Source organism: Rhizobium sp. BK060 (assembly GCF_014193145.1).
Classification (GTDB): domain Bacteria; phylum Pseudomonadota; class Alphaproteobacteria; order Rhizobiales; family Rhizobiaceae; genus Rhizobium.
Map to the genome: position 1 here is coordinate 1 of NZ_JACHYW010000022.1, position 111,229 is coordinate 111,229.

Genomic DNA, 111,229 nt, shown 5'->3' on the forward strand with positions numbered 1-111,229 from the left:
AGCGCTGGCCTGCACCCGATAGGGCCGCAACGGCAGTGGAGGACGGCAAAGCCGTTGCGGGGCAACGCTGGGCCGGCAGGACCTCAAAGCCGGGGCAGGACGCGAGGCGCGGGCATCAGCGGGATGTTCAACCGCAGGCTGGCAAACCAAAGATCGGCGGACGGGCGGCGGAACAGTGAGGGTTATCCGAACACGGCCGCCCTTACCTTCCCGGCCGCCTCTCCCCGAGATCGGGCGGAAACCGGTCTGTCCGGCATGACGCGACGGCCAAAAAAAGTCCCGCGGCAAAGCCGCGGGACCTCTTAGTGGCCGTGACCGGGAGAGAGATGGTCAGGCGGCCTGAACCTTGCGGCCGGTGCGCGCCCATGCGGGCAGCCAGTCGCCGTGGGTGGCGAGCAGATCGTCGACCATGGACCAGATCTGGTCGAGGTCGAGTTCCGCAGCCGTATGCGGGTCCATCATCGCGGCGTGGTAGATATGCTCGCGATTTTCCGTCATCAGCGCCTGGACCGTCAGTTCCTGGACGTTGATGTTGGTGCGCATCAGCGCCGTCAGTTGCGGCGGCAGGTCGCCGATAAAGGTCGGCTGGATGCCGGAAGCGTCAACGAGGCACGGCACTTCGGCGGCGCAGTTGGCGGGCAGCGAGGTGATGCAGCCATTATTGCGGACGTTGCCGTAGATCACTGAGGGTTCGCCAGTCCATACCGAATTGATGATCGAGGACGCGTACTCCTTCGACTGTTTAACTTCGATCTTGTCGGCCGAACGATAGGCTTCCGCCTGTCCCTTCCAGCGCTCGATCTGCTCGATGCAACGCTTCGGATATTCGTCGAGCGGAATACCGAACTTCTCGATCAGGTCCTCGCGACCTTCCTTGATGAAGTAGGGCGTGTACTCGGCAAAATGCTCCGAGCTCTCGGTGACGAAGTAGCCGAGCCGCGTCAGCATTTCATAGCGCACCTTGTTCGGGCAGCGCGGATTCCAGCCGGGCTTCGGCGCGCGCCCTTCGCGATAGGCGTGGACCAGATCTGGATAGAGGTTCTTGTAAGAGCCATCGGGCTGACGATGCTCGAATTTCAGGTAGAAGGCCATGTGGTTGATGCCGGCCGAGCGGTAGCGAATTTCCTCGTAGGGAATATCGAGGTCGTGGGCGAGCTCCATCGCGGTGCCCTGTACCGAGTGGCAGAGGCCGACCTGCTTGATCGTGGGATATTTTTCCGCAATCGCCCAGGTGTTGATCGCCATCGGGTTGACGTATTGCAGCATGATCGCCTCGGGGCAGACGGCGAGCATGTCCTCGCAGATCTTCCACAGATGCGGCACGGTGCGCAGGCCGCGCATGATACCGCCGACGCCCAGCGTATCGGCGATCGTCTGGCGCAGCCCGTATTTCTTCGGGATTTCGAAGTCGGTGACGGTGCAGGGCTCGTAGCCGCCGATCTGGAAGGCGACGACGACGAAGTCAGCACCCGTCAGCGCCTTGCGCTGGTCGGAGTAAGTCTCTGCCTTCGCCTTGACCCCAAGCGTTGAGATCAGCTTGTTGACGACGATGGCGCTTTCTTCGAGGCGCTGCGGATTGATATCCATCAATGCGATGGTGGCGCCAGACAGCGCCGGCCGCTGCAGCACGTCACCGATAATGTTCTTCATGAAGACGGTGGAGCCAGCTCCGATAAACGTGATCTTGGGATTTCTTGCCATTATAACCTCCGGCATGTGCAATCAGGCTACCTCGAAAGCGGCTTTGACGAGCCGTTCCGTGTAGGCGGTCTTGGGATTGGTGAGAACTTCGTTGACGGGTCCCTCTTCCATGATCTTGCCATGCTGCATGACGATCACACGGTGGCAAAGGGCGCGCACGACTTTGAGGTCGTGCGAGATGAAGAGGTAGCTGAGGCCGCGCTCGTCCTGCAGCTTGCGCAGCAATTCGATGATCTGGGCCTGGACGGACAAATCAAGCGCCGAGGTCGGTTCGTCTAGCAGGATGAACTCCGGCTCGAGCGCGACGGCGCGAGCGATCGCGATGCGTTGGCGCTGACCGCCGGAAAACTCGTGGGGAAAGCGCGACAGGATATTGCCGGGCATGCCCGCCGCTGTCAGTGCCTCGCGAACGCGCTCGAGCCGTTCAGCCCTGGTCGCGCCCAGTTGGTTGACAATCAACCCCTCCTCGATGATCTGGCCGATCGTCATGCGCGGATTGAGCGACGAGAACGGATCTTGAAAGACGACCTGCATGCGCGAACGCAGCGGCCGCATCTCGGCCCGTGATTTGCCGTGGATAGGCAGCTTGTCGAAAAAGATCTCGCCGCCGTCAGGATCATTCAGTCGAAGCAGAGCCTGTCCGAACGTCGTCTTGCCGGAACCGGATTCGCCGACCAAGCCCAGCGTCTCATGGCGGCGAAGCGTCAGGTTCAGGCTATCGACGGCAACCAGTTCCTTCAACTGTGGTTTGAAGAAGCTGCCGTGGCGCATCATGAAGGAGACGCGTACGTCCCTGGCCTCCAGGATAACATCCGATCCTTCCGGTAGCGGATTGGCCTGACCGCGCGGCTCGGAGCCTAGAAGATGCTTGGTGTAGGCATGCTGCGGGTTGGCAAACAGCCGCTCCGTCGTGTTGTGCTCGCGCATTTCACCATGCTGCATCACGTAGACGTAGTCGGAGAACTTGCGCACGACCGTCAGGTCGTGGGTAATGAGGATAACTGCCATGCGCAGTTCCGTCTGGAGATTGCGAATGAGATTGAGGATCTGAGCCTGCACGGTGACGTCTAGCGCCGTAGTGGGCTCGTCTGCAATCAGCACATCGGGATCGTTGGCAAGGGCCATGGCGATCATCACGCGCTGCCGCTGTCCGCCCGAAAGCTGATGTGGATACTGCTTCAGGCGTGCTTCCGGATCGGGGATCTGAACATGCTTCAAGAGTTCCAAGGCCCGCGCCTCGGCTTGCCTGCGGCTGACCCTGCGGTGGACGCGGATCGCTTCGACGATCTGGCTGCCGACCGTGTAGATCGGGTTCAGCGAACTCATCGGTTCCTGGAAGATCATCGAGATCCGATCGCCCCGCAGTCTGCGGCGCTGACGCTCCGAAAATGTCAGGATATTGGTGCCGTCATATTCCACGCTTGAGTTGTCGGAAACGGTGGCACGCTTCGACAGAAGCCCCATGACTGTGCGGGCCGTCACGGATTTGCCGGAACCGGACTCGCCGACAATGGCAATGGTTTCTCCACGGTAGAGCTGAAAGGAAATATCCTTCACCGCATCGACGATGCCGTGCTCGACCTTGAATTTGACGCCGATATTGCGGGCGTCGATGATCGGGCTTTCAGTGCGCCCCTCGTGATCGAGGCGAACGGGCGGGGCGAAGGAATTGACGAGTGCAAGGGCCATGTTCTTCACCTCAATAAGGATCGACTGCATCGCGCAGGCCATCGCCGAGCGCATTGAACGCAAAGACGGTAATCAGGACGAAACCGACGGGCGCCAGGATCCAGGGATAGGTGCCGATCACCGAGTAATTCGCGGTGTCCTGCAGCATCAGGCCCCAGGAAATCAGCGGCGGCTTCACGGCAAAGCCGAGGAAGCCGAGGAAGGATTCCAAGAGCACGACACTCGGGATATGCAGGGTGACCGCAACGATGACGTGGCTCATCACGTTCGGGAAGATGTGCTGGAAGATGATGCGCCGGTCGGTGGCGCCGACAGCCATGGCGGCACGCACATAGTCGATGCGGGCGAGCGCCAGCGTCTTGCCGCGCACTTCGCGCGACATCTGTGCCCAGCCGAGCGCGGACATGACGATGATCACGAAACCGAGGAAGACATTAGTCGGCGCCGTCACCGGGATCAGCGACGTCAGGGCGAGATAAAGAGGCAGTTGCGGGAAGGCGAGCACCACTTCGACGAAGCGCTGAACCCAGGTGTCGAAGGTGCCGCCGAAATAGCCTGATACCATGCCGACCGTCGTACCGATCATCGTCACGATGAGGACGACGGTGAGCGCGATCGTCAGCGAAATCCGCGAACCGATGATGGCTCGTGAAAGGACGTCACGGCCGAACTTGTCGGTTCCGAGAAAGTGCACCGGCTGGCCGTCCACCGAACCGAAGAAGTGCCGGCTCGCCGGGATGAGACCAAAGAGCTTGTATTCGGCACCGCTCACGAAAAAGCCGAGGAGGCGCGGATTGTCGTAGTCAGGGCCGACAATCGGCTGGAAGGTCACGGGATCGAGCTCTTCGGATTCACCGAGCGCATAGACACGCGGCGGATAGGCGAAGTTGCCGTCTTTGTCGCGAAAGCTGATAACCTGCGGCGGGGCAAAGCCGACATCGGTCGCCTTGGGATCCATCGGCGCGAAGAAATCCGCAAAGACTGCCATGAGAAGCAGCATGCCGACGAGGATGAGACCCATCACGCCGGTCCAGGAACGCCTCAGTCGGCGCCAGACGAGCGAAAGGTAGCTTTCATTGCCATGCGGTGCATTCTTGACAGATTCTTCGTGCGGTGGCGGGGGAGCGGAATCGAAGGCGAGCATATCAGGCTCCTCCGTACTGGCGGACGCGCGGGTCCAGCATGGCAAGCAGCATATCAGCGATGATGTTGCCGACGATCAGCGTGGCAGAGAGCACCATCATGAAGGTGGCCGTGACGTAGACGTCGCCGATCGCCATGGAACCGACGATGGCAGGACCGACGGTGGGAAGCGAGAAGATGATCGCAGTCTCGATTTCGCCGGTCAGCATGTAGGGAAGCACGACGCCCTGATACATCACGAGCGGGTGCAGCGCGTTAGGGACGGCATGGCGCATGACGACCGCCCGGCCTGACAGTCCCTTGGCGCGAGCGGTTTCGACATACTGCGCGTTCAGCGTATCGAGGAGGTTGCCGCGCATGACGCGCATGTTGTAGGCGAGACCGCCGAAGGTGGCGATGGCGACAACCGGCCAGACATGGCTGACGAGATCGACGAACTTCGCCCAGGACCACGGCGCTCCACCAAATTGCGGTGAGAAGAAGCTGCCGATCTCCGAGACGTTGAATTGGAAGACAAGCAGGTAGACGATGATCAGCGCCATCAGGAAGCGCGGTACCGTCATGCCGAGGAAGGAGACGCCCGAAAGCAGGCTGTCGATCCAGGTATACTGACGGGTGGCCGCCCAGATGCCGAAGCCGATGCCTAGCACGGATGCGAAGATGTGGCAGACCAAGGCAAGCGCCAGAGTGCGCGGCAGGCGCTCGGCCACGACATCGGCGACAGGCTTGTTGTAAAACATGCTGTAGCCGAAATCGCCTTGGGAAATGATGCCCTTGATCCAGTTGAAGTACTGGATGACCATCGGCTGATCGAGGCCATGGGCAATGCGGTAGGCCTGGGCCTGTTCATCCGCCTGAGCAAAGGAAGCCCCACTTTGATTGATCAGCTGCGAACGGATGTAGTCGGCATAGTCACCAGGCGGTGCCTGGATGATCGCGAACGTCACGATGCTCAAAATGATGAGGACGGGTATCGCAGAGGCTATGCGCACGAGCAGGAATCGTAACATCGGACGGTTCGCTTCTCCTTGCCGCCAGTCGTGCCTGTCGGTACAGCCGGCTTGTTGATCTTACCCGGCCGCGCTTCACGCGCGACCGGAGTCCTCGGTTGGGAGGGAACTCTTAGTTGACTGGGCCCTTGTCACCGGGCTTGCCGGGCAGTTGCTCGGGGAACAGCTCGTATTTGCCCTGCTTGTCGGCAGCCACCCACAGACGTTCGCGGATGACGGAGTCTTCAGCCCAGTTGAACATGAAGATCGGGGTACCTTCGGGCACGTTCGAGAAGCGCTTGTTGATGATCAGCGCACCCGGATATTCCGTGAGCCCGACGGTATCGACATTCTCGGTCGCGACCTTCTGGTACTGCTTCATGAGTTCGACGCGCTCGTTGTTGTCCTGGCTGGCCTGAAACTTCGTGATAATACCCACCAGCTTCTCTTCGTAGGGCATCAGGTCAACTTTGCCGTCCTTGCCAGCGCGATGCTGCCAGCTCGTGCGTGGGCCGACGGGCGCAAGCTGCTCGGTGTTCTGGACCACCGACGCAAGCTCCGGCGAACTACGCTGGATCAACCAGTCGAAACGGCCGCCATAATGGGCATCGTCACGCTTTGCACCGTCCAAAGCATTGAGGACGACCTTTATGCCAAGCTTTTCCATCTGTCCGATGACGCCTTCGGCAAGGCTCTTGTCGGTCGCATACTGGTTGTTGACGAGAAGGACGATCTCAACGTTCTTGCCGTCTGCCGTTCCGGCGGGGAAATTGACGAAGCCGTCACCATCCGTGTCCTTCAAGCCAACCTTGGCAAGCAATTCCTTGGCGCCCTTCAGATCGAAGGGGTAATAGACGACGGAATTGCGATCGTAGAAGCTTGTGCCCGACGAGAGGCCACCGGGATAGATCGCCGTGAACGGACCCTTGACCAGCGAGTCACCGATCGCCTTGCGGTTGAGACCCATGGTGATCGCCTTGCGGAAGTCTTCATTGCGGTTGAGTTCGCGGATCGCCTGGCCACGGGCATCGGGATCGCCCCAGCCGTTGGCGGACAGGTTCATGCGCATGTTGTAGCCGATCAGGCGCGGTCCGAAGGCAAGACGCGCCGGCGCGGTCTTCTCGGCAGCGCGCTTCAGCGACGCCACGAAGTTTTCCGGTTGTTCCAGGTTGGAAAAATCGCCGGAACCTGCCACGGCCTGCACGTCGCGGTCGGCCCAGGTCGACAGCTTGTAGTGCAGCTCATTGAGGTAGGGCAGCTGATTGCCCTTCTCGTCGACCTTCCAGTAGTAGGGGTTGCGGCGCAACACGATGATGTCGTCGGGACGATATTCCACCGGCACCCAGGCCCCCATGACCGGGATGTTCATGTATTCCGGCGGGAAGGCATTCTTGAACTGGTCGTAGGTGTTCTTCGAGTATTTCGGATGCTGCGGCTTCAGGATATGCGACGGGCCTGGGCAAAAGCTCGGGTAGGCCATCGTATAAAGATACTGCTTCGGGAAAGCGTCCTTGAAGGTCCATTCGACGGTGTAGTCGTCGATCTTCGTCAGCGTCGTTCCCTCGCCGAAAGCCTCCGGCGATGCGCCGCCGCCGAGCGGCGAGACGTTGGGATCGATGACCTCGTCGTCCCAATAGAACATGACGTCGTCGGCGGTGAAGGGCACGCCGTCGGACCACTTTGCGCCTTCGACCAGGTGCATGGTCAGCTTATGGCCGTCCTGCGACCACTCCCAGCTCTTCGCAAGGTTCGGAAGCGGTTCGGTGTCCTTGGCCTGAATCTGGAAGAGAGGTGCGGTGCGCGTCAGGCATTCCGACATGCCGATATCGATGCCGCCCCAGCCCTGGGTCTGGCCGGCACCGTAATTCCATCCTTCTGGACGGCCGCCGATGACATGGCGCATGGTGTCGCCATAGACACCGACACCATCGACCATGTTCTCGGTCTTGAAGACGAGCGGCTCCTTGGGGAGGCGGTCCTTGACCGGTGGCAGCTTGCCAGTCGCGACGAAGTTCTTCGTCACCCAATCCGGCTCGTGATATTCAGGCAGCGCCTTGAACTCTTCGATCGTATCTCTCGAGACGTATTTGATCTTGCCCTCCGCCGGGAATTGCGGCGGAGCGGGCGGTGCCGTCGGCTCGGAAGCGTAGGCGTTCAAGGCCGAAACCGAGACGCTGAGCGCCAGTCCAGCAAGAATGCCAAGGTTACGGAAATTTTTCATCGTTTCTCCCTCTTGTTTCAGGGGGCACTTGGCCGCCCTGTTTCTCCTCAGACGATCCGGGGGACAGGTTTGCGCCGATGGGTTCCCTCCCGGAGCCCATCGCCACCCGTCCTCCGGGAAACTTAGACGGCCTGCTTCATTGCCGCCTTTTCGGCACGTAACTCCTCGATCGAGCGGACGTTGCGGCGGGCTGCGCCTTCCCAGTCGCGGGTCTTGACCGTCGACTTTGCCAGCCGCTCCTTGGCGGCTGGAACAACATTAGCATATTGCGGCAGCCAGCGTGCCTGGGCCACGACCATCTCGTCGACCATCTGCCAGACCTCTTCCGGGGTCGCGACAGCCCCGACCAGCGGGTCGTGCAGTACGGCAAGCTTCAGAAGGTCGATATCGCCGCTGATCGCTGCATGTACCGACATGCGCTGGACGTTGATCGACGCCATACAGGTGGCAGCGCAGGCTTCCGGAATGGTGATGCCCGAAACCATGTTGATGCCGAAGCGGTCAACGAAGCCGGGCGACTCGATGATCGCATCGCACGGCAGGTTGGTGATGACCCCATTGTTCTTGAGGTTGAAGTGACCGCGGTAGACGCGCCCCGTTTCCAGGGCCTCGAGGATATGGCTCGCATGCTCGTTCGAGCGCTTGGCCGGATCAATCGGCTTGGATGCCGATTCCAGAAATTGCGGGAACTCGGTCTCGAACCAGTTGCGGGTCTCGGTGGAGTGCCGGAGGTAGCCACCGGTTTCGCCATGGATCCAGTCGGACATGTCGATCCACTTGGTGATCTCGTCCGGGCGCTTGCGATACCAGGGGAGGTATTCCGACAGATGCCCGTTGCTTTCCGTGGAGTAGACGCCGAAGCGCTTCAGGACGTCGATACGTAGCTTTTCCTGCTGCGAGAAGACCGGATGCGCCTCGAAGGCTGCGACGAGCTCGTCCTTGCCGATCTTGCGCCCGTTGAGACGCAGGTCTACAAACCAGGTCTGGTGGTTGATGCCCGAGCAGATATAGTCGAGTTCGGAAGGCTGTTTTGCGCCAAGCACTTCGGCGATCTGTTCGGCGCCATGCTGGACACCATGGCAAAGCCCGACAGTGTCGACCTTGCCGTATTCGATCGCGGCCCAGGTGTTCATCGCCATCGGATTGGCGTAGTTCAGGAACTTGGCGCCCGGCTCAGCAACTTCCCGGATATCCTTGCAGAAGTCGAGAATGACCGGAATATTGCGCTGGCCATAGAGAATGCCGCCAGCGCAAATCGTATCGCCGACGCACTGGTCGATGCCGTATTTCAACGGAATGCGGATGTCGTCCGCATAAGCCTCCAGACCGCCGACACGCACGCAGCTGATGATGTAGCGCGCACCCGTCAGTGCCTCGCGACGGTTGGTCGTCGCCGTCACCTTGGTCGGCAGCTTGTTGGAAGAAACGATCGTGTCGAGGATCTGCTTGATCATCTGCAGATTGTGTTCGCTCAAGTCGGTGAGCGCGAACTCAACGTCCTGGAATTCCGGCACGCAGAGGATGTCGGTGAACAGTTTTTTCGTGAAGCCGACGCTGCCCGCGCCGATGATAGCGATTTTGAAACTCATGATCCTTGCCTCAATGCGATCAATTTGCCGGCGCTGAAGGATGAGAAGAAGAATTGGACGCGGGCTTGCGCTCGACGCCAAAAAAGGCCAGAAATCCGGCTTATTCTCCTCCCCGCCGCTCCTCGGTGCTGGCGGTGTTCTCTCTCTTGAGAGCGGATTATGCGCATATTCGGCGAGGCCGCCAGAGAAGGATTATGCTTTCATGGGTAATTCTGTGCTGCAAAAACTGATTGATAATGGTCCTGTCATGCGGACAGTATCGCTGCCGCGCGGCCGCCAGAGCCTGCACACGATGCCCACCAGCACCGGCTACGAGATCCGCGAGAACGCGACCTATGACTGGGATGGCCGAAAGCGCGGGCAAACACCTTTTACCGTCCTGCAGCATACGATCAGAGGCGCAGGAAACCTGCGCTACGAGAATCGCCAGCTGCAGGTGAAGGAGGGAGAGACGCTGCTGGTCCTCGTTCCGCACAATCATCGTTATTGGCTCGAGGATGGAGACCGCTGGGAGTTCTTCTGGATTTCAATGAATGGAGAAGAGGCGCTTCGTATCCATCGCTCGATCCTTGCCGTGACCGGCCCGATCTTGAAGCTGCAACCGCGGACAATCGAGCATCTGGCCGACTGCAGCCTGCGGCTGATCAATGATGCGGAGACGCCGGGACTGGCCTCCGCAATCGCTTATGAGGCAGCCATGGCGCTATATGACGACGTCTTCGGCTCGCATCCTGTCTTCAGTGAAGAGTACCGGACGATGCAGCACGTCATCGACTACATCATGGCCAATCTGGAGCGACCGCTGCCAGTGGAGGATCTTGCGCGGGTCGCGGGTCTCAGCCGGGCACATTTCTCGCGAATGTTCGCGGCCAACGAGGGCCTGCCGCCAGCAGAATTCGTTCTTCAGAAGCGCTTGAAGCGGGCGGTGAAACTGTTGACCAAGACCGCCAACATGCCTGTGAAGGAAGTGGCGATCCGCTCGGGCTTCGAGGATGCCAATTATTTCTCCAAAGTATTCCGGCGCGTCTATGGCACCAATCCGACCGAGTTCCGCACGACCGGCATGTATGCGAGCGTCGGCAAAATCCGCTGACGCCCGCGTTGAGCGGCAGCGCTATTGTGCTGTGTCGTAATCGAGTTTCGGATACCAGGTCGGCGGGCGGCCTTCAGGCGTGGTGTCAAGCACGGTCCAGAGCGGCATGAAGTCGGGTGCACCGCGTGGATCCTGGCCGGGATCTGCGGTTGCCGGCCCCATCTCCGGGTTCCAGAAATGGCGGATCACACCATCCTTGATCGTGAAGACGTTATAGGCGGCGTCATCGCTGCCATCAGGCCCAGTGGCGTGGTAGTCGCGGCTAAACTCGTCGGTCGTGTCGGAGTAGAGTGGCAGGTGATGCCAGCCGCGCTCCTTCTTGAACGCCAGCAACCGCTCGATGGGCGAGCGCGCAACAACGGCGAAAGCGACCCGCTGGCTGATATCAGGAACCTCGCCATCGAGTGCCGACAGCATGGATGTGCACATCGGGCATGGTCGCTCTCGCTGCGGCCCGTACATGTAATTGTAAATGACGAGTGTGGATTTATTTCCGAACAGGTCCTTTAGCGTTACTTCGCCGTCCGGCCCTTGAAAGCGGTAGTCCTTTGTTACCTGGCCGCCGGGAGGCAACGCACGGCGCTGCTCAGCCACGCGCTCGATATGCCGGCGCAACTCGATTTCTTCGGCGAGCAGGTCATCGCGAGCCTGCCGATATTCGAGACTTTCGTTCGGAAAACTGAGGCCGTTTCTTCTTGCCAGCTCCCTCGCAGAAACAAGGTTATTTGCATCCATCACGTGAACCTCCTCCGGTTTTTGACAGGACGATGCGGCGGATCTCGCCGACGCGTTCCGCCGTCCAAACAAGGAACGTTTGACGACTGCGAAATTCGACAGAAGGGTTCAAATTTTTTGATGCAGCCGATCGGATGCACTTTCTAGGAGCTTGAATTTGCTGCGATACTATCCGCCGTTGCAGCTAGCTGCACATTCGTTTGTCTTAGACTTTTCTCCCCTTTCCCACGCCGATTTGAGGCCTATGTCCCCTTCATCCTTCATCTCCTGGAAAGAACCAGGGGGGCTTCAAAGCAGCGTGGCAACCGGTGTCGAAGCCGCCCTCTATGGAGAGAACAATGCGATCCTTCATATCCCTGATCGAGGCAGCCGTTGTCGCGGCCGGTTCCCCAGTCGCATCTGATGACGGCAAGGGCATCGAGCGTGCTCAGGCCGTGTGCTCGTTTCTCGAAAATACCGGCTTGAATGGCAATTGTGCCGTCGATGCCAAGGAAATGCTCATCGAAGTTTCGCTAGCAGGGCAATACGACAGCCAGGCTGACTGCCCCAAGGTCGCTGACATGTTGCGGGCACATGGTTTTCAACTAGGCCCGAACTGGGAGCTTCGGATCAAGGCGAGCATCAAGGACGAGCCCGAGGTCACCGAGTGCGGTCTGGCGCCTGCCCGACAATGAAAGCCAATCTAGCAGAGCGACGTGCGTTAGCACGCCGACGGTCAAACAGCTATGGCGTCGATTTAGGCGTGATCGTCAGCGCTGATCCATGAGCTTCCCGCAACTCGCTATCGCCAACCTGGCGGTCGGTTGCCTTGTGCAGCAGGATTGAACTGTAGCCCTGAAGACGCGTTCCTTCGATCAATGTCACGTCGGAATTTCCTGGATTGTCGGAGCGCTCGAACCAGTCGACCGCGTGGCGGAGAAAGTTCATTTCAAACGCTCGATTTGTGACACCGTGGCCAACGATGACGATGTCGTTGCCTCCATCGGACACATCATCGATCACGGTTTGCACAAAAAGACGAAGCCGCTGCGCCACATCCGCCCTGCTCTCGCCATCCGGTGGCCTTGCATAGAACTTGCCGCTGTTGTTTCGCAGCCTGGCCCATTTCTCGAACTCATCTGGAAACTTCTGTCGCCGCTCCGCATGGTCGTAGATTTCGGTGAAGAGGCCAAAATCCTGCTCGCGCAAGAGGTAGTCCTCCCGAACATCCCCTACCCATTCCGGCGGCAGGGCCTCCAGCAGCGCATCCTTGCTTTGTCGCGTCCGCAGATACGGCGAGAACCATATATCCAGTCTTTGGTTTTCGCCCTGGGGCAATTCGGCAAGATAGGCCGCAACCGCTCGGCCGGCCACGAGCGCTTGTCGATAGCCCCATTGTGTCAGCGGGACATTGTGATCGCCAAACTGCCCATAGGCTTTCTCATTGATGTTGCCCAGAGATTCGCCGTGCCGGACGAGAAAGATGCGCATTGGTCGCCGTGTGTTGCAATATCAGTTGGCGCCATCATGAAGGCATAGGAGGCGCGGTGCAACTTCTGCGGCATCGGCCGGGCGGTACCTGCAATGCGGGCAGCATCCGGCAAAAAGCAAAAGCAGCAATTGAGTTAAATATTAGCGCGTGCTTTATTGCGTCTCGCGTTCACTACCGGAGGTATCTATGACCCAAGATATCTGGAAGGCATGCGTGGCTCGTCGCTCGACGGTGATCATGCTGGGTTTCGCCGGGTTCTTCGGCGTTATCGGCCCCGCACAGAGCGCGACAATCAACGTCGCACCAAAAAGCGAGGGTCGTGACGAAGGGCTCACGATCCAGGCGGCGGTTGCGCTCGCGCAGCCGGGCGATACGATCATGCTGGCGCCTGGATCCTATTTCCAGGATTTTCGATCGGTGCGGGATGGTGAGCTTGGAAAGCCGATTACGATCGAGGGCTCGCTTGGATCGGTCGTTAAAGGCGGCGGCCAGCCCCGGGTGATTGAAATCAATCACAGTTATATTGAGCTCCGGAATTTCACCGTCGATGGCCGATTTGAGAAGCCGAACACGAAGAAGAGCTATCGCGACAAGCTGCTCTACGTGATCGGAAACACACCTGGAAAGGAATTGACGGGGCTTCGCGTGCTCGGGATGGATATTCGCAACGCGGGCGGCGAGTGCGTGCGCCTGCGCTATCAGGCAAGGCAGAATGAAATTGCTTATTCCAGAATAAGTTCGTGCGGCCGCTTCGACTTCGTGTTTAACGATGGCGGAAAGAATGGCGAGGGCATCTATATCGGAACCGCGCCGGAACAATTAGGCGGGCGTGGCGCGCCGGATAAGGCGATCGATCATTCTGATCGGAACCGTATCCACGACAACGTCATCGCTACCGGAGGCAATGAATGCGTCGACATCAAAGAGGGCTCGAGTGGCAATATTGTCGAGAAGAATAGCTGCACTGGGCAGAAGGACCCCAATTCCGGTGGCTTTGACTCGCGCGGCAACGGCAATGTCTTCCGCTACAATCTAGTCTACGACGTCGTGGGGGCCGGCGTGCGCCTTGGCGGCGACGAAGCGGCCGATGGCATCGGTAACGACGTCTACGGGAATACCTTTCGCAATGTGGGTGTCGGGCTGATCCGGGCGCAACGGGCGCCTCAGGGAAAGATCTGCGAGAATATTTCTCAGAACAATAAGGTCGTCAGCACCAATTCGATCGGCAAGACACTTGATCCGACCGGGCCATGCGACGGACCGAAGGCAACGGCAGATCTGCGAACCCAATCGGCGGCTGCGTCAAACCGATCCGAGGTGGCGAAGAAAATCGAGAAGGGTAGCAATCCGCTAAGCTGCGGACCCTCCGTTGCCGGCTGTGTGATCGGGCGCCTGGAAGGCGACGATCGCAACAGAATCAAGATCGTCGATGCTAGCGACGTCGTCTTGCGCGGCCACCACCTGATTCTGACCGATGCCGTCGGACCTGACGGGAAAGCGATGCCACTAAAGCCGCTCGCGGGAAAGTTGATCAGGATCGAATACACCAGTATTCAGAAGAAGCGGTTTGCCGGCGCCAGGATTATCGAGGTGGTCAACTAACCCGGTGCGGGCGCGACTTGCCGTCACAGACAGTGAACGATGGATCTGCGCGCCGGGGCCCACGCATCATTGGCTACCGCCAGCGAAACCGATGGCGGAATACGTGCAGCGTCAGCGCATGCAAAGGCGCCGGGTACCGTCGTTTCCTTGGCGGTGTCGGTGCGCATCTGGGTGCCGAACGGCGTCTCTTCCAACTCACAGCCGAGAGGTTCTGCTATCGGCGTGGCGGGAGGCAGTGAAAAGGCCGGCGACGGACAGCTTGCGTCCACCGGCAAGTGCGATATCTGCACGCCCTTCCATGCGTGCAATTGGCATCGCCTCTATCTTGCTGCGTTCTTGGCATCAAGCGTTCCTGCACTATTGGTGAGAAGGGTCCGGCTGCACTCACCCCGATCTTGTCTTGGTTCAAATTCATCGCCATGGCCGTAAGAGCAATGAAAGATACTCTTGCCCCATCGCTCACTCATTCGTTCAATTTCAAGCAGGGTGTCTGTCACGGCGGCGAACAAAAGCCGCCGTCCTTCGCTGAATCGCTGGGAAGGATTCACATCCTTTCTTAGCGACGGCCGGGTTGCCGGACCCACAATGCGGCCGAAGGGGCCTGCGGGGTTTTGCTCTCGGCAGAAAGTCATGGCAAGGGGATCGGGTCTACAAGGTTGTCCCGACCACGCGGTCATCACACGACACGAAGGCGAGGTTTCCTTTGCGGCTGGGAGTCGAACAGGGATCTGGCTTCGCACTCTTCGATGAGCCAATCACTGTCGGTTCCCAACATCCAACGATCCCGAGACTCTTTCTGAAACCAGTTAGCGCGATTGCCGACGACATAGAGCCGCCTACGAGCTCTCGTCACTGCAACGTTCATGATGTTGGGTTGGGAAAGTGCCCATTCGATGCTATCAACGCGCTTCGCTCCAAGCACTAGTAGTACTGTTTCAGCCTCTCTCCCTTGGAAGCTGTGGACCGTGCCGATGGAGTGATCGATCCATTCTTCTACGATGACCGGCGGCAAATCTCCGAATACTTCGGTAGCGTTTTGCAAGAGATGCAGCTTGAGGCCGACAGCGACCTTCCTGAAGGGCGTGATCACGAAGAGATCAGGTAGTTCACGATCTGAGTGACGATCAGCGATGTGGCGCGAAATGACGTGCGTGGCAACTGCGCCTTCTTCCGGAATGTAGAAGTCGTTTGCAGTCTCGGCGGTTCCGACCACGTTGATCCAAGCGCTGGGCCCAAAGGCTGGTCGTCTCTCGTTCTGCCGCGCCTCGTGGTCCAACGTCTCGTCCGCCAGCACCATGGAGTGCTCATAAGCCATGCCGTTGGAGATCGAGAACATTGGCTCGACACATCGCCGATGAACGCGCAGGGGAGCGCCGATCCATCTGCCGTTTCGGACTGCGCCGAACGGATTAATCCGGTCAGCTAACGTTTGCAGCGAGCTGGATTTGCAACGAAACTCGGTGCCAACGTCGAATTTCGCCGCGAGCGCCCGATCCACGGAATTGCTGATGGTGGAGATCGGCTCAAGCTGAAATGGATCGCCGACGATGATTGCACGCTTCGCCCGTGATACCGCATCGATTGCGTGGTGGCTGCATGCCTGTCCCGCCTCATCGACGATCAGCCAAGGTATCGTTCCTCGCTCGAAGCTTCCAAACACGTTCGCAAACGAACAGAATGTCGATGAGACGACCGGAACCAGAAGACTGAATGTGCTCCACAGATGGCCTGCAAGCGCTTCCAGCTCGGTGCTTGCCCTGCCCGAGTTAAGCTTAATCCAGCCTATGAGGTTCGCTTGGATGCTGTTCCTTGCATGAAACACAAAGGATTCGTGAAGCTTCATGGCGGCAACGAAGAGTTCGGCACGAGCCCGCTCGAGAGCGGATGATGTGCCAACGAGCATCTGGGCTCTGCACCGTGGCGCCGCGTTCAAATATTCAGCGGGAGTGACGACGTTGCCAAGTTCTTCTAATGCACACTCAATCTGCTCACTTGCTCTGGCCAGGATGGGGTGCGGCAGAATGGTGGCGGATTCTTGAATCGCAAGCGCACCTGAACTCAGCGGCGACGCAACTGATGCGCGCGCCGGCCCTGACCAAGGGCCAACGTCGGTATATTTCGAACCGAAGGTTTCGGTTGCATGCATGAGTTGGTTCAGCCGCCGGTGAGTTGCTTTCAACGCCCCGACGGCCTCCTTCGCTGCGGCGTATCTATCTCGTGCAACGTTCCAAGCAGTCGCATTGCGGCTATCGAACAGCGAACCATCGTCGAGCGCGTCGATCACAGATGCTGCGCATCGATCGCGATTGCGCCTGTTTCCAAGTGGGACTGAGATCGCGCCCCAGGGTTCGGCCGCAACGTGATGCTGCGCCATCAGGCTCTCGGCCAGTTTCGGCAGGTAGCTCAGTGAATTCCTGTAGCTCTCGCCAAGCTTCTCTTGCCTGGGTAGTTCGAGTGTCAGGTTGGCTACTGCGTTATTGTTGGTACTTGCGATCACAACCAGGAAGTCGTGCAGCGGTTTGTCGATTCTGTATTGAGGGCTGTTGCCATTGGCCGCCACGAGGGCGAAAGCAGACTTTGGATCCTCGTAAGAATGCAAGACATCGGCGCGACGACTGATAACCTCGGCAATGACATCCATCAACAGAGTGGTTTTGCCCGTGCCCGGCGGGCCGTTGATCGAGAACGTCCCACCTTCAGCGACACGCGAGAAGGTCTCGTTGACTGCGACTTGCTGCTGTGGCGAGAGAGAAAAGTCAGAGGGCCATCGAGCGGACGGATACCTGTCCGTTTGCAAGCACTCCAGGATCGTTTCATCACTGCTTGCGTCGAAATCCGACATGGCAACCGGCTTGGTGAGCAGATCCCAAGCTGCGCCCATGACCACGCCATTTTCAAGGTCACTTGCCATCTGACGCAGTAGATTGGGATAGACACTTGAAAACACGCGCGCGTCCTGGATCTTCCTCGGACGGTTCCCCTCGATGAACACCTTTGAGCGGGTTACGACAATGCATTTAACCGTTGCTTGAATGTCGGTGGGCAGTTGCAAGGCAAAGTATGCGCAGTGAGTAAGGGCCTCGGCAATTGCCAAGGGCTTGGATCGAGGCTTCACCCTGGTTTTGAATTCACTTGCCAAAATCTCGGCATAATCAGAGAACGTGATTGTCGTACATTCGAGAGTGACGGCTAGATCGTAGAGAAACCGATTGACGACCAGAGAGCCTTTCTCCACCGCTCGCTTGTCGGAGACGGCGAAAGTACCGGCAAAGGTATATTGGCCGTCTTCGACAGGATCGCGACCGTGCGCGCCCTGCTCGGGTGACCAACGACGGATCAAGAGTTTGTCGCATTCCCTGAGTGCCGCGATGCCAAACCGGACAAAGTGTCGGTACACTCTGCTCGTATCCGCCGTCGACGGCCAGGGATCCTTGTCATCGACAATGTGGGACACCGCCACGTCGCCACTTCTTTCACCATCGTCCTCGGCAATTGGGGCACTGTAGCGCTCGACATGCTCCCAATACTTTAGGGTTCGAAGGACCTCCTCGCGGGAATGCTGAGCACGGCCGGGGACAGGCAAATTGGGATGGGTACCCGCCAAGCTCGTTGTCGTGTCTTCCATGTATCGCCTCGATCAGCCTTCGGCAGGCCAAGCCCGACAATAGCGGCGGGCCACTTGCCCAGGCGGAATCGTCGAATAGCCCTTCTAAGACGAGATGCGGCCATAATGGTTAACAAAGTATTAATGCTAAAGGGGCGGTGGTCTGGCACGTCCCCGGTTTGCCGGACTTCTCGTCCTGGCGACAGAACGCCCGCGTCATCGCAATAGCTGCCACTGTCGTCAAACTGGGAACCGGCCGAGCGCGAAATCGCGCTCAACTTTGGCGTTTCAGTGTGCCGATCGCTTTGAACGCCGGTCTTGCATGCCCTCGCGTGCTGGCGGGGTTGCGCTCTCCGATCCGGGAGATGCTATCGGTCTCCTGTATACCGAAGGGCGGAACTTGCGTTCGGCGAACCGCACCACCCTTGAGATCCTGGATTCGCTCCCCAACGATGAGGGGTTGCGCTAGCATGCGCCATTTGTGGCCTTGTCCAATCACACGGCGTCTATTGCCATTTTGCAACGCCTCGTCCTTTAGTGCGGCTATATGAGAATGTTCTTATGTGTAAGGCATTGCCTGCCTGCCGTGGATCCACATAGGCTCTCGTTTCGAAGGGAGAAGGGCCGATGCAATGGATTTCGTGGCAACGACCGGTGCTAGTATTTAAGATCACGGACCTGATCGATCGCATTCTGAGGAATTGGTGCGATGAGAATGGGCATCAAAAGGGAAGCGTTGAGGCAAAGCGAAAGGCAAAGAGTCTGCTTCAATGGATTGAACTTGGCGTCACGGATGAACACGAGCTTACGGACCTGATCCGTGACGACATCGTGATCACCACGAAATAGGCTCACGGCACGACGGCCAAGGCAGCGTTTCTTCCGCTTTGAGGTGCTCGCAATAACGGTTTGGCGCGCTTGCTGGGCGGCGCCGTCGTAGTCGCAAGGAGACGTAGATCTTCTTGTGGGTGGCCTTCCCCGCTGTGAGGCGGTTGGATCTTGTTCCAAGCAATAGCGAGCCCGACGCGGTTTGGAAGCTCCAGCGTCGATTCCGGCGCAAAGCCAATGCCAATCCCAGCCGAGACGAGCGACACCAACGAATAGGTCTCGTCGCAACTCTGTAGGCAATGTTCTTGGTCGGATCGTATGCCTCGAGCCCCTTACTAAAATGGATTTAGTGAGGGCTCCCCTAAGACCAGAAATCGATCCCGTTCATCTGAGCTACGACTGCATCTGACGTCATCACAAGAATTCGACCCAACTTCGGGCCAAATTCATTTGCCCACAAAGCAGAATAGCGCAGAATTCAAGGGAAGCTGCCTGCTGCGCAATCGAGCGTCGCAAGGGGGATGATACCGGCAGCGGCCCTTTGAGGGAGGAGAAAATGGCCAGTAACCATTCAGACCTGAGCGGACCCGATCTGGCCCTCGGCATTGCGCTCGCCGATCTTCCCGATGGCGGCAAGCTGGTCGGCCATCGCGACGGCGAGGCGGTGCTTCTGGTGCGCTGCGGAGCAGAGATATTCGCCGTTGCCGCCGCCTGCTCGCACTATGGCGGACCGCTGGTCGACGGCCTCGTCGCCGACAACAGCGTCCGCTGCCCCTGGCATCACGCCTGCTTCGACCTGCGCACCGGAGAGGCCCTGCGCGCGCCGGCCCTGTCGCCGCTCGCTTGCTGGTCGGTCGAAAAACGCGGCGAACGGATTTTCGTTGGCGAGAAGCGCAAGAGGCCGCAGCCGGCTTCGCGTGAGAGCAATGCTGGGGTATCTGCGGAAAGGATCGTCATCGTCGGCGGCGGCGCGGCCGGTTTTGCCGCGGCCGAGAGACTGCGGCGAGAACAATATCAAGGCGCCATCGTCATGATCAGCGACGACGAGGCGCTGCCCGTCGACCGGCCCAACCTTTCCAAGGACTATCTGGCGGGCAAGGCTCCCGAAGACTGGGTCCCGCTGCGCAAGGAAGGCTTTTATGCCAGGAACGGCATCGATCTGCGCCTCGGAACTAAGGTTGCTGGCATCGACGTCCGTGCCAGCGAGCTCGTGCTCGCCGATGGGGCACGGGTCGCCTTCGACAAATTGCTGCTCGCGACCGGCGCCGAACCAGTGCGCCCGACCATACCCGGCGCCAGCCAGCCTCATGTCCACACGTTGCGCACGCTTGCAGACAGCCGCACGATCATCGCGCAGAGCGGCGCGGCGCGGCACGCTGTCGTGCTTGGCGCCAGCTTCATTGGCCTCGAGGTCGCCGCCGCGCTTCGGACCCGCGGTGTCGAAGTACATGTCGTGGCGCCCGAGGAACGGCCGATGGAACGGGTACTAGGCCCCCAGATGGGCGACTTCATCCGCGCCCTGCATGAGGAAAATGGCGTCGTTTTCCATCTTGGCGATACCGCGGCGAGCATCGGCGCCAGCGAGATCGTACTGAGCAGCGGCACTACCCTCGCCGCCGACATGATCGTTGCCGGCATCGGCGTGCGACCGCGAGTCGATCTCGCCGAAAGAGCCGGTCTCGCCACCGATCGGGGCGTCCTGGTCGATGCCTATCTCGAGACCAGCGCGCCGGGGATATATGCCGCCGGCGATATTGCGCGGTGGCCCGACCCTCACTGCGGCGAGAACATCAGAGTGGAGCACTGGGTGGTGGCGCAGCGGCAGGGCGCTGCCGCAGCCCTCAGCATGCTCGGACGCCGGACGAAATTCACGGATGTGCCGTTCTTCTGGAGCCAGCATTACGATATCCCGATCAACTATGTCGGTCATGCCGAGAGATGGGACGCCATCGAGGTTGAGGGCGACGTTGCCGCGAAGGACTGCCTCCTGCGCTTCAAGCGCGGCGGACGCGTTCTGGCAGTTGCCACAATCTTCCGCGATGTCGAAAGCCTTAGGGCAGAACTGGCGATGGAGCAGAGCAAGGCCTAGAACGTGATGGGATCATGCCGCATGACTTGCGTCTGCCCAGCCGGGTGACGATACCAGCCTGAAGAGAGGCGACTGCAGACGATCACGCCAGCGGCCCGCCGCGTCTGGCGGCGGGCTTTCTTCCAATCCGTAGACTACTTGCGCCCCCCACTGGGACGGGATTTGCCGCCCGTTCCACCTGCGGTCTTAGCGTCGGGGGCTTGCCCGAAATTGGTCCCTCCCAAGTGGCCTCCGCCGCTCGTGTTTGCAACTTGACGCTCTGTTTTGCGCTGGATCTCAGTCGCATTTGTTTTGCTCATTCTAGATTCCTTTTCGTTGCAAGAGTGATCGCTGCCCGACATAGCCCGGCATGTGAGATCGATTTTGAGAGAAAAGGTCTGCTTGACGCCAAGGGGCGCGAAACGAAGCTCGACTAGCAAACTCGATGCGGCAGGCCGAGCCCCATTGTGTTTAAACCAAGGCCTAGAGTGGTGGAGCAGCCAACAAAAAAGGCCGGGGCGAAACCGCACCGACCTTCCTCACACCGCTACTCACGCCAGTGCCAGTACATCCGTGGTCAAAAGCAGAAAGCGACTGCGGCGATTGCGAGCGACAGATGCTTTCCAGCGCTCATCAGCAATGCCGATAGCGGTGATATAGGCTCTCCCCGCATGAAACGCAACCTCAATTCTTGGTTTTGTTGCGGATGTCTTATAAAAATAAAAATTGCAGGAATTACGTTGCAAGCGGAGCCGCGCTCAGGCATGGTCTTTCCGTCAGCAGCCAATGTTAAGGGCGCTGCTGCATCAGGGCCCAGCGGCCCTTGCCCCAGATAGAAGGAGGACCGAAATGTCTTCCGAATATAATTTCGTTTTGAAGTCAACAGACCTCACGATGCTGCAGGGCGTCTTGGATGAGGCGGGATACTGTTCAGCCAGTAGCCTTGCCAATCCGGAAGGCTATAACGTCGCGGCGAAACTGCTTATCGAACGTTTCCAGAACGGGATGACCTCTGCCGACGACCTATCCAGAGAACTGGAAAGGCATTTTGGCAAGGTGCTTTCGGCAGTATCTCCGCCAAGTTTCGAGCGGACGCGTGCCTCTATTCAGGGCCGCCCCCTCCGGTAGAACTGCTACTCCCTTTCGCCTTGCCGCTGCAGCAGATAATAGCGTTGTCGGTCCCAGGTTTGCCGAGGGACGTCGCTTTCTTCTGGTCTAACCCGTGTCGGCGATAATAATGGATCAAGGGCCAAGAATGGGCTCCGCTTTACGACCTGGACGGACCTGTTGTCGGTCATATCCACGGCCGGGGCAGTATTCTTTTCGACGAACTGCTGAGCTTCCGTAAACGTCTGACCTCCGAGGCCGAGCGTGCGTGTCAGTCGTGGTCGCGTGTTGTTTGCCGTCACTGGCTGCCGCCTGATTGTCGGCGCGCGCCCCGCGACCTGAAGAGTGGGTGTCAAGTTGGGATCGGCCTGCTTTCGTGCTAAAATACAAGAAGTTGGGGGGCGATGTTAAACGGGAGGAAGAAACATGCCCACTCAGGTTCCAAGGGATTTCCGCCGCGTGATCATTGCCGCGTCGGTAGGAAACATAATCGAATGGTATGACTTCTATATCTTCGGAAGCTTGGCCGCGGTTCTTTCGGTCAAGTTCTTTGAGCAATCCCATCCAGTCGCAGCGCTGCTGAGTACGATTGCACTCTTCACCGCAGGATTCCTGATCCGTCCACTGGGGGCGTTCCTTTTCGGCTGGATGGGTGACCGGGTCGGCCGCAAATACACGTTTCTCATTACGCTCAGCGGCATGGGGTTGGGCACGGGTGCGATCGGCTTGATGCCGACCTACGCGTCGATCGGACTAACTGCTGCCTTTCTTCTCTTCGGCTTACGGATGATCCAAGGCTTGTGCTTGGGCGGCGAGTACGGTGGCGCCATCACCTATGTCGCCGAGCATGTCCCCGACGAACGCCGCGGCTATTACACCGGGTGGCTTCAGACCTCTCCGACGCTCGGAATCGTCGTGTCGCTGGCCGTGATCATCGCGACGCGCACCTATTTCGGCAACGAGGTCTTCAACGAATGGGCTTGGCGCATTCCGTTTTTGGTCTCCTTCCTGCTGGTTGCCATTGCAATCTACATCCGTCTTCAGCTCCAGGAGACACCGATCTTTGCGGAGATCAAGGCTAAGGGGCAGATGACCCGAAATCCATGGAAGGAAGCCTTCCTGAGCTCCAACATCCAATATGTCGGGATCGCCACCATCGTGCTGATCGGGCAGGGAGTGGTCTGGTATAGCGGTCAGTTCTGGGCATTGTACTTCCTGCAGCAGGTTTCCAAGGTAGACGCGTTGACCTCGTCCTACATCGTTGGAGTTGCACTGCTCATTGCAACGCCGAGTCTGATCTTCTTTGGATGGCTGTCAGATATTATCGGCCGCAAGCCAGTGATCCTGGGAGGGATGTTGCTCGCCGCGACCACGTATTATCCGCTGTACTTGTGGCTGGGACTAGCCACGCAGCCTGGCAACATCAACTATCCAGCCGCGGTCTTCATCATCTTCATCCTGGTTTGCTACGTCGGGATGGTATACGGCCCGGTTGGTGCGTTCCTTGCTGAATACTTCCCTGGTAGGATCCGCTACACGTCTGTATCGGTGCCGTATCACATCGGCAATGGTTGGGGTGGCGGATTGGTGCCGTTCATTACCTCAGCGGCGTTCGCGGCCACTGGCAGCATCGGTTACGCGCTGATATACCCGATCGCGGTTCCTGCCGTATGCTTCCTGCTTGCCCTTTTCTTGATGCCCGAGACCCGCAAAATAAGCATCTGGGAGCCGATCGAGCCGAAAGCTGAATTGTAACATGGCCACAATGTGCGGGCCGCAAGGCCCGGCACATTGTCGCACTATTTCGGAACGCGGTGACCTTGCGAGGTCGGCTGGCGCCTATGCGCAGACACCATATTCTGCGCGACCTGTTCTTCACTTCTCTACTACCTGGACCATGGCTCAGGGCTTCTCGCTCGCGTGTTGGCTCCGGAACGCCGCTTCTCCAGCGTTTGAAACCTCGACCCATTTCTCGTCGGGTATTGCGTTTGCAACGTAGCTGTCATGCCAGTTCCACCACTTGTACGTCGGCGTTTTCGGGTAGCCCTCGGGCGAGTCCTCCCAAACCTCCTGCCGGCCCAAGGGAGTGATGTCGAGGTAATTCCACGTGCTTCCCATTTGCTCGTCGCCGCGGTTATTGACGAAATAAGTGCGGAATACGCGGTCGACGTCACGGTAGAACACGTTCGTGCCATGCCACTCATCCACGCCGAAGTCGGCGTCGAAGCTGTCGGTGATAGTAAACCACGGCATCTCCCAGCCCATCCGCGCCTTTAGGCGCGCGATGTCGGACTGGGGCGCACGCGAGGCGAAGACGAGGGTGGTGTCACGCGCGTTCAGGTGCGCGACATGGGCGACTTGATCGGCCACCATGGAGCAGCCCCGGCACGCGTGGTCGGGCCAGCCGAATACGCCCGGCTCGAAGAAGGCGCGGTAGACGATCAACTGTCGCCGACCATCGAACAGGTCAAGCAGGCTTTTCCTGCCCGCAGGTCCCTCGAACCAATAAGCGGTCTCGACGGCCATCCACGGCATCCGCCGGCGCTCGGCGGCCAGGGCGTCACGGGCGCGGGTCATGTCCTTTTCTTTCACAAGCAACTGCTGCAAGGCCGTCTCCCAGGCCTGCGGCGACACGACCGGTGGCGTGTGCATATCCGGCTGCGTGCCTATTTGACCATCGTCCGTTGATCTCGACATGGCTTTCAATCTCCTCGATCTGGGCGAATTTTCGCGCCTGCTGGCTGACATCCGGTTCGTCGTTGTTGCTCGTCAGATAGCTTGGCACCGGAAAGCGAACAGGGGGAGTAACAAGTGTGACGCCATTCCGTCGGCGTCGCCGACAAAGCCGCGCCGCGCACATTCGAAGCGCAAGCCGGGGGTCTGTATCGTGTTGTGCAAGGCTCCAGCTATCGTGATGGGTCGGGTAGACCGCTTTCCCGTAAAGGAAGCCCTTGACTGACATTCTTCCATTCTTCGAACGTCAGCGCGCCAATGGTTTACGGCCCGCTGCAGTCCAGCGGTGGGCGCGCGAAGAAGAGCGATCGCGGCGCTGGCACGCAAATTGTTGGTTGATCACAACAACTGGCATTGCTTCCTATCGACTGAGGAGCCAGAGCATCACGGACAGCAGAATGCTGACAAGCAGACCGGTGGTAATAGGGATGTAGATGGAGAAATTCTCGCGCTCGATAAGAATGTCGCCCGGCAGCCTCCCCAGGCCGATGCGCACAAGCCACGGCCACAGAATACCAACCACGACGACAGCAAGCCCGACAATGATGAGGACCCTGGACATGGAACACGACGCTATAAGAATTCGCTCGATTGGATGGTAACCCAGTTTCGATACAGGCAACACTCTTACGTGGCGGTCACATAACCAGGGACGAGCCCCTGAATATGTTCCGGTCGCTCTTCCAAGGCAGCCGGCGATAAGAGATCTCTGCCGAAGATCGCAGAAAGCGTGTGATTGTTAGAGAGATAGAAATATGAGAGCGCTGCAATTGATATGTCGAGGTGTACCGGGTCGACGCCCTTGCGGAATTCGCCGCTCTCGACCCCACGCTTCAGCATCCCGGCGAGCAAGTCCACCAAGGGTGAGTTCAGATCCTTTGTAAGCGATGTCTTCAGTGCGTAGAAGGCCAATCGCTCTCCGCTTGGCGCTTCGTGAGCGTCACGCCAGGCGTCGAGCAGCTCATCGGGCTGCGACAACCGCAGGCCTTCGCCGGTGATCTCCGCCCACTCGCGGTCGACGAGTACGGCCGGTGGCGCTTGCCGAGGCCGTTCTCTATTGCGATGCCGGTGTGAACCGCGCCACCAGCGCATGGCGGTCACCGGGATAGGTGAAGCGTACATGGGTGACCGGCCCGACATTGCTCCAAGTGCGGCGCTCGACGACCAGGCAGGCGGTGTTACGCGGGATCCCGAGGGCGGTAGCCTCGTCTGAACCGGCCGAAACGGCGTGAATGCGGTGCTCGGCGCTGCTCCAGGGGATCTGATTGATCAGCCAGGCGCCCGGCGCCATTTCGGAGAAATCGGCCTCGGCGGCTTCAGGCACGGTCGACAGGCTGATCAGTCGCTCTTCCAGGCAGAACGGTCGACCACCCGCCTGATGGATGCAGGCCACATCAACCACGGAAGATCCTGGTGCGACGTCAAGGCGTCTAATGTCGTCGACCTTCGCCTTGCGTTGTTCGCGCTTGGATACGGCGAAGGAGTAGGAAAGATTCAGTGACTGGACCTCAGCCCTGATGTCGTGGATCTCCAGGACGGCCGATTGCGCCTGCGGCTGCGTGACGAAGCTGCCGGATTTCTTGCGACGCTCGATGAGGCCCGCCTTGGCGAGCTGGGTTAGCGCCTTGTTCACGGTCATGCGCGAACAGTCGTATTTCTTGGTGAGGTCCACTTCAAACGGGATGCGGTGACCCGGCGGCCACTCGCCAGAAACGATGCGGCCTTCGATGTCGCTCACGATCCGCTGGTGCAAGGTTGTCTCCTTGCTTTGGTTCATCGTCACGCTCCGTTTAATGCCTCCCGCTCTAATCTGTATGTTGCGACCTGGAAAGCCCTATGCTGCCAGAAGCTCGCCCATCGCCTTCAGGAACCGGCGATTGATTTGATCGCGCGCCACGTGGCGACCGCCAGCGACCTGCTTGCGGCCGTGCGCCCAGACGCTGTCGACGGCCACGCCACCGGCAAAGACCCAGTGATCGAGCAGCTGATCGCCGGAAAGGTAGGGTACGGCTGTCTTGCCGAGCGAAATGAGGTCGGCTTGGTGGCCGACCGCGATCCCGCCCGGTGCCTTCAGTGCAGCGCCGCCACCGGTCATCGCAAGATCGAAAAGTCTGCGCGCGGTCGAGCCGCCTGGCGCTGCGATGACATTGCGAGCCCTGAGCGCCAGACGTTCCGAGTATTCGAGCTGGCGCAGTTCGCCTGGAAGCGAGATCAGAACGTTGGAATCCGAGCCGACGCCGAAACGGCCGCCTTCTTCGATGAAGAGCGGCGCTTGGAAGGTGCCGTCGCCGAGGTTGGCTTCGGTGATCGGACAAAGGCCGGCGATCGCGCCGCTGCGCGCCATGCCGCGCGTTTCCTCGTCCGTCATGTGGGTTGCGTGGATCAGGCACCAGCGACCATCGACGGGCGCATTGGCCAGCAGCCATTCGACGGGCCGCGCGCCCGACCACGCGAGGCAGTCCTCGACTTCCTTCACCTGCTCGGCGACATGGATATGGATTGGCCCGTCGCCGGCCAGCGCCACGACCTTGACGAGTTCCCCCGGCGTAGTGGCGCGGAGGCTGTGCGGGGCAAGACCGAGCTCGGCACCGGGAAGGCCGCTTGCCATCTTGCGGCAGCCCTCCAACAATGCGGCAAAGCTGTCCAGTGAATTGATGAAGCGCCGTTGGCCATCGATCGGCGCCGCGCCACCGAAGCCGGAATGGGCATAGAACACCGGAAGCAACGTCAAGCCGATCCCGCTGATATTTGCTGCCGCCCCGATGCGCTCGGCGAGCTCGGCAATGTTGGCATAGGGCGCGCCGTCCTTGTCGTGGTGCAAATAATGGAATTCGCCGACACGGGAAAAACCGGCTTCCAGCATCTCCATATAGAGTTGGGCGGCCACGGCCTCGACATGCTCAGGCGTCATCGAGAGGGCGAACTTGTACATGACGGTACGCCAGCTCCAGAAGCTGTCGTTCGCCGGTCCGCGCACTTCCGCAAGGCCAGCCATTGCGCGCTGGAAAGCGTGGCTGTGCAGGTTGCTCATCGCGGGAACAAGCGTGTCGTGATGCTCGTCGCCGGGCTCGGCGGCGACGCCCGTTTCAACGCTTGCGATACGGCCATCGGCGATCGTCAGGCGAACGTCCTTTTGCCACCCGTTCGGCAGAAGTGCTGCGCTTGAATGCAGTGTGGTCGCTACCGTCTGGGCCATAACGCTTTTTCTCCTCTTTGGCGCCGCGCATCTTTCTTTTCCATGGAGACGCACAAAATTTCACTTGTCACCTGTTTATTATGTATATACATGTTTCCACATAAAGGAAGGCGCAAAGCTGATGAATGGGAACAAATTTTCAAGCGATGAAGCATCCGGCGATCTCCGTCCACATTTGTGGCGGAATGCGCGATTGGCGACGCTCGATCCACAAAAGCCGGGTCTCGGCATCATCGACAAAGGTGCCATTGTTACAGAAGGCGGCCGCATAAGTTTTGTCGGTCCAGAGGCCGACTTGCCGGTGTCGGCGATCGAGCGAGCCCAAATCACGGATCTCGAAAGTCGCTGGGTGACGCCTGGCCTCGTCGACTGCCACACCCACATCGTCTATGGCGGCAATCGCGCCCGCGAATTTGAAATGCGCCTGGAAGGCGCGACCTATGAAGAGATCGCGCGCGCCGGCGGCGGCATTGTCTCTTCCGTCAAGGCAACAAACGCACTCTCGGTCGAAGGTCTCGTCGAGGCGGCTCTTCCCCGCTTGGATACACTTATTTCCGAAGGCCTGACGACGATCGAGGTAAAGTCGGGCTACGGGCTGAATATCGACGGCGAACTGAAGATGCTGCGCGCGGCCCGCCAGCTTGAGCAGGTCCGTCCGGTCCGTGTCGTTACCGCCTATCTCGGCGCTCATGCGACGCCGGTCGAGTACAAGGGCCGTAACGGTGATTACATCACGGACGTCGTTATCCCGGCTCTCGAATACGCTCATGCCGAGGGCTTGGTCGACGCTGTCGATGGCTTCTGTGAAGGGATCGCCTTTTCGACAGTCGAGATCGCCCAGGTCTTCGACAAGGCCGAGGCGCTCGGCCTGCCGGTCAAGCTGCATGCGGAGCAATTGTCCAACCTAGGCGGCGCAAAGCTTGCAGCCTCTTATGATGCGCTCTCGGCCGACCACCTCGAGTATCTGGATGCAGAAGGCGCCACGGCGATGGCCGCGGCCGGTACGGTCGCCGTCCTGCTGCCGGGTGCCTTCTACGCCATCAATGAGAAGCAGAAGCCGCCTGTTCAGGCGCTGCGCGACGCCGGCGCTCGGATCGCCATCGCCACTGATTGCAATCCCGGAACGTCGCCGCTGACCTCGCTGCTCCTGACGATGAACATGTCGGCGACACTGTTCGGTCTCACTGTCGAGGAATGCATCGCGGGTGCGACCCGTGAAGGCGCACGCGCCCTCGGACTTTTGGAGGAAACAGGCACGCTCGAGCCCGGCAAGTCCGCAGATTTCGCCATCTGGGACGTCGAAAGCCTCGCCGAACTCGTCTACCGCATCGGCTTCAACCCACTTCATGCACATGTCTTCAAGGGCGAAAGGATCGACCGTTGACCATTACCCTTCATCCCGGCTCCGTTTCGCTCAAGGAACTGGAGACGATCTACTGGACCGGTGAGCCAGCTAAGCTCGACGCTTCCTTTGACGCCGGCATCGCGAAGGCCGCTTCACGCATTGCCGAGATTGCGGCTGGCAATGCGCCGGTCTACGGCATCAATACCGGCTTCGGAAAGCTCGCGTCTATCAAGATCGATAGCGCCGATGTGGCGACGCTTCAGCGCAACCTTATCCTCTCGCATTGCTGCGGCGTCGGCGCGCCGCTGCCTGAAAACGTCGTTCGTTTGATCATGGCCCTGAAGTTGGTTTCGCTTGGTCGTGGCGCGTCTGGCGTGCGGCTGGAACTGGTGCGGCTGATCGAAGGCATGTTGGAAAAGGGCGTCATCCCGGTCATCCCGGAAAAAGGCTCCGTTGGCGCCTCGGGCGACCTTGCCCCCCTCGCCCACATGGCCGCCGTGATGATGGGCGAAGCCGAAGCCTTCTTTGCCGGCGAGCGTCTTTCCGGCAGTGCGGCTCTCGAAAGCGCCGGACTGAAACCCGTCGTGCTCGCTGCGAAGGAAGGCCTCGCACTGATCAATGGTACGCAGACCTCGACGGCGCTGGCTCTTGCCGGTCTTTTCCGCGCACATCGGGCAGCCCAGGCGGCCTTGATTACCGGAGCCATGTCGACGGACGCAGCCATGGGTTCGTCCGCCCCCTTCCATCCGGACATTCACACGTTGCGTGGCCATAGGGGCCAGATCGATACGGCTTTAGCACTTCGGGGACTTCTCGAAGGCTCGGTGATCCGTCAAAGCCATATTGAAGGCGACGAGCGCGTGCAGGATCCCTACTGCATCCGCTGTCAGCCCCAGGTCGACGGCGCCTGCCTGGATCTGCTGCGCTCGGTTGCTCGGACGCTGGAAATCGAAGCGAACGCCGTCACCGACAACCCGCTGGTGCTTTCGGACAACTCGGTTGTGTCCGGCGGCAACTTCCATGCCGAGCCAGTCGCCTTCGCAGCGGATCAGATCGCCCTTGCCATCTGTGAAATCGGCGCGATCGCACAGCGGCGTATCGCCCTCTTGGTCGACCCTGCGCTTTCCTACGGATTGCCGGCCTTCCTGGCAAAGAAGCCCGGCCTCAACTCCGGCCTGATGATTGCGGAAGTAACGTCCGCGGCACTCATGTCGGAAAACAAGCAGATGTCGCACCCGGCCTCCGTCGACTCGACGCCGACGTCGGCCAATCAGGAAGATCATGTCTCCATGGCCTGCCACGGTGCCCGTCGGCTGCTGCCGATGACTGACAACCTCTTCAATATTGTCGGCATCGAAGCCCTGACCGCAGCCCAGGGCGTGGAGTTCCGCGCCCCCCTGACAACCAGCCCTGAACTGCAGAAGGCGATTTCGACAATCCGCAGCGCAGTGCCGAGCCTGGAGCTCGACCGCTACATGGCAAACGACCTTAAGGCGGCAGGCGATCTCATCGCGACGGGCACGCTCAATGCATCCGTCCAGCCCGGCATCCTACCCGTTCTGGAGAGCTGACATGGCTGTATTCGAAGTTAAACAGGGCTCATCTCCAGTCATCCTCGCGTTTCCCCACACGGGGATCGACGTTCCCGGTGATATCTGGGAGCGTTTGAACGAAAACGGCAGGATTCTTGCCGATACCGACTGGCACATTGATCACCTCTATGATGGCCTGCTGTCAGGTGCGACCACCGTGCGCGCAACCTTCCACCGCTACGTCATCGATGCGAACCGCGATCCGGCCGGTGTCAGCCTCTATCCCGGCCAGAACACCACCGGTCTTATTCCGGAAACGGATTTCGACGGAAAGCCGATCTGGAAGGATGGGCAGGGGCCTGGTGAGGCCGACATCGCGGGGCGGCTGCGGGACTTTCACGCGCCTTATCACGCCGCACTTGCCGCCGAGATCGAGCGTGTGAGGGCCATCCATGGCGTGGCGATCCTCTACGACTGCCACTCGATCCGCTCCCACATTCCGTTCCTCTTCGAGGGCAAGCTGCCGGATTTCAATATCGGCACGGATATGGGCAAGACCTGCGATGGCGCCATCGAGCAGGCGACGCTCACCGTCGTTGCAGCCGCTGAGGGTTACGACAGCGTGCTCAACGGCCGCTTCAAGGGCGGCTGGACGACACGCCATTACGGCCAGCCCGAGATCGCCGTGCACGCCATCCAGATGGAGCTTGCGCAATCGACGCATCTCCAAACCGAGGCGCCACCCTTCGCCTATGACGCCGCGAAGGCAAAGCCTCTTCGCGTCCATCTCAAAGACATTCTGGTGCGCATTGAACAGATCGCGCCGGGCCTGAAACGATAACAATCACTCGACAGGGGGAACCCGCATGACTGCAAACCCACGCCACAACATTCGCGAGATCCGCGCACCGCGCGGCAATGAGCTCAACGCCAAGAGCTGGATGACCGAAGCGCCGCTGCGCATGCTGATGAACAACCTTGACCCTGACGTGGCAGAAAATCCGAACGAGCTCGTGGTCTATGGCGGCATCGGCCGTGCGGCCCGCACCTGGGACGACTTCGACCGGATCGCAGCGACCCTGAAGACGTTGAACGAGGATGAAACGCTCCTTGTGCAATCCGGCAAGCCAGTCGCCGTCTTCCGCACGCACAAGGATGCTCCACGCGTCCTGATCGCGAACTCGAACCTCGTCCCGCACTGGGCGACCTGGGATCATTTCAACGAGCTCGATAAGAAGGGCCTTGCCATGTACGGCCAGATGACGGCCGGCTCGTGGATCTACATCGGCACGCAAGGCATCGTTCAAGGTACCTACGAAACCTTCGTCGAGGCAGGCCGCCAGCACTACAACGGCAACCTCAAGGGCAAGTGGATCCTGACCGGCGGTCTCGGCGGCATGGGTGGCGCACAACCGCTCGCTGCTGTCATGGCTGGCGCCTGCTGCCTGGCTGTCGAAAGCGACGAAACCCGCATCGATTTCCGTCTCCGCACCCGCTACGTCGACGAAAAGGCAAAGACGCTCGACGAAGCGTTGGCGCTGATCGACAAGTGGACGAAGGCCGGTGAGGCAAAGTCGGTCGGTTTGCTCGGCAATGCCGCCGAGATATTCCCGGAACTCGTTCGTCGCATGAAGGCCGGCGGTGCGCGCCCCGATATCGTGACCGATCAGACCTCCGCGCACGACCCGCGCAACGGCTACCTGCCTGCAGGCTGGACGGTCGAGGAAGCCAAGGCCAAGCGGGAGACCGATCCGAAGTCGGTAGAAGTCGCCGCGCGCGCCTCCATGAGGCAGCACGTGGAGGCCATGGTCGCCTTCTGGGATGCCGGCGTCCCGACGCTCGACTATGGCAACAACATCCGTCAGGTCGCCAAGGATGAAGGCCTCGAGAACGCCTTCGCCTTCCCGGGTTTCGTGCCGGCCTATATTCGTCCGCTCTTCTGCCGCGGCATAGGTCCGTTCCGTTGGGCGGCGCTCTCCGGGGATCCGGAAGATATCTACAAGACCGACGCCAAGGTGAAGGAACTGCTGCCCGACAACAAGCACCTGCACAACTGGCTTGACATGGCACGTGAACGCATCGCCTTTCAGGGGCTGCCGGCGCGCATTTGCTGGGTTGGGCTCGGCGATCGCCATCGCCTCGGCCTTGCCTTCAACGAGATGGTGAAGAACGGCGAGCTGAAGGCGCCGATCGTCATTGGCCGCGACCACCTGGACTCTGGCTCGGTCGCGTCGCCGAACCGCGAGACGGAAGCGATGAAGGACGGTTCGGATGCCGTTTCTGACTGGCCGCTGCTGAATGCGCTGCTGAATACGGCGTCTGGCGCGACCTGGGTGTCGCTCCATCACGGCGGCGGCGTCGGCATGGGCTTCTCACAGCATTCCGGGATGGTCATCTGCGCCGACGGCACGGACGATGCAGCGCGGCGCTTGGAGCGCGTCCTCTGGAACGACCCAGCGACCGGCGTCATGCGCCATGCCGATGCCGGCTATGAGATCGCCGTCGATTGCGCCAAGGAACAGGGTCTGCGTCTGCCGGCAATTCTGGGGAATTGACCTGTTGTGCCGGGCCTCAAAATTCCATGAGGCCCGGATACTGCAGCACGGTCTGATCAACTGTGACCAAGGCAACGCCTTCGATCTTTGACTGGGCAATCAGCATACGGTCGAAGGGATCCTTGTGGATCGGCGGGAGTGCCGCGATTGCAAGCGCATGCTCGCCGTTGATCGGCAGCTCGACATAACCATTTTGGAGAAGGCGCTCTCTCAGCATCGAGGGATCGGCGCGAAAATCGGGGCGGATCTGCGCTTGGTTGATCGCGATTTCCCAGAGGCTGGCGGGGCTGAAAAGGAGCTCGTTCTGGTCGTCCTCGATCAGCGCTCGCAGACGATCAGGCAGCCGCTCGCTATCGCCGGCTGCCCAGATTAGAATGTGCGTATCAAGCAGCAGCCTCATTCGGGGAACTGTTCGCCCTCACTGAATATCTCCTCGATCTCATCGGCCATCATGGTGTCGAAATCGTCGGGAACCAAGATCATGCCTTTCATGAAGCCGATCCGCTGTTTCTTCGGGGCATCGGCCTCTTCGAGGGGAACGACTTTCACCAGGGGTTTCCCGGCCTTGGCTATGATGAACGCCTCACCTTTCGCGGCCTTCTCGATAAGCCGCGACAGGTGTGTCTTCGCTTCGTGTATGTTCACGGTCTGCATAGCTGCCTCGATAGACTTAGTCCAATAAACTTAGTTCACCCTGCCTTCCCTTGCAATGATGGAGCCCAAATGACCCGCGCCACCGTTCTCAGATCCAGCACCTATCGCGGCATGCCGTGGAAGAACGGCGGCGGCCAGACCGTCGAAATTGCCGTCTCGCCGGAGGGCGCGGCACTGTCTGATTTCGATTGGCGCGTCAGCATGGCAACGGTTGAAACGGATGGGCCGTTCTCGATCTTTGCCGGCATCGACCGGACGCTTGCGATCCTTGAAGGCAACGGCATGTCGCTGACAATCGACGACAACGCGCCTGTGTTGCTAAAACAGGACAACGCTCCCCTCGCCTTTCCCGCGGATGTCGCGGTGGCGGCGAGGCTCGCCGAGGGACCGATCACGGACCTGAACGTCATGACCCGGCGCAACGGACTGCGCCATTGGGTCGAGAGGGTTGATGTCGATTCCACGGTGACTGTGCATCCAGCCGCACCGACATGGTTTCTCCTGTGTCATCAAGGAACCCTCACCGTCGAATGGAGCGGTGAGCACGCCGATCTTGGTCAAAAGGATGCGCTTCTTCTTCAGGGAGCCAAAGGCAAGGATGTCGTGGTGAGCGGCAAAGCGTGCTGCTTTCTGATCTCTATCGATCCGATCTGACAGGAATTTCCTCAGGAAGAACGATGCCAGCTGGTGGACCGTAGGTGGCCAAGGCTCGAATGTTCACGCCCGTCTTAGAGGCCAAAACAATATTGTCCTTATAGTCTATAAAATAGATAGTTTTATCTGTGTGCGAGTGGGTGCCCGCCCTAATGTTTCCATGTCGAAACAAGTTCAAGCGCTGAAGCTGATGCTCAGCCGCAAGGGGGCGAAACATGAAGATCAGGACATTATTGGCGGCAATTACGCTCGGCTCCGCAAGCCTGCTGGCGCCTTTTGTTGCCCAGGCAGCCGACAAGAAAGTGGTTGTTGCCTACCAGACCGACGCGCTGCCGTCATCGGTGGCAATTGCCAATGGCGAACTCGCCAAGGCAACCGGCCATGAGATCGATTTCCGCAAGTTCAACTCAGGCGCCGAGATTTTCGCGGCCATCGCCTCGGGGGACGTGCAGGTCGGCTATGTCGGCTCGAGCCCGTTTGCGGCCGCGACGTCCCGCGGATTGGAGGTCAAGGCTTTCTACCTCTCCTCGATCTCCGGCATCGACGAGGCGCTCGTCGTTCGCAACGGTTCGGGCATATCATCTCTGTCTGACCTGAAAGGCAAGAAGCTCGCTGCCGCGCCCGTCTCCACCGACCATTATCAGCTCTTGGCGTTGATCAGGTCGCTGGGCCTGACGGAAAAGGATGTGCAGGTCTTTGCAATTCCGCAGCCGGAGATCGTGGCCAGCTACAATCGCGGAGACATCGATGGCGGTTTTGTGTGGGATCCGGCACTGAGCGAATTGAAGAAGAATGGCAAGGTGCTGGTCACATCCAGGGATGTCGCCGACAAGGGCGCTCCAACCTTCTCCGCCTGGGTCGCAGCATCGAAGTTCGCCGATGAGAACCCGGCGTTCCTGAAGACCTTCGCCAGCGTCATCAACAAGTACTATGCCTCCTTCGCAGCGGATAAGAAGGCTTGGGATGCCGACAGCGAGAATGCCAAGCTGCTCGCCAAGACACTTGGCGGAACGCCCGAGCAGCAGGCTGGCGCACTCAAGAACCTGACACTTCTGACGCCTGACGTACAAGCTTCCGAAGCCTGGCTCGGCGGCGGCGAAAAGTCGGGCGCCGCCAAAATCCTCAAGGATACGGCTGCCTTCCTGAAGGATCAGGGCAAAGTGACCGAAGTGCTGCCGAGCTACGCGGCCTTTGTCACGCCGGATGCACTCGTCAACGCAAGCAACTGAAATAGCGATTAATCCTCCCATCCGAGCACGCTGGCGCGATATCGCGCCAGCGTCATAATATGAAGAGACGGCACATGCTCAAAGTGGATCACGCAAGCGTTTATTTCAAAACGCGGGATGGCCGCACGGTTCATGCCCTGGATCGCGTTTCGCTCGATATTTCGGACAACAGCTTCGTCGTGGCACTCGGCGCCTCCGGCTGCGGCAAATCCACACTTCTCAACGCGATTGCAGGCTTTCTGCCGCTTTCCACCGGCACCATTACTCTTGACGGCCGACCGGTCACACGTCCCGGCGCGGACCGTGGCGTCGTCTTCCAGAAAGACACGCTGCTGCCTTGGAAGTCAGTCCTCGACAATGTCGCGCTTGGCCTGCAGTTTGCGGGCGTTCCAAGGGCTGTGCGGCGCGCGCGCGCAGAAGAGCTACTGTCACTGGTCGGGCTGAAAGACTTTGCAAAGGCCTTTCCTTACGAGTTGTCCGGCGGCATGCGGCAGCGCGTCGGCATTGCCCGCGCCCTTGCCGCCGATCCCGAGGTGCTGTTGATGGACGAGCCGTTCGGCGCGCTCGATAGCCTGACTCGAGAACAGATGCAGGAACTGCTCGTATCGATTTGGAAAACCACGAAAAAACGCATCTTCTTCATTACGCACTCGATCGAGGAAGCCCTCTTCCTCGGCACGCAGGTCGTGGTGATGTCGCCGCGTCCGGGCCGCATCGTCGCGCGCTTTGATCTCGATTTCATCCGTGAGTTCGCCCGAACCGGCGATGCCCGATCGATCAAGACCGCACCAGCGTTTGCCAGTTTGCGAGAAGAAATTCGGACCATTCTGCATGGCTGCGACGAAATCAGGAGTGCGGCGGAATGAGCGATGTCATCGAAACGAGCGGCGTTGTCGTCGGCGCCCGGCCCGATCACCTGAAAACCGTTCACATGAAGGGGTTCGGCGCCGGCGAAAGCAGTACGCTTGTGATCAGCCTTGCGACGGCAGTCGCGTTGATTGGCACCTGGTGGCTTGTCGCAAAGCTCGGATTGGTGCCGCGTCTCTTCCTGCCGACGCCGCAGGAGGTTGTCACGCAGGTCGGCGCCGTCTATCGCTTCGGCTATGCCGGAGGTTCGCTTGGAGAACATGTCTTTGCAAGCCTCTTCAGGATCGCGACGGCGGCGGCCATCGCCATCGCGGCCGGTATCCCGGTTGGCCTGCTGATGGGCCTCAATCGCTGGGCAAAGGGCATCTTTGACACGCCGATCGAATTCTATTGGCCGCTGCCGCCGCTCGCCTATCTACCCCTTATGATCATCTGGCTTGGGATCGGCGAGACTTCGAAGGTGACGCTGCTTGTGCTTGCCATGTTCGCGCCGATCTGCCTTTCGGCACAGGCCGGCGTGCGCTCGCTGCCGATCGAGCGCGTCCATGCGGCTCGCTCTCTCGGTGCCCGGCCCTGGCAGCTTCTCGTCAGCATCGTTTTGCCATCGGCGCTGCCGGAGATCCTGACGGGCATGCGCATTGCGCTCGGTGTCGGCTGGGGCACGCTCGTCGCGGCTGAACTGATCGCTTCAAACCGCGGGATCGGCTACATGATCATGTCCGCTTCCCAGTTTCTGGCGACCGACGTCGTCTTCGTCGGCATCGGCATCATCGCGGCCTGTGCATTTGCCTTCAGTGCTGCCGTTCGGCTCTTGGAAGCTGCCCTCGTTCCGTGGAAAGGTAAGAGCTAACGAGGGCACACGAGCGCCCCTCTAGCTCACGAGCGCGCCGGGTCTGCCGGCACAGGGAACGATATATGAAGCAGATGCAGATCTTTGCATTCGACATGAACTGCGTCGGCCATATCAATCATGGCATGTGGACGCATCCACGCGATACGTCCCTTCAATATACCGACCTCGATTACTGGGTGGATTTTGCCCGCACCGCCGAGCGGGGCAAGCTGGACGGAATATTCCTGGCGGATATCGTCGGCGTCTACGACGTCTACAAAGGCAGTCCGGCGCCCGTCATCGAAACCGGCGCGCAAATCCCGGTCAACGATCCACTGATGCCGATCTCGGTCATGGCATACGTTACCAAGCATCTCGGCTTCGGGGTAACCGTCAACACGACCTACGAGCCGCCCTACCTGTTGGCGCGGCGCATGTCGACGCTCGATCACCTGACAAAGGGGCGGATCGGATGGAACATCGTCACCGGCTATCTCGACAGTGCCGCGCGCGCCATGGGCTTTGAGACATTGCCAGAACACGACGCACGCTACGATGCGGCCGAGGAATATCTCGAAATCCTCTACAAGCTCTGGGAGGGAAGTTGGGACGACGATGCGGTGCTTTGTGACAGGGCGCGCGCCATCTTCGCCGACCCTTCAAAAGTTCGCGCCATCAGGCATGACGGCCAATATTACAAGATGGAAGGCATTCATCTTTCTCAGCCCTCGCCGCAGCGCACGCCACTGCTTTTTCAGGCGGGCGCCTCGGCGCGCGGGCAGGATTTCGCGGCCCGCCATGCCGAATGCGTCTTTATCGCTGCGCCGACCCCGCAGGCGGCACGTCCGACCGTGGAGGCCCTGCGGCGGAAGGCCGAAGCATTCGGTCGTGGAAAGGATGCGTTGCGCGTTCTTGGCCTCGTCAGCGCGGTCGTCGGTCGCACCGAGAAGGAAGCACTGGATAAGCTCGAAGACTACCGCCGGCATGCGAGCGTGGAAGCGTCTGTCGCGCACTACTCGGCTTCGACAGGCGTTGATTTGTCGAAGTACGGTCTCGACGAGCCGATCGCGCAGACGTCAACCAACGCCAATCAGTCCGCGCTTGCCGCAATCACCAAGAAGGCACCAAAGCCTGTGACGTTGCGCCAGATCATTGATCAAATGGTGCTCGGCAGCCGCATGAGGCCGATCGTCGGGTCAGCCGAGCAGGTGGCGGATCGCCTGGCGGCGTGGGTTTTTGATGGTGGTGTGGATGGCTTCAACCTGGCGCGCACGGTGGCACCTGAAAGTCTGCGCGATTTTGTCGATCTTGTCGTGCCGGTGTTGCAGGAGCGCGGACTCTTCAAGGCGCAGTACGCCGAGGGATCCCTCAGGCAGAAGCTGTTCGGCGGCCGCGGCAGGTTGCCATCCTCGCACCCTGCCGCGGCGTTTCGTTATTAATTACTTGTGGTCAAGCCTGGCGACCAGCCGGTCGCCGAGCCACTGTATGCCGCACACAAGGACGATCAGCACGGCAACGACCACCACCATGACGGTCGTCTCGAAACGCTGGTAGCCGTAGCGGATGGCGAGGTCGCCGAGACCGCCTGCACCGATCGCGCCGGCCATCGCCGAGGCGCCGATCAGCGTCACCAGCGTCACTGTGAATCCGGCGACAATGCCAGGCAGCGCCTCCGGAACGAGCACTTCGCGAATGATTGTCCAGCGGTTGCCGCCCATGGCGCGCACGGCATCGATCAGGCCGCGGTCGACTTCGCGCAACGACACTTCGGCGATACGCGCATAGTAGGGCGTCGCGGCAATGGCGAGCGGCACGATGGCGGCCCACGTGCCAAGTGCGGTGCCGACGATAAGGCGCGTCAGCGGGATCAGCGCGACCAGCAAGATGATAAACGGTACGGAGCGGAAGCCGTTGATGATAGCACTCAAAATGCCGTTCACCCAGGCGTTCTCGGCTATGCCGCCCTTGTTCGTGAGAACCAGCGCCAGACCAAGCGGCAGGCCGAAGACCAGCGAAATCAGCCCGGATGCACCGGTCATCAGGATCGTTTCCCAGAGGGAACGAAGCAGAAGATTAAACATGATCGGTGTCATAGCCGAGAACCTCCACCCGCGCCGAGCGGGCCTTCAGAAACTGCAGAACCTTGTCCTTCAGGGCTGGGTCGCGCATCGGGATAGCAATGAAGAAGCGTGCCACCGGCTGGTTCTGGATATGATCGATGCCACCGTGGACGAGCCGGAAGGATTGCGGCAGCGCAGTGGAGAGATCGGCAAAAACCGCGCCCTGCGCAGCCGGGCCGGCCATGTCGACGCTGAGGATCGCCTCCTGTCCGGACGTGGGTGACAGCCGGGCGGCGATATGCTCCGGCAATTGCGGGCGGCTTCCCGCCAGCAGGCTTTGGGTGATCGGCGCCTTGGGATCGGCAAACACCGCCCAGACCTGACCCTCCTCGACAATACGGCCGGCATCGATGACGGCGACGCGATCGGCAATATTGCGCACGACCTCCATCTCATGCGTGATGAGCACGATCGTGAGGCCGAGCTTGCGGTTGATATCCTTCAGAAGGGTCAGGATCGAACGGGTCGTTTCCGGATCGAGCGCAGATGTCGCTTCATCAGAGAGCAGCAATGCCGGGCGCGCCGCGAGCGCTCGGGCAATGCCAACGCGTTGCTTCTGGCCACCGGACAGAGACGAAGGATAGGCTTTTGCCTTGCCCGCGAGGCCGACAAGCTCCAGCAATTCATGCGCGCGCTTCAGGCGTTCGGCCTTTGCGACGCCGGCGATCTTAAGCGGCAGTGCGACGTTTTCTTCGACCGTCTTCGACGCCAGTAGGTTGAAGTGCTGAAAGATCATGCCAACGCGGCGGCGAAGCGGCTGCAGATCCTTTTCATCGAGGCCGATAATACTGGACCCCTCGATCTCGATCTCGCCGCTGTCAGGACGCTCCAGGCCGTTAAGGCAGCGGATCAGGGTGGATTTTCCCGCGCCGCTGCGTCCGATGATGCCGAGGATCTCACCTTTGCGGACGGTGAGCGATATGCCGTCGAGAGCGGCAGTCGCACCAAAATGCCGATGCACGTCGACAAGGCGGACCACCTCTTCCGACGCCGCCTCCGGCGTGGCCCCGATTGCGGAGGCCGATACAATTGAGTTCATGTTCTTTCCCTTCGGAAACGCCCAAGGCGGCCCGGGCAAGGAACGCCCGGACCGCCTTGTTCAACGCGCCTAACCTCTCGGCGCGAATGTCGATCAGTAAGCGCTGACGCCGGTTCCCTTATACACCTTGTCGAACTCCGCCTTAACGGCGTCGTTCTGGTAGGACGACACCAGTGTCTTCACCCAGGTCTCGTTCTCGCTGCCTTGCTTGACGGCAATGAAGTTGCGATACGGATTGTCGGCGATCGGCTCCTGTGCGATGCGGTCAGCCGCAGACAGCCCCGCCTTCAGAGCCCAGTCGGTGTTCACGACTGCGGCATCCAGATCGTCGATAGCACGGCCGACCACACCGGCATCAAGTTCCTTGATCTCAACTTTCTTAGGGTTCTCGGTGACGTCGGTGACGGTTGCGAGAATGCCCGTCCCGTCCTTGAGCTTGATGATGCCTTCGTTCTGCAGAACGCGCAGTGCGCGACCCTCGTTTGACGGGTCATTCGGCACGCCGATGGTCGCACCTTCGGTGATCTCGGCGACTGCCTTGTGCTTCTTGGAGTAAAGGCCGATCGGCCAGACGCCCGTGTATCCGACGGGGACGATATGATAGCCGTGCTGCGCGACCTGGTTGTCGAGATAAGGCTTATGCTGGAAGGCGTTCGCGTCGATTTCGCCGCGTTCCAGCGCCTCGTTCGGCTGTGTATAGTCGTTGAAGACGACCGTTTCGATCGTCAGGCCGTTCTTGGCGGCTTCGGCGGTCACGACGCGCCAGACATCTTCATCCTCGCCGCTCATGATACCGACCTTGATCGACTTGTCTTCGGCAAACGACGCAACAGGCGATGCAAAAGCAATCAGGGCGACCGTCGAGGCGGCGATCGCGGCAAGGCTTGCACGACGCGTCAGACTTGATGTGGACGTCTTCTTGTTCATTGTGGTGTTTCCCGTCTTGAATTGATGAGGGCTGGCCTCTGACGGCCAGATAATTTCAAAACTGCTCAGGGTAAACCAAGCACGCCGATCTCTATTGCGCTGCAGCACAGGAAAACTCTTCGGCGCCTGGACGGAATAGCGGGATAAAAATTCTACTGATTTAGTAGAATATTGCCGTTGCCGGGCTCCCTGACTGACTCTAAGTTAAACCATCCGAGCGCGAAGAACAAACATGCGCTCTTGAAACAAAGGCGATTTGGACCGCGGGCATTGAAGCAAGACAGCACGACATCACAACAGGCCCTTCGCGACAGGATACGCCGACCTGTGGTGGCGATTATCGGCGGAGGCGTTTCGGGAGCCGGCGTCGCATACCATCTGGCGCACTCCATGGCTGACCGAGCGCCAGCAATCGTCGTCTTTGAGCCACGGCGCGAGCTTGGCAGAGGGCTTGCGTATGATACGACCGATCCGGCCCATCGCATCAATGTTCCAGCCGCCCGCATGAGCCTGCTACCGGACCATCCGGAGGATTTCCTCGAATGGATCGCGCACAATGACGCTGTCGCCGACGACCCGGAAGCTTACCGGCCAGATGGCAACCTCTTTCCCCGGCGCCATGTGTTCGGAGCCTATATTGCGTCAGCAGTCGCTCCTTTCGTGCAGAGCGGCGCTGTGCGCCATCGTCGCGCGCTCGTTATCGCGGTGCGCCGGGACGGTGCGCTCTGGCACATAACCGATAGCCAGGGCGGACAGGTGTTTGCCGACTTTCTGGTGATCGCCACCAGCCATCCATCGCCATCGACGCCAGGTGTTTTGCGCTCGCTTGAAGGACACGAGCGATTTGTAGCCGATTCCACCTGCGCGGGAGCACTTGACACCATCCGGCCGGACGACAGGCTGCTGATCGTCGGCAATGGTCTTACCGCTGCTGACATCGTCGCCTCGCTCGCGCGGACCGGCCATCGCGGTCAGATCACATCGATTTCGCGCCGGGGACTGAGATCAAGAGGTCATGCACCTTTTCCGCAGGACCCGTTCGGCGAGTTCGAGGCTGCCCCGGTCCATAGTGCAACAGCATTGTTGCGGAGCGTCCGGCAAGCCATCACTCAGGCAAAAGCCGGCGGGCTGACATGGCATGCCGTCATTGACCAAGTGCGCGGCCACGGCCAGGCAATCTGGCAGAACCTGCCGATTTCAGAGCGTTGCAGGATCGTGCGCCATATCAGGCCCTATTGGGACGTTCATCGGTTCCGGATCGCGCCTCAGGTGGAAGAGGTACTCGAGCAGGCGATCGCCGGAGGCAGGATGGAGGTGCTGGCGGCTTCCGTCGCTCGCGTGCGTCGCGAGGATGAGGCCATCCATGTGGAGCTTAGGCAGCGGCATGGCTCGCAACTACAGCGCAGCTACGATGCCGTCGTCGTCACAACGGGTCCGGCGCATGGCGGCATCCTTGAAAGCCAGACATGGCTTTCCAGGCTTCGCGATCAATCATACCTGCAGCTCGACCCAACCGGTCTCGGGATCGCGTGTTCCGAGCACTCGGAGGCGATTGGTGCTGAAGGGCACCCCGATGCGACCTTGCTTATTTCCGGACCGCTGGCGCGCGGCACATTCGGAGAATTGATGGGCTTGCCACAGATCACGGAACATGCGGTCTTCGTCGCCAGCGAGCTTGCCGCAAAGGTAAAGGCAATGACGGATCACGGCGGCGGCGATATGAGGTGAAAACCGACATTTCGGTAGCGTTGCCCCGTCAACTGGCAGAGTGCGTGGGGAGAGAATGCTGTTCGCTTTTGCGTCATCACCAACGGTCCACCCGAAGTCCGATCGATAAGATACCGCTCGATCTCGTGACGCAGTTGTCGAACGGGCATGATGGAGAAGCGTCTCGAAGAGTTGAAGCGACACCCAATCGGCCTTGCGTTGTTGAACTATATCCGCACGTGCCATTTCCCATTGAGCGACGTGCTGAGGATTCGACCAGCTTGGCTTTACTCAGCAGTCTCCGTGAAGGCCACGAGCTCTGGATCGAAGTCAACCTCTACCACATTATTGAAGACCGCTGTCGCGAGCATGATACCAGCAAAGGCCACAAGATCGACGAGCGTCTTGGCATCGTATCGATCCTTCAGCTTCGCCCAGATCTCGGCGGGGACCGCGTTGGAATCGACAACGATTGCCTTGCCGAAGGCGTTGAGGAGTACTTCGTCTTCAGACAAGATCAGGGCCTCCGGGTCGAAGCCCGCATTGATGAGCGCCCGGCGAAAGAAGGTGACGGCAATTTTCGAGTTCGCGGCTTTCGAAATGGCGTGCGAGAAGACCCAGATAGGTCTATCGGGAATTGAAGAGAGCTCGGCGCGAAGCGTGAACCATTCAGCGTAAACGCGGTGGGCAACGGGTGAATGCAATAGCGTGCGCTTCATGTTCGTCATAAGCCCGCGTACCCTCACCTCCTCATCGTGTACGGCGCGAATCTCATCGGAAGCAGTAGCATAGTCGATCTGTGGGATATGACTCATGGCGATGCTCATTCTATGTGTGGCAAAATGTCAGACGTCTGCGAATCAGCAAATGGTCCTGATGCAGTTTTCGATCATCTTGGCAAAATCGGCTACGTCACGCCAATCCGTTAAGTTCATTGCCGCCACACCAGGAAGGTCAGGAAATCTCCCCCTGCATTCTTGACAATGTTTGGTTGTCGGGGCACGATGAAACCGGTTTCACTCACGCTCATGGAGAGATCGTGCGGCTCGACCTGTCGATTCTCTTGCCTCATCTCGGCTTTCTCGCGCAAGGCGCCCTTCTGACGGCGCAAGCATGCGCGCTCGCGCTCGCCGGCAGCGTCATCATGGGCGCATTCGTGGCGATCGCGCGAACATCCTCGTCGGCGCTCCTGCAGCGGATCTCGTTCATCTACGTCGATATCTTCCGCAACGTGCCCTTCATCGTGCAACTGTTCTTTTTCTATTACGGCCTGCCAGAGATCGGCATCTATATCGATGCCTTCACGACGGGCGTGATCGCGCTGTCGATCGCCGGCGGCGCCTACGCCTCGGATGTGATCCGCGCCGGCATTCTGGCAATCGATCAGGGCATCATCGAAGCAGCCGAGGTCAGTGGCCTGTCGCGGCGTGTGATGTTCACGCGCATTGTCCTGCCGATTGCGCTGAGAACGTCGATACGGCCACTCGGCTCAGTTCTCATCAACATGATCCTCACCTCGTCGATCCTCTCCACCATCACGCTGAATGAATTGACCGGTTCGGCACAAATCGTGGTCTCGCAGACATACCGGCCCTTCGAAGTCTATATTGTGCTGCTCGTTGTCTATGCGGCTTTGACCTACCTCGTTTCGCTCGCCATCGCACTGCTCCACCGTCGCCTCAACCGTGACATGATGGAGGCTGTTGCCTGATGCGCTTTACAGATTTCACGTCCTTTGACCTCATTCTTCTGGCGCAGGGTCTCAGCGTCAATGTTGCACTCTTTCTCGCGACATCGTTGGTCGGACTGATGATCGGCATCAGCTGGGCAATCGTGCGCTTCTATCGCGTGCCGCTGCTTTGTGAAGCGATCACCTTCGTTTCCGAGCTCCTGAAGAATTCACCGGTGCTGGTGCAGTTGTTTCTGGTGTTTTTCGGACTGCCCGGTCTCCTTCACATCCGCGTGACACCGGTCACCGCGGCGACGATCACGCTTTCGGCCAACACTGCCGCCTTCGTCTATGTGATTGCAGTCTCGGCAATCGAGTCGATCGGCCGCGACCAGATCGAAGCCGCGCGCGTGTTTGGCTTGAGCCGCTGGCAGGTGCTTCGTCATGTCGTGGCGCCGCAGGCAGCGGCATTTGCCGTTGGTCCGCTGATCGCGCTCCTCGTCAACCAGTTGCAGGTAACCTCGCTGATCTCGGTCATCGGCGTCGTCGACCTGACCAAGATCGGCAACATTCTCAATATGCGGACGCTGAAGCCATTTATCGTCTGGACGGCTGTCGGCTTGCTTTATTACGCCGCCGCCAAGCTTGTCGCTTGGCTCGGGTCGCACTTCGAAAAACGCCTTCGCGCCCATAGTGCTTGGAGAGGGCTCTGACATGATAAGAGTTGAAAACGTAAGAAAGGCCTTCGGCCACACGACCGTGCTCGACGGCGTTGATCTAACCATTGCGCCGGGCGAGGTCGTCTCGATCCTAGGCTCGTCCGGATCCGGCAAGTCGACGCTGATCCGTTGCATCAACGGTCTGGAAAAGCTGAGTGGCGGCAGGATCACGGTCGACGAGTTTGATGTCGGCAAGCCCAAGGAGCTTGCCGAAGCGCGCAAGCGCTCAGGCACGGTTTTCCAGCTGTTCAACCTCTATCCGCACATGACGGTCCTCGCCAACATCACGCTCGCGCCGGTCGAAGTGCTGAAGAAGCCCCGCAGCCAGGCGGAGGCGATGGCCCGCGCCCTGCTGGAATCGGTTGGCCTCGGTGGCCGGGCCGATGCCTACCCGGCCCAGCTTTCCGGTGGTCAGCGCCAGCGCGTCGGCATCTGCCGGGCGCTTGCGATGCAGCCGCGTTACCTATTGCTGGATGAAGTGACCAGTGCGCTCGACCCGGAGATGACGGCAGAGGTGTTAACAATCCTTGCCAAGCTCGCGCAGGAGGGCACGACGATGCTTTTCGTCACGCACGAGGTCGAATTCGCCAGGCAGATTTCGGATCGCATCGTCTTTCTCGACAAGGGCAGGCTGCTGGTCGACCTGCCAACCAAAGAGTTCTTCTCCGCCGATGGCGGCATGGGGCAGCCGCGTGTCGCCCAGTTCCTTTCCAAGATGCGCAAAGATTAGAGGTTCTAGATGCTCCTTTTGGCCAATAAAGAAGCCTGGCCGGGTTTTCCGACATCCGTCGAAATGTTGCGTGATGGTGCAATCAGCCTGGATGCGATGGTTGCGGGGATCAGCAAGGTAGAAAGCGAAGTGAAGGTTCGCAGCGTTGGGTACGGCGGTTGGCCCAATATGCTTGGCAATATGGAGCTGGATGCGGCGGTGATGGACGGCAATACACGTGAGGTCGGCACGGTCGGCGCCGTTCCAAATACACTTCCAGTGGCTCGCCTTGCTCATGAGGTCATGAAGCGCCTTCCCCACGTTATGCTGACTGGCGATGGCGCACGTCGCTTTGCGAGTGAAATCGGTTTCTCGGATGACGAGGTGTTGTTTGAGGACAGCAAGCGGGTCTGGTGGGAGCGACTGGAAAAGGAGCTCTCGCCGGAGGATCTGGCGAAGTTTCCAAATATTCCGCTGGCGCCTCTCAGCCGCGCCATCACCGATCCGGAGCGCGTTCGCGACACGACCGTCTTCTTGTCGGCCGATCCCAAACGCGGCATCCATGCCGCGACGTCGACATCGGGTTGGGCATGGAAATATCCGGGCCGTCTTGGCGACAGCCCGATCCCCGGCGCTGGCTTCTATGCCGACAGCCGCTATGGGGCGGCCGCCTGCACGCATACTGGCGAAATGACGATGCGCTGTTCGACGGCGCGCACGGTGGTTCTTGCGATGAAGCTTGGCTATTCGCTCTCCGACGCTGTGAAGCTCGCCGTCGATGAGCTCAATGAACTCTCCACCGGATTCCTGGCCGGCGTCGTGATCCACGCGGTCGATGCCAAAGGAAACCACGAGGTCGTGAATTTCAGATGCGAGGGCGAGATTCGGTACTGGCTCTGGGAGGACTCGATGCCCGAACCGGAATTGCGGGCAGCGAAACTGGCATAACTAAAAGAGGGAATGAACCATGAAGCGCATTCTGACTACCCTTGCCGCCCTGGCCATCGCGGCTGGCTCGGCATTTCCGTCCTTCGCCGGGATGATCGACGATATCCGCTCGCGGGGCACCGTTCGCATCGGCGTGTCGCTCGGCGGCGAGCCGATTGGCTTCCGTGACGCGCAGAACAATCCAGTCGGTTACGACGTCGATGTCGCAACACAGCTTGCCCAGAAGCTCGGTGTGCCGGTCGAGTTCGTCGACGTCTCAGGCGATGCTCGTATCTCGATGCTCGTTTCGGGCCAGATCGACGTCGCCGTCGCCAACACCTCGGCAACGCTCGAGCGCGCCAAGACAGTGAATTTCACGATCCCTTACAATCGGGCTGGCCTACGCGTCATCGTTCAGAAGGATGCGGGCATCAAGGAACTGAAGGACCTCGCCGGCAAGAAGGTCGTCGTTGGTCGCGGCACGACGGGCGAAAACTTCCTCAAGACCGCCGTTCCAGATGCGCAGCTCGTCTACGTCGATCAGTTTGCTCCGGACGGAGTCCTCCAGTTGCAGCAGAAGCGCGTCGATGCGGCAATCGAGGATTCGTCGCTGCTCGATTATCTCGCGACCAAGACCCCGTCGCTCGTGACCCTGCCGGGCCTTTATTCCAACGATCCGATCGGCATTGCCGTCGCCAAGGGTGATCCGGAATTCGTGCGCTGGCTCGACATGTTTGTTTCCGATTACATCCAGTCGGGCGCCTATGCGGCGAACTACAAAAAGTGGTGGGGTGCAGAATCCAACCCCCCTGCCCTCAATCCTCAGTGGTAAAATGATCGCGGGCCGCCTTCGGGCGGCCCGTTGCTCGTTAGCCCGTCAGGCGTGGCACGAAACGTGTCGGCACTGTCACCGGCAGCTGGCCTGGCGTGAAATTGCCGGGGTTGGCAACTGAATCGACAATATGGCGGACATAGAGCGCCTTGTCGTAGCCGATCGAAGAGATCGGATAGGCGTCGAAATCGGTCAGTGACAGGTTGTCGAAACCATAAAGCCGGAAGCGCGAGGGACGGCCATCGGGAAAGTCGGTCCGGCGGACGTCCAAGATGCCCATCGCCATCGCATCGGATGTGCAAAAGACAGCATCGAAAAGGTCAACGCCCGTGAGTTCCGTGGCCGCCGCATGCCCGCTTTCATAGGAATAGTCGCCCTGGATCCTTCGTACGAGATTGATGCCGTAGCGCAAAAAGGCTTCCTGGTAGGAGCGGATCCGCGCCTGCTCGACCGGAGAGGACGCACGTCCGGTCACAAGAACGGTCCTGCGCACACCCTTGGATGCGGCATCCGCGACGGCTTCGGCGATGCCAGCATGCTCATCCGGGATGATCACGGGAGAAAACTCGTCGTGAAGGCCGTTCAGCATGATGACATGATCGGAGCGGAACATCCGCCGGACGGTCGGCGCGTCCGCAAAATCGGAAAACACCAGCGCAGCGTCGACATGGTAGGCGACGCCATTGCGCAGGAACTCTTCGACGCGCGCGACCGATCCGATGCGGATCAGGATGACCTGCTTGCCGACCATTTGGACCTGATCGATGAGCCGGTCAAACAGGTCGAGGTCCGAGAGATCGTGGATGTGATTAACCACGACGGCCACGAGATTGACGGTCTTGGTGGTCAGGCTCTGTGCCAACAGGTTCGGCTTATAGCCGAGGCTTGCAGCCGCAGCGATCACGCGCTCTCGCTTCTCGGAGGATACTGGCCGCGGTTCGTTGGAAAGCGCCCGGCTGGCGACCGCACGCGACACACCCGCCAAACGCGCGACATCGGCAATCGTGGGAGGAGCGTCACGGTTACTATCGTGATTCATGATCGAGAGCTTTCCACCTTTGGCAGGGTGATATCGCAACGTCGCGTGCTTCGGCTATGGTAATCTTTCGTTTCTTGGCGGTCAGCAATCATCAGGCACCGGCCCGTCGATCACGCAGATGCTGTTTGTCCGTGCGAGGCGACATCAATGCCATTTTCAACGTCCTTCGCGTGCATCAGGCGACCCATTGCCCGCAGGCGCTCGATGAGGTCGCTGCCGTCAACGGAAGCGCGGGTCAGTTCCAATTGTTGGTATTCCAGTGCGGCCTGCTGCCAATGTTCGCCGCTGCGACCTTCCGGCCGCCCTTCGGCTTCCCAGAGTGCATAAGCACGCTGATTGATCCAGTCGTCCTTGCTGCGTGACATGCCAACCCCAGCCATGAAGGAATGTATCGTCTCCTTCAGGCTGACAAATCAGCATTACGGAGTCGTTACCGCAACGCAAAAATGTTCCTGCCGCCGGCATGTTTGTGGGGATCAGATGCGCTTCAATTCATCACGGCGTTCCGCGAGCTCGACGATGATGCCGTCGGGATCGCGAAGAAAGGCCACTCGATCCAGCACCTCAGAATTGACGGCTGGGCGCGGCCTCTCCTTGATCTCCACGCCTTCCGCCTCCAGCTTTGCGAAGCTCTCATCAACGCTTTCGACTAGGAAAGTAATATGCAGCACGCCCGATGTGGCCGGCGGCAGGTCTAAGGCAGGTGTGGCGCCACCGGGCGGGGCGAAGATCTCAAGCATGCCGCCACCGGTGTCGAGAAAAGCCACTTCCGTGCCGTTGGCCATCGTCTTGCGCAAATGAAGACGCAGGCCAAGGAGATCACGGTAGAAGGCAAGCGACCGGTCCATGTCTGCGGTCACCATGCCGACATGCTCGAAGCTTTTGATCATCGGCTCAGGCTCCGGCTGCCTGGCGTCGCTCTTCTTCCGGCAGCCAGGAATGGTAGAGCGGATGGTCGGAGAGGATGGGCAGCAGCGTCGGCTTGCCAGTGCGCTGCGAATGATATGCGGCGGTCACCAGCTCCAGTGAGTTGCGAGCATCTTCCAACGTCACCGGTGGCTCGCCGCCGGTCGTCAATGTATCATGGAAGAGTTCGAACTGTCTGGTGTAGCCGTCTTCCTTGACGACATAACCTGCCAGCGCCTCGTCGACGCGCTTCTGATGCTCTTCCGTCCCGGCAATGAAGCTCCAGGGGTCTCGACCCATTGTGTAAGGCTCGACAATGCTCTCGACGACGAGATCGGAGAAGCAGAACCGCAGCCGGGAGATTTCCTTTCGGGAGCCGAGCGTCATCGACAGCGTCGCCAACGAACCGTTCTTCATCTTCACCGAAAGGGCTGCCGTATCCTCGACCTGGATCGGATTGACCAGTGTCGCCCCGTAGGAGAAGATTTCGGCGCATGCGCCGTGCACATAGTTCAGCATATCGTGCGCGTGGATCGCGTGGCCAAGCAGACCGCCACCCAGCTCGGTTACCCATTTTCCCCGCCACGGGACCGCATAATAGTCCGGGCCGCGCCACCAATGGGTTTCGATTGTGGTGAGGAATGGAGTGCCGGTCAGGCCGAGATCGATCAGCATTTTCAGCTTTTGAAGTCCCGAGCCGTAGCGATACTGAAAGATCGGCATCAGTCGCGGACCTTCGGCGCGCGCGACAATGCGGGCCATCTCGTCGACTTCAGCTATCGAGCCGAACAGCGGCTTTTCGCAGATGACGTGCTTTCCGGCTTCGATCGCCTTGCGGCATAGCTCAAAATGCGAACTCGGCGGGGTGCAGATGTCGATGATATCGAGATCGGAGCGAGCGATCATCGTCTCGGCATCCTGGGTATATTCGGGAATACCGAACTCCTCGCAAAGCGCCCGGCCGCGGTCCTCGTCGAGCGAGCAAAGGACGGCAACGTCAAACAGCTCCTTGTTCCAGACAAAGCCTGTCAGGTGCCGGGAGGCGATCCCCGCCCCGATGATACCGACGCGAAACTTCTTGGACATGACAGCTTCCCTAGCGATGACCCAGGCGCGCGGCCTTCGATTGTGCTTCCAGCGAAAGGCGGCAGACCTCGTAGACATGAGCCTGGGGCATCGCCGTCTCGGTGCGGTCGCGCACATCGGCAGCGAAGGCATCGAAATAGTCGAGTTTCTCGCTGCTGCAATCGATGTGCGTCATCTCCTTGCCGTTGACGAGGAAGAGGTGGTCCTTGCCCGGCCGTCCGGCGATGTCGATGTATTTACGCAGCTCGATATAGCCCTCCGTACCAAGGATGGTCAGGCGGCCATCGCCCCAAGTCGGCAGTGCCTCCGGCGTAAACCAGTCGACACGCACATAGCCCGAGGCTTTCTCGGAGCGCAGCAGCACCTCGCCGAAGTCCTGGAATGCAGGCTTGTCGGGCATGCCGAAATTGCCAACCGAGCTTGCCACGACTTCACCGCTCGTCGATCCCGTATAAAAGAGGAACTGATCGACCTGGTGCGAGGCGATATCGACGATGATGCCACCGAACTGCTCCGGATCGAAGAACCAGTTCGGCCGTGTCGGCAATTGCAGCCTGTGCGGCCCCATACCGAGCGTCTGGATCACCGTACCGATCGCCCCTTCTTTGACGAGCTTGCCCGCCTTGACGGCGGATCGCACGCAATGGCGCTCGGAAAAGCAGATCGAAAAGATGCGGCCGGTTTCGGCGACGGTGCGTTTGACTTCCTCCAGCTGCGCAAATGTCGTCACACCGGGCTTATCGGTCATTACGTCCTTGCCAGCCTTCATCGCGCGGATGGCCAATCCTGCGCGGTCACGCGGGATTGCGGCGATGCAGATCACGTCGATCGACGGATCCGCGAAGATAGCGTCGCGAGCGATCTGCGGGGCATCCGGATAGGTTCTCTTGAAGGTTTCCAACAGCGCAGGCACCGAGGTCTGCGGGCAATATCCGACGAATTCTGCACCCGCCGCAAGCAGGCCCTTCACGTGATCGAACGTGTGTCCATGATCGATCCCGACGACGGCAAATCTCAACATAACAGCAATGTCCTCCTGGAAAATTCCAAACGCCCCGGCTTTTTGAGTCCTGGGCGGCCTCCTCTGGCTGAAACAGACAGCCAAACCCACACGCTGTCAAGGTCTGACAATTGACGAAAGTCCGGCGCTGTTCCATTAAGGTACGGAATTTACAATGGAATTTTTTGTATCTAAATAGTTATTTATTTGTGTGAGAAGTATTGGGTCTGAAGGCCGGGCCCTCGAACTCTTCTCCGCTACGTACATCCGGATCGCCGAATTCCTATGTGTCGTGGCGTTGCGGCAGGGCTTCAAATACTCAAGGCTCTCGACGGCTCGCAGTCGAACAAGCCTGGGCCAAGCACCGCGCCCAACGCTTAGTAGCTACAGGGACGATCATTACCAAATCCACCGCTGCACGCTGGCCGCAATGCAAAGTCTGCGTTGTGAGCGCCATACCCAACCGACCCCGTTGTTCGAGGAGCGTCTGAGCTTGTCGAACACGCTGTTGCGACGCCCGCGATTGCAACGACCATCCCGAGGCACATCATCCTTCGAAGCGTTTTCATGTCATCCTCACGACATAGTTTGCCACCAACTGGACAGAAACTAGGTCCCGGTGAGACTGGGAAAACAGCGTGTGCCATCAATACTTCGTCATCGATGGCCGCCAATGGCAACCTTTCTGCTACCAGCCCAACTTTGGCAGTCGCAAAACCTTCCGGCCACCAGTTTGGCACGAGGAATGCATGGTATTTTTCAGGGGTTCCTTTGTTAGGAGGGAAAAATGACGGCCTTGGTTACCGATATCGTCAGCGCCACTGGACAACTCGAAGCAGCCATTCTCGATGTCACGTCTGCAGATCCCAGCATCATCGTTAGATCCAAGTCAATGAAAGCAAAGGCAAAATTTCTTCCGCAGGTATTGGTGGAGCAATACCCGGAGCTCTCATGGATCGAACGCGAGCTGCGCGGTGTATTCGAAGCCTGCTCGCACGCCATTGACCGCAAATCGATCAGTCCGGTGGTCGCAAAAGCGGCAATCTCCATCGCCGAGGAATACCGGCAGGTTATCGACGGGCTGAAGCGCCGGAACTAGCCGCGCACAAAGCAGCCGGCATAGTTCCACTCGCAGTTACAACCGCGTCCAGATCAGCGAGACGCAGATCACCTTCATCGTGCAGCCGCGCATGTGCACCGTGTCGCCACTGAGTGTGAGCACTCCCGTGAAAGTCTTTTTGCTCTCCGGCTCCACGATGGTTCCGGTGAAGTTACCGTTACTGCCCTGGAACGAGCCGATGCGCTTGCCCGCATTGTTGCCCGTCTTCATCGTGATGCAGTAGCCCTGCGCGCATTCGTCGATGGCCGCAGTGGTGCCGACTTGAGTCTTCCAGGTGCCGACGACAGGCTCTTGAGCCAAAACACCAAAGGCCACGAGCGTCATCGACGCCGTGGTCAATACCAGCCGTTTCATCGTTTTCGCTCCCCTATTGACAGTCAGGGTGGGGCCGCTGGTCCGACCTAAAGCTTTCGACTATACGCCCCGAAGGTGTCCTGCTCCAGCGTCCAGTGGTCCTTTGTGCATGAGGGAAGTGAAGCCACACGCCCGGGACTGGCGCCCAAAGCCCCGGGCGATCGTTGCTATCGCGTCACGCTTCCAGCCACTTCACCTGTTCCGGTGTCAGCTTGATGTCGAGCGCCGAGAGGCTGTCTTCCAACTCGGCGATGGTGCGCGGTCCGATCAGCGGAATGACCGGGAACGGCTGGGCGATTACATAGGCGAGCGCGATGTGGATCGGGCTGCGTCCGAGCTTGTTTGCGAGCTCGATTGCCCGGTCCCGGCGCTCGAAATTGCGATCCGAATACCAGCAACGGACAATTTCCTCATCATCGCGCTTGTCGCGTCCGGCGCGCTCCGTAAAGAAGCCGCGTCCCTGGCTCGACCATGCAAAGTTCGGGATCTGCTTGGCATTCAGCCATTTCTTCCAGCCGTCATCGGAAGCCGCCACGCATCCAGCCCAGATCGGATCGAGCATCTCGGCAAGCGAGAAGTTGTTGGAAAGGGCAGCCGGCGCCGTCTTGCCATTCTTGGCGGCGTAGGCTGCGGCTTCGTCCACGCGCTCGCGCGTCCAGTTCGATCCGCCGAAGATGCCACGAATTCGACCGCGCTTGACCTCTGCGTCCATGGCATCGACGAACTCGCCAACCGGAATATCGGTATTGTCTCGATGCATGAAGTAGATATCGACATAGTCGGTCTTCAGACGGTTCAGCGACTGGTCGAGCTGCTTGGCGATGACATCGGGATAGCAGAGCGGGGAATGGACGCCCTTGCCGATCAGCACGATCTCCTCGCGCGGCACCTTCCGGCTGGTGTGCCAGTCGCCAAAGATGCTCTCGGTCTTGCCCCCACCATAGACGAAGGCCGTGTCGAAGACATTGCCGCCCGCCTCGTAGAATGCGTCGAGGGTCAGAGACGCGGCAGCAAAGTTCGGGAAGAATTCGAAGCCGAGCGTGACGAGCGAAGCCGGCTTCGAAATGCCGGGAATCTGGCGCTGCGGGATGCTGTTTCCGCGCCGAACCGCACCACCTGCGATGTTCGCGGTTCGCTTGTCCGCCTTCTCGACGCCGTATTCCAGACCAATCGAGGCCCGCCATTGATCAAGAACACGCAGGTTTCCGACCGAGTCGGCCCAGCTCATGCCGGGTGCGCGGAATTCCTTTTCATCGGCGCGGATCGCATCGCCGGCTGCATCGACCTCAAAGGAATAGAGCCAGCGGTCTTCCTTGACCTCGATCGTCTGCTGCTCGTTGCCCTTGAAGATCTCGATCCTGCCAGTGCCGCCCTTATGGCCGGAGGCAAACCAGAAATCCTTGACCTCGATGCGCCCTTCCGAACCGATGATGCGCAGCGTATTGTCTTGCTGGGCCATGATCGAGCAGGACACTTCGGCGATGACGCCGTTTTGAAATTTCAAAACGGCGGACGCCCACTCATCCACCCCCGATTGACCGAGGTGACCGACGCCTGAGACCCTTTCCGGCTCGAGGAACGGCTTGCCTTCGACAGTTCCTGCGATCAACCGTGCCATGGAGACCGGATAGCCTCCGACATCGAGGATACCGCCGCCGGCCGTCTCGTTGGCAAAAAGCCGATGCTCGGGCTTGAACGAGCCCATGTTGAAACCGAAGCTCGAGCGGATGATGCGCACGCTGCCGATGACACCGCCTGTGATCAGTTCGACGATCTTGGCCGTTTGCGGGTGAACGCGATACATGAAGGCCTCGCCGGCAAAGACGCCGGCCTTCTTGGCTTCGTGATAGATCGCATCGGCGTCGAACGCGGAAAGTGCAATCGGCTTTTCGACAAGAACGTGCTTGCCGGCGCGGATAGCCTTGATTGCCCATTCGGCATGACCGGTATGTGGGGTTGCGATATAGATCGCGTCGATTTCTGCGTCCGCCAGCAGCGCATCATACCCATTGACGATGCGGGCGCCGGGGAAGTTCTCGCCGAGTCCGGGCTTTTGCGGGTTGCGGGTGGCAATGGCGACGAGTTTTCCCGTCCGCGAATGCGCGATGCCGTCCGCAAAGGTGCGGGCGATCGTGCCCGGACCGATAATGCCCCAACGGATCGGTTGGTCTGTGCTCATAGGGAATTCCTCTTCATTGCATAAATCTTGGGATGAGGTTTACAGTCAGCGCAGGCGGTTGCCGTCGCCATCGAACAGAAAGATGCGGTGGGCGCTCAGGCCGACGGTCAGTGTGTCGCGATTGCCGGCAGCGCGCGATTCCGGGCGCTCGATAATGAGCGGCTCGCCGCCTGCCGTGGTCGCATAGATGTAGCTTGTGTTGCCAAGATGCTCGGCGACGTCGATCGTCACGGTGAGATCTGCCTCACCCTGCCCGGCGTCGACAAAATGCTCCGGCCGGATGCCGAGCGTCACCTGTGTGCCGGGCATGACCGAGCTGCCCACGGGCATGTTCAGGCGGACATTCCTGTCACCCGCAAGCGCAATCGTCGCGGTTGCACCGTCCTTTTCGATGATCTCTGCTTCGAGGAAGTTCATCTTCGGCGAACCGACGAAGCCGGCGACGAACTGGTTGGCGGGATCATCGTAGAGGTCGAGCGGCGCACCGACCTGCTCGATATTGCCTGCACGCAGGACGACGATCTTGTCGGCGAGCGTCATCGCCTCCGTTTGGTCATGCGTGACATAGATCATTGTCGTGCCAAGCTGCTTGTGAAGACGGGAGATCTCGACACGCATCTGCACGCGCAATTCCGCATCGAGGTTCGACAACGGCTCGTCGAAGAGGAAAACCTGTGGTTCGCGCACGATGGCGCGGCCAATCGCAACGCGCTGGCGCTGGCCGCCTGATAGTTGCTTCGGGCGGCGATGCATCAGCTCATTGATCTGCAGAATGTTGGCTGCATGCTTGACGCGCTTTTCCGTGTCCTGTTTCGGGTTGCCGTTCATGCGCAGACCGAAGCTCAGGTTCTCCTCGACCGTCATGTGCGGGTAGAGAGCGTAGGACTGGAAGACCATGGCGATGCCGCGATCGGCCGGCTCGACATCGTTGACGACCGTGCCGCCAATGTTGATCTCGCCGCCCGAGATGTCCTCAAGACCGGCTATCATGCGAAGCAGTGTCGACTTGCCGCAACCGGAGGGGCCGACGAAGACGACAAACTCGCCGTCCTTTACCTCAAGATTGGCGCCATGGATGATTGCCAGCGCGCCGAAGCGCTTGACGACATTTTTCAACGAAAGTTCAGACATCAGACGTTTTCCGATTACTTGACTGCGCCGGCCGCGATGCCGGCGATGAAGTGGCGCTGCAGGAGCACGAAGACGACAAGGATCGGCGCCGTCAGCATTATTGCTCCCGCCATGATCCCTCCCCACGATACCTTGGTCAGACCAATCAGCGTGCCAAGCGCCACCGGTGCCGTCATCATCCCCGGCCTGGAGTTGATGAGCAGCGGCCAGAGGTAATTGTTCCAGGAGTGCAGGAAGAGGATGATGGCAAGCGCCGCCATCGTCGGCCTTGCGAGGGGCAGTGCGATCCGAAGGAAGATCTGCCATTCCTTGACGCCTTCGACACGCGCGGCATCGAAGAGTTCCCCAGGCATCATCGAGAAGGCCTGGCGCATGAACAGCACTCCGAGCGAGTTGAAGAGCGGTGGGACAATCAGCGCAATCCAGGTATTAGCCAGCCTGAATTCGCGGGCCACCATGATGAACTGCGGAATGACAACGACGGCAAAGGGCAGCGTGATCGTCCCGAGAATGATGCCAATGACGATCGACCGCCCGACGAAGCGATAGCGGGCCAGCGCCCAGCCGGCCATCGAGGTCAGAAGCACCGACAGGAACGTGTAGATCACCGCAACGCCGATGGAGATGAACATGGCGCGGATGAAGTCGGTATCGGCCTGCAGGTTCTTGAAATTCTCGACGAAGTTGGTCGACGGCCAGAGCACGATCTCGGGGCTGAATATGCCGAAGTCCGACATCGTCGAGAAGACGAACATCATCCAGAGCGGAAACAGCCAGATTATGGCCAGCGGCGTCAGGACGGCGTGGAGGGCGACCTGCCGGAGCAGCAGCGATTGAGACTTCGATCTCATTTGGGCTCCCTTCCGATCCAGAGGTTGAAGAGTGAGATCGCGACCGCCAGCGCCGCCATCGTGTAGGCGACGGCCGAGGCATAGCCGAAATTGAGCGAGCGGAAGCCCTCGCGATAAAGGAGAAGGCCAAGCGTTTCCGTTCCGCCTCCCGGACCGCCGCGATTGGTGATGAGGAATGGTTCGGTAAAGAGCTGCATGGTGCCGATGACCGACAGGATGACGCAAAACAGGATGATCGGCTTCAAGAGCGGCAGCGTGATGTGGAAGAACTGCTGTGTCTTGCTGACGCGATCGAGCGTTGCCGCCTCGTAGACGTCGTCAGGAATGGATTGCAGGCCGGCGAGAATGATGATCGCGTTATATCCCGCCCAACGCCAGGTCACCGCAATGATGATCAGGGTCATGGCAGCGTTGGCATTGTCGAACCAGGAAACGGCTGGAAGACCGACCAAGGTGATGATCTTGTTGACGATCCCGAAATCGAAACTGAACATCAGGCGGAAGACCGCAGAATAGGCCACCTCGCCAACGACGACGGGCGCGAAAAAGGCGAAGCGGAACAGCGGCCGCGCCTTTAAGAGCGGCGAGTTCAACAGCACCGCCATTACGGTGGCAAGCATGATCATGACCGGGACCTGGATGACCAGGATGATCAGCGTGTTGTAGAGCGCGTTATAAAAGGCCGGATCGCCGATGAGACGACCCCAGTTAATGGAAAGACTGAATTTCCATGGATTGACGCGGGTATTCTGAAACGAGGTCAGAAACGAACTGATGATCGGCCAGATCCAGAAGGTGGCAAAGATCAAGAGGTAGGGCGCAAGAAAGGCGTAAGCGTTCCGGTTGCGGATCGGCATTGTATTCTCCTCACAGACGAGACGAGCCACCCCTCAGGATGGAGGCCGGGCGCGTTGCCACGCCCGGCACCGTTACTCATTTCGCAATGGGAAGACCTGTCGCCGTGGCGATCTGGTTTGCGGCGTCATCGAGCGCGGCCTTCGCGTCGGGGTAGCCGCCGGCGAAGTACTTCGTCTGCGCTGCCCTGTAGATCGAGTCGGCGTCCGTCTGGAAAGCCGTGCCGCGGCTCGGAACGATCTTCGGGAGGGTCGACAGGATATCGACCCAGACCTTCTGCCCGCCCCAGAAAGGTTGCGGCTCGTTGACGAACGGGTCCTGAACGGCGGTCAAAAGCGACGGAACGAGACCGAAGGACTTCAGCATCGTCACCTGGCCCTCATTGGTGCCAAGAGCGTAGTTGATGTAGGTCCAGGCGGCTTCCTTGTTCTGCGAGTTGGCAGCGATTGCGAGCGACGAACCACCGAGGTTTGCCGCATGCGGGCCATCGGCCGTCAGGCTTGGCATCGTGTAGACGCCCCACTTGCCGGAAAGATCGGGGGAGCCGGACCTGATCGTGCCCTCGTACCAGCCGCCATACATCTGGCTGGCCGCCTTTCCTGCCGTATTGGCCTGTATCTTCTCATCCCAGATGGCTGCCGTCAGCGTGCCGGCGTCCTTCATCTGCTTGACCTTTTCGAGCGTCGCAACGCAGGCCGGCTGATTGATGGTAATCGTCTGGCCATCCGTCGAGAAGTAGCCGCAGCCCTGCTCGTTGGAAATCATGCGGAACCATTCGCTGTCGCCGTTGAAGTCAGCTTGCGCCATGACGACGCCCGGATTGGCTGCGGAGATCTTCTTGCCGGCTGCAATGAAATCGTCCCAGGTCTTGATGGTCGACGGATCAACGCCTGCCTTTTCATAGAAGTCGCGGCGATAAAAGACAGCGACCGGGCCCGAATCCCAGGGCATGGCGTAGGCAACATCCCCGACTTCTAGCTCGGTGCGCTTGAAGTCTGGGAACTTTGCCTGAATTTCTGGGGTGTAGCCCAGCTCTTTCAGGTTGGCGAAGCAGTCGGGAAAGCGGCTCCAGAAGATTTCCGCCTCGAAATTCTCGACGCTGACGATGTCCGGCAGTCCTTCGCCGCCGGCAGCGCAGGCAGCCAGCATCTTGTCGAACACCTGCTGGTTGCCGAGGTCCTCGACCGTGACCTTGATGTCCGGATGCTGCTTGTTGAAGCCCTCGAGCGTGGACTTCAGCGCCGATGCGGCGATATTCCAGCTCCAGATGGTGAGATTGCCCGACTGCTGTGCGAACGCAGAACCGGAAGCAAGCAGCGCGACTACAGCGGTCGCACCGATAAGTTTGAAGCGCATTGAAAATCCTCCCTTTTCAATTGCCGTCCCTTAGTGAACGCGGCTAGACTATCTGGAAGGGAGCCGCTGTCTCCTAAAAAGGGAACATGGATTTGGCGGAAAGTAAGATCGTAAGGCGGGCTGTCTATCAGCCGGGAGCAAGCAGTATCGAAGGGTTGCCGACGGCCCTTCAGATGTTTCACAACCACCCGCCAGTCATGTTGATGCCGCATTGGCATGTACAGGTTGAAGTGAACTACATCATGCAGGGGAGCGTCCACTATCGCGTGAATGGTTGCGAAATCACCATGCGGGCGGGCGACATGTGCCTGTTCTGGGGCGGGCAGCCGCACCAGATGGACGATTGCTCCGAGGACGCGATCTATGCCGGCGGGCATCTTCCGCTCGTCTACTTCTTCCGCATGCGCCTGCCGATCAACATTTCCAGCCGCCTGATGAAGGGCGAGATCCTGTTCACCTCGGCAACCGACGCCGCCGACCGGGAAAACTTTCCACGCTGGGTGCGCTACGCCAAGTCAGGCGACCCTGCCAAGGCGCAGCACGCCGTCGACGAGATGCTGTTGCGGGTGGAGCGAATCGCCCTGGAGCCCTATTCCATGATTCCGACACTCGGTCCGACGGATGCTGACGATATCGAGCAGTGCTATCCGCAATCCTCGCGCAGCGTGGCGCGCATGTGCGACTTCATCGCCGTCAACTTCCTACAGGAAATTGATTCGGTCGATATCGCTCGTGCGGCCGACCTTCACCCGAAATATGCGATGAACCTGTTCAAGAAGACGACCGGCATGACGCTCAGCAAATATGTCAATCTCCTGCGCCTGTCGCGCGCGCAAGCGATGTTGATGAACGACGAGGCAAACGTGTTGCAGGTCGCAATGGACAGCGGATTCGGCTCGATCAGCGCCTTCAACAAGTCGTTTCGCCATATTGCGGGCATGTCACCTTCCGATTTCCGCCGCGATGCGCGCATGGTCACGCAGTATGCGCCTTAGGCTACGAGGGGCCGCGGCGCATCAAGGGTTTCGCGTTGTGGCAAACACATTGTAGACAAGCTCGGCGGAGGCAGACAGTTCGCGTTCCTTGAGTTTGACGAGGCCAAACCCTGGGACGGAGATATCGCCCTCTATCTGCAGCGCCTTGACGAGACCATGCCGCTCGAGCAGGGCTGCCACGGGCTCGGCAAAGATGCCGAGCCGCTGGCTCTGCAATATCAGCAACATGGTCAAAAGTGCATCTGAAGTCGAAACGACGCTTGCTGGCACGATGCCGTGACGACGGATGAAATCATCGATGACCTGTCGAAGGAACGAGCCATGCGGCTGGAGCACCCAGCTCAGGTGCCTGAGATCGTCCTCGGTGACGACAGGCTTGGCCGAGAGCGGGTGATCCACGGCCACGATGACACGCAGCGTCTCCTGGCCGACCGGCAGATAGTCGAACCAGAGGGGGTTCATGCCACCTGGAATGCGGCAGACGGCAAAGTCGAGCCTTCTGTTCAGCACATCCTCGAGAAGCACGTCGCTACTGCCAACGGAGATGCTGATGTCGATCGTCGGGTGGGTTTGGAAGATCCGTTTCAGCGCAGGGGCAACGTAATCGGCTGCCGGCGTCATGATCGTGCCGAATGCCACGCTGCCGCCCTGCCCGGCAGCTGCGACCACCATTTCATATTCTGCGCGTTGTGCTTCGGAGATCAGCATCTTGGCGTGGCGAACGATCACTTCGCCCTGAGGGGTGGGGACGAGACCGCGATTGTGTCGTTCGAAGAGCTGGTGCCCAGACATTTGCTCCAGCTCATTGAGGGTTCTCGACAGGGCCGGTTGCGAGATGCCAAACATTTCGGCAACGACGCCGAGCTTGCCGTGCTCGCTGAGCGCCACGAGCATCTTCAGGTGCCGCAGTCTGAAACCATCTAATCCCACGATTGCCTCACTCGATATAAGATATTTGCATATCAAAATGCGAAAGACTGATTATACATTCCTGTATCGATCAGCTAAGTGCATGACAACAGCGACTTCAAAGCAAGGAAATTCATCGTGGTTGAGAAAAATCCCTCCCCGAATCAGAACGCAGTTCAAGAGCAGGACGGATCGCGCCAGCTTCGCTCCAAGGCCTGGTTCGACAATCTGGCAAACCCTGACATGACCGCGCTCTACCTGGAGCGTTACATGAACTTCGGTCTGAGCCAGGAAGAGCTGCAGTCGGGAAGGCCGATCATCGGTATCGCACAGACTGGCTCGGACCTGTCGCCGTGCAATCGTCACCATATCGAGCTTGCCAAGCGCGTTCGCGAAGGCATTCGTGACGCTGGCGGTATCGCCATTGAATTCCCGGTGCATCCGATCCAGGAAACCGGCAAGCGCCCGACCGCCGGTCTCGACCGCAACCTCTCCTATCTCGGCCTCGTCGAGGTTCTCTACGGCTATCCGCTCGACGGCGTAGTCCTGACGATCGGTTGCGACAAGACGACGCCGGCCTGTCTCATGGCCGCGGCCACCGTCAACATTCCGGCGATCGCGCTCTCGGTCGGTCCAATGCTGAACGGCTGGTTCCGCGGCGAGCGTACGGGCTCCGGCACAATTGTCTGGAAGGCCCGCGAAATGATGGCGCGCGGAGAAATCGACTATCAGGGCTTCGTCAAGCTCGTCGCATCCTCCGCACCCTCGACCGGCTACTGCAACACGATGGGTACGGCGACGACAATGAACTCGCTTGCCGAAGCGCTGGGCATGCAGCTGCCGGGTGGCGCGGCAATTCCGGCCCCCTACCGCGACCGTCAGGAAGTTTCCTATGAAACCGGCCTGCGCATCGTCGAGATGGTGCGCGAAGACCTCAAGCCGTCCGACATCCTGACCAAGGAAGCCTTCATCAACGCGATCAAGGTCAACTCCGCAATCGGTGGTTCCACCAACGCGCCGATCCACCTGAACGCTCTGGCACGCCATGTCGGCGTTGAACTGACGGTCGACGACTGGCAGACCTACGGCGAGGAAATTCCGCTCCTCGTCAACTTGCAGCCGGCCGGCGAATATCTCGGCGAGGACTACTACCATGCCGGTGGCGTTCCTGCCGTGATGGGCGAACTGATCAAGCATGATCTCCTCAATACAAGTGCGATGACCGTCAACGGCAAGACTGTCGGCGAGAACTACACAACGGCGACGATCGAAGACGACAAGGTCATTCGCCCGTTCGAGCGCCCGCTGAAGGAGCGTGCCGGCTTCCGCGTCCTGCGCGGCAATCTCTTCTCGTCCGCAATCATGAAGACGAGCGTAATCTCGCCTGAATTCCGTCAACGTTACCTCTCCAACCCGAACGATCCAGAAGCCTTCGTTGGCCGCGCGGTCGTCTTCGACGGACCGGAGGATTACCATCACCGCATCGACGACCCGTCGCTGGCGATCGACGCCTCAACGATCCTCTTCATGCGCGGAGCCGGCCCGATCGGCTATCCCGGTGCAGCCGAGGTCGTCAACATGCGCGCGCCCGACTACCTCTTGAAGCAGGGTATCAGCTCCCTGCCCTGCATCGGTGACGGTCGTCAGTCCGGCACGTCCGGCTCCCCCTCGATTCTCAACGCTTCGCCGGAAGCGGCAGCTGGCGGTGGGCTCGCACTGCTGAAGACCGGTGATCAGGTTCGCATCGACCTCAAGAAGGGGACGGCCGACATCCTCATCAGCAACGAGGAGCTTGCCGAACGGCGCAAGGCGCTCGAGGCAGCCGGTGGCTATGTCTATCCGGAGAGCCAGACGCCCTGGCAGGAAATCCAGCGTACCTATGTCGGTCAGATGGAAACCGGCGCCGTGCTCGAGCCCGCCGTCAAGTACCAGCGCATCGCACAGACCAAGGGTATCCCGCGCGATAACCACTAAGCCGCCGGCGTGCAGGAGTGCACGTTACGTGAGCCACGGCTGATCATGCACAATGGGCGCGTTGCCAACTGCGGCACCGCGCCCTTTTTCATTTTCGAAACGAGGTCGAGATTGATTGGTTTTGACCTTGCCGACGGGCATCTATTGTGGTCGATTTCCCCGCGCCGTCGGGTTGGAGGGCGGCTGGTTCGTTTTGATATTGAGCGCCTCCATCGCTCGCGTGACGGAACATATCGATGTCTTACACTCTTCTGGACGCTGTCGCCGCTGGCGGCTTGTTTATCGGTCGTGCCTGGAACCCTGCTGTCCAAGGTCCATGCGTCGTGGTGGTTCGGGATGGCCAACTGGTCGACATCACCTCCAAGACCGTGCCGACGTTGAGCGCACTGCTGGAGCAGGTCGACGCGGCTGCCTTCGTGCGCGCTGCGCGCGGTCCTGTGCTCGGCGCGCTCAAGGAAGTCGACGCCGTTGGTATCGGAACGCCTGACCCGTCTCGCGTCCATCTGCTTGCTCCGGCCGACCTCCAGGCGATCAAGGCCTGTGGGGTGACATTCGCTCAGTCGATGATCGAACGCGTGATCGAAGAGAAGGCGGCCGGAAATCCAGATCGCGCCGCCGCGATCCGCGAGCGCGTCAGCACGCTGATCGGCGGTAGCCTCAACAACCTGAAGGCAGGCTCGCCGGAAGCCTTGAAGGTCAAGCAGGCGCTGATCGAGGAAGGCATGTGGTCTCAATATCTCGAGGTTGGCATCGGACCGGACGCAGAGGTGTTCACGAAGTCACCGGTGCTGTCGTCTGTCGGCTGGGGCGCCGATGTCGGCCTGCATCCGATCTCGACCTGGAACAACCCGGAGCCCGAGATCGTGCTTGCCGTCAACAGCCGCGGCGAGATCAAGGGTGCAACGCTTGGCAACGACGTCAATCTGCGTGACGTCGAAGGCCGTTCGGCGCTGCTCCTCGGCAAGGCAAAGGACAACAATGCGTCGTGCTCGATCGGTCCATTCATTCGCCTCTTTGATGAGAGCTATAGCCTCGATGAGGTCCGCAGGGCGGAACTCGATCTCAAGGTTACAGGGACAGATGGATTCATCCTTCATGGAAAGAGTTCGATGTCGAAGATCAGCCGAGATCCGGGCGACCTCGTCAAGCAGACCTGCGGGCCTCACCATCAGTACCCCGATGGCTTCATGCTGTTCTTGGGGACGCTGTTTGCCCCGACACAGGATCGTGACGCACCAAACCAGGGTTTTACCCACAAGGTGGGCGATGTCGTCGAAATTTCGTCGGCGGGCCTCGGCTCGCTCGTCAATACCGTGCGGCTGTCGACCGAGTGCTCTCCCTGGACTTTCGGTATCACCGCGCTGATGGCAAATCTTGCAAAGCGGGGCCTGTTATAGGCGTTGGGCAAGCGTTGCGGCGGACCTGCTGAATTCTTGCGCCAGACGGCATCTGTTCCGGCCCGATTGATTGCATATATGCTTCGGGAATGAAACAAAACTGTCGAGGGTACCATGAAGAAGGCCCTTGCGTTGCTTGGTGTCCTCGCACTTGTCGGGTGCACGACGAAGGACTTTTCTTCGCCGGGTCTCGATCCGATCCCGGGCAGCGTCACCTATGGCGGCCAGCCGCGCACCAAGTTGACGAAATCCCCGCCCGGGTCGACCTTCCCGCACAACTTCATTGATCAGTGGGGCCGGCAGATCGATGAGACCTACATGATACAACCTGACAGGTCGCTGAAGATCGTGCACAGGGAAATCCGGCCAATTCGCTTCAAGCGCTGACCGATTGCGTCGGGGCAGTTCAGCACGGTCGCCGTCGACCTAAGGTCTGGTTGCAGTGCTGTTCTACCATGTTGCGGTGAGTGTCTGATTTCTGCCAGATGATATTACGCAGGTCGTATGAACTAACAATTGAATTTGGTCGGCGGCTAATACACATTTCATGAGAGTGCTGTATACCGGAGGTCGAGCGATGATCGCGACACCAGCCCGGTTCATGGAAACATTGACGATGAATGCAAAGACGCCGAATGCCATCGATACTTATGTCGGTTCTCGCGTGAGGATGCGCAGACAACTGCTTGGTCTTAGCCAGGAAAAACTGGCCGATCAGATAGGTGTTACATTCCAACAGGTGCAGAAATACGAAAAAGGTCTGAACCGGATCGGTGCCAGCCGGCTGCAACGGATTGCCGAGGTACTGAGGACGTCTCCGAGCTTCTTCTTTCAACAGGACGACTCCGAGCCACAGAGCTTGGCCGGATCTGAAATGACTGTCGCGGCCGACCCCGTTGCCGAATTCCTGCATTCGAAGGAAGGCCTCGCCCTCAACCGCGCTTTCCTGCAGATCACCGATACCCAACTGCGCGAAAAGATTGTCGCCTTGGTCAAGGCGATGGCGCAGGCTCAGGAAGGACGCAACATTGCGACGGCGCGGTCGAAACCGGGCGAGACTTTCGCCTGAGTGGGATACTGCCGCACGCGTGAGATTGCGACCCGCTGGTTGTAAGCGTACAGACTTCTGCGCAGCTTACGCCCGCTCCTCCCATACCTTCGCGAGTTCGACGAGCGTGGCTACGGCCTTCTCCATGTCCTGCCTGCTGATCCATTCGCGCGGCGAGTGAAAGGCATGGCCGCCAGCAAAGATGTTCGGGCATGGCAATCCCATGAAGGATAGGCGGGAACCGTCCGTTCCGCCTCGGATACTGCCCCGGACTGGCGACATGCCGGCTCGCCGAATAGCTTCCACAGCGTTCTCGACAATCTGAGGGTGGCGATCGAGCATGACCTTCATATTGCGGTACGTCTGCTTGACGACGAAGGTATAGGAAGAACCGGGATAGTCGGTCATGATCTCGCGCACCAGTGCTTCGAGATGTTTCTCCTTGTCGATGAGACCGGCTTCCTCAAAGTCGCGGACAATGAGGCTGACAGCCGCCTTTTCCATCGAGCCGGTGACGCCGGTCGGATGAATGAAGCCTTCTCGTCCTTCGGTCGTCTCTGGTGCGGCATTCCTCGGCAACCGGTCGATGATGGCGCCTGCGATCTTGATCGCATTCTCCATCTTACCCTTCGCAAAGCCTGGATGGATGGCGACGCCCTCAATGGTGATCTCGACGCCATCGGCCGAAAATGTCTCGTCTTCGATGTGCCCGGCGGTTTCGCCGTCCATCGTATAGGCAAACTGCGCGCCAAGCTTCGCCAGATCGACCTTGTCGACGCCGCGGCCGATCTCCTCGTCCGGCGTGAAAAGCAGCTTGATGGTTCCGTGCCTGATGTCGGGATTGTCCACGAGGATTTGCGCTGCCGTGATGATCTCGGCAATGCCTGCCTTGTCGTCTGCGCCGAGCAGTGTCGTTCCGTCGGTCGTCACGATGTCGTTGCCAATCTGGTCATTGAGAGCCGGATTCTCACTGACCCGAATGACCTGCTTCCTGTCACCGGAAAGCTGAATGTCGCCACCTTGATAGTTGTGCACGATCTGCGGCTTCACGTTCGTCCCGGTGAAGTCAGGAGCGGTGTCCATGTGCGAGCACAAGCATATGACCGGAATTGCTTTATCGACATTCGAGGGAACGGTCGCATAAACGTAGCCATGCTCGTCGAGATGAGCATCGGATAGGCCGATTGCCAACAATTCGTCGACCAGCAAACGCCCCAGGTCCTTCTGTTTCATGGTCGACGGCTGTGTCGATGATGCCGAATCCGACTGGGTATCAATGACGGCATAGCGAAGAAAGCGATCGAGGACGGTTTCGGTCATGGCAGGTCCATTCCATGTTTTTGCGTCGCCCCGGTATAGCCGTCAAGGACGCGTTGTGAACAGAAGTATTCGGGCGCTGACGAGCGCATTTAACAACAAATGGTTGTCTTTGCGCGGTCCCGTGTGAAGCCAAGGTGACGAAGCGGCCGCCGGAGGCAGGGCCACGTCGGACCTAAGTCCGATGGAACCTTGGGGCAGCGGACTCAGTTCCTACCCGGCAAACCAATAATACAATCGCAGGAGTAGCGGATGAGAAAGATTATTCTAGTTGGCGCATTTATGGGTGCATTGGCGTCATGCACAGCCACCGAAAAGGGAACGGCAATCGGTGCCGGTACCGGCGCCATCATCGGCGGCGCCGTCAGCAACAGCTGGGGCGGCGCAGCCGTTGGCGCCGTGGCGGGCGGTGTTGCAGGCGCTCTGATTGGACGCTCAACCGAACGTCGTGGCTATTGTGTTTATCGTGACCGATATGGCCGCACCTATGAGGCGCGCTGCCGATAGCCGGAGCCGCCAACCGACCGCCTCGTTGCAAGAGGCGGTCTAATTCCTTGAGATTTTGAACTAGTGGGCGCTTTGCTGTTTCGCCCTTGCTACGATCTGCGTCGGGTTCACGAACTGCAAAGCGAGAACCAGCCAGAACAATGTCGTGATCATGTAGACCACCGCCATCGCATCAATCGACTGACCCGCGCGAACGCCCGACGCAAAGACGGCGTAGTAGAGCGACACCACCAGCGTTTGCGTCGTCGGCCCGGCAATCAGGAAGGTCAGCTCGAACATTGCGATGGTGCGCACCAACACAAGCAGCAGTGCAGCCAGCATCCCCGGCAGAAGCAACGGTAGCAGGATGCGCAGGAAGAGGCTCGTCGTTCCTGCACCAAATACCCTTGCGGCCGCTTCGATACGCGGGTCGATCTGTTCGATGAAGGGGATCATCACCAGCACGACGAAGGGCAGAGACGGGACAACGTTGATCAGCACGACGCCCCAAAACGTGCCGCCGAGCCCAAGCTGATAAAGGACGGTTGCGAGCGGAATGCCGTAAGTCAGCGGCGGGATAAGCAGAGGCAGCAAGAACAAAAGCACGACCAGACGCTTTCCGGGAAAGTCGCGCCGCGCCAGTGCATACGCGGCCGTGATGCCCAAGATTCCGGACATGATGACGACGGTGAAGACTATCTCGAATGTGACAAGAACCACGCTGGAGAGCTGGAATTCCTTCCAGGCACTGAAATACCAGCGTGTCGTCCAGCCGACCGGCAGCCATGTGCCAAGCCAGCGCGTCGCCAAGGAGTTGACGATGACGGCCGCGATGACAGCCAGCAGATTGAGGACAAAGAGGATGGCCAGCGCCCAAATGGCAAAGCGCCAGATCTTCGAGGTGAGGCCCTGATCTCGGATCATGACTAGCCTTTCGTGCCGCCGGTCGGGCCGCGGTAGAAGAGTGAGCGTGTGGCCAAAACGGCGAGCACGACGACCAGCTCCACGCCGCCCATGATGAGGGCGATCGCCGAACCGAGGGAATGATCATATTGCTCGAAGGCTGCCTGATAGGCGGCAATCGAAATGACGCGCGTCGGGCCGGCAGGCGCCCCAAGAAGAACGGCGGAGGGGAACACTGCGAAGGCCTGCACAAAGGCCAGGCAGAAGGTGACTGCAAGCCCAGGGACGAGAAGCGGCAGAAAGACGCGGAAGAACCGTTGGCGCGGTCCCGCGCCCAGCGTCGCCGCCGCCTGCTCGATGGCCGGGTCGATGCCGGTCACGTAGGACAGCGTCAAAAGGAACGCGAAGGGAAAGCCGGTGATCAACAGCGAGGCAAACACGCCCCAGTAATTGTTGGTCAGCTTCACCGGTGCGTCGAGAATGCCGAGCGTCAATAGCGTGTGATTGAACCAGCCGCGCGGCCCGAGAAACGTCAACAGGCCGTCCGCGACGAAGACAGTACCAAGGGTGATCGGCAGGACAAGAATGGTGGTTAACAGCCGCTGTCTGCGCATCAGGCGCACACGCAGCGCGACCGGCACGGCGAAGGCGAGGTTGATGACGGTCACCGGCAGCGCCAGCCACATGGTTGCAGCGATGGTCTGGTACTGGAATGGGTCACTAAAGAACTTTGCATAGTTGGCGTACCACGCGCCCTCTTTCGGCACGAGAGAATCGGCCACGCCATAAAGAAACGGATAGACAAACAGCGCGATCATGAAGAACAGCCCCGGCAACAACAGGAGCGTCGTGCCATCGAGCCCGCGGGCGGCAAGCCGTGTTTGCAACGACGGTCCGCTCATCGCGCCGCTCCCGCAAAGACCAGCGCCCGGCCGGCAACCGGTTGCAGCCTTGTTGACGCTCCGCGCGCCAACGGCGCATCTGCCCGGAAATAGAGTTCCGAGCCGTCCGTTGCCCGCGCCATGCCAAAGAAAGCACGACCGCGATATTCCATGCTGCTGACGGTTGCGGCGATTCCCTCGCCACTTGATGCGACGAGATCTTCCGGCCGGACAGACAGAATGGCTGCGTCGCCAATGCTGAGCGGCGACCCCATGGTGCCGACGAGCCGCGCGCCGGCGACCTCAATCTCGGCCTCATCGTTTGATACGCGTGTAATGCGGCCCGCAACGCGTGTCCGGAAGCCCATGAAATCCGCGACCTCGACGTTCACGGGGCGCTGGTAGAGATCCTGCGGTGAGCCGATCTGTTCGATATTGCCTTGGCTCATGACGACGATACGATCGGCAAGCGACAGCGCCTCGTCCTGGTCATGCGTAACATAAATGGTCGTGGAGCCGATCTGGTCGTGGATGCCGCGAATTTCGGCGCGCATCTCTAGCCTTAGTTTCGCATCGAGATTGGAGAGCGGCTCGTCCATCAAAACGATCGGGGGGCGAATGACGATGGCGCGGGCGATCGCGACGCGCTGCTGTTGGCCGCCGGAGAGCTGGCCCGGCAACTTGTCGGCCTGGCTTTCGAGACGCACCAGCGCCAGGGCATCGCGGATACGCTGGTCGGCTTGCGGGCCCTTTATGCCCTGCATGGCAAGACCGAATCCGACGTTCTTGCGAACGCTCATATGGGGAAACAGCGCGTAGCTCTGGAAGACCATGCCAAAGCCACGACGCTCGGGTTCGAGCTGGTCAATGCGTGTGCCGCCAAGGCGAATTTCGCCGCCGGTCAGTGCCAGCAGGCCGGCAATGCAGTTCAGCGCGGTCGACTTGCCGCAGCCGGACGGACCAAGCAGGGCCACGAACTCTCCCGGCTCGATTGCAAGATCTATGCCGTTCAAGGCGTTGAACGTTCCAAAAGCACGACGCATCCCATCGAGTTCCAGGCGTGCGTTCTTGCGCGTCGGTACGGCGGCATTTGAAACCGAGGTCAAACCAATCTCCATCTGCAGAATGAGGTTGCCGGCCCAAGACGCAATCCCCGGCCGGCTGATTTCTTTCGATCAGCCCTTCTTGGCGCCGATCTTCTCGTCCCAGATGCGGAAGGCTTCAACCAGCTGCTTCGGTTCCAGCGGAACCTCCAGGGGATTGTTGGCGATCCATTCGGCATATTCCGGCCGGCCGAATTCCTTGATCGTGTCCTGGCTTTCCTGCGGCGCCATTTCGAGGGTGACGTCCTTGACGGCAGGACCTGGGTAGAAATAGCCAGCATCGTAGGCGATCGCCTGCTGCTTTGGCTGCAGGATGTAGTTGAGGACGTCGATCAGCACGCCGATCTTCTCGTCCGACACGCCCTTCGGGATCACGGCGTAATGGGCATCGGTGACCCAATGGAAGCCATCGAGCTTCTGCACCTTCGCCTCAGCCGGCACGATGCCGAGCGCACGTGGATTGATGTCCCAACCGGTCGTCGAGACGACGATGTCGCGCGTCCCTTCGCCAAGCTCCTTCATGACCTGGCCGGTACCGGTCGGATAGTACTCGATGTGTTCGCCGAGCGCCGCGAGATAGTCCCACGTCTTTGCCCAGCCCTTAGCGGGATCGCGTGGGTCAGTGTCACCAAGGAGGTAGGGCAGGCCCATCAGGAAGGTGCGGCCAGGGCCGGAATTGGCCGGTCGGGCATAAATGAAGCGGTTCTTGTTTGCCTTCGCCCAGTCGAGCAGTTCCTGCGCGGACTTCGGTGGCGTAGGCACCTTGTCGGGCATGTATTCGATGAGCGGACCGGACGGGTAATAGGTGATGACGACGCCCTGATCCTTCGCAAGAGCCTGCATCTTGAAGGCTTGCGGCTGCAGGATCTGCTCGAGGTCGGGAAGCTTAGACTTATGTGCCGTAAGATCGATCCAAAGGCCCTGATCAAGACCGGCCGAAAGCGCGTCCGTGCCGGTCAAAACGAGATCGATGTCGACCTTGCCGGCCGCCTGCTGCGCCTTGATCTTGCCGGGCAGTTCCGGTGCCGGCGCCTTCGTGAAGGCAAAGCTGGAGACCCAGTCGGCCTTTTCCGAGGCATAGGCCTCGAACATGCCCTGCGTCAGCGCCAAGTTGCCGGCGACGTCCGCGATCGTGATGGTGACGGGGCTTGCCGGCTTCTTGGCCTGGGCAAAGACTTTCAGCGGCAACATGGTTGCGACGGCGGCGCCTGCCGCGGTGCCGACAAATGTTCTGCGGGTGACTTTCATAGTGTTTCTCCTCCTCTCGTTGCAGGACGCTGCAAATAGGGTGCTAGGCGTCCTCGGGCCAGTCGCTGCAGGACCGGAACCTTGTCTTTAAATGTATGAAACCTCCTGAAATGATTGCCAAAAACACCGTTCCTCCTCGGCGTGCCTTGGCAGTCGCAATAAATTGATATACTAGTATGCACGATCAAGTCAACGTCAGGGTACGTTATGCAGGCAGCAGTTGTTTCCGTCCCGCCAGCCATGGCTTCCGACGCCGACAGGCCGGTGAAGATCCGCCGCGTGACAACTGCCGACGCCATCTTCGATCGGCTCTACGCGGACATTCTCGCTCTGCGGATGCCGCCCGGAATGCAGTTGCAGGAAAAGCGGATTGCGGAAGAGTTCAACGTCAGCCGCACGCCGGTGCGCGAAGCGTTGCTGCGGCTGTCCGAGGGCGGGCTTGTTGATATCTACCCGCAATCCGGTACCGTCGTGTCGCGCGTGCCGGTCTCGGCGATCCCCGAGGCCGTGGTCGTTCGCAAGTCGCTTGAGGGCACAACGGTGGAGCGCGCGGCCGAGATTGCAACGGCAGCCGATATCGCCCGCCTGGATTCCATTATTTCGCGACAGAGATCGCTTGCCGCCCTTGGTGATACCTCGGCATTTCACGAAGAGGACGAGGCCTTCCACGAGGCCATCGCCAGCATTGCCGGCTATCCCGGAATCTGGACAATTCTAAAGACCGTCAAGGTGCAAATCGACAGGGCGCGGCGTCTGACGCTGCCGGTTCTTGGTCGCATGGACAACGTCTTGCACGAACACGGGCTCATTCGCGACGCGATTGCGGCCCATGACGTTAAGACAGCGCGCGCGGCGATGATGCAGCACCTCAGTGCCGTCGTTCCCGATGTCGCCGAGCTTCGCAGCCAATATCCAGATTATTTCCGCTGAGCCGATCAGCCGACAACGACAAAGAAGACCCCAAGGAGGTACACATGCGCCAAGGTTGGAGATGGTTCGGGCCGGAGGCACCTGTCACGCTTGATGAGGTGCGCCAGACCGGAGCCACCAATATCGTTTCGTCACTGCACCAGGTTCCCATCGGCCGCGCCTGGACTGAAGGCGAGGTGCGCGAGCGACAGGCCATGATCGAAACGACACCGCTCGGGCGCTCGCGCCTGGCCTGGTCGGTGGTCGAGAGCATCCCGATCCCCGATGCCGTCAAGCGCAATGGCGGACGCGCCAAGGCCGAAATCGAGGCCTGGATCGCCAGCCTTGAAGCTGTGGCCGCCTGCGGGATTCCGATCGTCTGCTACAACTTCATGCCCGTCGTCGATTGGACGCGCACGGACCTTGACCATGTGATCGATACCGGTGCCACCGCCATGCGTTTCGATCATGAGACGTTCGCCGCCTTCGATCTTTTCGTGCTCCAGCGTGCCGGCGCCGAGCAGCAATACACCCCTGAGGACATGGCGCGTGCCCGCGACGTGTTCGATGCGATGAGCGAAGAGGACGTCGCGGAGATCACCCGGATCATAACGTCCGCCCTGCCTGGCTCGACAACCGAGCCGCTGACGATCCCGCAGTTTCGTGAAAAGCTTGCCGCCTACGCCGGCATCGATGCCGCCAAGCTGCGCCAGCATCTGATCGAATTTCTCCAGGCAGTGACCCCGGCTGCGCAAGCTCGCGGTGTCAAGCTGACGCTGCATCCGGACGATCCGCCGCGCTCACTCTTCGGTCTGCCGCGCATCGCGTCGACTGCGGACGACTATGCCGCACTCTTCGAGGCGGTCCCCTCTGAGGCAAACGGCATGTGCTACTGCACTGGCAGCCTTGGCGTGCGCGCCGACAATGACTTGCCGGCAATCGCTCGCCGTTTCGCGTCGCGTATCCATTTCGCGCATCTGCGTGCAACCAAGCGCGAGGGCGACGGCCGCACTTTCCATGAAAGCGCGCACCTTGAGGGCGACGTCGATATGGTTGCGGTTCTCAAGGAGCTTGTCGCCGAAGACCGCCGGCGTCAGGCAAACGAGACCATCGTGTTCCGCTCGGACCACGGCCATCGCATGCTCGATGATCTCAACAAGAACGTGACGCCAGGCTATCCCGCGATCGGGCGTCTGCGCGGCCTGGCGGAGCTTCGCGGCATACTCTACGCGCTGGGCGCGCCGCCGACATGAACCGTGGACTGGAATTGGCTGCTGGTCTAGTCCGGCCAATACCTAAGTTTAGTTACGCGGCCTTCCGGACGGGGCTACCTTTCACCCATCGCCTCAACCCCTCGATGAGGCGGGTAGCATCCTCCCTGCTACCGGCTTCGGTGTCCCTCCCCTCCGCCGAGGCCGCGGATCCTCCCAAGGTCCGCTTAAGGCCGTCTCCATCCGCCCGGAGACGGCCTTCTTTTTGTGAGAGCCGCATCGGATTCAAGTGATAGAAGAACAGTCATGGCTCGTATCCGGCCACGGCAGCCGCGCGCAGCGATATCGCGCACCAGATAGCTGGGGCCTGCGCTATTGTCGTGTGCGGATACCGGGCCAACGATCGGCGCCCTATGCCTCTGTATAGTGTGCAACGTTCGCACGCATTGCTAGGTTCTCGGCTGATGTGCACTCATCGGCGGCGTCCTGGTCGCCGCGCAGGATCGAAGGAGCTTCGACATGAAGGATCAGCGTCCAGAAGGCATCGAGCAATATGATCAGCCGGCCGGCGGCTGGGGCGCGCTCAAGGCGGTTGCCAAGACGCTTGCGCATCAGCAAGTCGTGGCGCAAGGCACCATGACGCTGCTGAAGGCCAATCAGCCGGAAGGGTTCGATTGCCCCGGCTGCGCCTGGCCGGATCCTAAGCACACTTCGTCATTCGAGTTCTGTGAGAACGGCGCCAAGGCGATCACCTGGGAATCCACGGCCAAGCGCTCAGGGCCGGCGCTCTTCGAAAACAATACCGTCTCGGAGCTTTGGAAGTGGACGGACCATGAACTAGAAGATGCCGGGCGGCTAACAACGCCGCTGCACTATAACAGCCAAACCGATCGCTACGAGCCGATCGAGTGGGATGAAGCCTTCAAGCTGATTGCGGCTGAACTGAACAAACTCGACGACCCCAACAAGGCCGAGTTCTACACATCCGGTCGCACCTCAAATGAAGCGGCTTTCCTCTACCAGCTCTTCGTCCGCGCCTTTGGCACCAACAACTTTCCCGACTGTTCCAACATGTGCCACGAGGCAACCAGCGTCGGGCTTCCGATGTCGATCGGCGTCGGCAAGGGCACCGTGACGTTGGAGGATTTCGACGACGCCGATGCGATCTTCAGCTTCGGTCATAATCCCGGTACCAACCATCCGCGCATGATGACGACGCTGCACAATGCGTCGCGTCGCGGCGTGCCGATCGTCGTCTTCAATCCGCTGAAAGAACGCGCATTGGAGCGCTTCGCCGCGCCACAGGATCCGGTCGAGATGGTGACGCTGTCCTCCACGCCGATTGCCTCCGCCTATCACCAACTGCGCACCGGAGGTGACCTTGCGGCGCTGAAGGGCATGATGAAGGCGGTGTTCGAGCGCGATGCCGCCGACATCGCTCGTGGCGGCGCCGGTGTGCTCGACCGTGGTTTCATCAAGGAGCACACAGTCGGCTTCGACGTCATGCGCGCCGATGTCGATGCCACCAGCTGGGGCCAGATCGTCGCTGTCAGCGGCCTTACGAAGAATGCGATCGAGAGTGCGGCCGACGTCTACGTGAAAGCCAAGAATGTGATCGTCTGCTATGGCATGGGCATCACCCAGCATGCCAACGGCACGGGCAACGTGCAGCAGATTGCCAATCTGCTGCTGCTGCGTGGCAATATTGGCCGGCAAGGAGCCGGGATTGCACCGATCCGCGGCCATTCCAACGTCCAGGGCGACCGCACTGTCGGGATCACCGAAATTCCAAACAAGGCGTTGCTTGACGGGATGGAGCGAGCATTCGGTTTTCGTCCATCCGCGGAGAAGGGCCACAATGCGATCGAAGCGGTGGAAGCGATCATCGCCGGTGAATCGAAGGCGCTGATTTGCCTCGGCGGCAATCTCGCCGTCGCCATGTCCGATCCGGAAGCCACCTGGCGGGGAATGCGCAAGCTCGATCTCGCAGTCCATATTGCCACCAAGTTGAACCGCTCGCATCTCCTGACGGCAAAGACGTCGCTCGTCCTGCCCTGCCTCGGCAGGACCGACCTCGACACGCAGGCCTCCGGCCCGCAGGCGGTGACCGTCGAAGATTCCATGTCGATGGTGCACGCCTCTCGAGGCTTCCTGAAGCCCCCGAGCGAGGCTTTGAAATCCGAGCCCGCCATCGTCGCCAACATCGCCAAGGCAACGCTCGGCGATCGGTACGGCATCGACTGGAACGGGCTGATTGCAGACTATGACCGGATCCGTGAGAAGATCGAGGTGGTCTTCCCCGACTTCCACGACTTCAATAAGCGTGTGCGTGCGCGCGGAGGTTTCCGCCTTGATGTCGCCGCCTCCTTCCGTCGATGGAACACGAAAAGCGGCAAGGCAAACTTCCTTGTCGCCCCGGGTCTCGACGAAGATCCGCTGATCAAGAACCCGGACGCTCTGGTCCTGACGACGATCCGCAGCCACGACCAGTACAACACCACGGTCTATGGCCTGAACGATCGCTATCGCGGTGTCTTTGGTCGCCGCGATGTGATCTTCATGAACCGGGATGATCTCGCCCGTCTTGGTCTTAAGGACGGTGACCGGATCGACATTCGCGGCCTCGTCGGGGCTGGCGAAGGAGCGCACCTCGTGCGTGGCTTCACGGCGGTGGAATACAACATCCCGAAGGGGTCGGCTGCCGGTTACTACCCGGAGATGAATGCGGTCATGTCTCTGCGCCATTATGACCGGCTCTCGGGAACACCGTCCTACAAGGGTGTGCCCGTGATGGTCGCCGCTAGCAACAGCTGACCCGTCATCGACCTTGCCAGATCCACCGGCGTCGCAGATGCCGGGGGACTGTTGCCGACCTCGCTTCAAAAGATTCGAGCCTGATTTCGCGGCGACACGCCGCCTTCGCTCTGCCTTTCGCTGCTGTGACGCTGGCCTAGGCTATTCCTTCCTCTCCCCACCTACACTTACGTATGATTCAACGCTGCGCCGCGTGCGACTAGCGTTCCTGCATCAACCAGCGAAGCGCTCGGCCCGGTCCGGGCAGGATGCGAGGATCTCGTCATGTACCAGGATTCCATCACAAATTTCGCCGAGTCAGGCGAACACAAGGCGCTCATTGTCCGTACCCAGTTCTTCGCGTTCCTGATTGGAGCGGCGATGGCCGGTGCCTATATCGGCTTCGGCGACATCCTCATGTACACCGCCGGTGCGCATGCCGATCCTGCCTGGGCCCATCTCGTTACGGGCGTGGTCTTCTCCTCGGCCCTGACGATCGTCGTGTTTGCAGGCTCCGAACTCTTCACCGGAACGGCCATGTATATGCCGCTCGCGGTGCTGACGGGGCGCGCGCGCCTTTCGGACGTGCTGCTCGTCTGGTGCAGTGCGTGGATTGGCAACCTGATCGGTGCGGTGATCCTCGCCGCCCTCTTTCACATGGCAGGCGGCGGCGTACTGCTGGGCGATGGAAGCCAGGCGTTCTTTTCAGCCGTTTCGGCAAAGATGTCGGCAAGCTCCGAAGAGCTTTTTGCCCGCGGAATCCTGTGCAACTGGCTGGTCTGCCTGGCAATCTGGATGGCCGGGCGCACCGATAACGCCGCAGCCAAGATCATGCTGATATTCTGGCCGATCACGATCTTTGTCGCGGCCGGATATGAGCACTCCGTCGCCAACATGTTCACCTTCTCCATGGCGCTGATCGGCGATCATCCCGCAAATATCACACTTGCCGGTGCGATCCACAATCTGGTCTGGGTTACGTTTGGCAATCTGATCGGCGGCTCGGTCTTCATGGCCCTGGGCTATTGGGCGCAGTTCCACAGCAGCGGGCACGTTTCATTTGTTCCGGCACCCGCGACTGTCCGCGCAAAGATTTCCGCCAACCGGAACGACAAGTGAGGGTCGTCATGGCCGACCAGCTTCGTATCACAAATCTCAGCCCGTCGCCTGCGACCAGTCGAGCACCGGCCGCAGAGGCGCCCAAGCCGATCGCGCAGCCTTCGACAACCGTGGCGACAATCCGGCGCCTCGCTATTCCGGTTCTTGCAGTCGTCCTGGTTGGCGGCAGCGTCGCTCTGGTCATGGCAGATTGGAACCGATGGGTCGCGGGTGCTGCCCGGCAAGCGACCGATGACGCCGTCATCAATGCCGATGTCTCCACCCTCAGCGCGCAGGTTAGCGGCACGATACGGAGCACGCCGATTGGCGACTATCAGCGGGTAACGAAAGGCCAATTGCTCGCGCAGATCGATCCTCGCGAGTACGATGCCGCCGTCGAGGTGGCGACGGCAAACCTGGCATCTGCCAACGCCTCGCTCGCAAACCTTGCGAACCAGATCGAATTGCAGAAGGCTGTCATTGAGGCCGCCGAAGCGCAGAACGCATCGGCGCTTGCCCAGCAGACGCAGACCGAGCTTGAGTTTCATCGGCAGACCAGCCTGGGCGATGCCACGTCGCAACAGCAGCTTCAGCAGGCGCAGTCGTCCTATCTCCAGGCGCAAGCCGCCGTCAAATCGACCGCTGCCGCGATCGATCAGCAGAAAGCGCAGTTGAAGGTGCTCGACGGGCAAGAGCCGTTGTTGCGCGCGCAGATCGGCGCCGCACAGGCAAACCTCGACACGGCGCTGATCCGTCAGGGCTACACCAGGATCTATGCGCCCTTTGATGGCGTCCTTGGTCGCAAACTCGTCCACGAAGGCGATTTTGTTGCGGCCGGAACCAGCGTCAATTCGGAGGTCCCACTTCCTAGCGTCTATGTGACAGCAAACTTCAAAGAGACCCAGCTTGCGCGGATGACCCCGGGCCGCACGGCCGAGATCACCATTGATACATTTCCGGGTCAGACGCTCCACGGCAAAGTCTCCCGGTTGTCGCCTGCAAGCGGCTCCATATTCGCGCTGCTGCCGCCTGACAACGCGACCGGCAACTACACCAAGGTCGTGCAGCGCATTCCGGTCAGGATCGATCTCGATCCCGGCCAACCGCTGATCGATCAGCTCCGGCCTGGTATGTCGGCCATCGTTAACGTCGATACATTGGCGGACACGACCCCATGAGTGTCGCACCGAGCGCCTTTGGCCCGGTGACCAGCGGCACGACGGCGAGCCGCCCTCACCTTATCGTCGCTGCGCTATTGCTCGCCTCCTTCGTGGTAGGCTTCGACACCAGAGTATTGAGCGTAGGCCTTCCGGATCTCCGGGGCGCCTACGCGTTGGGAATCGACGAGGCCTCCTGGCTGAGCACCATCGCCAACGCACCGCAAATTCTCGTCTCGTCGGCCGTGGCATGGCTCGCCACGGTGTTCGGCATCCGCCGCGTGATGATCCCTTCGAGCCTTATCTACGCTTGCATCTCGTTGGCGATCCCACTCCTCCATGACGGCTCGGCACTGTTTGCCCTTCATGCCGTAAGAGCGCTTTTGCTCGGCGTGTTCATTCCGGCAACGATCATGGTGATCTTCCGGAACCTCGACATGAAATACTGGCTGATCGGAATTGCGATCTACGCGCTTCGCGTTCCGCTCTCGCAAAGTCTCGGTTTTGTCCTCGTCGGTGTCTATGGGGATTATCTCGGCTGGCAATGGCTGTATTGGCAGGACGTGATCGTCGCGCCACTCATCGCGCTATTGCTCATCGTAGCTGCTCCCAAGGAAGAGCTCAACGTCAGCCTGCTTGAAACTGCCGATTGGGGCGGCATGCTCCTGCTCGGTTCGTCAATGACAATGCTCTATGTCGCGCTTGACCAGGGAAACCGGCTCGACTGGTTCCAGTCAGGCATCGTCACGTCGCTTGTTGTGGGCGGCGGTATTCTAGCCATTGGATTTTTTATCAACGAGAGCGTGGTAAAACGTCCCTGGGCTCATGCGAGCGTCATCCTGTCGCGCAATATCGGAATTGGCTACGGCATTATCGTTGCCTTCACATTCTCGAGCTCGGGCGGATCGATTGTCATACCGTCGTTCCTGCAAAACGTCGCAGGGTTACGGCCGATCGCGATTTCGCAACTCTACGTTGTTGGTGCTGTCATTCCGGTCTTCGTGTTCATTACCCTGGCCGTCTACCTGCAGCGTCGGGTGGATTCGAGATTGTGCATCCTCATCGGTCTCGTGGCGATGGCCATTGGATCCTTGATCGGTTCGAGGTTGACGATTGAATGGTCGCCGTGGAGTTTCCTGCCGGTCGTTCTCTTGTTCACAGCTGGCCAATCATTTACCTTCTTTTCGACCGTCGTCTATCTGCTGGCCAACAGCGATCCGAAGCGCGCGACGGCGTCGTCCGCCTATATCCAGGTCATCCGGCTCGGCAGTGCGGAGCTGGCTGTCAGCCTATTGAATACATGGCTGCGGCAGCGCGAGCAGTTTCACTCCAACATACTGGGCGGCCCGATTGCGGCTTCGTCGCGCGATCTCCATGGCATGATCAACAAACTGGAGACGCTGTTTGGGACCTCTCCGCGGGGAAGCCTGGAAGCCTTGTCGGCAGTCGCGTCACAGGTCCGGGCGCAGGCCTATGTGCTTGCCTATGGCGATGGCTTTGTGCTGTCATTCTGGTTCGCGATTGCCGGCCTGTTACTGGTGGTGTTCACGGGGGCTATGCCGTTCGGCCCATTGCACCCCGATTTTGAACACAATGCGCCTCAAGCCGCCCCGGCAGCACAGGAGAAGGCCGCTTGATCGGCGGGCGGCCAACGATATGGTCGCATCGGGCCACACCTATGTATAGGTTCGATTGCGTCTGCAACAGGATATGCTCGCGGCCAAATAGACTGGGGGAACAATGTCTATAGTGTCAACTTTACTTCGCGCCCGCGATGCTGAAGGAGGCCACAACGTGGCCTTCGGCTTGATTGCCGTCGCGCTCGCCGCGGCCGTCTTTTACGTCGATACGTACACTGACATCGAGGGCGCCATCGCGGTGCTCTATGTCGTCATCATGCTGCTTGCCGCCCAGGCGACCACGCGCGTCGGCCTGTTTGTGATTGCGGCTGCATGTGCCGCTCTCACGCTCCTTTCCTACGCCCTGACGCATGGAGACGATGCTGACCTTCAGTCTACCACCCGCCTGATCGTCGCTCTTGCGGCGCTGTTCGTAACGACGATGCTGTTGGTGAAAACGGAGACCGCGCGCCTGACGCTGCTTTCAATCAATTCTGCCTTGAAAGAGAGCGAGGCAAGATACCGTTCGATTTTCGATCGCACGCGCGTCGCGCTCTGGGAGCGAGACTATTCGAAATTGCGGAGTTATCTGATGGATGTCAGGGCGCAGGGCGTTACCGACATCAAGACCCATGCGCGCACCAACCCGACCTTCGTCGATCATTGCATCGGCCTTATCAAGGTTGTCGCGGCCAATGAGGCGGCACGCGAGATGCTGGGGCCAGAATCTTCTGCAGTCGGCAGCCTGCGTCGATCCTTTATCACCGGGCAGGAACGGTTTCTCGACGTAGTGCAGGCAATCATGGACGGCGAGAGGGTCTTTGAAGACAAGGCCGAGGTACGCGCGGACAATGGCGAAGACAAACTCGTGCTGCTCAGTATCGCATTTCCCGAGGATCCGGCCGCATTCAACCGTGTGGTTGTCAGCATGGTCGATATCACGCAGCGCGAAATGGCCCTTAAGGCCCTGGCCGCAGCACAGGCTGAGTTGACGATGGCGTCGAAGGCCGCAACGGTCGGCGCAATGTCGGCATCGCTGGCACATGAACTCAACCAGCCGCTCGGTGCGATCGTGGTAAACTCTCAGACGCTCTTGAGGTGGCTTGATCGCGATCCGCCAGATCTCGCGGCTGTGCGCCGCTCGGCCGAACGAATGATCCGCGACAGCCAGCGCGCCAGCGACATTATCCAAAACACCCGCGGCCTTCTTTCTCCGTCGAACAACAAGCTCGAGAGTATCAGCCTGGACAGGTTGATCGACGAGACCATGGCTCTTATGGAGCACGAGCTACAGCGGAGTGGAACGACCGTGCATATCGAACGGAAGGCTCACATTCCGCCCGTCTCAGCCGTAAAGATCGAGCTGCAACAGGTACTGATCAATCTGCTTACCAACGCCATTCAGGCAATGGATGAGGCCAGCAGCCCGCAGAGGATCATCAGAATAGCGACAGCGCGGCCGGATATTGAGCATGTTAGTATTGCTGTGCGTGACACCGGACCCGGGATCACCGACGATGTGAAGGACAAGCTGTTTGCCCCCTTCTTCACGACCAAGGCGGCCGGCATGGGTATGGGCCTGTCTATTTGCCGCACTACATTGGAGGCCCGTGGTGGAAAGCTGGACGGGACCAATCATCACGACGGTGGCGCGATCTTCGAGATGAGCCTGCTGATTAAGCCGGAGGTGGAACATGCCTGATACACGTAGGCTGCAAAAGGAGCCGCCTGAACCTGTGGTCTTTATCGTCGATGACGATCTCTCGATGCGAGAAGCGCTGACGGACTTGTTCCGATCGATGAAATTCGATGCTGAGGCATTCGAGAGCGCGACGGCCTTTCTGGAAACCGCGAACTTCAACCGTCCGGGCTGCATCCTCCTCGATGTCCGCTTGCCAGGTGTCAGCGGTTTGGACTTCCAGACGCAGCTGGAGCGCATCGGCAGCAAGATGCCGATCGTCTTCATGACGGGGTTTGGTGACATTCCGATGAGCGTGCGCGCCATGAAGGCCGGCGCCGTCGATTTTCTGACCAAGCCCTTCAAGGACCAGGATATCCTCGACGCCGTTGCAGCGGCGATGGAACGTGACGCTGTGCGCCGCCGGCAAAATGCGCAAAGCGAAGCGGTCGCTTCGCTGGCGGGAAGCCTTACCCCGCGCGAGCGCGAGGTCATGGAAGCGGTGGTCAAGGGGCTGATGAACAAGCAGATCGCCTATGAGCTCGGCATCAGCGAGGTCACGGTGAAGCTACACCGCGGCAACGTCATGCGGAAAATGGAAGTTCGCTCGGTCGCCGAGCTCGTGAGGAAGACAGAAATGCTGGGCGAAGGGGTACGACCACCTGTATCTTAGTATGGTATCTTTGAATGGGGCGTGAGCGCATAACAAGACTGTGAAAGCAGTCAGAAAAGGTCGGTTCATTGCCCTCAGTCCCTACCATAGCCGTCGTCGACGACGACCAGGCCATCCGTGAAGCTATGGATGATCTCGTCAAGTCCTGCGGTTACGAGTGCCGTTTGTTCGCCTCGGCGGAAGAATTCCTCGTCTTCGAACCGCGATCAGCGATCGATTGCATGCTCGTCGACGTGAAGATGCCCGGCCTCAGCGGAATCGAACTGCAGGCAGAGTTGAACAAGCATTCGCAGCGTCCCCCGATGATCTTTGTCACGTCGTACAAGGACGAGCGGACGCGCAGCAGGGCAATGAACGGTGGCGCATTCGCCTTTCTTGGCAAGCCGGTCGATATCGAAAAGCTGATCGTTTGCCTCGAGCAGGCGCTCGCGCACTAGGTCGGATTGACGCGCCGCCGCTTCGATTGACGAGGCTTTGGCGCGTCGGATTATCGCCTATAAAAAACGGCCCGCCTGGCGAAAGCCAATGGGCGCATCTCAAATCGGTACTTCACCGGGACATGCCCTGACGACACCGTCTGGGCAAGCGATCCCGTGTCGCTTGCCCAGACACCCCGAAAGCAATATGCACAAGGAGACAAGATGATGTTCTCATTCACGAACACCCAGCTGTCGGAGCGAGATGGCTTGCTGTCCCTGAGTGTCAGCCTGGTCAATCACGTCTCGCGTCGATCATACACGTTGCGGTGCGAACTGCGGCGCGACGAGCCTGGCCACACGATTGACGCGGCACGTTTCGACGAGCGGCTTCAATCGCTCCGCCGGTCGATCGACAACTCCTTTTCCGGCAATTGACCGCCGCACAATCCTTCCATGAATCGACATCCGTCTACCCCTGTCAGCCGATCGCCAAGCGAACAGGTCAATGCTCGAGATCGTTTGCCGCCGGCAAGAGCAGCCAGGAAATCGCACTCATCCGCGGTTTGAGCAGTCATCCTGTCAATACCTATCTGCGCTCTGCCATGGGGACGCTCGACGTGGTCAATCAGATCCAGGCGGTCGCTGCCACGTGCTGTCTTCGGCTGATCTAATCGGGAACAATCGCCCTTGACGCACGCCGCAGCGGTCCATCAGCCGGCCGAGGTCATTGGCGCATTGGTGGCGACATCGGCGCCTGGCATCACGCTCATACCTTTTGCGAGATCCGACTAGACCTGCGTATAGATGTGCCGATGCCCATCCAGTTGTAGCCTTCTGTCATCACATTCATTGACAGGAGGACATGATGTCCAGGTTCAAAGACAAGCCAACCGTCCTGGCCCGGCTATTGGACGACATCGTCAAGTCAATCTCGATCCGATTTGAAGACGCCATCGAGGCGGCAGCACGCCGTCCTCAGGGTCTCTGGATGCAGCCTCAATACCTTCCTGTCCGCGTCCGCGCGGACGCGGACAGGCGCACGGCTTCCTATCACCGCGATCGATCATCAATCGGCTGATGCCGCATCTCAACACAATGGTTCGATCTACATTTCTGGAGCCCGGAATGACAACCATCCGAACCATTGCCACCCCTCCGAATCACAGGCGATCTGCCGCAGCAGCCGCTATCGTTGTGCTCGTGGTCGCGGGTGTGTCGGCAGCGTCGTTCTGGCTCGCGGGAACCGGGCCGACCGGAGCAGCACCTGGGGCCGGCGCTCCGGCAGTGCCGGTCCAGGTTGCCGCACCGTCGATGCAAGAGGTGCCGGTTTATCTCAATGGCCTCGGCACTGTGCAGGCGAATTACACGGTCAACATCACGACCCGCGTCGACGGCGAGCTTCAGAACGTCCTCTTTACGGAAGGACAGGCGGTCAAGAAGGGCGATCTTCTCGCCGTCATCGACCCCCGTCCGTATCAGGCCGCGGCCGATCAGGCGGCTGCAAAGATTCAGCAAGATCAAGCCGATCTTGCCAATGCGCAGTATCTGCTCGCAAAAGACCAAAAGCTCTCCCAACAGCAGATTGCCACCCAAGAGACCGTCGAGCAACAACAGAGCCAGGTGGCGAGTTTCATGGCCCAGCTTGCCGAGGATCAGGCGGCCAAGGAGGCCGCCGACGTCTCGCTCTCCTATACGCAGATCCGATCACCGATTGACGGGCGCACCGGTATCCGCCGCGTCGACGCGGGAAACCAGGTCCACACGACAGACACCACGCCGATCGTGACGATTACGCAAACGCAGCCGATTTCTGTGGTATCGACGCTTCGCGAAGACGATCTCGGCGCTGTTCGGGATGCGATGAAGTCGGGTCCCGTTGCAGTCGATGCGCTCGCGATGGACCAGTCCAGAACGCTGGCGACCGGCAGCCTTTCCCTGATCGACAACGTGATCGATCAAAACAGCGGCACCATCCGCATCAAGTCCACGTTCGAGAACCAAGACGACGCTCTGTGGCCGGGACAATTTGTGCTGCTGCGGCTCAGGCAGAAGACGCTTCATCAGGCGATCACGATCCCGTCGGCGGCGCTACAGCGCGGCGTGGACGGCTTCTTCGTCTACGTCGTCGATGGCAACGGCACCACCGCGGTCCGCAAGGTTGTTCCCGGGCCGATCGAGAAAGGCCGGGCCGTCATCACAAACGGGCTTGCCGGCAACGAGCAGGTGGTGACTGCCGGCCAGTACCGGCTCGATGTGGGCACACATGTGTCTGTCGAGCAAGGCTCATCAAACACGGCGCAGAAGGAGTAGCGTGGTGTCTATCTCCTCGTGGTTCATTCAAAGACCGATCGCCACCTCTTTGCTGATGGCCGCGTTGTTTGCCATCGGGGTCGTTGCCTACCCTCTCCTGCCTGTCGCGCCGTTGCCTCAGGTCGACTTCCCTACGATCCAGGTGTCGACGCAGTTCCCGGGCGCCGATCCGAAAACAATGGCCTCATCCGTCACGCAGCCGCTCGAGCGACAGTTCGGTCAGATTCCCGGCGTTACGCAGATGACGTCGACGAGCACGCTCGGCAGCAGCTCAATTACGCTTCAGTTCGATCTGTCACGCAATGTGGACAACGCTGCACAGGACGTTCAGACAGCGATCAACGCCGCCGGCGGGCAACTGCCGACAGGCCTGCCGTCGCCGCCGACCTACCGAAAGGTCAACCCGGCGGACCCGCCCGTCATGGTGTTGGCACTAACATCGGACACGCTGCCGCTCACCCAGGTTGATGACTACGCCGAGAGCGTTCTCGCCCAGCATGTCAGCCAGCTCAATGGCGTTTCCCAAGTCCTGATCTTCGGCCAGCAGAAACCCGCCGTACGCCTACAGATCGATCCTCGTAAGATCGCGAACATGGGGCTGTCGCTCGAAGACGTCAGGACCGCTGTCACCGGCATCACCAGCAACGCACCGAAGGGCTCCGTTCAGGGAACAGAACGGACGTACACCATCTACGACAACGACCAATTGCTGGATGCAGCGCCCTGGAACGATGCAATCGTTGCCTACCGGGACGGTGCGCCGGTTCGCATCCGCGATATAGGCCAGGCGGTTGATGGACCGGAGAACACCCAGCTCGCCGCCTGGGCGAATGGCAAGCACGCGATTTTGCTGCCGATCTTCAAGCTGCCGGGCGCCAATGTCGTCGAAACCGTCGATCAGATCAAGGCGACGCTGCCTCAGCTCCAGGCGATCGCGCCCGCAGCCATTCATCTTTCGATCCTCAGCGACCGGACCGAGACAATCCGTGCGTCGGTGCTCGACGTCGAGACGACACTCATGATCACGATCGCGCTCGTCGTCACGGTCATCTTCGTCTTCCTGCGCAATCTCTTTGCAACCGTCATCCCAAGCATTACCGTGCCGTTGGCGCTCCTGGCGACGCTGGCTTTGATGTATCTCGCCGGATTCAGCCTCGACAACCTTTCGCTGATGGGATTGAGCATAGCTGTCGGCTTCGTCGTCGATGATGCGATCGTCATGGTGGAGAACATTCATCGCCACATGGAGATGGGCAAGATGCCGAACGAGGCTGCCATCGATGGCGCCCGCGAGATCGGCTTCACCATCATCTCGATCAGCATCTCTCTGGTCGCGGTCTTCATACCGCTGCTTCTGATGGGTGGCATTGTCGGAAGATTGTTTCGCGAGTTCGCCATTACCGTGACGATGACAATCGGCGTTTCCGCACTCGTCTCGCTGACCATTACGCCGATGATGGCCGCCCGCTTCCTGAAACCTGACGAGGCGTCCGGCCATGGAAAGCTCTATGCTGCATCCGAGCGCATCTTCGACCTCATGCTTGACGTCTATCGGCGCACACTCGACGTCGCGCTGCGCCACCATCGCCTGACGATGGTCGCATTCCTTGCCTCGCTCGCAGCAACCGGCATCCTCTTCGTCAACATTCCGAAAGGCTTCTTCCCGACGCAAGATACGGGCCTGATCACCGGCATCCTGGAATCTTCCCAGGATATCTCGTTTGCCGAAATGGCACGGCATCAGGTGGAAGCTGGCAATATTGTCGCAAGCGATCCAGCCGTTGCGACAATCGGCATGGCTGTCGGCGGCGGCTCGGGGCTGACAGTTAACACAGGCCGCATGTTCATCACACTCAAGCCGCGCGATGAGCGAGACGCATCGGCGAGCGAGATCATCAACCGGCTGCGCACGAAGCTGGCACAGATGCAGGGCGCACAGCTTTTTCTACAGCCGGCGCAGGACATCAATGTCGGCGGCAGGAGTTCGGCCACGCAGTTCCAATACACGCTGCAGGATGGCGACGCTGACGAGCTCGACGACTGGTCAAACAGGCTGCTGGCCAAGTTCAAGACCCTGCCTGAGCTGACCGACGTCGCCACGGACCAGCAAAATGGTGGCGCTACCGTCACCCTGGCAATCGATCGCGATCAGGCATCCCGCTTCGGCATATCCCCCCAGACGATCGACAACACGCTCTACGATGCCTTTGGTCAGCGCCAGGTCACACAGTATTTCACCGACTTGAACAGCTATCATGTCGTCCTTGAGTTGGCTCCGCAGGCTCAGAATTCGCCGCTGGCGATCAATGGCCTCTACATCAAGTCGCCGCTGACCGGTCAACAGGTGCCGCTCAACCAGCTGGTCAGGCAGACCACCGAACCGACGGCGGTTCTCGCGGTCAATCATCAAAGCCAGTTTCCCTCCGTCACGCTGTCCTTCAACCTAGCCAAGGGCGTGGCGTTGAGCCAGGCGGTCGCAGCCATCGGCAAGGCCGAGGTCGAGATGGGCAAGCCGGCGACGTTGATCGGCAGTTTCCAGGGTAACGCCCAGGCCTATCAAAGCTCCCTGGCGAGCGAGCCGCTGCTGGTACTTGCTGCTCTCGCGGTCATCTATCTCATCCTCGGCGTGCTATACGAGAGCTACGTCCATCCGCTGACTATCCTGTCGACCCTTCCCTCCGCTGGTCTCGGCGCGCTGGCGATGCTGTGGCTCTTCGGCTTTGACTTTACCGTAATCGCCCTGATTGGCGTTATTCTCCTGATCGGGATCGTGAAGAAGAACGGCATCATGATCGTCGACTTCGCCATCGCGGCTCAGCGCGAAGAGGGCCTGTCACCAAAGGATGCGATCCGCCAGGCCTGCCTGCTGCGCTTCCGTCCGATTATCATGACGACTTGTGCGGCGCTGCTTGCCGGCATGCCTTTGATGGTCGGTCACGGCACCGGCTCGGAGCTTCGCCAACCGCTCGGCTACGCCATGGTTGGCGGCCTTTTGATCAGCCAGGTCATGACACTCTACACAACACCGGTCGTCTACCTCTACCTCGAAAAGCTCGGCGAACTGTTCACTCGAAGGCGACCTGCAGTTCCCGGTGTTCCAGCGCCGGCGGAATAGTCCAACAGGAGTGACAGCCATGGAACCCTTATCAAGACGCACAGTGCTTGCCCTTGGAGCGATGGGAGGCACGGCGCTCGCGGCGGGTGGCGCCCACGCCGCCAGCTTCGGCAATCCGGATCAGCCGGCCGAGGGCGCGATCAATGCCAATCGTGCCGGCCTTTCGGATCCCGGTCCGAAAAACCCCGCGATCAACGAGCAATTTCCCTCGTTTCAAAACCCGCCAGCAACGGATGTGGGTGACATGCAGCTGTTTTGGGGATCGTTCAACAATGCCGCCAAGCGCATCCAGAATGGAGGCTGGGCGCGCCAGGTCACCAAGTCGGATTTTGCGATCTCCGAGGCCGTTTCCGGCGTCAACATGCGGCTCGGTCCCGGCGGCATCCGCGAGATGCACTGGCACCGTGCCGCCGAATGGGCGATCATGACCAACGGGCGCTGCCGCGTCACGGTTCTTGATCCCCAGGGGCGAGCCTATGTGCAGGATGTGGAGGCAGGCGATCTCTGGTATTTTCCAGCCGGATTCCCTCATTCGCTGCAAGGACTTGGGCCGGATGGCTGCGAATTCGTGATCGTCTTTGACGAAGGCGACCAATCCGAATATGGCACGCTGCTTCTGACGGACTGGCTGGCGCACACATCGCCGGAACTTCTGGCCAAGAACTTCGGCGTGCCGCAGGAGACGTTCAGGAACATTCCGTTGCAGGATCTCTGGATTTTCCAGGGCAAGGAGCCCGGTCCGCTTTCGGCTGACCAAGAGGCCGTCGCTTCTGCTGGACTGCCGCCGTATCCCTTTACCTACAGGCTTTCGGGCTCGGCTCCACTGAAGCAGAACGCATCCGGCACGATCCAGCTTGCCGACAGCAATAGCTTCAAGGTGTCCAAAACCATTGCGGCGGCGATCGAGACGATTAGGCCCGGAGCCGTGCGGGAGATGCATTGGCACCCGAATGCAGACGAATGGCAGTATTGGATCAAGGGGGAAGGTCGAATGACGGTGTTCGACGCCGGTCCGCGCAGCCAGACGGCCGACTTCCGGCCGGGTGATATCGGATACATAAAGAGAAGCCAGGGCCACATCATCGAAAACACCGGCAAGACGGATCTGCAATTCGTGGCCGTCTTTAAGGTTGCTGAGTATCAGGAGATAGGCCTGTCGTCCTGGCTGACGCACACGCCGGCAGCGCTTGTGGCACAGCATCTCAATGTCAGTGTCGCCGACATTGAGAAATTCCCTGCCGATCAGCCGGGTATCGTGCCGCGCTGAACCGCGATATCGCGGCGGCGCCAGGCGCCAAAATGCCCCTTTTCTCCCGTCATCGACGGGAGAACAGACAAAGCGCCGGCGAAAAGCTCGTCAGGGTGCTTACAGATCTCGTCGGAGGTAGCGACCTGCTGGATGTCACCGGCTTTGAGAGTGACGATGCGATCGCAGGCGTCATTCCCTCGGCCTGGTCGTCGGTCGCGTCAATGATCGCTATGCCGACGGCTCGGTGCAGCCGCTTGATTTCGGTACGGGTCGTGGCACGTCAACTTCGTTGAAGACAAGCAATCGTCGAGTGGTTGGCTGGGCACCTTTCGGCCTGGCGTGACGGACCAGCTTAGTCGACACTGTCGGCCGCAACGATACGCGAACCGCAGCTAAAAGCCGCAAGTCGTAAAGAACATACAAAATGTCGCACATGCGATATCACGTAATTAAATGAAAGCTAATGTGCGTCATAACGAAATAAATCGCGCGCGAAGCGCGCCGGGAACGCATCAAATGACTCCGTCCGAATTCAGGGCGGCGCTCGCTGTCACTGGATTGACGGCAAGCGTCGCCGCAGAGCTTTTTGGCGTCGATGAACTCGCTAGCCGTCGGTGGGCGTCGGGTGAGCAGCCGGTCCCACGTGCCGTTGCGCTCAGTCTGTGGCTGATGGCATCCTATGGCGTTTCAGTGGCCCAAGCGCGAATTCTTTCAGAAAGTCCAAAATTGCCAAAGTCGGCTTGAGCGCTTAGGCCCGGAATCTCCTGTTACCGCCGGAGGCCTCTTCCGAGCGAAGGTCGGCCTCGTGGTGAGGCGCTGAGGGGCCGCCTGATCTTGCTTAGCCTCTGCCAAGGGCGGCATTTCTATCAAGGCTGTGACGCAGGTTTGGGGTTCCTACGCGATGGAATCGGTGGCGACCCGTTCCCACTCATGATCCTGCGCCCAATCTGCGCTACTTGTTGAATTTGGCCTAGCTATCCGGATATATAGGAGGAAAGAAGAAATCTCGGAGACAGACCGTGCGCCAGGAAATTGTTGAGGAAACTGTCGCTGAGAGCGGTTATCGGCAAATAAGGGCGGACATCATATTCGGGCGCCTCGCGCCCGGCCAGAAGCTCAAGCTGGAGAATTTGAAAGGCGCTTACGAGACCAGCGTCAGTACGCTCCGGGAAATTCTCAACCGCCTGACGTCTGAAGGGCTCGTTGTGGCTGAAGGTCAGCGAGGCTTTGAGGTTGCACGAGTATCCGTTGCGGACCTCAAAGAGATCGCAGCTCTGCGCCTGCTTCTGGAAGAGCACGCGCTCGAACAGTCCTTCGAACAGGGCGATGTGGAGTGGGAGGCAAGACTGGTGTCTGCTCATTACAAGCTTGCGCGGATGGAACAGGTCATGGCGTCGGGCGACACAAGCAGAGCGGAAGACTGGAAGCGCTACGACTGGGAGTTTCACCAGGCCCTGATTTCCGCCTGCGGATCGCGTCTGCTGATGGAGACCCACTCGGCCGTTTTCGACAAATACCTGCGATATCAGATGGTTGCGCTGTCCTATCGCGGCAGCGTTGCCGAACAGGAACATAGGCAACTTCTGGAGGCCGCGTTGCAACGCGATAGCAAGACCGCAAAGAAAGTCCTGCAGTGTCATATACAAGCAGGCGTCGAGCATGCGCTTGGAAAAGGCCTGTTATCCGCCGTGCCACCACAATCGTGATAGTCGGCACTCTCGTAGTGCCTGAGCAAAGCAGAGGACCTCATGCTCAAAATTGCCGGTGAACCTTCCGAGACCGTAGGCGACGTCGTTTTCCGGCAGATCCGTCAGGACATCATTTCCGGCGCCTTGGCGCCTGGTGCGAAAATCAAACTTGAGCAAGCCAAGGAGCGCTATTCGATTAGCGTATCGTCGCTGCGCGAAATACTCAGCCGCCTGACCACGGAAAACCTGGTGCTAGCGGAAGGCCAGCGCGGCTTTGAAGTCAGCCCGGCCTCCCGCAAGGAGCTCGAGGAGCTCGCCGATCTGCGTACCGTGTTGGAAACCCATGCGATCGAGCTTTCATTTTCGGCCGGAAATCTCGAGTGGGAGGGACGCATCGTCGCCGCCCACCACAAGCTGGCGGCAGCGGAGAAGAAACTGCTAGCAGGCGATACATCACGCACCATCGACTGGGTTCGCTATGATTGGGAATTTCACCAGGCGATCGTATCGGCTTGCAATTCCGCAACACTCATGGCGGCGCTATCTTCTGTGTTCGACAGGTTTTTACGCTATCACATGCTAGCCCAGAGCTTTCGCGGTCAGGCCGTCGTTGACGACCACAAGCTACTTTTCGAACTTGCCTTGAAGCGCGACATCGAGGGCGCTCGAGCCGTCATTCGCCGGCATATAGAAAGCGGGGTGGCGCACGTCCTGAAGAGCGGTCGCATCGACTGACCGGCGCCGATCAGACGGCATCCTTCGGGACACCTTCGGGCCGCATCTGCCTCTTGAGTGCAGCAATACGGAAAATGGCGTTCGGCGCGCCATAGCCCCGATAGCCGCGTCGTTCGACGATTTCGAAGAAGAACCCCTCGCCGTAGGTGCCGCTGTAGAGCTGGAAATATTCTCCATGCTCATCGCGGTCATAAAGGATGTTTTCTGCCTTCAGGCGCTCGGTGAGATCGGCATCCAAACCGAAGCGGGCTTCGACATCGTCATAATAGTTCGGTGAGATGTGGAGCGGCTTGAAGCCTTGCTTGCGAAGCGATCTGGCGGTGACGAAAATGTCGTCGGTCGAAAAGGCCAGATGCTGGATGCCCGAACCGAATTTTTCGGCGATGAAGTGACCGGCGAGCGTGCGGCGGTTCTCCGCGCCATTCATTGTAAGGCGCAGCCTGCCGGTTTCATTTTCAACGACCTGGCTGCGCACAACGCCGCTCGGATCGATGATATCAACCATTGGCGTCTTTCTGGTCTCGAAAATTGAAGTGTAGAAGAGCAGCCAAGTCAGCATTTCATCATAGGCGACCGTCTGGGCGATATGGTCGAACTGCAGCAGTCCGGCGCCAGCCTTGCCGCCGTCTTCTGAAACCGGCTCGAAATCGATTTCCGAGAAACGGCCGAGCGGGCTCTTGTCGTCGATGAGGTAGATCAAGCCGCCGCCGACGCCGCGAATTGCCGGCAGTTCGAGTTCGCCATCGGCAACGGCCTGTTGGAAGGGCTCAGCATCCATCGCAAGAGCGCGCCGATAAGCTTCACTGGCATCCTCGACAACGAGCGCCAGAGCATAAGCGAATGTGCCGTGGACTGCATAGGCAGCGCTTGCAAAACCGAGCGGATCGGCATTGACCAGAATCCGGATACTGCCCTGTTCAAACAACGTCACCTTTTTAGATCGATGGATGGCCCTCTTGCGAAAACCCAAGGCCTGTAAGAGCGCAATCAGCTCGACGGCCTCGTCTTCATCGGTGGCGAATTCAACAAAGCCAATACCCCTGACGACAGCACGTTCCGGCATGGGAACGCCGATCGGCGTCTGCACATTGCGGCGAACCTGGTCGGCCAGATAGATCAGCGAACGATGACCATCCGCGGCGATCGCCCGCGTGGAGCCGCCACGAAACTGGTCATTGAAGATCTCCAGCGAGAAATAGCCGTCATACCCGGTCGACGCCACGGCCTCGGTGAACGCGGTTACCGGCAGATCGCCCTCGCCTGGCATGTTGCGAAAATGGCGGCTCCAATAGAGCAGATCCATGTCGATCAGCGGCGCATCGGCCAATTGTACGATGAAGATCTTCTCCTTTGGAATCGACCGGATCGAGTTGATATCAATCTTGCGCGAGAGCGAATGGAAGCTGTCGAGGATAAGCCCGACGTTCGGATGATGAGCGCGACGCACGATCTCCCAGGCATCGCGGTGGTCGTTGACGTAACGGCCCCAGGCGAGCGCCTCATAACCCACCTTGAGGCCGCGTTTGGCCGCGCGCTCACCCAATTCGTGAAAGTCGGCAGCCGCGCGATCGATGCCTCCAAGCGCTGCCTGCGAGACGTTCGAGCAGACAAGCACCATGTCGGTTCCGAGTTCCTGCATGACGTCGAACTTGCGTTCAGCCCGGTCGAAGGTACGGCTTCGAAGCCCATCCGGCATGCCTTCGAAGTCGCGGAAGGGCTGGAAAAGCGTTATCTTGAGCCCGAGATCGGTCGCCATCTTGCCGACGTCGGCGGGGCTCCCGTCAAAGGCCAGAAAGTCGTTCTCGAAAATCTCGACACCGTCGAAGCCCGCGCGCGCAATGGCTTCAAGCTTGTCGGGTAATTCGCCGCTGAGCGTTACCGTCGCAATCGAGGTCTTCATAATTCAAAACCCTTTCCATCGTCGCACCGGAGCGCTGCCATGGGCCACTTTGCCTGACGCGCCAACTCTCGATCATGGTATTATGCCAAATGTCGTGAACATTTCAAATCAATTGGTCAAATCAAAAGTATCATATGATTGTTAAAAACTCTGTTGATTTATAACAGATCCTCTGGCAAGAGTTGGTCATGCAGTCGGGAGAGGATGACTGTTGGGTCCGAGCGACCGCCAAAAAGGAGGAGGAATCAATGTTCAAATCGCTGCTGACGCGCCGAAATGCGATGCTGGGTGCCGCTGCTGTCGTAGCTGCCATCGGGCTTGCCAATCCGGCTGAAGCCGTCACGCCCGAAGAAATCAAAGCCAGAGGAAAGCTTATCGTTGGCATCCAGGGCGACAACCCGCCGTGGGGCTTTGTGACGAGCGGCGGCAAGCAGGACGGGCTCGATGCCGATATTGCAACGCTTTACGCCAAGGAACTGGGCGTTTCCGTCGAATTCGTGCCGCTGGAAGTCAACAACCGCATTCCGGCCCTGACCACGGGCCGCGTCGACGTTCTCTTCGCAACGATGGCCATGCTGCCGGAGCGCGCCAAGGCCGTTCAGTTCAGCAAGCCTTACGTCGCCAACGCCATCGTGCTGATTGCGCCAAAGTCCATGTCGGTCAAAACGAATGACGACATGGCCAATCTTTCGATTGGTGTCGCGAAAGGTGCTGCTCAAGATACCCAGGTCACCAAGAACGCACCCCAGAGCGCTACGATCCGCCGCTTCGACGGCGATGCACCCAGCGTGCAGGCGCTGGTGTCCGGCCAGGTGCAGGCGCTCGGCGGCAACATCTTCTACATGGACCGTGTCGAGAAGGCCCGTCCGGGCGAATTCGAAAACAAGCTTGAGTTCCAGAAGCTCTACAATGGCGCTTGCACACGGCTTGGCGAGAAGGAGATCAATGCCTCGATCAACGCCTTCGTCGACAAGATCAAGGCCGATGGCGAGCTCAAAAAGATCTATGACAAGTGGATGAAAGTGCCGGTTCCCGAGTTCCCCGAGAGCCTGGACGGCATTCCGTTCAGCGCCAACTGAGCCAGTAACCGCTTGGCAAAAGCAAACGGGCGGGCGTTGCGATGCCCGCCGACGGTGTCGCGACGCCGAAAAGCACGGCTTTGCGCGTTTCGAGGAGCGCGATCATGAACAATACGATATTTGTGCTCAACGGGCCCAACCTGAACCTGCTTGGCCAGCGCGAGCCCGCCATCTACGGCGCGACAACACTCGCGCAGATCAAGGAAAAATGCCTCGCCAAGGCAAATAACCTTGGGTTCGACATCGACTTTCGCCAGACAAATTTCGAAGGTGAGCTTGTAGAGAGCGTGCACCAGGCACGCAACAAGGCCTGCGGCATCATCATCAACCCGGCCGGCTACACCTTCACGTCGATTGCACTCCTGGACGCGCTGAAGACTTTCGATCCGCCGAAAATCGAACTGCATATCTCCAACGTGCATGCGCGTGAGAGCATCTATCACAAGTCCCTCATCTCTCGTGCAGCAACGGCAATCATCATTGGGTTTGGCGCAGCTGGCTATGAATTGGCGATCCAAGCCATGGCCGGGATGGTCGAACGCGACTGAGGAGAGGTGATGAACTACACGTTGGATTTCACGCCGGTCATCGATGGCCTGCCGAGCCTGCTCCTCGGCTGTCTCGGCACGTTGCTGCTCGCCATTTGCGGCATGCTGCTGGCAATCGTGATTGGCATCGGCGGCGTCGCATTGCGCGATTCGCGCTACAAATCGCTGCGCTGGCTGGTGATCGGCTTTGTCGAGCTCATTCGCAACACGCCGTTCCTGGTTCAGATCTTCTTCCTGTATTTCGCCCTCCCCCTTGCCGGCATCCGGCTGGATCCGACGCCAACGGCGATCATCGCTCTTGGGATCAACGGCGGCGCCTACGCCATCGAGATTATCCGTGGCGGCGTCCAGTCCATCTCGAAAGGTCAGATGGAAGCCGGCCTCGCGCTCGGCCTGCACAAGGCGCAGGTTTTCCGCCTCATCATCCTCAAGCCGGCGCTGAGGGCGATCTATCCGTCGCTGACCAGCCAGTTCGTGCTGCTGACGCTATCGACCAGCATTGCCTCGGCCATCTCGGCCTATGAGCTCACCTCGGTTTCGCAGCGCATCGAGTCGGAGAGTTTCCGCAGCTTCGAGGTCTATTTCACTGTGACGGTTTTCTACCTCGTCATTTCCTGGCTGATGATGCGCCTCTTTGCGTTCTTCTCGGCACGTTATTTCGCCTATCCGGTCAAGTAGGAGCAATCGATGGGCAGCGAAGAATTCGTCTTCCTTCTGATCGGTCTGAAATGGACCGTCGTCTTGTCCGCGGTTGGCTTCGTCTGCGGATGCATTGCCGGGCTCGGTGTGGCGCTCGCGCGCACTTCGGAAATTCCGCTGCTGGAGCGACTGATGGCCGGCTACATCGCGGTCTTTCAGGGAACACCGCTGCTGATGCAGCTCTTCGTGGTCTATTACGGACTTGCCCTGATCGGTTTCAAGCTCGATGCCTGGGTGGCTGTTGCCATCGGCCTGACGCTGCATGCCAGCGCCTATCTGGGCGAAATCTGGCGTGGCTCGATCGAAGCGGTTCCGCACGGCCAGACCGAGGCCGCAAGAGCGCTCAGCCTCAAATATGTCTCGCGCATGAAGGACGTCATCCTGCCACAGGCTCTGCGCATCTCACTGCCGGCAACGATCGGCTTCCTCGTGCAGTTGATCAAGGGAACCTCGCTCGCCTCCATCGTCGGCTTCACGGAACTCACCCGCGCCGGCAACATCATTTCCAACCAGATCTTCGAGCCGCTGACGGTCTTCGGGATCGTGGGCGCGCTGTATTTCCTGATGTGCTGCCCGTTGACGATTTTCGGCGCCCGTCTTGAACGGAAGTTCGCCGCCGCATCGCGGTGATCTCCGGCGCCTGCCACGAAAGAGACGGAATTAAACTCATGAACAGTCCTTTGCCCGCATCGACCGCCGAAACCATTATCACCATGGACCACGTGGAGAAGTGGTATGGCGCCTTTCAGGCCTTACACGATATCAACCTGTCGGTTCGCAAGGGCGAGAGGATTGTGCTGTGCGGTCCGTCCGGCAGCGGAAAATCGACGCTGATCCGCTGCATCAATCATCTGGAAACCTATCAGAAGGGGGAAATCCGCGTCGGCGGCATCCTGCTCGCAAACCAAGCGAAGGCAGTCGACGCGATCCGCCGCGAAGTCGGCATGGTCTTCCAGCAGTTCAATCTCTTTCCCCATCTGACCGTGTTGCAAAACTGCATGCTCGCGCCGATGCGCGCGCTTGGCGTTGGAAGGGCGGAGGCAGAAGACCGCGCACGTTCTCTGCTTGGCCGGGTCAAGATCCTTGAACAGGCAGGCAAATATCCTGTGCAGCTTTCCGGCGGCCAACAGCAGCGCGTCGCAATCGCACGGGCGCTCTGCATGCGCCCGAAGGTCATGCTCTTCGATGAGCCGACCTCAGCTCTGGATCCGGAGATGGTCAAGGAAGTGCTCGATACCATGATCAGTCTTGCCGACGAAGGCATGACGATGGTCTGCGTGACGCATGAAATGGGCTTCGCCCGACAGGTCGCAAACCGCGTGATCTTCATGGCGAGCGGCGCGATCGTCGAGGAGGCGCCTCCTGGGGAGTTCTTCACCAATCCCAGCCATGAGCGCACACGCAAATTCCTCGGCGAAATCCTGCGCAACTAGGACTTTTGAGGGAATTTTCATGTCAGCACCATCGCAGTCGGCTCCCTTGAAAATCGCGGTGATGGGCGCCGGTCTCATCGGTCAGCGCCATATCGAAGGCATTCTGGCCGAGCCGCGCACGATACTTTCCGCCGTCATCGATCCCTCTGATGCCGGGCGTGACTTTGCGGCAAGCAAGGGCGCTTCATGGTTTTCCACACTTGCCGAGGCGACAGCAGCCAAGCGCCCGGACGGCGTAATTGTTGCCACCCCGAACCAACTTCATGTCGATAACGCCCTGGAGGCCATTGCAACGGAAATTCCCGTCCTTGTCGAGAAGCCGATCGCCGATAATGCGCAAGCAGCGGCCCTTCTCGTTGCCGCCGGCGCAAGGGCAGGCATCCCCATCCTGGTTGGTCACCATCGCCGTCATAATCCCATGATACGGGCGGCAAAACGCGTTCTCGACAGCGGTCGGCTCGGTAAGATCCTGACTGTCCAGGCGACATTCTGGGTCGCCAAGCCGGACAGCTACTTCAATATCGGTTGGCGCCGACAGGAAGGTGCGGGGCCGACCTTCATCAACCTGATCCATGACGTTGATCTCTTCCGCTATTTCTTCGGCGAGGTCGAAGCCGTCCATGCAATGGAGTCAAATTCGGCCCGCCAGCACCTTGTCGAGGACACAGTCGTCATCCTGCTCCGTTTCGCGAGCGGTGTGCTCGCAACGTTGAATGCATCCGATGCTGTCGCCTCTCCCTGGAGCTGGGAGATGACGACTGGGGAGAACCCGGCGTTTCCGCACCAGGATCAATTTTGCTACCAGATCGGGGGGACGGGCGGATCGCTGGCCATTCCCCAACTCGCGCTTTGGACCAATGCGTCGAAGCCAGATTGGCTTGAACCGCTGGTCACGGAACACGTGCCCTTCACTCCGGCCGATCCACTGGCGCTGCAGCTTTTACACTTCTGCGATGTCATTCGTCGTGAAGCAGAGCCCCTTGTCAGCGGCAAGGAAGGTCTTGCGACCCTGCGCGTGATCGAGGCGATCAAGGCATCGGCGCGGTCAGGCGAGACGATCCACCTGGACAACGTCCAGGTTCGACGAGGTCATTGAAATGATTACTGGGACCACCCGGCTAATTGCTCATCTCGGCTATCCGACAGAGTCATTCAAGGCTCCCCTGATCTACAATCCCTATTTCGAAAAGAGTGGCATCGACGCCGTCGTCGTACCAATGGGTTGCAAGCCCGAAGACTATCCGTCATTCCTCAAGCTCGTCTTCAGACTTTCGAATATTCACGGCGCCCTCGTCACGATGCCCCACAAGATTACGACAATGGGGTTGATTGACGAGGTGTCGACGAATGCGAAAGTGGCCGGCTCCTGCAACGCGGTCAGGCTCGCGCCGGACGGACGGTTGATGGGCGACATGTTCGACGGCGAGGGTTTCGTGAGGGGACTCTTGCGCAAGGGACAAACGATAACAGGGGCGCAGGTATTGATCGTCGGCGCTGGCGGTGTCGGGTCGGCGATCGCTGCGTCACTGGCAGGCGCTGGCGTGCGCCGGATTGCGCTTCATGATGACAACGCTGTCACGCTCAATGGGCTTAGAAGCCGTCTGACGACACACTATCCGACGACAGAAGTGACTGCTGGCTCGAATGACCCGACGGGTTTCGATATCGTCGTCAACGCGACACCGCTCGGAATGGGGAAAGACGATCCGTTGCCTCTTGATGTGTCTCGGCTGTCTGCGTCCACTTTCGTGGGCGAAGTCGTCATGAAGGAAGAAATCACGCCGCTGCTGGCCGCGGCACGCGCGCGTGGATGCCCATTTCAGATTGGCACGGATATGCTGTTCGAGCAGATCCCGGCCTATCTGGAATTCTTTGGATTCCCAACGACAACGGCAGATGACCTGCGGCAGATCGCAAGGCTTCGATGATCGCGCTCCGATCACTTGCGCAGCGCGCCAAGCCTTGCAAGAACCTCGTCGGGGATTTCGTAGCGCTTGATGACATCCCTCCCATTGTGGAGCCCGCAGATCTCGCGTTGAACAAACAACGCCCAAACGGCTTCGGAGGCGTCGTCGAGAAGGCTTTGCCGGTCAATTCTTCGGTCGTCTACTGACCACGCTGCAAGCCTCGCCAACGCGGCTTCCGCTTTCCTGCCCTGACGGCCCAGAGCGTCCGCTCGCGCTGAGGCAAGCTCATATTCCAATGGATTCAAGGCACTCGACTGGCCAGAGAGTGATCGTGGTGGCCTCAGACTCACAATGTCTTCCTTCCCGGATATCCGCTCCATTCTCGTCAGGCAGCGAAGTCGCCGCGTTGCCAACGGGCTTCCTAGATGTATCAACCAACTCGCTCAGTTGGTATGGCATGTTTCCTTCTTCCCATCACGCGTCAGCGTGGCTTCCCGGCCCTTGATCCAGAACTCCATATCACTGTTGGCGTAGCGGCCGCCGTCGGCCGAAACGACCTGCGGCAGATTGATCTTGCCCGATGAACCCGAGAAGACAAGCACGACACTTCCGGGCGAACCACTGGGTGACGAAAAGGCTGCATGGAGACGTGTGCCGGCGGTGCATTCGTATTGTGCCTCGATGGCAACCGTACTGTTTGCCGATACCGCAAGAGCAGCAAGCGCAAGTGTCACGATTGTTTTCGCAGTCATCACGGCCCCTTTGCCAAACTCGATAGTCAATCGCTCGTTTCACGCCTTGCGCCAGCGTGTCAGCCGTCGGATGACGCCCTGGTCAACAACCAAGTCTAACCCTCAAGCGCTCTTGAAGAAAGGCATCGCGTCTTTGGCCCTGCTTCCAAAGCGTGCTCACGCTTCGTGAGCGGCGGCATGCTGCTTGACGTTCGCGCGTTTCAGAGGCGAGCGAAATTGAACCGGTGACACCGCTATGGCGTCGCCAACAAGCATTGCGATCCGAGCCTTCAAGGCGCGAGCCGCACGATGTTGCATTTGGGCGTGCAACGCACTATCCAGCCGGCTTCAGAATATGGAGAAGCCAAGTCATATTTTCTCCAATGCGGATTTTGGGCTGATTGGATCGGGCCGTCCCCTGTTCATTTCGAGTGCTTCAATGTTGCGTCGCTTCTTCTCCTATTATCGGCCGTATCGCGGCCTTTTCATTCTCGACTTTTCCTGCGCCATTCTGTCAGGCCTGTTGGAGCTTGGCTTTCCCATGGCCGTCAAGCTGTTCGTCGACAGGCTCCTGCTCAGCCATGAATGGCTGTTGATCCTGCTTGCGTCGGCAGCTTTGCTTGCAATCTATGTCGTCAGTACCGGCCTGATGACGGTCGTCACCTATTGGGGCCATATGCTTGGCATCAATATCGAGACAGACATGCGCCGCGCGGCGTTCAATCATCTGCAGAAGTTGTCTTTCAGCTATTTCGACAACCAGAAGACCGGACATATCGTCGGGCGGCTGACGAAGGATCTCGAAGAGATTGGCGAAGTCGCTCACCACGGCCCCGAGGACCTTTTCATCGCATTGATGACCTTTGCCGGCGCCTTGCTGCTGATGTTCTCGGTCAACTGGCAACTGGCGCTGATAACGGCTGTTGTCGTGCCCCTGGCAGCCTGGGTGACGAGCCATTTCGGGAGCCGCATGACGCAGAATTTCCGTCATCTCTTCGACCGGGTCGGCGACTTCAACACCCGCATTGAGGAAATGTCGGCGGCATCCGCGTCGTGCAAGCTTTCGCCAACGAGAACTACGAGCGCACGCTCTTCGAAAAGGACAATCAGAGCTATCGGCGCGTCAAGCTCGACGCCTACAAGCTCATGGCGGCAAGCAGCTCGCTGAGCTATATGAGCATGCGGCTGACGCAGATGGTCGTGATGATCGCCGGGGCTTATTTCGTGCTCTCTGGCAACCTTACCGCCGGTGGCTTCATCGGTTTCCTGCTTCTGGTCGGCGTCTTTTTCCGTCCTGTCGAAAAGATCAACTCCGTCATTGAAACCTACCCCAAGGGCATTGCCGGCTTCCGACGCTTCACCGAGCTTATCGATACCGAGCCAGATATCGCCGATGCACCTGATGCCGTCACGGTCGATCATCTCAATGGCGAAATCGCCTATGAGGACGTTTCCTTTGGATACAGTTCGTCAGCGGCGGTTTTCGAGCATGTCAATGTGACGATCCGCGCCGGGGAAACGATCGCTTTTGTCGGCCCTTCGGGCGCCGGCAAGACGACGATCTGTTCGCTCCTGCCGCGCTTCTACGAGGTTCGCGGTGGCCGCATCACGATTGACGGCCTCGACATCCGCGACATGACCAAGGTGTCACTGCGCCAACAGATCGGCATTGTGCAGCAGGACGTCTTCCTGTTCGGCGGCACGATCCGCGAGAATATCGCCTACGGTCGATTGGGTGCCAGCGAGGGCGAGATCGTCGAGGCAGCCCATAGGGCACGCCTGGAAGAGATGCTTGCGGGTCTGCCCGCAGGTCTCGATACCGTCATCGGCGAGCGCGGCGTTAAGCTTTCCGGCGGACAGAAGCAGCGTGTTGCCATTGCGCGCATGTTCCTGAAGAACCCTCCGATCCTGATCCTCGACGAAGCGACATCGGCGCTCGACACCGAGACGGAGCGCGCAATCCAGCGCTCACTTGGCGAACTGTCGCAAGGACGCACGACCCTCGTCATTGCCCATCGGCTCGCGACCATCCAGGGAGCGGATCGGATTGTCGTCGTGGACGGCAAGGGCATCGTTGAGCAGGGCACGCATCAGGACCTCATCGCCAAACGCGGCGCCTATAACCGGCTGCATGATGCACAGATGAGGAACCACTGAAAAACCTGAAACGTCACGATTGATGCGATGCGATAAACTTGATAATTGCACACATGTTTTACAGTTGCAGGACATTGCCATGACATTTCAGCCGCGCATGCAGAACGCGATCGAGGGGTTCTCGGTCGTTGGCGGGCTCAGGCGTCGAAACTGGAACGGCATTACAGCCGACCTGTGGGATGTCGAATGCGGCGCTTATGCAGGCGGACATTACGTCGCGCGCGATCCGCGCCTCTTCATCCTTCTCGACCACCTCGGGCGCGGTCGTCCTTCGGTCAGGCGTTCGGCGACGGCAGCCGGGACACCGCAGGACCGTCGAGCCAGCCCAATTTCCTACATCCCAGCGGAAATGGAACTGTGGGTGGACATCAGAGAGGTTCACCAGATGCGTCATCTCGACGTCCATTTCGATGCCGATGTCATCAGCCAGCGGCTAATGGAAGATATCGATCCGCAAAAACTGAGAGAGCCGCAACTGCTCTTCTTAGACCAGCGGGCAATGGCGCTTGCCGAACTGATTGCCACAGAGATCGCCAGCCCCGTTCCGTTGCATGATCTCTACGGCGATGGTCTTGCGCTCTCACTTGTCATCGACGTGCTGAAGATGGTCAAGACGCCGCCCCGCAAGCGGTGAACTGGCATCCTGGCAATTGCGCCGCGCCACCGAGTTCATGCAGGAGCATTGCGGTCGCAACATCCGCCTCAAGGAACTGGCCGAACTGACGGGGCTGTCGCAGTCGCATTTCAGCCATTCGTTCAAGGCCTCTACCGGCCTCACGCCACACGATTGGCAGATGAACGCCAGACTTGAGCTTGCCAAAGAGCTGCTGCGCGATGGCGATCAAGGCCTCACCGCAATCGCCGTGGAGACGGGCTTTTCCGATCAGGCGCATTTCACACGTGTCTTTCGCAAGCACGTCGGCACGACACCGGCGCGCTGGAAGCGGTCTAAGTGTGAGTGATGCATTTTTGCAAAGATTTGCCCACGAATTTTGAAATTGCCCAAAATCGTTCAATCGCCGCTGATCAGGCCAAGCCCGACCTTTAAATTTGAGTTAATCGCTCAGCTTATTGGAGCTGGCGCCTGGCAGGCCGCCGCCGGCGGCCTGTGAGCGGGGTAGTAGGAATATGCAAAAAGTTGAAGGTTTCCAGGGCGCGCGGCGGGCTCTGCGTGCGAGCGTCGCGCTGATCGGTCTTTGCGCCGCCTGGACGGCGCAGGCGCAGACGGCCGACACCGCACTTGCGCCGATCGTCGTCCAGGGCCAGAGCGCCGACAACAAAGCGATCGGTCCCGTGAACGGATACGTCGCCAAGGAAACCACGACGGGATCGAAGACCGACACGCCGCTCAACGAAATTCCACAGGCCGTCTCCGTTGTTGGAAGGCAGGAAATGGATGACCGCGGTGTCGTCAACAAGGTCGATGAAGCCTTGCGCTATACGCCTGGCGTGACCGCTGCTCCTTATGGCACCGACCCTGACACGGACTGGTTTTACATTCGCGGCTTCAACGCCACGCAAACGGGCGTTTTCCTCGATGGCCTCAGCCTGTTCAGCTATGGCTTCGGCGGCTTCCAGATCGATCCATTCATGCTGGAGCGTGTCGAAGTGCTGAAGGGCCCCGCCTCCGTTCTTTACGGCGGCTCCAACCCAGGTGGCATCGTCAACATGATACGCAAGCGACCGACCGACGAGCCCTATTATTATACCGAGACCGGCATCAACAGTAACGGCAACGGGTTCGGCGGTTTCGACTTCTCGGACAAGGTCGGCAGCAGCGATACCATGAGTTATCGCCTGACCGGCAAGATCGCCGGCGGCGACAACTATTCGGATTTCTCACATGACCTGCGCGGCTTCATCATGCCACAGCTAACGGTCTCCCCGGACGCCTCCACTGATTTCACCGTATGGGCCTACGCTGGCGGGCTCGATCAGGTCCATATCGGCAACGGGTTCCTCCCCTATGTCGGCACTGTGGTGGACGCACCGTTCGGCAAGATACGCCGCGACTTCTTCCCGGGCGAACCGGACAGCGACACCGGTCGCTACAATCAGGAAATGGTCGGCTATGAGCTGGAGCACGCGTTCGACAACGGCTGGAAACTGTCGTCGAACTTTCGCTACGGGCATCTCAACAAGTATGAATTCGGACCCTACCCCTACGGCTATGTCGGGGGCACGCCGACGGCGCCGAACTACGACCTGCTGCGCATCGGTTTTGAGGGTAATACCAGCGCCGACACATTGGCATTTGACAACCGCGTCGAGACCGATTTTGAGCTCGGCGGTGCCAGCCATACCGTCATGGCGGGGATGGACTACCGCTACTATCGCATCGATAATGTTCAAAACTCGCTGTTCGGGACGACGCCGATCAGCCCGGTTAACCCGATCTACGGGCTGCCGCTGCCGCCCAACAACCCGCTTTACAATCAGGTTCTGGCGATGAACCAGCTTGGCTTCTACGCCCAGGACCAGATCCGCTTTAGTGATGGCTGGATAGCCACGCTTAACGGCCGCTACGACTATGTGCGCAGCGAGATGGACGATCGGCTGCCCGCCAATGACGACTTCCGCACCTCCGAAGGCGCATGGAGCGGTCGTGCGGGCCTCGCCTATGAGTTCGCCAATGGCGTGACGCCTTACATCAGTGCCGCAAGCTTCTTCAACCCGTTGGTTGGGCTCGGCGCGCAAGGCCCGCTGCTGCCGGAGGAAGGCTTGCAGTTTGAAGCCGGTGTAAAATACGAGCCGACCTTCATGGACGCGACTTTCACGGCCTCGGTCTTCCACATCAACAAGCGTAACAACGTCGTGTCGATTGCAGTACCACCGTGGCAGGATCAATTGGGTGAAGTCAGATCCCAGGGTGTCGAACTGGAAGGCAAGGTCAACCTCAACGATAACTGGAAGGTTCTCAGCTCAGTTGCCTATAATGATGTCGAGGTCACCAGGAACGATCCCAACCCGTCGCTTGTCGGGAAAACCCCGTACATCGTGCCGGACGTTACAGCCTCCTTGTGGCTCGACTACACCGTCACGACAGGCACACTCGAGGGCCTGAGCCTCGGCGCAGGCGTGCGTTACAAGGGTGAGTCGTGGGCCGACGAAGCGAACACACTCAAGGTTCCCGACGCGACACTTGTTGACGCCGCGGTCCGTTACAAAAAGAACGACTGGGTCGCGTCACTCAACGTCACCAACATATTTGATAAGGTATACGTGGAAAGCTGCGGTGGTGTAGGCGCATGCGGTTATGGTGACGCACGCACCTTCACCTTCAAGCTGAGCAAAGTCTGGTAGCACAATAATTTTGCATATGAAGGAGGCCCTTCCGGACCTTCTTCGCGCGACTGGAGATGAATTTGCGCGCATCACTGCTCACCCGCAGGACTTTTCTGGCTGGAACGGCCACGTTCGTTACGAGTGTGGCGCAAGGCCGGTCGCCAGAACCACGGGTTGCCACGCTCGACTGGGCGCTCTTGGAAACGCTGCTTGCGATCGGTGCCAACGTGGTTGCGGCGACGGAACTGCGCCAATTCAGGCAGATCGCCGTAACACCCGAAGTGCCCGAGACCGTCGCTGATCTCGGGCTGCGCGGAACGCCGAACCTTGAGGTTTTGCGCTTCGCGCGCCCCGACTTGATCTTCAGCTCAAACTTCTACGCCTGGGCCGATCCGCTGATGAGCCGCATTGCAGCGGTTGAAAGTCATGCGATCTATGTGCCCGGAAGAAGTCCTTACGAACTGGCCGAGCAGGCAACACTGGCGATTGGCGAACGCCTTGAGCGCAAGGAGGCGCGGCAGCTGGTCGAGGATCTCGCTGCGAAACTGGATCGCTATAAGTCCCTGTTTGCCGCCAGCGGCGATGGACGCCCCATCCTGCCAATCAATCTCGGCGATGCCCGCCACTGCCGGGTGTTTGGTTCCGACAGCATGTTCGGTGAAGTATTGCAGCAGGTCGGACTGTCTAACGCCTGGAAAGGAGCGACCAGCTATTCCGCCACGGCGCCTGTCGGCATTGAAACTCTGGCGTCCATGCCGGATGCCTGGATCCTCCTCATTCCGCCGCATCCGCAAGACGCGTTCGATGCCCTGACCGGCAGCGCATTCTGGAAGGCCCTTCCGGCCGTACGCGAGGACCGCATCCTGACGACCGGTTCGATCAACCCCTATGGCGCGCTTCCGGCCGCGGGTCGCTTCGCCGACTTTCTCGCCGAAGGATTCTCCCGTGTCCGAAATGGCTAGCCGTTCCATGCCACGCACGCATTCCCGCAGACCAAGCATGCCGGCTTGGGTGCTTGCGGTTGCATGCGTCACCTCCTTCGTCCTTCTACTGCTGCTGCGTCCCCAGGTGCCCGGCGATCCTGAGCAGGCCAAGGCGCTCGACGCGATCCTGCTCTGGAGCAGCCTCATGCCACGGGCTGTGATCGCTCTGATCTCAGGGGCCGCACTGGGCCTCGCCGGGGCGCTCCTGCAGCGCATCCTGCGCAATCCGATCGCCGATGCCTCGACGCTCGGTATCGCCTCCGGCGCGCAACTGGCGCTGACGATCGGTCTTAGTTTTTCGCCCGTCCTTGCCGGTGTCTCGCGTGAGCTCATCGCCTTTGCCGGTGGTCTGAGCGCCGTCGCCCTTGTCCTTGCCTTGAGTTGGCGCCGCGGTCTTGATCCGGTCACCGTGGCCATCTGCGGCATGATCGTCAGCATGGTTGCAGCCTCACTCAGCGTTACGCTGGTGCTGGCACGAGGCGAATATGCCATGTCGATCCACATCTGGGGCGCCGGCGCCCTCAACCAGCAGGATTGGGGTGGCGTAACATCGCTTGCACCTCAGCTCGCTGCTGGTATCCTCGCCGCGCTGCTTCTGCTCAGGCCGCTCAACATGCTGGCTCTGGACGATGCCAGCGCCAAAGGTCTCGGTGTTTCGCTACACGCCGTCCGGCTTGCCGTTCTGATGCTCGCCGTTTGGCTGTCAGCCTCCGTCACCGCGACGGTCGGCATCATTGGCTTCCTCGGGCTTGCCGCGCCGGCGATCGCACGGCTTTGCGGTGCGCGCACCACCCGTCAGATCATGACGACCGCGCCTCTTGCCGGCGCCGCGGTGTTGTTTCTGACGGATTGCCTGACGCAGCTGCTCGGTCCCGGCTTTCTTGACCTTGCGCCAACAGGAGCAGCCACCGCGCTCACCGGCGGCCCGCTCCTGCTGTTTTTGCTGCCGCGCGTGCACGGGCGGGCGGCGGTTACGGCAAGATCGGCCGGGGCTGTGCGACGTCGATTGCGACCAGCACCGGCGCTTCTGCTCCTCGCCGCTGGCTTTCTGCTGGTGTTCGTAGCCGTGCTTGTCGTTGGACCGACCGATGGTGGCTGGAGAGTAGCCATCGGCTCGCTGCTCTTAGATCTTCTGCCGTTCCGGCTGCCGCGGATTGTCGTTGCGGCCGCAGCAGGCGCGATGCTGGGAGCGGCCGGCTTCATCATGCAACGCGTGACCGGCAATCCGCTGGCTAGCCCCGAGGTGCTCGGCGTCTCCTCCGGCGCCGGGGCTGGACTGACGGTGACGCTATTCATATTCGCCTTCCCCTCGCCTCCAATCATGATCGCCGGCATGGCATCAGGCGCACTCGCTTCATTCCTGGCCATGATCGCCATAGCCCGGCGCGCCGGGCTATCGACGGAGGCACTCCTGCTTGCAGGTGTTGCCATCAGCGCTTTTTGTCTTGCAATCGTCGGCATGGTGCTCGCCCAGGGAGACATGCGAAGCTACATTTTGCTGACCTGGATATCGGGCTCGACCAACCGCGCCGGCCCGCTCGAAGCCTGGACGGCAATCCTGTCGCTAACAAGTCTGACAGCACCGCTCTTCCTGATGACGCGCTGGTTCGCGATCCTGCCGCTTGGCACAGGGTTGGCGCGCAGTGTCGGACTGCGCGTCACATCGACACGGCTGCTGCTTGCAGCCTTCGCCGCGCTGATGAGCGCGATCTCTTCCTTCCTCATTGGACCGCTCAGCCTCACCGGCTTGATCGCACCCCACCTGTCAAGATTGATCGGCTTTCAACGGGCCAGCGATAACCTGCTCGCGGCCATGCTGATCGGCGCCGGCCTGCTTCTCGTGGCCGACTGGTTATCGCGTGTGGTTATCTATCCCTACCAGGTGCCGGTCGGCCTGTTCGCCGCCCTGATCGGAGGACCGTACCTTCTCTGGCTCCTCGGTCGAAAGGAAACGCGCTCATCACTCTAGGACCCGACCAATCGGCACTCCGGGAGCGCGCAAGCCAATAGCTAGCGTTTGGGCACGGTCACATTCCGTAACGCAAGGTCGATGCATCCGAGTGCAAGCACAATGCCAGCCAGCTCAGTGAGTAGATTGATTATTTGATGATTTCGATCACGCTGTGCGTATGTGGATCGACGATCAGGCGTTGCTTGTTGATCCCTGTGTAACCGTATGCATCATTGCTGGGGATCGTGTGTATTTCAACTGAAGGCGGCAGTTGCGATCCGGGTTGTGTGCGTCAAGTTCTGCAAAATTGGGCGGTCATGCGGCTGGTCATGCGGCTTGACGCAGAGCGAGTTTCTTGTGCTCGCGTAGGTCATCCATGTTGATGTAGCGGTTTGCCTCCATCCAGTTTTCGTGGGTTTCGACTGCGAGCGCCCTTACGAGGCGCAAGCAGCTCTCGGTATTTGGAAAGATGCGCACGACGTAGGTTCTGCGCCGGATTTCCTCGTTGAGGCGTTCAAGCATATTGGTCGACTTCAAGTGCTTGTGATGCTGGCGTGGCAATCGGAAGAAGGTCAGCGTCTGTTCGATCGTCTCCTCGACCCAACTGGTCAGACGCGGATACCGGGCCGACCATTTGGCAAGCCAGGCAGAAAGGTCGGTCTTGGCTTCGTCGAGGTCGCGCCGATCGTAGAGCCATCGCAGCTCCTGCAGACAGTCGTCACCATGCTTGCGTGGCAGGTGATCGAGGGCGTTCCTCAGGAAATGAACGTAACAGCGTTGCCAGGCGGCCTCCGGGATCACCTCGCCGATCGCCGCGACGAGACCGGCATGATCGTCGGAGACCACCAGCTCGACGCCCCTCAAGCCGCGTCCTTTCAGCCTGACGAGGAAGTCCTTCCAGGCAGAGCGGCTCTCGCGACCGGCCATCTCGACAGACAGAATTTGCCGCCGTCCGTCCCAGTCGATGCCAACGGCGATCAGCACCGCCTGGCTCATCACGACGCCGGCCTCACGCACCTTCTCATAGCGGGCATCGAGGATCAGGTAGGGAAAGGGCTCTTGAAGCGGGCGCTCGGCAAAGGCCTTCAGGCTCTCGTCCAGCCGCTTGTTGATCGCCGAGATCGATGATGCCGAGAAGGCATGGCCGCAGAGTTCCTCGGTAATCGCCTTGACCTTTCTGGTCGAAACCCCTTGCACATACATCTCCGCCAACGTTGCCACCAGCGCCCGCTCGGAGCGCTGATAGCGCTCGAATAGTTCGGTGGAGAAGCGTCCCGAGCGATCCTGCGGAACCCGCAGTTCAAGCTTGCCAACACGGGTGATCAGCGTGCGGCCATAGTGGCCCGAGCGGTAGCCGAGCCGCTCCGGCGTGCGCTCGCCTTTTGCAGCCCCCAGTGTTTCGTCCATCTCCGCCTCCAGCACCTCTTGCATCACCGTGCGGATCACCTCGCGCAGCCCATCAGGGTTCGAAAGCAAAATGTCTTTGACGGCAGCGCTGGCTGTCTTACCTTCAATCTTGGTCATGGTGGCGTTCCTTCCAGGGAATCAGGTGACGTTGAACATCACCAGCCTGCCATGACCGCCTCCAATGAAAGAACACAAGGGGCAAAACGCCTTCAACTGGCGGCTTTTCCTTGGGTTCGGTTGTGGTTTGACCGGCATTGGCGCCGATCGGCTA

97 protein-coding genes and 3 pseudogenes are annotated in these 111,229 nt (G+C 59.7%); 56 read left to right on the top strand and 44 right to left on the bottom strand.

The genetic code is table 11. The annotated features are described in order from the left end of the window. Window positions 1-330: 330 nt before the first annotated feature. The 6 genes from FHT71_RS22045 to FHT71_RS22070 all read right to left on the bottom strand — a co-directional run bounded on the left by FHT71_RS22045 (window position 331) and on the right by FHT71_RS22070 (window position 9,332). Window positions 331-1,701 carry an alpha-glucosidase/alpha-galactosidase gene (locus FHT71_RS22045; RefSeq protein WP_183722034.1) on the bottom strand — a complete coding sequence of 457 codons (1,371 nt, stop codon included), beginning with the start codon at window positions 1,699-1,701 and terminating at the stop codon, window positions 331-333. A gap of 21 nt (window positions 1,702-1,722) precedes the next feature. Continuing rightward, a complete protein-coding gene (locus FHT71_RS22050) occupies window positions 1,723-3,390 on the bottom strand; it encodes an ABC transporter ATP-binding protein (RefSeq protein WP_183722037.1) in 1,668 nt (555 codons plus the stop codon). Between the two features lie 10 nt (window positions 3,391-3,400). Further along, the gene (locus tag FHT71_RS22055) at window positions 3,401-4,534 is read right to left on the bottom strand and encodes an ABC transporter permease (RefSeq protein ID WP_132593913.1); all 1,134 of its coding nucleotides are present in this window, start codon (window positions 4,532-4,534) and stop codon (window positions 3,401-3,403) included. Window position 4,535: 1 nt separating this feature from the next. Further along, entirely contained in the window at window positions 4,536-5,543 is a 1,008-nt protein-coding gene (locus tag FHT71_RS22060) for an ABC transporter permease (protein ID WP_007797585.1), read from the bottom strand. A gap of 112 nt (window positions 5,544-5,655) precedes the next feature. Further along, window positions 5,656-7,743: an ABC transporter substrate-binding protein gene (locus tag FHT71_RS22065; protein ID WP_132593917.1), complete on the bottom strand. Its 2,088-nt coding sequence runs from the start codon at window positions 7,741-7,743 to the stop codon at window positions 5,656-5,658. Window positions 7,744-7,865: 122 nt separating this feature from the next. Further along, window positions 7,866-9,332, bottom strand: coding sequence for an alpha-glucosidase/alpha-galactosidase (locus FHT71_RS22070; protein WP_132593918.1), 1,467 nt, complete (start codon window positions 9,330-9,332; stop codon window positions 7,866-7,868). 202 nt (window positions 9,333-9,534) lie between these two features. Between FHT71_RS22070 and FHT71_RS22075 the strand changes: the two genes are divergently transcribed. Continuing rightward, window positions 9,535-10,425, top strand: a complete 891-nt coding sequence (locus FHT71_RS22075; RefSeq protein WP_132593920.1) for an AraC family transcriptional regulator — start codon at window positions 9,535-9,537, stop codon at window positions 10,423-10,425. A gap of 21 nt (window positions 10,426-10,446) precedes the next feature. On the opposite strand, the gene FHT71_RS22080 is transcribed toward FHT71_RS22075, so the two are convergent. Continuing rightward, window positions 10,447-11,160, bottom strand: coding sequence for a DUF899 family protein (locus FHT71_RS22080; protein WP_183722040.1), 714 nt, complete (start codon window positions 11,158-11,160; stop codon window positions 10,447-10,449). A 338-nt stretch (window positions 11,161-11,498) separates the two neighbouring features. On the opposite strand from FHT71_RS22080, the gene FHT71_RS22085 reads away from it, so the two are divergent. Further along, window positions 11,499-11,834, top strand: coding sequence for a hypothetical protein (locus tag FHT71_RS22085; protein WP_132593922.1), 336 nt, complete (start codon window positions 11,499-11,501; stop codon window positions 11,832-11,834). 49 nt (window positions 11,835-11,883) lie between these two features. On the opposite strand, the gene FHT71_RS22090 is transcribed toward FHT71_RS22085, so the two are convergent. Beyond that, on the bottom strand, window positions 11,884-12,630 hold the full coding sequence (locus tag FHT71_RS22090; protein WP_183722043.1) for a phosphoglycerate mutase family protein: 747 nt from the start codon (window positions 12,628-12,630) through the stop codon (window positions 11,884-11,886). Window positions 12,631-12,817: 187 nt separating this feature from the next. Between FHT71_RS22090 and FHT71_RS22095 the strand changes: the two genes are divergently transcribed. Then, window positions 12,818-14,233, top strand: a complete 1,416-nt coding sequence (locus FHT71_RS22095; protein ID WP_183722046.1) for a hypothetical protein — start codon at window positions 12,818-12,820, stop codon at window positions 14,231-14,233. A gap of 676 nt (window positions 14,234-14,909) precedes the next feature. Here the strand turns inward: FHT71_RS22095 and FHT71_RS22100 are convergent. Together FHT71_RS22100 and FHT71_RS31870 are read right to left on the bottom strand one after the other, a co-directional pair. Then, a complete protein-coding gene (locus FHT71_RS22100) occupies window positions 14,910-17,858 on the bottom strand; it encodes an ATP-binding protein (RefSeq protein ID WP_183722049.1) in 2,949 nt (982 codons plus the stop codon). Between the two features lie 830 nt (window positions 17,859-18,688). Further along, window positions 18,689-19,008: pseudogene (locus FHT71_RS31870) on the bottom strand (transcriptional regulator); the annotation flags it as partial. A 213-nt stretch (window positions 19,009-19,221) separates the two neighbouring features. On the opposite strand from FHT71_RS31870, the gene FHT71_RS22105 reads away from it, so the two are divergent. The 3 genes from FHT71_RS22105 to FHT71_RS22115 all read left to right on the top strand — a co-directional run bounded on the left by FHT71_RS22105 (window position 19,222) and on the right by FHT71_RS22115 (window position 23,595). After that, window positions 19,222-20,754 (top strand): FAD-dependent oxidoreductase, encoded by a 1,533-nt coding sequence (locus FHT71_RS22105; protein WP_183722053.1) that lies wholly within the window; start codon window positions 19,222-19,224, stop codon window positions 20,752-20,754. Window positions 20,755-21,582: 828 nt separating this feature from the next. Further along, complete coding sequence (locus tag FHT71_RS22110) at window positions 21,583-21,861, top strand: hypothetical protein (RefSeq protein ID WP_132587881.1); 279 nt, start codon at window positions 21,583-21,585, stop codon at window positions 21,859-21,861. Between the two features lie 405 nt (window positions 21,862-22,266). Next, the gene (locus tag FHT71_RS22115) at window positions 22,267-23,595 is read left to right on the top strand and encodes an MFS transporter (protein ID WP_183722055.1); all 1,329 of its coding nucleotides are present in this window, start codon (window positions 22,267-22,269) and stop codon (window positions 23,593-23,595) included. 147 nt (window positions 23,596-23,742) lie between these two features. On the opposite strand, the gene FHT71_RS22120 is transcribed toward FHT71_RS22115, so the two are convergent. The 5 genes from FHT71_RS22120 to FHT71_RS22140 form a co-directional block, all read right to left on the bottom strand. Then, on the bottom strand, window positions 23,743-24,537 hold the full coding sequence (locus FHT71_RS22120; protein ID WP_132587883.1) for a DUF899 family protein: 795 nt from the start codon (window positions 24,535-24,537) through the stop codon (window positions 23,743-23,745). A gap of 397 nt (window positions 24,538-24,934) precedes the next feature. Next, a complete protein-coding gene (locus FHT71_RS22125; protein WP_132587884.1) occupies window positions 24,935-25,135 on the bottom strand; it encodes a DUF2905 domain-containing protein in 201 nt (66 codons plus the stop codon). 65 nt (window positions 25,136-25,200) lie between these two features. Beyond that, entirely contained in the window at window positions 25,201-25,665 is a 465-nt protein-coding gene (locus FHT71_RS22130) for a hypothetical protein (RefSeq protein ID WP_132587885.1), read from the bottom strand. Next, on the bottom strand, window positions 25,628-26,350 hold the full coding sequence (hutC, locus tag FHT71_RS22135; protein WP_132587886.1) for a histidine utilization repressor: 723 nt from the start codon (window positions 26,348-26,350) through the stop codon (window positions 25,628-25,630). The genes FHT71_RS22130 and hutC overlap by 38 nt, the downstream gene beginning before the upstream one ends. Window positions 26,351-26,407: 57 nt before the next feature. Next, window positions 26,408-27,769 carry a formimidoylglutamate deiminase gene (locus FHT71_RS22140; RefSeq protein WP_132587887.1) on the bottom strand — a complete coding sequence of 454 codons (1,362 nt, stop codon included), beginning with the start codon at window positions 27,767-27,769 and terminating at the stop codon, window positions 26,408-26,410. Window positions 27,770-27,890: 121 nt separating this feature from the next. Between FHT71_RS22140 and hutI the strand changes: the two genes are divergently transcribed. Genes hutI through hutU form a run of 4 tightly spaced genes read left to right on the top strand, consistent with a single transcriptional unit; the run spans window position 27,891 to window position 33,201 of the window. Next, entirely contained in the window at window positions 27,891-29,153 is a 1,263-nt protein-coding gene (gene hutI / locus FHT71_RS22145; RefSeq protein ID WP_183722057.1) for an imidazolonepropionase, read from the top strand. Then, window positions 29,150-30,685 carry a histidine ammonia-lyase gene (hutH, locus tag FHT71_RS22150; RefSeq protein WP_132587889.1) on the top strand — a complete coding sequence of 512 codons (1,536 nt, stop codon included), beginning with the start codon at window positions 29,150-29,152 and terminating at the stop codon, window positions 30,683-30,685. The genes hutI and hutH overlap by 4 nt, the downstream gene beginning before the upstream one ends. Window position 30,686: 1 nt before the next feature. Continuing rightward, window positions 30,687-31,487 (top strand): N-formylglutamate deformylase, encoded by an 801-nt coding sequence (gene hutG, locus FHT71_RS22155; RefSeq protein WP_183722059.1) that lies wholly within the window; start codon window positions 30,687-30,689, stop codon window positions 31,485-31,487. A gap of 25 nt (window positions 31,488-31,512) precedes the next feature. Continuing rightward, window positions 31,513-33,201 carry a urocanate hydratase gene (hutU, locus tag FHT71_RS22160; protein ID WP_132587891.1) on the top strand — a complete coding sequence of 563 codons (1,689 nt, stop codon included), beginning with the start codon at window positions 31,513-31,515 and terminating at the stop codon, window positions 33,199-33,201. A 16-nt stretch (window positions 33,202-33,217) separates the two neighbouring features. Here hutU and FHT71_RS22165 read toward each other — a convergent pair whose 3' ends face one another. Then, entirely contained in the window at window positions 33,218-33,601 is a 384-nt protein-coding gene (locus FHT71_RS22165; RefSeq protein ID WP_132587892.1) for a type II toxin-antitoxin system VapC family toxin, read from the bottom strand. Further along, entirely contained in the window at window positions 33,598-33,855 is a 258-nt protein-coding gene (locus FHT71_RS22170) for a type II toxin-antitoxin system prevent-host-death family antitoxin (RefSeq protein ID WP_132587893.1), read from the bottom strand. Before FHT71_RS22170 ends, FHT71_RS22165 begins: the two co-directional genes overlap by 4 nt. A gap of 69 nt (window positions 33,856-33,924) precedes the next feature. Here FHT71_RS22170 and FHT71_RS22175 point away from each other — a divergent pair, with 69 nt between their 5' ends. From FHT71_RS22175 to FHT71_RS22195, 5 genes are all read left to right on the top strand, one after another. Next, the gene (locus FHT71_RS22175; protein ID WP_183722061.1) at window positions 33,925-34,509 is read left to right on the top strand and encodes a HutD family protein; all 585 of its coding nucleotides are present in this window, start codon (window positions 33,925-33,927) and stop codon (window positions 34,507-34,509) included. Between the two features lie 215 nt (window positions 34,510-34,724). Beyond that, the gene (tauA, locus tag FHT71_RS22180; RefSeq protein ID WP_183722063.1) at window positions 34,725-35,738 is read left to right on the top strand and encodes a taurine ABC transporter substrate-binding protein; all 1,014 of its coding nucleotides are present in this window, start codon (window positions 34,725-34,727) and stop codon (window positions 35,736-35,738) included. A 74-nt stretch (window positions 35,739-35,812) separates the two neighbouring features. Continuing rightward, window positions 35,813-36,604 (top strand): ABC transporter ATP-binding protein, encoded by a 792-nt coding sequence (locus FHT71_RS22185; RefSeq protein ID WP_132587896.1) that lies wholly within the window; start codon window positions 35,813-35,815, stop codon window positions 36,602-36,604. Further along, window positions 36,601-37,455, top strand: coding sequence for an ABC transporter permease subunit (locus FHT71_RS22190; RefSeq protein ID WP_183722065.1), 855 nt, complete (start codon window positions 36,601-36,603; stop codon window positions 37,453-37,455). The genes FHT71_RS22185 and FHT71_RS22190 overlap by 4 nt, the downstream gene beginning before the upstream one ends. Window positions 37,456-37,520: 65 nt before the next feature. Continuing rightward, the gene (locus tag FHT71_RS22195; RefSeq protein WP_183722067.1) at window positions 37,521-38,876 is read left to right on the top strand and encodes an LLM class flavin-dependent oxidoreductase; all 1,356 of its coding nucleotides are present in this window, start codon (window positions 37,521-37,523) and stop codon (window positions 38,874-38,876) included. Here FHT71_RS22195 and FHT71_RS22200 read toward each other — a convergent pair whose 3' ends face one another. From FHT71_RS22200 to FHT71_RS22210, 3 genes are all read right to left on the bottom strand, one after another. Continuing rightward, complete coding sequence (locus FHT71_RS22200) at window positions 38,877-39,530, bottom strand: methionine ABC transporter permease (RefSeq protein WP_132587899.1); 654 nt, start codon at window positions 39,528-39,530, stop codon at window positions 38,877-38,879. Then, window positions 39,511-40,596: a methionine ABC transporter ATP-binding protein gene (locus tag FHT71_RS22205; RefSeq protein WP_132587900.1), complete on the bottom strand. Its 1,086-nt coding sequence runs from the start codon at window positions 40,594-40,596 to the stop codon at window positions 39,511-39,513. Before FHT71_RS22205 ends, FHT71_RS22200 begins: the two co-directional genes overlap by 20 nt. A gap of 93 nt (window positions 40,597-40,689) precedes the next feature. After that, window positions 40,690-41,523: a MetQ/NlpA family lipoprotein gene (locus FHT71_RS22210; RefSeq protein ID WP_007797477.1), complete on the bottom strand. Its 834-nt coding sequence runs from the start codon at window positions 41,521-41,523 to the stop codon at window positions 40,690-40,692. A gap of 270 nt (window positions 41,524-41,793) precedes the next feature. Here FHT71_RS22210 and FHT71_RS22215 point away from each other — a divergent pair, with 270 nt between their 5' ends. After that, on the top strand, window positions 41,794-43,251 hold the full coding sequence (locus FHT71_RS22215) for an FAD/NAD(P)-binding protein (RefSeq protein WP_210294251.1): 1,458 nt from the start codon (window positions 41,794-41,796) through the stop codon (window positions 43,249-43,251). A 266-nt stretch (window positions 43,252-43,517) separates the two neighbouring features. On the opposite strand, the gene FHT71_RS22220 is transcribed toward FHT71_RS22215, so the two are convergent. Then, a complete protein-coding gene (locus FHT71_RS22220; protein ID WP_132587902.1) occupies window positions 43,518-44,045 on the bottom strand; it encodes a hypothetical protein in 528 nt (175 codons plus the stop codon). A 224-nt stretch (window positions 44,046-44,269) separates the two neighbouring features. On the opposite strand from FHT71_RS22220, the gene FHT71_RS22225 reads away from it, so the two are divergent. The 5 genes from FHT71_RS22225 to FHT71_RS22245 are packed head-to-tail and all read left to right on the top strand — an operon-like array spanning window position 44,270 to window position 48,086. Further along, entirely contained in the window at window positions 44,270-44,941 is a 672-nt protein-coding gene (locus FHT71_RS22225; RefSeq protein WP_132587903.1) for an amino acid ABC transporter permease, read from the top strand. Continuing rightward, window positions 44,941-45,612 (top strand): amino acid ABC transporter permease, encoded by a 672-nt coding sequence (locus FHT71_RS22230; protein ID WP_132587904.1) that lies wholly within the window; start codon window positions 44,941-44,943, stop codon window positions 45,610-45,612. Before FHT71_RS22225 ends, FHT71_RS22230 begins: the two co-directional genes overlap by 1 nt. Before the next feature lies 1 nt (window position 45,613). Then, on the top strand, window positions 45,614-46,348 hold the full coding sequence (locus tag FHT71_RS22235) for an amino acid ABC transporter ATP-binding protein (protein WP_132587905.1): 735 nt from the start codon (window positions 45,614-45,616) through the stop codon (window positions 46,346-46,348). A 9-nt stretch (window positions 46,349-46,357) separates the two neighbouring features. After that, a complete protein-coding gene (locus tag FHT71_RS22240; RefSeq protein WP_183722073.1) occupies window positions 46,358-47,275 on the top strand; it encodes a N(4)-(beta-N-acetylglucosaminyl)-L-asparaginase in 918 nt (305 codons plus the stop codon). Window positions 47,276-47,294: 19 nt separating this feature from the next. Beyond that, entirely contained in the window at window positions 47,295-48,086 is a 792-nt protein-coding gene (locus FHT71_RS22245) for a transporter substrate-binding domain-containing protein (RefSeq protein WP_007797499.1), read from the top strand. Between the two features lie 37 nt (window positions 48,087-48,123). On the opposite strand, the gene FHT71_RS22250 is transcribed toward FHT71_RS22245, so the two are convergent. From FHT71_RS22250 to FHT71_RS31875, 6 genes are all read right to left on the bottom strand, one after another. Continuing rightward, window positions 48,124-49,125 (bottom strand): LacI family DNA-binding transcriptional regulator, encoded by a 1,002-nt coding sequence (locus FHT71_RS22250; RefSeq protein WP_132587907.1) that lies wholly within the window; start codon window positions 49,123-49,125, stop codon window positions 48,124-48,126. A 110-nt stretch (window positions 49,126-49,235) separates the two neighbouring features. After that, on the bottom strand, window positions 49,236-49,490 hold the full coding sequence (locus FHT71_RS22255; RefSeq protein WP_132587908.1) for a DUF2934 domain-containing protein: 255 nt from the start codon (window positions 49,488-49,490) through the stop codon (window positions 49,236-49,238). 111 nt (window positions 49,491-49,601) lie between these two features. Further along, entirely contained in the window at window positions 49,602-50,015 is a 414-nt protein-coding gene (locus FHT71_RS22260; RefSeq protein WP_132587909.1) for a VOC family protein, read from the bottom strand. Window positions 50,016-50,019: 4 nt separating this feature from the next. Next, a complete protein-coding gene (locus FHT71_RS22265) occupies window positions 50,020-51,117 on the bottom strand; it encodes a Gfo/Idh/MocA family oxidoreductase (protein WP_183722076.1) in 1,098 nt (365 codons plus the stop codon). 10 nt (window positions 51,118-51,127) lie between these two features. Next, window positions 51,128-52,138: a Gfo/Idh/MocA family oxidoreductase gene (locus tag FHT71_RS22270; RefSeq protein ID WP_132587911.1), complete on the bottom strand. Its 1,011-nt coding sequence runs from the start codon at window positions 52,136-52,138 to the stop codon at window positions 51,128-51,130. 356 nt (window positions 52,139-52,494) lie between these two features. Continuing rightward, complete coding sequence (locus FHT71_RS31875; RefSeq protein ID WP_132587912.1) at window positions 52,495-52,686, bottom strand: hypothetical protein; 192 nt, start codon at window positions 52,684-52,686, stop codon at window positions 52,495-52,497. A gap of 218 nt (window positions 52,687-52,904) precedes the next feature. On the opposite strand from FHT71_RS31875, the gene FHT71_RS22275 reads away from it, so the two are divergent. Continuing rightward, on the top strand, window positions 52,905-53,216 hold the full coding sequence (locus FHT71_RS22275; protein WP_132587913.1) for a hypothetical protein: 312 nt from the start codon (window positions 52,905-52,907) through the stop codon (window positions 53,214-53,216). A 36-nt stretch (window positions 53,217-53,252) separates the two neighbouring features. Here FHT71_RS22275 and FHT71_RS22280 read toward each other — a convergent pair whose 3' ends face one another. From FHT71_RS22280 to FHT71_RS22305, 6 genes are all read right to left on the bottom strand, one after another. Continuing rightward, complete coding sequence (locus FHT71_RS22280; protein ID WP_132587914.1) at window positions 53,253-53,591, bottom strand: DUF2147 domain-containing protein; 339 nt, start codon at window positions 53,589-53,591, stop codon at window positions 53,253-53,255. A 175-nt stretch (window positions 53,592-53,766) separates the two neighbouring features. Next, the gene (locus FHT71_RS22285; RefSeq protein ID WP_132587915.1) at window positions 53,767-55,770 is read right to left on the bottom strand and encodes an aldo/keto reductase; all 2,004 of its coding nucleotides are present in this window, start codon (window positions 55,768-55,770) and stop codon (window positions 53,767-53,769) included. A 45-nt stretch (window positions 55,771-55,815) separates the two neighbouring features. Further along, window positions 55,816-56,901, bottom strand: a complete 1,086-nt coding sequence (gene ugpC / locus FHT71_RS22290; RefSeq protein ID WP_132587916.1) for a sn-glycerol-3-phosphate ABC transporter ATP-binding protein UgpC — start codon at window positions 56,899-56,901, stop codon at window positions 55,816-55,818. 14 nt (window positions 56,902-56,915) lie between these two features. Next, window positions 56,916-57,752 carry a carbohydrate ABC transporter permease gene (locus tag FHT71_RS22295; protein ID WP_132587917.1) on the bottom strand — a complete coding sequence of 279 codons (837 nt, stop codon included), beginning with the start codon at window positions 57,750-57,752 and terminating at the stop codon, window positions 56,916-56,918. Beyond that, the gene (locus FHT71_RS22300; RefSeq protein ID WP_007796063.1) at window positions 57,749-58,609 is read right to left on the bottom strand and encodes a sugar ABC transporter permease; all 861 of its coding nucleotides are present in this window, start codon (window positions 58,607-58,609) and stop codon (window positions 57,749-57,751) included. Before FHT71_RS22300 ends, FHT71_RS22295 begins: the two co-directional genes overlap by 4 nt. Before the next feature lie 76 nt (window positions 58,610-58,685). Then, entirely contained in the window at window positions 58,686-59,963 is a 1,278-nt protein-coding gene (locus FHT71_RS22305; protein ID WP_007796060.1) for an ABC transporter substrate-binding protein, read from the bottom strand. Window positions 59,964-60,049: 86 nt separating this feature from the next. Here FHT71_RS22305 and FHT71_RS22310 point away from each other — a divergent pair, with 86 nt between their 5' ends. Continuing rightward, on the top strand, window positions 60,050-60,958 hold the full coding sequence (locus FHT71_RS22310; protein ID WP_132587918.1) for a helix-turn-helix domain-containing protein: 909 nt from the start codon (window positions 60,050-60,052) through the stop codon (window positions 60,956-60,958). A gap of 21 nt (window positions 60,959-60,979) precedes the next feature. Here the strand turns inward: FHT71_RS22310 and FHT71_RS22315 are convergent, their stop codons facing one another. Further along, window positions 60,980-61,888 (bottom strand): LysR family transcriptional regulator, encoded by a 909-nt coding sequence (locus tag FHT71_RS22315; protein WP_183722079.1) that lies wholly within the window; start codon window positions 61,886-61,888, stop codon window positions 60,980-60,982. Window positions 61,889-62,005: 117 nt separating this feature from the next. On the opposite strand from FHT71_RS22315, the gene FHT71_RS22320 reads away from it, so the two are divergent. The 4 genes from FHT71_RS22320 (at window position 62,006) to FHT71_RS22335 (ending at window position 66,307) form a co-directional block, all read left to right on the top strand. Next, window positions 62,006-63,841, top strand: a complete 1,836-nt coding sequence (locus FHT71_RS22320) for an IlvD/Edd family dehydratase (RefSeq protein WP_132587920.1) — start codon at window positions 62,006-62,008, stop codon at window positions 63,839-63,841. Window positions 63,842-64,077: 236 nt separating this feature from the next. After that, window positions 64,078-65,238 (top strand): fumarylacetoacetate hydrolase family protein, encoded by a 1,161-nt coding sequence (locus FHT71_RS22325; RefSeq protein WP_132587921.1) that lies wholly within the window; start codon window positions 64,078-64,080, stop codon window positions 65,236-65,238. A gap of 114 nt (window positions 65,239-65,352) precedes the next feature. After that, complete coding sequence (locus tag FHT71_RS22330; protein ID WP_132587922.1) at window positions 65,353-65,625, top strand: hypothetical protein; 273 nt, start codon at window positions 65,353-65,355, stop codon at window positions 65,623-65,625. Window positions 65,626-65,854: 229 nt separating this feature from the next. Beyond that, window positions 65,855-66,307 carry a helix-turn-helix transcriptional regulator gene (locus FHT71_RS22335; protein WP_132588266.1) on the top strand — a complete coding sequence of 151 codons (453 nt, stop codon included), beginning with the start codon at window positions 65,855-65,857 and terminating at the stop codon, window positions 66,305-66,307. Window positions 66,308-66,373: 66 nt separating this feature from the next. Here FHT71_RS22335 and pepT read toward each other — a convergent pair whose 3' ends face one another. Further along, window positions 66,374-67,606, bottom strand: coding sequence for a peptidase T (pepT, locus tag FHT71_RS22340; RefSeq protein WP_183722082.1), 1,233 nt, complete (start codon window positions 67,604-67,606; stop codon window positions 66,374-66,376). 249 nt (window positions 67,607-67,855) lie between these two features. Here pepT and FHT71_RS22345 point away from each other — a divergent pair, with 249 nt between their 5' ends. Next, window positions 67,856-68,110 (top strand): YMGG-like glycine zipper-containing protein, encoded by a 255-nt coding sequence (locus FHT71_RS22345; protein WP_132587924.1) that lies wholly within the window; start codon window positions 67,856-67,858, stop codon window positions 68,108-68,110. Window positions 68,111-68,170: 60 nt separating this feature from the next. Here FHT71_RS22345 and FHT71_RS22350 read toward each other — a convergent pair whose 3' ends face one another. The 4 genes from FHT71_RS22350 to FHT71_RS22365 are packed head-to-tail and all read right to left on the bottom strand — an operon-like array spanning window position 68,171 to window position 72,224. After that, complete coding sequence (locus FHT71_RS22350; RefSeq protein WP_007796035.1) at window positions 68,171-69,013, bottom strand: ABC transporter permease subunit; 843 nt, start codon at window positions 69,011-69,013, stop codon at window positions 68,171-68,173. A gap of 2 nt (window positions 69,014-69,015) precedes the next feature. Continuing rightward, window positions 69,016-69,894, bottom strand: a complete 879-nt coding sequence (locus tag FHT71_RS22355) for an ABC transporter permease subunit (RefSeq protein ID WP_132587925.1) — start codon at window positions 69,892-69,894, stop codon at window positions 69,016-69,018. Then, window positions 69,891-70,991, bottom strand: coding sequence for an ABC transporter ATP-binding protein (locus FHT71_RS22360; protein WP_132587926.1), 1,101 nt, complete (start codon window positions 70,989-70,991; stop codon window positions 69,891-69,893). Before FHT71_RS22360 ends, FHT71_RS22355 begins: the two co-directional genes overlap by 4 nt. A 57-nt stretch (window positions 70,992-71,048) precedes the next feature. Further along, on the bottom strand, window positions 71,049-72,224 hold the full coding sequence (locus tag FHT71_RS22365) for an extracellular solute-binding protein (RefSeq protein WP_132587927.1): 1,176 nt from the start codon (window positions 72,222-72,224) through the stop codon (window positions 71,049-71,051). 207 nt (window positions 72,225-72,431) lie between these two features. Between FHT71_RS22365 and FHT71_RS22370 the strand changes: the two genes are divergently transcribed. From FHT71_RS22370 to FHT71_RS22450, 16 genes are all read left to right on the top strand, one after another. Next, window positions 72,432-73,154 (top strand): GntR family transcriptional regulator, encoded by a 723-nt coding sequence (locus FHT71_RS22370; protein ID WP_132587928.1) that lies wholly within the window; start codon window positions 72,432-72,434, stop codon window positions 73,152-73,154. Between the two features lie 44 nt (window positions 73,155-73,198). Then, on the top strand, window positions 73,199-74,386 hold the full coding sequence (uxuA, locus tag FHT71_RS22375) for a mannonate dehydratase (protein WP_132587929.1): 1,188 nt from the start codon (window positions 73,199-73,201) through the stop codon (window positions 74,384-74,386). A gap of 477 nt (window positions 74,387-74,863) precedes the next feature. Next, window positions 74,864-77,158 carry an FdhF/YdeP family oxidoreductase gene (locus FHT71_RS22380; RefSeq protein ID WP_132587930.1) on the top strand — a complete coding sequence of 765 codons (2,295 nt, stop codon included), beginning with the start codon at window positions 74,864-74,866 and terminating at the stop codon, window positions 77,156-77,158. A gap of 264 nt (window positions 77,159-77,422) precedes the next feature. Next, window positions 77,423-78,256 carry a formate/nitrite transporter family protein gene (locus FHT71_RS22385; protein WP_132587931.1) on the top strand — a complete coding sequence of 278 codons (834 nt, stop codon included), beginning with the start codon at window positions 77,423-77,425 and terminating at the stop codon, window positions 78,254-78,256. 8 nt (window positions 78,257-78,264) lie between these two features. Further along, window positions 78,265-79,413 (top strand): HlyD family secretion protein, encoded by a 1,149-nt coding sequence (locus tag FHT71_RS22390; protein ID WP_183722085.1) that lies wholly within the window; start codon window positions 78,265-78,267, stop codon window positions 79,411-79,413. Continuing rightward, a complete protein-coding gene (locus tag FHT71_RS22395; protein ID WP_183722088.1) occupies window positions 79,410-81,029 on the top strand; it encodes an MFS transporter in 1,620 nt (539 codons plus the stop codon). The genes FHT71_RS22390 and FHT71_RS22395 overlap by 4 nt, the downstream gene beginning before the upstream one ends. 103 nt (window positions 81,030-81,132) lie before the next feature. Further along, entirely contained in the window at window positions 81,133-82,713 is a 1,581-nt protein-coding gene (locus FHT71_RS22400) for an ATP-binding protein (RefSeq protein WP_132587934.1), read from the top strand. Continuing rightward, window positions 82,706-83,362, top strand: a complete 657-nt coding sequence (locus FHT71_RS22405; protein ID WP_132587935.1) for a response regulator transcription factor — start codon at window positions 82,706-82,708, stop codon at window positions 83,360-83,362. The genes FHT71_RS22400 and FHT71_RS22405 overlap by 8 nt, the downstream gene beginning before the upstream one ends. A 68-nt stretch (window positions 83,363-83,430) precedes the next feature. Continuing rightward, window positions 83,431-83,799: a response regulator gene (locus FHT71_RS22410; RefSeq protein WP_007795999.1), complete on the top strand. Its 369-nt coding sequence runs from the start codon at window positions 83,431-83,433 to the stop codon at window positions 83,797-83,799. 204 nt (window positions 83,800-84,003) lie between these two features. Next, entirely contained in the window at window positions 84,004-84,216 is a 213-nt protein-coding gene (locus tag FHT71_RS22415) for a hypothetical protein (protein ID WP_007795996.1), read from the top strand. A 430-nt stretch (window positions 84,217-84,646) separates the two neighbouring features. Further along, window positions 84,647-84,859 (top strand): hypothetical protein, encoded by a 213-nt coding sequence (locus FHT71_RS22425; RefSeq protein ID WP_183722094.1) that lies wholly within the window; start codon window positions 84,647-84,649, stop codon window positions 84,857-84,859. 47 nt (window positions 84,860-84,906) lie between these two features. Next, a complete protein-coding gene (locus FHT71_RS22430) occupies window positions 84,907-86,091 on the top strand; it encodes an efflux RND transporter periplasmic adaptor subunit (protein ID WP_183722097.1) in 1,185 nt (394 codons plus the stop codon). A gap of 4 nt (window positions 86,092-86,095) precedes the next feature. Then, window positions 86,096-89,206 (top strand): efflux RND transporter permease subunit, encoded by a 3,111-nt coding sequence (locus tag FHT71_RS22435; protein WP_183722100.1) that lies wholly within the window; start codon window positions 86,096-86,098, stop codon window positions 89,204-89,206. 19 nt (window positions 89,207-89,225) lie between these two features. Beyond that, a complete protein-coding gene (locus FHT71_RS22440) occupies window positions 89,226-90,473 on the top strand; it encodes an oxalate decarboxylase family bicupin (RefSeq protein ID WP_183722103.1) in 1,248 nt (415 codons plus the stop codon). 1,001 nt (window positions 90,474-91,474) lie between these two features. Further along, window positions 91,475-92,161 carry a GntR family transcriptional regulator gene (locus FHT71_RS22445; protein WP_132587940.1) on the top strand — a complete coding sequence of 229 codons (687 nt, stop codon included), beginning with the start codon at window positions 91,475-91,477 and terminating at the stop codon, window positions 92,159-92,161. Window positions 92,162-92,203: 42 nt separating this feature from the next. Beyond that, complete coding sequence (locus FHT71_RS22450; RefSeq protein WP_132587941.1) at window positions 92,204-92,878, top strand: GntR family transcriptional regulator; 675 nt, start codon at window positions 92,204-92,206, stop codon at window positions 92,876-92,878. 10 nt (window positions 92,879-92,888) lie between these two features. Here FHT71_RS22450 and FHT71_RS22455 read toward each other — a convergent pair whose 3' ends face one another. Next, complete coding sequence (locus FHT71_RS22455) at window positions 92,889-94,778, bottom strand: sugar phosphate isomerase/epimerase and 4-hydroxyphenylpyruvate domain-containing protein (protein ID WP_132587942.1); 1,890 nt, start codon at window positions 94,776-94,778, stop codon at window positions 92,889-92,891. A 248-nt stretch (window positions 94,779-95,026) separates the two neighbouring features. On the opposite strand from FHT71_RS22455, the gene FHT71_RS22460 reads away from it, so the two are divergent. The 7 genes from FHT71_RS22460 (at window position 95,027) to FHT71_RS22490 (ending at window position 100,465) form a co-directional block, all read left to right on the top strand. Then, window positions 95,027-95,857 carry a transporter substrate-binding domain-containing protein gene (locus FHT71_RS22460; RefSeq protein WP_183722104.1) on the top strand — a complete coding sequence of 277 codons (831 nt, stop codon included), beginning with the start codon at window positions 95,027-95,029 and terminating at the stop codon, window positions 95,855-95,857. Window positions 95,858-95,961: 104 nt separating this feature from the next. After that, complete coding sequence (gene aroQ, locus FHT71_RS22465; RefSeq protein WP_183722106.1) at window positions 95,962-96,405, top strand: type II 3-dehydroquinate dehydratase; 444 nt, start codon at window positions 95,962-95,964, stop codon at window positions 96,403-96,405. A 9-nt stretch (window positions 96,406-96,414) separates the two neighbouring features. After that, window positions 96,415-97,083, top strand: coding sequence for an amino acid ABC transporter permease (locus tag FHT71_RS22470; RefSeq protein ID WP_007795960.1), 669 nt, complete (start codon window positions 96,415-96,417; stop codon window positions 97,081-97,083). Between the two features lie 9 nt (window positions 97,084-97,092). Then, entirely contained in the window at window positions 97,093-97,734 is a 642-nt protein-coding gene (locus tag FHT71_RS22475; RefSeq protein WP_183722108.1) for an amino acid ABC transporter permease, read from the top strand. A 38-nt stretch (window positions 97,735-97,772) separates the two neighbouring features. Further along, complete coding sequence (locus tag FHT71_RS22480; RefSeq protein ID WP_132587945.1) at window positions 97,773-98,537, top strand: amino acid ABC transporter ATP-binding protein; 765 nt, start codon at window positions 97,773-97,775, stop codon at window positions 98,535-98,537. Window positions 98,538-98,556: 19 nt separating this feature from the next. Then, a complete protein-coding gene (locus FHT71_RS22485) occupies window positions 98,557-99,633 on the top strand; it encodes a Gfo/Idh/MocA family oxidoreductase (RefSeq protein ID WP_132587946.1) in 1,077 nt (358 codons plus the stop codon). Between the two features lies 1 nt (window position 99,634). Continuing rightward, window positions 99,635-100,465 (top strand): ThiF family adenylyltransferase, encoded by an 831-nt coding sequence (locus tag FHT71_RS22490; protein WP_183722110.1) that lies wholly within the window; start codon window positions 99,635-99,637, stop codon window positions 100,463-100,465. 11 nt (window positions 100,466-100,476) lie between these two features. Here the strand turns inward: FHT71_RS22490 and FHT71_RS22495 are convergent, their stop codons facing one another. Continuing rightward, on the bottom strand, window positions 100,477-100,794 hold the full coding sequence (locus FHT71_RS22495; protein ID WP_132587948.1) for a DUF6665 family protein: 318 nt from the start codon (window positions 100,792-100,794) through the stop codon (window positions 100,477-100,479). Window positions 100,795-100,887: 93 nt separating this feature from the next. Continuing rightward, window positions 100,888-101,196 carry an MliC family protein gene (locus FHT71_RS22500; protein WP_183722112.1) on the bottom strand — a complete coding sequence of 103 codons (309 nt, stop codon included), beginning with the start codon at window positions 101,194-101,196 and terminating at the stop codon, window positions 100,888-100,890. 418 nt (window positions 101,197-101,614) lie between these two features. On the opposite strand from FHT71_RS22500, the pseudogene FHT71_RS22505 reads away from it, so the two are divergent. The 5 genes and pseudogenes from FHT71_RS22505 to fhuB all read left to right on the top strand — a co-directional run bounded on the left by FHT71_RS22505 (window position 101,615) and on the right by fhuB (window position 109,569). After that, a pseudogene (locus FHT71_RS22505) lies at window positions 101,615-103,332 on the top strand (ABC transporter ATP-binding protein). Between the two features lie 79 nt (window positions 103,333-103,411). Beyond that, window positions 103,412-104,294, top strand: a pseudogene (locus FHT71_RS22510) (AraC family transcriptional regulator). Window positions 104,295-104,460: 166 nt separating this feature from the next. Then, window positions 104,461-106,635 carry a TonB-dependent siderophore receptor gene (locus FHT71_RS22515; protein WP_183722114.1) on the top strand — a complete coding sequence of 725 codons (2,175 nt, stop codon included), beginning with the start codon at window positions 104,461-104,463 and terminating at the stop codon, window positions 106,633-106,635. Window positions 106,636-106,691: 56 nt separating this feature from the next. Continuing rightward, entirely contained in the window at window positions 106,692-107,579 is an 888-nt protein-coding gene (locus tag FHT71_RS22520; protein WP_132587952.1) for an ABC transporter substrate-binding protein, read from the top strand. Window positions 107,580-107,616: 37 nt separating this feature from the next. Then, complete coding sequence (gene fhuB / locus FHT71_RS22525) at window positions 107,617-109,569, top strand: Fe(3+)-hydroxamate ABC transporter permease FhuB (RefSeq protein WP_246718083.1); 1,953 nt, start codon at window positions 107,617-107,619, stop codon at window positions 109,567-109,569. 130 nt (window positions 109,570-109,699) lie between these two features. Here the strand turns inward: fhuB and FHT71_RS22530 are convergent, their stop codons facing one another. Further along, window positions 109,700-109,822, bottom strand: coding sequence for a DUF1236 domain-containing protein (locus FHT71_RS22530; protein ID WP_183722123.1), 123 nt, complete (start codon window positions 109,820-109,822; stop codon window positions 109,700-109,702). Window positions 109,823-109,878: 56 nt separating this feature from the next. Beyond that, entirely contained in the window at window positions 109,879-111,075 is a 1,197-nt protein-coding gene (locus tag FHT71_RS22535) for an IS256 family transposase (RefSeq protein ID WP_183722117.1), read from the bottom strand. Window positions 111,076-111,229 lie beyond the last annotated feature (154 nt).

Coding starts and splice junctions, on each gene's coding strand:
- FHT71_RS22125 (WP_132587884.1), bottom strand. CDS start 25,135: ATGTCCAGGGTCCTCATCATTGTCGGGCTTGCTGTCGTCGTGGTTGGT.
- FHT71_RS22305 (WP_007796060.1), bottom strand. CDS start 59,963: ATGCGCTTCAAACTTATCGGTGCGACCGCTGTAGTCGCGCTGCTTGCT.
- FHT71_RS22380 (WP_132587930.1), top strand. CDS start 74,864: ATGAAGGATCAGCGTCCAGAAGGCATCGAGCAATATGATCAGCCGGCC.
- FHT71_RS22350 (WP_007796035.1), bottom strand. CDS start 69,013: ATGATCCGAGATCAGGGCCTCACCTCGAAGATCTGGCGCTTTGCCATT.
- FHT71_RS22275 (WP_132587913.1), top strand. CDS start 52,905: ATGACGGCCTTGGTTACCGATATCGTCAGCGCCACTGGACAACTCGAA.
- FHT71_RS22430 (WP_183722097.1), top strand. CDS start 84,907: ATGACAACCATCCGAACCATTGCCACCCCTCCGAATCACAGGCGATCT.
- FHT71_RS22280 (WP_132587914.1), bottom strand. CDS start 53,591: ATGAAACGGCTGGTATTGACCACGGCGTCGATGACGCTCGTGGCCTTT.
- FHT71_RS22250 (WP_132587907.1), bottom strand. CDS start 49,125: ATGAATCACGATAGTAACCGTGACGCTCCTCCCACGATTGCCGATGTC.
- FHT71_RS22360 (WP_132587926.1), bottom strand. CDS start 70,991: ATGGAGATTGGTTTGACCTCGGTTTCAAATGCCGCCGTACCGACGCGC.
- FHT71_RS22170 (WP_132587893.1), bottom strand. CDS start 33,855: ATGCAGACCGTGAACATACACGAAGCGAAGACACACCTGTCGCGGCTT.
- FHT71_RS22265 (WP_183722076.1), bottom strand. CDS start 51,117: ATGTCCAAGAAGTTTCGCGTCGGTATCATCGGGGCGGGGATCGCCTCC.
- aroQ (WP_183722106.1), top strand. CDS start 95,962: ATGAACAATACGATATTTGTGCTCAACGGGCCCAACCTGAACCTGCTT.
- FHT71_RS22450 (WP_132587941.1), top strand. CDS start 92,204: ATGCTCAAAATTGCCGGTGAACCTTCCGAGACCGTAGGCGACGTCGTT.
- FHT71_RS22095 (WP_183722046.1), top strand. CDS start 12,818: ATGACCCAAGATATCTGGAAGGCATGCGTGGCTCGTCGCTCGACGGTG.
- FHT71_RS22050 (WP_183722037.1), bottom strand. CDS start 3,390: ATGGCCCTTGCACTCGTCAATTCCTTCGCCCCGCCCGTTCGCCTCGAT.
- FHT71_RS22365 (WP_132587927.1), bottom strand. CDS start 72,224: ATGAAAGTCACCCGCAGAACATTTGTCGGCACCGCGGCAGGCGCCGCC.
- FHT71_RS22355 (WP_132587925.1), bottom strand. CDS start 69,894: ATGAGCGGACCGTCGTTGCAAACACGGCTTGCCGCCCGCGGGCTCGAT.
- FHT71_RS22140 (WP_132587887.1), bottom strand. CDS start 27,769: ATGGCCCAGACGGTAGCGACCACACTGCATTCAAGCGCAGCACTTCTG.
- FHT71_RS22245 (WP_007797499.1), top strand. CDS start 47,295: ATGAAGCGCATTCTGACTACCCTTGCCGCCCTGGCCATCGCGGCTGGC.
- FHT71_RS22200 (WP_132587899.1), bottom strand. CDS start 39,530: ATGACACCGATCATGTTTAATCTTCTGCTTCGTTCCCTCTGGGAAACG.
- FHT71_RS22270 (WP_132587911.1), bottom strand. CDS start 52,138: ATGTTGAGATTTGCCGTCGTCGGGATCGATCATGGACACACGTTCGAT.
- FHT71_RS22060 (WP_007797585.1), bottom strand. CDS start 5,543: ATGTTACGATTCCTGCTCGTGCGCATAGCCTCTGCGATACCCGTCCTC.
- FHT71_RS22185 (WP_132587896.1), top strand. CDS start 35,813: ATGCTCAAAGTGGATCACGCAAGCGTTTATTTCAAAACGCGGGATGGC.
- FHT71_RS22175 (WP_183722061.1), top strand. CDS start 33,925: ATGACCCGCGCCACCGTTCTCAGATCCAGCACCTATCGCGGCATGCCG.
- hutU (WP_132587891.1), top strand. CDS start 31,513: ATGACTGCAAACCCACGCCACAACATTCGCGAGATCCGCGCACCGCGC.
- FHT71_RS22500 (WP_183722112.1), bottom strand. CDS start 101,196: ATGACTGCGAAAACAATCGTGACACTTGCGCTTGCTGCTCTTGCGGTA.
- FHT71_RS22480 (WP_132587945.1), top strand. CDS start 97,773: ATGAACAGTCCTTTGCCCGCATCGACCGCCGAAACCATTATCACCATG.
- FHT71_RS22405 (WP_132587935.1), top strand. CDS start 82,706: ATGCCTGATACACGTAGGCTGCAAAAGGAGCCGCCTGAACCTGTGGTC.
- FHT71_RS22325 (WP_132587921.1), top strand. CDS start 64,078: ATGTCTTACACTCTTCTGGACGCTGTCGCCGCTGGCGGCTTGTTTATC.
- FHT71_RS22115 (WP_183722055.1), top strand. CDS start 22,267: ATGCCCACTCAGGTTCCAAGGGATTTCCGCCGCGTGATCATTGCCGCG.
- FHT71_RS22240 (WP_183722073.1), top strand. CDS start 46,358: ATGCTCCTTTTGGCCAATAAAGAAGCCTGGCCGGGTTTTCCGACATCC.
- fhuB (WP_246718083.1), top strand. CDS start 107,617: ATGCCGGCTTGGGTGCTTGCGGTTGCATGCGTCACCTCCTTCGTCCTT.
- FHT71_RS22090 (WP_183722043.1), bottom strand. CDS start 12,630: ATGCGCATCTTTCTCGTCCGGCACGGCGAATCTCTGGGCAACATCAAT.
- FHT71_RS22370 (WP_132587928.1), top strand. CDS start 72,432: ATGCAGGCAGCAGTTGTTTCCGTCCCGCCAGCCATGGCTTCCGACGCC.
- pepT (WP_183722082.1), bottom strand. CDS start 67,606: ATGACCGAAACCGTCCTCGATCGCTTTCTTCGCTATGCCGTCATTGAT.
- hutG (WP_183722059.1), top strand. CDS start 30,687: ATGGCTGTATTCGAAGTTAAACAGGGCTCATCTCCAGTCATCCTCGCG.
- FHT71_RS22110 (WP_132587881.1), top strand. CDS start 21,583: ATGTCTTCCGAATATAATTTCGTTTTGAAGTCAACAGACCTCACGATG.
- FHT71_RS22195 (WP_183722067.1), top strand. CDS start 37,521: ATGAAGCAGATGCAGATCTTTGCATTCGACATGAACTGCGTCGGCCAT.
- FHT71_RS22285 (WP_132587915.1), bottom strand. CDS start 55,770: ATGAGCACAGACCAACCGATCCGTTGGGGCATTATCGGTCCGGGCACG.
- FHT71_RS22190 (WP_183722065.1), top strand. CDS start 36,601: ATGAGCGATGTCATCGAAACGAGCGGCGTTGTCGTCGGCGCCCGGCCC.
- FHT71_RS22130 (WP_132587885.1), bottom strand. CDS start 25,665: ATGCGCTGGTGGCGCGGTTCACACCGGCATCGCAATAGAGAACGGCCT.
- FHT71_RS22335 (WP_132588266.1), top strand. CDS start 65,855: ATGAATGCAAAGACGCCGAATGCCATCGATACTTATGTCGGTTCTCGC.
- FHT71_RS22065 (WP_132593917.1), bottom strand. CDS start 7,743: ATGAAAAATTTCCGTAACCTTGGCATTCTTGCTGGACTGGCGCTCAGC.
- FHT71_RS22485 (WP_132587946.1), top strand. CDS start 98,557: ATGTCAGCACCATCGCAGTCGGCTCCCTTGAAAATCGCGGTGATGGGC.
- FHT71_RS22345 (WP_132587924.1), top strand. CDS start 67,856: ATGAGAAAGATTATTCTAGTTGGCGCATTTATGGGTGCATTGGCGTCA.
- FHT71_RS22515 (WP_183722114.1), top strand. CDS start 104,461: ATGCAAAAAGTTGAAGGTTTCCAGGGCGCGCGGCGGGCTCTGCGTGCG.
- FHT71_RS22455 (WP_132587942.1), bottom strand. CDS start 94,778: ATGAAGACCTCGATTGCGACGGTAACGCTCAGCGGCGAATTACCCGAC.
- FHT71_RS22300 (WP_007796063.1), bottom strand. CDS start 58,609: ATGCCGATCCGCAACCGGAACGCTTACGCCTTTCTTGCGCCCTACCTC.
- FHT71_RS22120 (WP_132587883.1), bottom strand. CDS start 24,537: ATGTCGAGATCAACGGACGATGGTCAAATAGGCACGCAGCCGGATATG.
- FHT71_RS22490 (WP_183722110.1), top strand. CDS start 99,635: ATGATTACTGGGACCACCCGGCTAATTGCTCATCTCGGCTATCCGACA.
- FHT71_RS22080 (WP_183722040.1), bottom strand. CDS start 11,160: ATGGATGCAAATAACCTTGTTTCTGCGAGGGAGCTGGCAAGAAGAAAC.
- FHT71_RS22205 (WP_132587900.1), bottom strand. CDS start 40,596: ATGAACTCAATTGTATCGGCCTCCGCAATCGGGGCCACGCCGGAGGCG.
- FHT71_RS22425 (WP_183722094.1), top strand. CDS start 84,647: ATGTCCAGGTTCAAAGACAAGCCAACCGTCCTGGCCCGGCTATTGGAC.
- FHT71_RS22070 (WP_132593918.1), bottom strand. CDS start 9,332: ATGAGTTTCAAAATCGCTATCATCGGCGCGGGCAGCGTCGGCTTCACG.
- FHT71_RS22415 (WP_007795996.1), top strand. CDS start 84,004: ATGATGTTCTCATTCACGAACACCCAGCTGTCGGAGCGAGATGGCTTG.
- FHT71_RS22260 (WP_132587909.1), bottom strand. CDS start 50,015: ATGATCAAAAGCTTCGAGCATGTCGGCATGGTGACCGCAGACATGGAC.
- FHT71_RS22310 (WP_132587918.1), top strand. CDS start 60,050: ATGGATTTGGCGGAAAGTAAGATCGTAAGGCGGGCTGTCTATCAGCCG.
- FHT71_RS22470 (WP_007795960.1), top strand. CDS start 96,415: ATGAACTACACGTTGGATTTCACGCCGGTCATCGATGGCCTGCCGAGC.
- hutC (WP_132587886.1), bottom strand. CDS start 26,350: ATGAACCAAAGCAAGGAGACAACCTTGCACCAGCGGATCGTGAGCGAC.
- FHT71_RS22105 (WP_183722053.1), top strand. CDS start 19,222: ATGGCCAGTAACCATTCAGACCTGAGCGGACCCGATCTGGCCCTCGGC.
- FHT71_RS22400 (WP_132587934.1), top strand. CDS start 81,133: ATGTCTATAGTGTCAACTTTACTTCGCGCCCGCGATGCTGAAGGAGGC.
- FHT71_RS22475 (WP_183722108.1), top strand. CDS start 97,093: ATGGGCAGCGAAGAATTCGTCTTCCTTCTGATCGGTCTGAAATGGACC.
- tauA (WP_183722063.1), top strand. CDS start 34,725: ATGAAGATCAGGACATTATTGGCGGCAATTACGCTCGGCTCCGCAAGC.
- FHT71_RS22535 (WP_183722117.1), bottom strand. CDS start 111,075: ATGACCAAGATTGAAGGTAAGACAGCCAGCGCTGCCGTCAAAGACATT.
- FHT71_RS22520 (WP_132587952.1), top strand. CDS start 106,692: ATGAATTTGCGCGCATCACTGCTCACCCGCAGGACTTTTCTGGCTGGA.
- FHT71_RS22165 (WP_132587892.1), bottom strand. CDS start 33,601: ATGAGGCTGCTGCTTGATACGCACATTCTAATCTGGGCAGCCGGCGAT.
- FHT71_RS22385 (WP_132587931.1), top strand. CDS start 77,423: ATGTACCAGGATTCCATCACAAATTTCGCCGAGTCAGGCGAACACAAG.
- FHT71_RS22460 (WP_183722104.1), top strand. CDS start 95,027: ATGTTCAAATCGCTGCTGACGCGCCGAAATGCGATGCTGGGTGCCGCT.
- FHT71_RS22235 (WP_132587905.1), top strand. CDS start 45,614: ATGATAAGAGTTGAAAACGTAAGAAAGGCCTTCGGCCACACGACCGTG.
- FHT71_RS22395 (WP_183722088.1), top strand. CDS start 79,410: ATGAGTGTCGCACCGAGCGCCTTTGGCCCGGTGACCAGCGGCACGACG.
- FHT71_RS22100 (WP_183722049.1), bottom strand. CDS start 17,858: ATGGAAGACACGACAACGAGCTTGGCGGGTACCCATCCCAATTTGCCT.
- FHT71_RS22055 (WP_132593913.1), bottom strand. CDS start 4,534: ATGCTCGCCTTCGATTCCGCTCCCCCGCCACCGCACGAAGAATCTGTC.
- FHT71_RS22255 (WP_132587908.1), bottom strand. CDS start 49,490: ATGTCACGCAGCAAGGACGACTGGATCAATCAGCGTGCTTATGCACTC.
- FHT71_RS22390 (WP_183722085.1), top strand. CDS start 78,265: ATGGCCGACCAGCTTCGTATCACAAATCTCAGCCCGTCGCCTGCGACC.
- FHT71_RS22085 (WP_132593922.1), top strand. CDS start 11,499: ATGCGATCCTTCATATCCCTGATCGAGGCAGCCGTTGTCGCGGCCGGT.
- FHT71_RS22330 (WP_132587922.1), top strand. CDS start 65,353: ATGAAGAAGGCCCTTGCGTTGCTTGGTGTCCTCGCACTTGTCGGGTGC.
- FHT71_RS22220 (WP_132587902.1), bottom strand. CDS start 44,045: ATGAGTCATATCCCACAGATCGACTATGCTACTGCTTCCGATGAGATT.
- ugpC (WP_132587916.1), bottom strand. CDS start 56,901: ATGTCTGAACTTTCGTTGAAAAATGTCGTCAAGCGCTTCGGCGCGCTG.
- FHT71_RS22440 (WP_183722103.1), top strand. CDS start 89,226: ATGGAACCCTTATCAAGACGCACAGTGCTTGCCCTTGGAGCGATGGGA.
- hutI (WP_183722057.1), top strand. CDS start 27,891: ATGAATGGGAACAAATTTTCAAGCGATGAAGCATCCGGCGATCTCCGT.
- FHT71_RS22075 (WP_132593920.1), top strand. CDS start 9,535: ATGGGTAATTCTGTGCTGCAAAAACTGATTGATAATGGTCCTGTCATG.
- FHT71_RS22045 (WP_183722034.1), bottom strand. CDS start 1,701: ATGGCAAGAAATCCCAAGATCACGTTTATCGGAGCTGGCTCCACCGTC.
- uxuA (WP_132587929.1), top strand. CDS start 73,199: ATGCGCCAAGGTTGGAGATGGTTCGGGCCGGAGGCACCTGTCACGCTT.
- FHT71_RS22210 (WP_007797477.1), bottom strand. CDS start 41,523: ATGAACAAGAAGACGTCCACATCAAGTCTGACGCGTCGTGCAAGCCTT.
- FHT71_RS22230 (WP_132587904.1), top strand. CDS start 44,941: ATGCGCTTTACAGATTTCACGTCCTTTGACCTCATTCTTCTGGCGCAG.
- FHT71_RS31875 (WP_132587912.1), bottom strand. CDS start 52,686: ATGAAAACGCTTCGAAGGATGATGTGCCTCGGGATGGTCGTTGCAATC.
- FHT71_RS22295 (WP_132587917.1), bottom strand. CDS start 57,752: ATGAGATCGAAGTCTCAATCGCTGCTGCTCCGGCAGGTCGCCCTCCAC.